This window comes from Nocardiopsis alba DSM 43377 (assembly GCF_000341225.1).
Taxonomy (GTDB): Bacteria; Actinomycetota; Actinomycetes; order Streptosporangiales; family Streptosporangiaceae; genus Nocardiopsis; species Nocardiopsis alba.
This window is the reverse complement of the sequence record NZ_ANAC01000010.1, coordinates 402,444-517,786: the sequence shown is the minus strand read 5'-3', so window position 1 is coordinate 517,786 and position 115,343 is coordinate 402,444. Positions and strand designations below refer to the sequence as shown.

General features: G+C 70.0%; 96 protein-coding genes and 3 pseudogenes (2 of these 99 cut by a window edge). 49 read left to right on the top strand and 50 right to left on the bottom strand.

From position 1 onward, the window contains the following. The 10 genes from D451_RS0109575 to egtD form a co-directional block, all read left to right on the top strand. Positions 1-116, top strand: partial view of an ABC transporter substrate-binding protein gene (locus D451_RS0109575; RefSeq protein ID WP_017534227.1) — the 3' end only. 1,720 nt of this gene lie to the left of the window's left edge; 116 of the gene's 1,836 nt are visible here — the last part of the coding sequence; its start codon lies off the left edge, out of view; its stop codon occupies positions 114-116. After that, positions 113-1,183: an ABC transporter permease gene (locus D451_RS0109570; RefSeq protein WP_014913469.1), complete on the top strand. Its 1,071-nt coding sequence runs from the start codon at positions 113-115 to the stop codon at positions 1,181-1,183. Before D451_RS0109575 ends, D451_RS0109570 begins: the two co-directional genes overlap by 4 nt. Further along, on the top strand, positions 1,180-2,163 hold the full coding sequence (locus D451_RS0109565) for an ABC transporter permease (RefSeq protein ID WP_017534226.1): 984 nt from the start codon (positions 1,180-1,182) through the stop codon (positions 2,161-2,163). The genes D451_RS0109570 and D451_RS0109565 overlap by 4 nt, the downstream gene beginning before the upstream one ends. Continuing rightward, positions 2,160-3,203, top strand: a complete 1,044-nt coding sequence (locus D451_RS0109560) for an ABC transporter ATP-binding protein (protein WP_026124951.1) — start codon at positions 2,160-2,162, stop codon at positions 3,201-3,203. The genes D451_RS0109565 and D451_RS0109560 overlap by 4 nt, the downstream gene beginning before the upstream one ends. After that, entirely contained in the window at positions 3,200-4,288 is a 1,089-nt protein-coding gene (locus D451_RS0109555; protein WP_026124950.1) for an ABC transporter ATP-binding protein, read from the top strand. The genes D451_RS0109560 and D451_RS0109555 overlap by 4 nt, the downstream gene beginning before the upstream one ends. A 134-nt stretch (positions 4,289-4,422) precedes the next feature. Beyond that, complete coding sequence (locus tag D451_RS0109550) at positions 4,423-5,382, top strand: arylamine N-acetyltransferase family protein (RefSeq protein WP_017534225.1); 960 nt, start codon at positions 4,423-4,425, stop codon at positions 5,380-5,382. 205 nt (positions 5,383-5,587) lie between these two features. After that, complete coding sequence (gene egtA / locus D451_RS0109545) at positions 5,588-6,886, top strand: ergothioneine biosynthesis glutamate--cysteine ligase EgtA (protein WP_017534224.1); 1,299 nt, start codon at positions 5,588-5,590, stop codon at positions 6,884-6,886. After that, on the top strand, positions 6,883-8,226 hold the full coding sequence (gene egtB, locus D451_RS0109540) for an ergothioneine biosynthesis protein EgtB (RefSeq protein WP_014909646.1): 1,344 nt from the start codon (positions 6,883-6,885) through the stop codon (positions 8,224-8,226). Before egtA ends, egtB begins: the two co-directional genes overlap by 4 nt. Continuing rightward, positions 8,226-8,975 (top strand): ergothioneine biosynthesis protein EgtC, encoded by a 750-nt coding sequence (gene egtC / locus D451_RS0109535; RefSeq protein ID WP_017534223.1) that lies wholly within the window; start codon positions 8,226-8,228, stop codon positions 8,973-8,975. The genes egtB and egtC overlap by 1 nt, the downstream gene beginning before the upstream one ends. Positions 8,976-9,046: 71 nt before the next feature. Beyond that, positions 9,047-10,021 (top strand): L-histidine N(alpha)-methyltransferase, encoded by a 975-nt coding sequence (gene egtD, locus D451_RS0109530; protein ID WP_017534222.1) that lies wholly within the window; start codon positions 9,047-9,049, stop codon positions 10,019-10,021. A gap of 4 nt (positions 10,022-10,025) precedes the next feature. On the opposite strand, the gene D451_RS0109525 is transcribed toward egtD, so the two are convergent. Further along, on the bottom strand, positions 10,026-10,733 hold the full coding sequence (locus D451_RS0109525) for a VIT1/CCC1 transporter family protein (RefSeq protein ID WP_017534221.1): 708 nt from the start codon (positions 10,731-10,733) through the stop codon (positions 10,026-10,028). An 81-nt stretch (positions 10,734-10,814) separates the two neighbouring features. Here D451_RS0109525 and dapB point away from each other — a divergent pair, with 81 nt between their 5' ends. After that, positions 10,815-11,558 carry a 4-hydroxy-tetrahydrodipicolinate reductase gene (dapB, locus tag D451_RS0109520; RefSeq protein WP_081536525.1) on the top strand — a complete coding sequence of 248 codons (744 nt, stop codon included), beginning with the start codon at positions 10,815-10,817 and terminating at the stop codon, positions 11,556-11,558. 69 nt (positions 11,559-11,627) lie between these two features. Here the strand turns inward: dapB and D451_RS0109515 are convergent, their stop codons facing one another. The 4 genes from D451_RS0109515 to D451_RS0109500 all read right to left on the bottom strand — a co-directional run bounded on the left by D451_RS0109515 (position 11,628) and on the right by D451_RS0109500 (position 14,502). Further along, positions 11,628-12,311, bottom strand: coding sequence for a class I SAM-dependent DNA methyltransferase (locus tag D451_RS0109515; RefSeq protein WP_026124949.1), 684 nt, complete (start codon positions 12,309-12,311; stop codon positions 11,628-11,630). Between the two features lie 42 nt (positions 12,312-12,353). Beyond that, the gene (locus tag D451_RS0109510; protein WP_017534219.1) at positions 12,354-12,899 is read right to left on the bottom strand and encodes an NUDIX domain-containing protein; all 546 of its coding nucleotides are present in this window, start codon (positions 12,897-12,899) and stop codon (positions 12,354-12,356) included. Between the two features lie 84 nt (positions 12,900-12,983). After that, the gene (locus D451_RS0109505) at positions 12,984-13,856 is read right to left on the bottom strand and encodes a 1,4-dihydroxy-2-naphthoate polyprenyltransferase (RefSeq protein WP_017534218.1); all 873 of its coding nucleotides are present in this window, start codon (positions 13,854-13,856) and stop codon (positions 12,984-12,986) included. 91 nt (positions 13,857-13,947) lie between these two features. Next, complete coding sequence (locus D451_RS0109500; protein ID WP_017534217.1) at positions 13,948-14,502, bottom strand: GNAT family N-acetyltransferase; 555 nt, start codon at positions 14,500-14,502, stop codon at positions 13,948-13,950. Between the two features lie 84 nt (positions 14,503-14,586). Between D451_RS0109500 and D451_RS0109495 the strand changes: the two genes are divergently transcribed. From D451_RS0109495 to D451_RS0109455, 9 genes are all read left to right on the top strand, one after another. Beyond that, positions 14,587-14,967 carry a phage holin family protein gene (locus D451_RS0109495; RefSeq protein WP_081536526.1) on the top strand — a complete coding sequence of 127 codons (381 nt, stop codon included), beginning with the start codon at positions 14,587-14,589 and terminating at the stop codon, positions 14,965-14,967. A gap of 365 nt (positions 14,968-15,332) precedes the next feature. After that, positions 15,333-16,304 carry a 4-hydroxy-tetrahydrodipicolinate synthase gene (gene dapA, locus D451_RS0109490; protein ID WP_026124947.1) on the top strand — a complete coding sequence of 324 codons (972 nt, stop codon included), beginning with the start codon at positions 15,333-15,335 and terminating at the stop codon, positions 16,302-16,304. Beyond that, positions 16,301-17,986 (top strand): ribonuclease J, encoded by a 1,686-nt coding sequence (locus D451_RS0109485; protein ID WP_014910328.1) that lies wholly within the window; start codon positions 16,301-16,303, stop codon positions 17,984-17,986. The genes dapA and D451_RS0109485 overlap by 4 nt, the downstream gene beginning before the upstream one ends. 221 nt (positions 17,987-18,207) lie before the next feature. Next, a complete protein-coding gene (locus D451_RS0109480) occupies positions 18,208-20,691 on the top strand; it encodes a DNA translocase FtsK (RefSeq protein WP_014911452.1) in 2,484 nt (827 codons plus the stop codon). 144 nt (positions 20,692-20,835) lie between these two features. Continuing rightward, a complete protein-coding gene (locus tag D451_RS0109475) occupies positions 20,836-21,957 on the top strand; it encodes a helix-turn-helix domain-containing protein (RefSeq protein WP_020379949.1) in 1,122 nt (373 codons plus the stop codon). Between the two features lie 194 nt (positions 21,958-22,151). Beyond that, entirely contained in the window at positions 22,152-23,585 is a 1,434-nt protein-coding gene (gene rimO, locus D451_RS0109470; RefSeq protein WP_014908402.1) for a 30S ribosomal protein S12 methylthiotransferase RimO, read from the top strand. Further along, positions 23,582-24,187 carry a CDP-diacylglycerol--glycerol-3-phosphate 3-phosphatidyltransferase gene (gene pgsA, locus D451_RS0109465; protein ID WP_017534215.1) on the top strand — a complete coding sequence of 202 codons (606 nt, stop codon included), beginning with the start codon at positions 23,582-23,584 and terminating at the stop codon, positions 24,185-24,187. The genes rimO and pgsA overlap by 4 nt, the downstream gene beginning before the upstream one ends. Before the next feature lie 12 nt (positions 24,188-24,199). Next, positions 24,200-24,760 (top strand): CinA family protein, encoded by a 561-nt coding sequence (locus D451_RS0109460; RefSeq protein ID WP_017534214.1) that lies wholly within the window; start codon positions 24,200-24,202, stop codon positions 24,758-24,760. A 146-nt stretch (positions 24,761-24,906) separates the two neighbouring features. Further along, complete coding sequence (locus tag D451_RS0109455; protein WP_017534213.1) at positions 24,907-25,263, top strand: helix-turn-helix domain-containing protein; 357 nt, start codon at positions 24,907-24,909, stop codon at positions 25,261-25,263. A gap of 111 nt (positions 25,264-25,374) precedes the next feature. Here the strand turns inward: D451_RS0109455 and D451_RS0109450 are convergent, their stop codons facing one another. From D451_RS0109450 to D451_RS0109430, 5 genes are all read right to left on the bottom strand, one after another. Next, complete coding sequence (locus D451_RS0109450; RefSeq protein WP_026124946.1) at positions 25,375-25,839, bottom strand: RrF2 family transcriptional regulator; 465 nt, start codon at positions 25,837-25,839, stop codon at positions 25,375-25,377. A gap of 234 nt (positions 25,840-26,073) precedes the next feature. Further along, positions 26,074-27,540 carry a glycoside hydrolase family 3 protein gene (locus D451_RS0109445; protein WP_017534212.1) on the bottom strand — a complete coding sequence of 489 codons (1,467 nt, stop codon included), beginning with the start codon at positions 27,538-27,540 and terminating at the stop codon, positions 26,074-26,076. 122 nt (positions 27,541-27,662) lie between these two features. After that, on the bottom strand, positions 27,663-28,610 hold the full coding sequence (locus D451_RS0109440) for a carbohydrate ABC transporter permease (protein ID WP_017534211.1): 948 nt from the start codon (positions 28,608-28,610) through the stop codon (positions 27,663-27,665). Then, positions 28,607-29,587, bottom strand: a complete 981-nt coding sequence (locus D451_RS0109435; RefSeq protein WP_014910379.1) for a carbohydrate ABC transporter permease — start codon at positions 29,585-29,587, stop codon at positions 28,607-28,609. Before D451_RS0109435 ends, D451_RS0109440 begins: the two co-directional genes overlap by 4 nt. 89 nt (positions 29,588-29,676) lie before the next feature. Then, complete coding sequence (locus D451_RS0109430) at positions 29,677-30,960, bottom strand: extracellular solute-binding protein (protein ID WP_014910123.1); 1,284 nt, start codon at positions 30,958-30,960, stop codon at positions 29,677-29,679. A 254-nt stretch (positions 30,961-31,214) separates the two neighbouring features. On the opposite strand from D451_RS0109430, the gene D451_RS0109420 reads away from it, so the two are divergent. Beyond that, the gene (locus tag D451_RS0109420; RefSeq protein ID WP_014911477.1) at positions 31,215-32,429 is read left to right on the top strand and encodes an ROK family transcriptional regulator; all 1,215 of its coding nucleotides are present in this window, start codon (positions 31,215-31,217) and stop codon (positions 32,427-32,429) included. A gap of 73 nt (positions 32,430-32,502) precedes the next feature. Here D451_RS0109420 and D451_RS27020 read toward each other — a convergent pair whose 3' ends face one another. Together D451_RS27020 and D451_RS0109410 are read right to left on the bottom strand one after the other, a co-directional pair. Further along, positions 32,503-34,122, bottom strand: a complete 1,620-nt coding sequence (locus D451_RS27020) for a serine/threonine-protein kinase (RefSeq protein ID WP_051067458.1) — start codon at positions 34,120-34,122, stop codon at positions 32,503-32,505. 62 nt (positions 34,123-34,184) lie between these two features. Beyond that, positions 34,185-38,702 carry an ATP-dependent helicase gene (locus D451_RS0109410; RefSeq protein WP_026124945.1) on the bottom strand — a complete coding sequence of 1,506 codons (4,518 nt, stop codon included), beginning with the start codon at positions 38,700-38,702 and terminating at the stop codon, positions 34,185-34,187. Positions 38,703-38,825: 123 nt separating this feature from the next. On the opposite strand from D451_RS0109410, the gene D451_RS0109405 reads away from it, so the two are divergent. The 3 genes from D451_RS0109405 to D451_RS0109395 all read left to right on the top strand — a co-directional run bounded on the left by D451_RS0109405 (position 38,826) and on the right by D451_RS0109395 (position 40,880). Then, the gene (locus tag D451_RS0109405; protein ID WP_014908780.1) at positions 38,826-39,020 is read left to right on the top strand and encodes a DUF3046 domain-containing protein; all 195 of its coding nucleotides are present in this window, start codon (positions 38,826-38,828) and stop codon (positions 39,018-39,020) included. A 155-nt stretch (positions 39,021-39,175) separates the two neighbouring features. Then, on the top strand, positions 39,176-40,297 hold the full coding sequence (gene recA / locus D451_RS0109400) for a recombinase RecA (protein WP_014911524.1): 1,122 nt from the start codon (positions 39,176-39,178) through the stop codon (positions 40,295-40,297). Continuing rightward, positions 40,290-40,880: a regulatory protein RecX gene (locus D451_RS0109395; RefSeq protein WP_017534208.1), complete on the top strand. Its 591-nt coding sequence runs from the start codon at positions 40,290-40,292 to the stop codon at positions 40,878-40,880. Before recA ends, D451_RS0109395 begins: the two co-directional genes overlap by 8 nt. Before the next feature lie 117 nt (positions 40,881-40,997). Here D451_RS0109395 and D451_RS0109390 read toward each other — a convergent pair whose 3' ends face one another. The 5 genes from D451_RS0109390 to D451_RS0109370 all read right to left on the bottom strand — a co-directional run bounded on the left by D451_RS0109390 (position 40,998) and on the right by D451_RS0109370 (position 46,810). Then, positions 40,998-43,115: a S9 family peptidase gene (locus D451_RS0109390; RefSeq protein ID WP_017534207.1), complete on the bottom strand. Its 2,118-nt coding sequence runs from the start codon at positions 43,113-43,115 to the stop codon at positions 40,998-41,000. Between the two features lie 247 nt (positions 43,116-43,362). Next, positions 43,363-44,448 (bottom strand): amino acid ABC transporter permease, encoded by a 1,086-nt coding sequence (locus tag D451_RS0109385; protein ID WP_017534206.1) that lies wholly within the window; start codon positions 44,446-44,448, stop codon positions 43,363-43,365. Continuing rightward, entirely contained in the window at positions 44,445-45,119 is a 675-nt protein-coding gene (locus D451_RS0109380) for an amino acid ABC transporter permease (protein ID WP_014908179.1), read from the bottom strand. The genes D451_RS0109385 and D451_RS0109380 overlap by 4 nt, the downstream gene beginning before the upstream one ends. 80 nt (positions 45,120-45,199) lie before the next feature. Further along, complete coding sequence (locus D451_RS0109375; protein WP_014911163.1) at positions 45,200-46,009, bottom strand: glutamate ABC transporter substrate-binding protein; 810 nt, start codon at positions 46,007-46,009, stop codon at positions 45,200-45,202. 57 nt (positions 46,010-46,066) lie between these two features. Next, positions 46,067-46,810: an amino acid ABC transporter ATP-binding protein gene (locus tag D451_RS0109370; protein WP_014912957.1), complete on the bottom strand. Its 744-nt coding sequence runs from the start codon at positions 46,808-46,810 to the stop codon at positions 46,067-46,069. A gap of 414 nt (positions 46,811-47,224) precedes the next feature. Between D451_RS0109370 and miaB the strand changes: the two genes are divergently transcribed. Further along, positions 47,225-48,691, top strand: a complete 1,467-nt coding sequence (gene miaB / locus D451_RS0109365) for a tRNA (N6-isopentenyl adenosine(37)-C2)-methylthiotransferase MiaB (RefSeq protein WP_017534205.1) — start codon at positions 47,225-47,227, stop codon at positions 48,689-48,691. Between the two features lie 61 nt (positions 48,692-48,752). Here miaB and D451_RS0109360 read toward each other — a convergent pair whose 3' ends face one another. After that, positions 48,753-50,027, bottom strand: a complete 1,275-nt coding sequence (locus tag D451_RS0109360; protein WP_017534204.1) for a cytochrome P450 family protein — start codon at positions 50,025-50,027, stop codon at positions 48,753-48,755. A gap of 19 nt (positions 50,028-50,046) precedes the next feature. Beyond that, positions 50,047-50,790 carry a TetR/AcrR family transcriptional regulator gene (locus D451_RS0109355; protein WP_017534203.1) on the bottom strand — a complete coding sequence of 248 codons (744 nt, stop codon included), beginning with the start codon at positions 50,788-50,790 and terminating at the stop codon, positions 50,047-50,049. A 211-nt stretch (positions 50,791-51,001) separates the two neighbouring features. Between D451_RS0109355 and D451_RS0109350 the strand changes: the two genes are divergently transcribed. After that, positions 51,002-51,730, top strand: a complete 729-nt coding sequence (locus D451_RS0109350; RefSeq protein ID WP_017534202.1) for a class III extradiol dioxygenase subunit B-like domain-containing protein — start codon at positions 51,002-51,004, stop codon at positions 51,728-51,730. On the opposite strand, the gene miaA is transcribed toward D451_RS0109350, so the two are convergent. Further along, a complete protein-coding gene (miaA, locus tag D451_RS0109345) occupies positions 51,715-52,710 on the bottom strand; it encodes a tRNA (adenosine(37)-N6)-dimethylallyltransferase MiaA (protein ID WP_017534201.1) in 996 nt (331 codons plus the stop codon). The two genes, D451_RS0109350 and miaA, sit on opposite strands and share 16 nt — an antisense overlap. Positions 52,711-52,794: 84 nt before the next feature. Between miaA and dapF the strand changes: the two genes are divergently transcribed. Then, positions 52,795-53,619: a diaminopimelate epimerase gene (gene dapF / locus D451_RS0109340; protein ID WP_017534200.1), complete on the top strand. Its 825-nt coding sequence runs from the start codon at positions 52,795-52,797 to the stop codon at positions 53,617-53,619. Between the two features lie 43 nt (positions 53,620-53,662). Here dapF and D451_RS0109335 read toward each other — a convergent pair whose 3' ends face one another. From D451_RS0109335 to aceB, 8 genes are all read right to left on the bottom strand, one after another. After that, complete coding sequence (locus D451_RS0109335) at positions 53,663-54,301, bottom strand: ABC transporter ATP-binding protein (RefSeq protein WP_014910291.1); 639 nt, start codon at positions 54,299-54,301, stop codon at positions 53,663-53,665. Positions 54,302-54,324: 23 nt separating this feature from the next. Beyond that, positions 54,325-56,400 (bottom strand): bacteriocin-associated integral membrane family protein, encoded by a 2,076-nt coding sequence (locus tag D451_RS0109330; protein ID WP_017534199.1) that lies wholly within the window; start codon positions 56,398-56,400, stop codon positions 54,325-54,327. 57 nt (positions 56,401-56,457) lie between these two features. Further along, the gene (locus D451_RS0109325; protein ID WP_017534198.1) at positions 56,458-56,745 is read right to left on the bottom strand and encodes a lactococcin 972 family bacteriocin; all 288 of its coding nucleotides are present in this window, start codon (positions 56,743-56,745) and stop codon (positions 56,458-56,460) included. A 19-nt stretch (positions 56,746-56,764) separates the two neighbouring features. Next, positions 56,765-57,061: a lactococcin 972 family bacteriocin gene (locus D451_RS0109320; RefSeq protein WP_014911983.1), complete on the bottom strand. Its 297-nt coding sequence runs from the start codon at positions 57,059-57,061 to the stop codon at positions 56,765-56,767. Positions 57,062-57,420: 359 nt separating this feature from the next. Beyond that, a complete protein-coding gene (locus tag D451_RS0109315) occupies positions 57,421-58,755 on the bottom strand; it encodes a (Fe-S)-binding protein (RefSeq protein WP_014912932.1) in 1,335 nt (444 codons plus the stop codon). A 39-nt stretch (positions 58,756-58,794) separates the two neighbouring features. After that, on the bottom strand, positions 58,795-60,012 hold the full coding sequence (locus D451_RS0109310; protein WP_017534197.1) for an FAD-binding oxidoreductase: 1,218 nt from the start codon (positions 60,010-60,012) through the stop codon (positions 58,795-58,797). Between the two features lie 38 nt (positions 60,013-60,050). After that, on the bottom strand, positions 60,051-61,538 hold the full coding sequence (locus D451_RS0109305; RefSeq protein WP_014909222.1) for an FAD-linked oxidase C-terminal domain-containing protein: 1,488 nt from the start codon (positions 61,536-61,538) through the stop codon (positions 60,051-60,053). Between the two features lie 237 nt (positions 61,539-61,775). Further along, positions 61,776-63,380 carry a malate synthase A gene (gene aceB / locus D451_RS0109300; RefSeq protein ID WP_014909994.1) on the bottom strand — a complete coding sequence of 535 codons (1,605 nt, stop codon included), beginning with the start codon at positions 63,378-63,380 and terminating at the stop codon, positions 61,776-61,778. A 397-nt stretch (positions 63,381-63,777) separates the two neighbouring features. On the opposite strand from aceB, the gene hflX reads away from it, so the two are divergent. Then, positions 63,778-65,319 carry a GTPase HflX gene (gene hflX, locus D451_RS0109295; RefSeq protein ID WP_017534196.1) on the top strand — a complete coding sequence of 514 codons (1,542 nt, stop codon included), beginning with the start codon at positions 63,778-63,780 and terminating at the stop codon, positions 65,317-65,319. A 424-nt stretch (positions 65,320-65,743) separates the two neighbouring features. Beyond that, positions 65,744-66,952, top strand: a complete 1,209-nt coding sequence (locus D451_RS0109290) for an amidohydrolase family protein (RefSeq protein WP_014908523.1) — start codon at positions 65,744-65,746, stop codon at positions 66,950-66,952. Between the two features lie 20 nt (positions 66,953-66,972). On the opposite strand, the gene holA is transcribed toward D451_RS0109290, so the two are convergent. The 5 genes from holA to D451_RS0109265 form a co-directional block, all read right to left on the bottom strand. After that, the gene (holA, locus tag D451_RS0109285) at positions 66,973-67,935 is read right to left on the bottom strand and encodes a DNA polymerase III subunit delta (protein WP_014909077.1); all 963 of its coding nucleotides are present in this window, start codon (positions 67,933-67,935) and stop codon (positions 66,973-66,975) included. Positions 67,936-67,975: 40 nt separating this feature from the next. Further along, positions 67,976-70,324 carry a ComEC/Rec2 family competence protein gene (locus tag D451_RS0109280; RefSeq protein WP_017534195.1) on the bottom strand — a complete coding sequence of 783 codons (2,349 nt, stop codon included), beginning with the start codon at positions 70,322-70,324 and terminating at the stop codon, positions 67,976-67,978. Between the two features lie 6 nt (positions 70,325-70,330). Further along, positions 70,331-70,918, bottom strand: coding sequence for a ComEA family DNA-binding protein (locus D451_RS28545; RefSeq protein ID WP_238543734.1), 588 nt, complete (start codon positions 70,916-70,918; stop codon positions 70,331-70,333). Between the two features lie 1,706 nt (positions 70,919-72,624). Continuing rightward, on the bottom strand, positions 72,625-72,894 hold the full coding sequence (rpsT, locus tag D451_RS0109270; protein ID WP_014912146.1) for a 30S ribosomal protein S20: 270 nt from the start codon (positions 72,892-72,894) through the stop codon (positions 72,625-72,627). A 220-nt stretch (positions 72,895-73,114) separates the two neighbouring features. Continuing rightward, entirely contained in the window at positions 73,115-74,092 is a 978-nt protein-coding gene (locus tag D451_RS0109265; RefSeq protein ID WP_014909798.1) for a hypothetical protein, read from the bottom strand. A gap of 241 nt (positions 74,093-74,333) precedes the next feature. Here D451_RS0109265 and lepA point away from each other — a divergent pair, with 241 nt between their 5' ends. Further along, positions 74,334-76,175 carry a translation elongation factor 4 gene (lepA, locus tag D451_RS0109260; RefSeq protein WP_014912000.1) on the top strand — a complete coding sequence of 614 codons (1,842 nt, stop codon included), beginning with the start codon at positions 74,334-74,336 and terminating at the stop codon, positions 76,173-76,175. A gap of 98 nt (positions 76,176-76,273) precedes the next feature. Here the strand turns inward: lepA and D451_RS0109255 are convergent, their stop codons facing one another. The 4 genes from D451_RS0109255 to D451_RS0109240 all read right to left on the bottom strand — a co-directional run bounded on the left by D451_RS0109255 (position 76,274) and on the right by D451_RS0109240 (position 81,841). Further along, entirely contained in the window at positions 76,274-77,176 is a 903-nt protein-coding gene (locus tag D451_RS0109255) for a sugar ABC transporter permease (protein WP_014909673.1), read from the bottom strand. Next, entirely contained in the window at positions 77,173-78,786 is a 1,614-nt protein-coding gene (locus tag D451_RS0109250) for an ABC transporter permease subunit (RefSeq protein WP_017534193.1), read from the bottom strand. Before D451_RS0109250 ends, D451_RS0109255 begins: the two co-directional genes overlap by 4 nt. Positions 78,787-78,788: 2 nt before the next feature. Next, entirely contained in the window at positions 78,789-80,024 is a 1,236-nt protein-coding gene (locus D451_RS0109245) for a sugar ABC transporter substrate-binding protein (protein ID WP_026124943.1), read from the bottom strand. 215 nt (positions 80,025-80,239) lie between these two features. Further along, positions 80,240-81,841 (bottom strand): glycoside hydrolase family 13 protein, encoded by a 1,602-nt coding sequence (locus D451_RS0109240; protein ID WP_026124942.1) that lies wholly within the window; start codon positions 81,839-81,841, stop codon positions 80,240-80,242. A gap of 95 nt (positions 81,842-81,936) precedes the next feature. Here D451_RS0109240 and D451_RS0109235 point away from each other — a divergent pair, with 95 nt between their 5' ends. Further along, positions 81,937-82,998 carry a LacI family DNA-binding transcriptional regulator gene (locus D451_RS0109235; protein ID WP_042281138.1) on the top strand — a complete coding sequence of 354 codons (1,062 nt, stop codon included), beginning with the start codon at positions 81,937-81,939 and terminating at the stop codon, positions 82,996-82,998. A 75-nt stretch (positions 82,999-83,073) separates the two neighbouring features. Next, positions 83,074-84,306 carry a radical SAM family heme chaperone HemW gene (hemW, locus tag D451_RS0109230; RefSeq protein ID WP_014909662.1) on the top strand — a complete coding sequence of 411 codons (1,233 nt, stop codon included), beginning with the start codon at positions 83,074-83,076 and terminating at the stop codon, positions 84,304-84,306. Positions 84,307-84,363: 57 nt separating this feature from the next. On the opposite strand, the gene D451_RS0109225 is transcribed toward hemW, so the two are convergent. The 3 genes from D451_RS0109225 to D451_RS0109215 form a co-directional block, all read right to left on the bottom strand. After that, positions 84,364-85,011: a DUF4870 domain-containing protein gene (locus D451_RS0109225; RefSeq protein ID WP_014910559.1), complete on the bottom strand. Its 648-nt coding sequence runs from the start codon at positions 85,009-85,011 to the stop codon at positions 84,364-84,366. 201 nt (positions 85,012-85,212) lie between these two features. Continuing rightward, positions 85,213-85,593, bottom strand: coding sequence for a DUF4870 domain-containing protein (locus tag D451_RS0109220; protein WP_017534191.1), 381 nt, complete (start codon positions 85,591-85,593; stop codon positions 85,213-85,215). A gap of 451 nt (positions 85,594-86,044) precedes the next feature. Continuing rightward, positions 86,045-86,884, bottom strand: coding sequence for a DUF3097 domain-containing protein (locus D451_RS0109215; RefSeq protein WP_026124940.1), 840 nt, complete (start codon positions 86,882-86,884; stop codon positions 86,045-86,047). A gap of 177 nt (positions 86,885-87,061) precedes the next feature. Here D451_RS0109215 and hrcA point away from each other — a divergent pair, with 177 nt between their 5' ends. The 3 genes from hrcA to D451_RS0109200 are packed head-to-tail and all read left to right on the top strand — an operon-like array spanning position 87,062 to position 89,965. After that, complete coding sequence (hrcA, locus tag D451_RS0109210; RefSeq protein ID WP_014910672.1) at positions 87,062-88,075, top strand: heat-inducible transcriptional repressor HrcA; 1,014 nt, start codon at positions 87,062-87,064, stop codon at positions 88,073-88,075. 4 nt (positions 88,076-88,079) lie between these two features. Next, the gene (dnaJ, locus tag D451_RS0109205) at positions 88,080-89,225 is read left to right on the top strand and encodes a molecular chaperone DnaJ (protein ID WP_014908589.1); all 1,146 of its coding nucleotides are present in this window, start codon (positions 88,080-88,082) and stop codon (positions 89,223-89,225) included. Beyond that, positions 89,222-89,965 (top strand): 16S rRNA (uracil(1498)-N(3))-methyltransferase, encoded by a 744-nt coding sequence (locus D451_RS0109200; RefSeq protein WP_017534189.1) that lies wholly within the window; start codon positions 89,222-89,224, stop codon positions 89,963-89,965. The genes dnaJ and D451_RS0109200 overlap by 4 nt, the downstream gene beginning before the upstream one ends. A 113-nt stretch (positions 89,966-90,078) precedes the next feature. Here D451_RS0109200 and D451_RS0109195 read toward each other — a convergent pair whose 3' ends face one another. Continuing rightward, positions 90,079-90,798, bottom strand: coding sequence for a hypothetical protein (locus tag D451_RS0109195; RefSeq protein ID WP_017534188.1), 720 nt, complete (start codon positions 90,796-90,798; stop codon positions 90,079-90,081). Beyond that, positions 90,795-91,325: a SigE family RNA polymerase sigma factor gene (locus D451_RS0109190; RefSeq protein ID WP_014913082.1), complete on the bottom strand. Its 531-nt coding sequence runs from the start codon at positions 91,323-91,325 to the stop codon at positions 90,795-90,797. Before D451_RS0109190 ends, D451_RS0109195 begins: the two co-directional genes overlap by 4 nt. A gap of 340 nt (positions 91,326-91,665) precedes the next feature. Here D451_RS0109190 and D451_RS0109185 point away from each other — a divergent pair, with 340 nt between their 5' ends. From D451_RS0109185 to era, 8 genes and pseudogenes are all read left to right on the top strand, one after another. Then, complete coding sequence (locus D451_RS0109185) at positions 91,666-92,016, top strand: histidine triad nucleotide-binding protein (RefSeq protein WP_014910486.1); 351 nt, start codon at positions 91,666-91,668, stop codon at positions 92,014-92,016. Between the two features lie 265 nt (positions 92,017-92,281). Continuing rightward, positions 92,282-92,980 (top strand): annotated as a pseudogene (locus D451_RS28885) (PhoH family protein); the annotation flags it as partial. Continuing rightward, a pseudogene (locus D451_RS28880) lies at positions 92,969-93,793 on the top strand (LAGLIDADG family homing endonuclease); the annotation flags it as partial. The pseudogenes D451_RS28885 and D451_RS28880, both read left to right, overlap by 12 nt. A 267-nt stretch (positions 93,794-94,060) precedes the next feature. Then, positions 94,061-94,456: pseudogene (locus D451_RS28875) on the top strand (PhoH family protein); the annotation flags it as partial. 137 nt (positions 94,457-94,593) lie between these two features. Next, positions 94,594-95,091, top strand: a complete 498-nt coding sequence (ybeY, locus tag D451_RS0109175; RefSeq protein WP_014911437.1) for an rRNA maturation RNase YbeY — start codon at positions 94,594-94,596, stop codon at positions 95,089-95,091. Continuing rightward, a complete protein-coding gene (locus tag D451_RS0109170; RefSeq protein ID WP_014911378.1) occupies positions 95,088-96,482 on the top strand; it encodes a hemolysin family protein in 1,395 nt (464 codons plus the stop codon). The genes ybeY and D451_RS0109170 overlap by 4 nt, the downstream gene beginning before the upstream one ends. Next, positions 96,479-96,823, top strand: a complete 345-nt coding sequence (locus D451_RS0109165; protein ID WP_014910533.1) for a hypothetical protein — start codon at positions 96,479-96,481, stop codon at positions 96,821-96,823. The genes D451_RS0109170 and D451_RS0109165 overlap by 4 nt, the downstream gene beginning before the upstream one ends. A gap of 9 nt (positions 96,824-96,832) precedes the next feature. Continuing rightward, the gene (era, locus tag D451_RS0109160; RefSeq protein WP_017534186.1) at positions 96,833-97,801 is read left to right on the top strand and encodes a GTPase Era; all 969 of its coding nucleotides are present in this window, start codon (positions 96,833-96,835) and stop codon (positions 97,799-97,801) included. Between the two features lie 106 nt (positions 97,802-97,907). Here era and D451_RS0109155 read toward each other — a convergent pair whose 3' ends face one another. Beyond that, entirely contained in the window at positions 97,908-98,690 is a 783-nt protein-coding gene (locus D451_RS0109155) for an IclR family transcriptional regulator (RefSeq protein WP_017534185.1), read from the bottom strand. Between the two features lie 247 nt (positions 98,691-98,937). Here D451_RS0109155 and D451_RS0109150 point away from each other — a divergent pair, with 247 nt between their 5' ends. Both D451_RS0109150 and allB read left to right on the top strand, forming a co-directional pair. Beyond that, complete coding sequence (locus D451_RS0109150; protein ID WP_017534184.1) at positions 98,938-100,221, top strand: DUF6986 family protein; 1,284 nt, start codon at positions 98,938-98,940, stop codon at positions 100,219-100,221. A gap of 2 nt (positions 100,222-100,223) precedes the next feature. Continuing rightward, positions 100,224-101,573: an allantoinase AllB gene (allB, locus tag D451_RS0109145; RefSeq protein WP_017534183.1), complete on the top strand. Its 1,350-nt coding sequence runs from the start codon at positions 100,224-100,226 to the stop codon at positions 101,571-101,573. Between the two features lie 150 nt (positions 101,574-101,723). Here allB and alc read toward each other — a convergent pair whose 3' ends face one another. The 6 genes from alc to D451_RS0109110 all read right to left on the bottom strand — a co-directional run bounded on the left by alc (position 101,724) and on the right by D451_RS0109110 (position 107,948). Continuing rightward, positions 101,724-102,851 (bottom strand): allantoicase, encoded by a 1,128-nt coding sequence (alc, locus tag D451_RS0109140; RefSeq protein ID WP_017534182.1) that lies wholly within the window; start codon positions 102,849-102,851, stop codon positions 101,724-101,726. An 87-nt stretch (positions 102,852-102,938) separates the two neighbouring features. Next, the gene (locus D451_RS0109135) at positions 102,939-103,865 is read right to left on the bottom strand and encodes a LysR family transcriptional regulator (RefSeq protein WP_026124939.1); all 927 of its coding nucleotides are present in this window, start codon (positions 103,863-103,865) and stop codon (positions 102,939-102,941) included. A gap of 156 nt (positions 103,866-104,021) precedes the next feature. Next, positions 104,022-105,536 (bottom strand): nucleobase:cation symporter-2 family protein, encoded by a 1,515-nt coding sequence (locus D451_RS0109130; RefSeq protein ID WP_014909479.1) that lies wholly within the window; start codon positions 105,534-105,536, stop codon positions 104,022-104,024. A 369-nt stretch (positions 105,537-105,905) separates the two neighbouring features. Beyond that, on the bottom strand, positions 105,906-106,802 hold the full coding sequence (gene pucL, locus D451_RS0109120) for a factor-independent urate hydroxylase (RefSeq protein ID WP_026124938.1): 897 nt from the start codon (positions 106,800-106,802) through the stop codon (positions 105,906-105,908). Between the two features lie 247 nt (positions 106,803-107,049). Beyond that, positions 107,050-107,394 carry a hydroxyisourate hydrolase gene (gene uraH / locus D451_RS0109115; protein WP_017534178.1) on the bottom strand — a complete coding sequence of 115 codons (345 nt, stop codon included), beginning with the start codon at positions 107,392-107,394 and terminating at the stop codon, positions 107,050-107,052. Next, a complete protein-coding gene (locus tag D451_RS0109110; protein WP_014911918.1) occupies positions 107,391-107,948 on the bottom strand; it encodes a 2-oxo-4-hydroxy-4-carboxy-5-ureidoimidazoline decarboxylase in 558 nt (185 codons plus the stop codon). Before D451_RS0109110 ends, uraH begins: the two co-directional genes overlap by 4 nt. 335 nt (positions 107,949-108,283) lie before the next feature. Here D451_RS0109110 and D451_RS0109105 point away from each other — a divergent pair, with 335 nt between their 5' ends. From D451_RS0109105 to gcl, 3 genes are all read left to right on the top strand, one after another. Continuing rightward, positions 108,284-109,081, top strand: coding sequence for a hydroxypyruvate isomerase family protein (locus D451_RS0109105; RefSeq protein WP_014908684.1), 798 nt, complete (start codon positions 108,284-108,286; stop codon positions 109,079-109,081). 34 nt (positions 109,082-109,115) lie between these two features. Next, the gene (locus D451_RS0109100) at positions 109,116-110,099 is read left to right on the top strand and encodes a 2-hydroxy-3-oxopropionate reductase (protein WP_326337421.1); all 984 of its coding nucleotides are present in this window, start codon (positions 109,116-109,118) and stop codon (positions 110,097-110,099) included. Positions 110,100-110,279: 180 nt separating this feature from the next. Beyond that, on the top strand, positions 110,280-111,995 hold the full coding sequence (gcl, locus tag D451_RS0109095) for a glyoxylate carboligase (protein WP_017534177.1): 1,716 nt from the start codon (positions 110,280-110,282) through the stop codon (positions 111,993-111,995). Between the two features lie 159 nt (positions 111,996-112,154). Here the strand turns inward: gcl and D451_RS0109090 are convergent, their stop codons facing one another. Further along, complete coding sequence (locus D451_RS0109090) at positions 112,155-113,426, bottom strand: M14 family metallopeptidase (RefSeq protein WP_014910903.1); 1,272 nt, start codon at positions 113,424-113,426, stop codon at positions 112,155-112,157. A 714-nt stretch (positions 113,427-114,140) separates the two neighbouring features. Between D451_RS0109090 and leuA the strand changes: the two genes are divergently transcribed. After that, on the top strand, positions 114,141-115,343 hold the 5' portion of the coding sequence (leuA, locus tag D451_RS0109085) for a 2-isopropylmalate synthase (protein ID WP_014912652.1). Its footprint extends 498 nt past the window's final position; 1,203 of the gene's 1,701 nt are visible here — the first part of the coding sequence; it begins with the start codon at positions 114,141-114,143; its stop codon lies off the right edge, out of view.

Sequence of the window (115,343 nt, the reverse complement as noted above, 5' to 3'; positions counted from 1 at the left end):
CCGGGGGGCCGTCCACCGGGGCGGTCATCGGCATCGGGGTCGGAGCCCTCGTCCTGGTGGTCGCCGGGGCCTTCCTCTTCTTCCGCCGACGCTCCACCATGGAGGACCGCGAGTGACGACCACGCCCACAGCGGCGGACGGACCGACCGGGGCGGGGGCGGACGACGCCCCCGCCCCGGCGGGGCCCCGAGGACCGGGACGGGCCGCGAGCGTGGCCGTCTACGTGCTCGGCCGGCTCCTGACCGCCATCGTGTCCCTGTTCGCGGTGATCGTCGCCGGGTTCTTCCTCTTCAGGATCCTGCCCGGCGACCCCGTCCGCGCCATGACCGAAGGACGCGAGGTCACCGCGGAACAGCGCGAGGAGCTGCGCCGCCAGTTCGGCCTCGACCAACCCCTGTGGCTCCAGTTCCTCGACTACGCCAAGGGTCTGCTCCACTTCGACCTGGGCGTCTCGTTCCAGTACCGCGAACCGGTCGCCGACCTCATCCTGGAGCGTCTGGGACCGACCCTGCTGCTCGCCGGCACGGGCACGATCATCGCCGCGCTCCTCGGCCTGTTCCTGGGCACCCGAGCCGGATGGCGACCGGGGGGACGAGGCGACCGGATCAACACCGCCGTCGCCCTGTTCTTCTGGTCGGTGCCCACCTTCTGGCTCGGCCTGCTGCTCATCGTCCTGCTGGCCTCGGGACGAGGGTTCATGCCCGGCCTGTTCCCGACCGGCGGCATGGTCGACCCCACCCTCACCGGCCCGGTGGAGAGGGCGCTGAGCACCGCGCAGCACATGGTGCTGCCGATCGTCACCATGGTGGCCGTCATCTACGCCCAGTACCTGATGATCATGCGCTCCTCCCTGATGGACGAGAAGGGGGCCGACTACCTGACCACCGCCCGGGCCAAAGGCCTGCGCGACGCCCTGGTCCGCCGCAGGCACGCCGTCCCCAACGCCCTGTTGCCGACGGTCACCCTGATCTTCCTCAACCTCGGACAGGTCGTGTCCGGGGTCATCCTCGTGGAGACGGTCTTCTCCTGGCCCGGTCTCGGACAGCTCTTCTACTCCGGCCTACAGGTCCCCGACATCGGCCTCGTCCAGGGCCTGTTCGTGGTCTTCGCGGCCTCGGTGATCCTCATGAACCTCTTGGCCGACCTGGTGTACCCGCTGCTCGACCCCCGGGTGCGCCCATGAGCGCGCCCACAGGATCCGTCCCCGGACCACGCCCCGAACCGCCCACCGGACCGGAACCGACCGCGGGTCGGTCGCCCCGGTCCCTGGCCCGGCGTCGACGCCGAGAGGCCCTGCTCCGCTTCGCCCGTGAGTACGCGCGCAACCGGGCCGGGATGTTCGGTCTGGTCTCGCTGCTCGTCATCGGAGCCCTGGCGCTGACCGCTCCCCTGTTCATCGACCAGACCCACCTGACGGTCACCGGAGCCCCGGGCGATCCCTTCCAGCCCCCCGGCGGCGACCACCCGCTCGGTACCGACAACTTCGGTCGTTCCGTCCTGGACCTCATCATCTGGGGAGCACGGGTCTCGTTGACCGTCGGCCTGCTGGCCACGTTCGTCTCGGTGTCCCTGGGCACCCTGGCGGGGATCACCGCCGGACACTTCGGTTCCTCCGGAGGCACCGGCGGGCGCGTCGTCGCCTCGATCATCATGCGCGTCACCGACTGGTTCCTGGTCCTGCCGACCCTGGTGCTGGCGGTGGCCCTGGCCGCCGTCCTGCCGCGCGGCACCGGCACCATCATCCTCGCGATCGGCCTCACGGTCTGGCCGGCCACCGCGCGTCTGGTCCGGGCCCAGACCCTGGCCGTGGAGGCACGCCCCTACGTGGAGAGGGCCCGCGCCCTCGGCGGTGGCCACGCCCACGTCATGGGCTGGCACGTCCTGCCCAACGTGATGCCCGTCGTCCTCGCCCAGACCACCCTGTTGGTGGCCACCTCCATCATCGCCGAGTCCACCCTCGCGTTCCTGGGCATGGGCGACCCCACCACCATCTCCTGGGGCGCCCTCCTCCAGGCGGCCCGGACCTCGGGCGCGATCAGCGCCGGCATCTGGTGGTACATCGTCCCGCCCGGCCTCGCCATCGCCGTGGTCGCGCTCTCCTTCACCCTGTGCGGGCGCGCGGTCGAGGCCGTCATCAACCCACGACTGAGGAGGCGGAGTTGAGCGGACTCCTCGATGTCCGAGACCTGAACGTCACCTATACGAGCGGCGCCGGCGACGTCCCCGCCGTCCGCGGCGTCGACCTGTCCCTGGAACCGGGCGACACCCTCGGTGTGGCCGGGGAGTCCGGCAGCGGCAAGTCCACCGTGGCCCTGGCCCTGCTGCGGCTGCTCCCCGCCGGGACCCGGGTCACCGGACGGATCCTCCTGGAGGGCGAGGACGTCCTCACCATGAAGTGGGGGCGTCTGCGCGCCGTCCGCTGGGTCGGCGCCTCCGTGGTCTTCCAAGGGGCCATGCACTCCCTGAACCCGGTCAGACGGATCGGCGATCAGATCGCCGAGCCCCTCCTCGTCCACGGGACCGTGCCCGCCAAGCGGGTCGAGGAACGCGTGGCCGAACTCCTCGAACAGGTGGGACTGCCGGCCTCCCGCGCACAGGACCACCCCCACCGGCTCTCCGGCGGTCAGCGCCAACGCGTGATGATCGCCATGGCCCTGGCCTGCGAACCGCGTCTGATCATCGCGGACGAGGCCACCACCGCCCTGGACGTGATGATCCAGGCACAGATCCTCGCCCTGCTGGAACGCCTGGTGGAGGAGAACGGCATCGGCATGCTGATGATCAGCCACGACCTGTCCGTACTCTCGGCCACCTGCAAGAGGGTCGCGGTCATGTACGCCGGACGGATCGTGGAGGAGGGCCCCGCCCACCAGGTCGTACACGACCCCGCCCATCCCTACGCGAGCGCGCTCAGCGCGGCCTTCCCCAAGATCGGCGACCCCGCCTCGCGGCTGGCCCCGCGCGGGCTCCCCGGAGATCCGCCCGATCCGGCCGACCCGCCCTCGGGGTGCGCCTTCCGGCCGCGCTGCGCCATGGTCGAGACCGTGTGCGCCACCGTCGACCCCCCGCTGTGGCCGGTCCGACCCGACGCGGTAGGGCACTCGGAGCGGCGCGCCGCCTGTGTGCACGTCGGCTCCGGTCGCGACGGGATCGAGGGAGCGTCGACCCCGGGGGAGACGAGTACAGAGGAGACGAGCCGTTGAGCGCCGAGACCGACCCCCAGACCTCCACCGTCGGCACCGACACGGACGAGACTCCGATCCTGAGGGCCGAGGCCGTCGAGGTGGCCTTCTCCTCCGGAGTGGGCCCGGGTGGAGGACGGGGGACCGCACGGGCCGTGGACGGGGTCGACCTGGACGTGGCGGCCGGCGAGATCGTCGCCCTGGTCGGTGAGTCCGGCTGCGGCAAGACCACCCTGGCCCGCACCCTGCTCGGCCTGGAGAGACCCACCGGCGGGCGGGTGCTGTTCGAAGGCGCCCCGCTGAGCCACCGCTCCCGGGACCTGCGCGACTATCGGCGTCGGGTCCAGCTCGTCCAACAGGACCCGATGGGTTCGCTCAACCCGCGTCGCACCGTCTACGAGTCGGTCGTCGAGGGGCTGCGCATCCACGAGGGCACCACCGTCGACGAGTACGAACGCGTGGCCCGGGCCCTGTCCCGGGCGGGTCTGCGGCCTCCGGAGAGGTTCCTGTCCCGCTACCCGCACGAGCTCTCCGGCGGCCAGCGCCAACGCGTGGTGATCGCCGGAGCCCTGATCCTGGACCCCGAGGTGCTGGTGGCGGACGAACCGGTGGCCTCGCTGGACGCCTCGGTGCGGGGAGAGATCCTGCGGCTGATGTTGGAGTTGCGGGAGAACCTCGGCCTGTCCGCCCTGGTCGCCACGCACGACCTCGGCCTGGCGTGGAACATCGCCGACCGTGTCGCGGTGATGTACCTGGGGCGGGTGGTTGAGGTCGGCACGGTGGAGGAGGTGCTGTCCGCCCCCGAGCACCCCTATACGCGTGCCCTGCTGTCGGTGCTCCCGGACTCCGGGGTGGAGGAGGGGCCCGTGGTGCTCGGCGGCGAGCCGCCGGACCCCAAGCGGGTGCCCACGGGGTGTCGCTTCCATCCCCGCTGCCCGGTCCTGGCCTCGGGCGAGGCCGCGAGGGCCGGTGTGGCGGACATGTGCACGAGCGTGGACCCCGAGGTGTTGGCGGGCGGGCCGGGCCATCGGACGGCCTGCCACTGGGCGGCCCGCGTCGGCGGGCCCGAGAGCCCGCGGACGGTGGAGGGCCCCATGTCCTCTTGAGTCGGGCGCCGGTGCCTTGACCGTGGACGTCTCCGGAACGCGCGCTTCCACACCCGTTCCCTCCGGTTTATTCCGGCCGGAGGAGACCCCCACGAAGGTGGAACAGCGACATCTCGGGCACCGTTGGTGCGGTCATGACGATCTACGAGAGTGCCGAGAACACGAAGTCGCCGACCACACCGGGCATCGCTCCAAGACCCCTGCCGGTGTTCACCGACCGCGACTTCTGGCGTGGCGGAGAGCTGGATCTGGGCGCTTACCTGGAACGGGTCGGCCTGTCGGGCGAGGGCCCGCCGCCCCCGACCCTGGACACCCTCGTCGCCGTGCACCGTGCCCACCTGGCGACGATCCCCTTCGAGAACATCCATCTCCTGCTGGACCGTCCCGTCCCGCTGGACGTCCCGTCGCTGACGGACAAGATGGTCCGGCATCACCGTGGCGGATACTGCTATGAGCACGGTCTCTTGTTGGCCGCGGTGCTGGACCGGCTCGGGTTCACGGTGACCGCGCTCACCGCGCGGGTGCTGGTGGGCGCGGAGGGGCGGCCCCGTCCTTCCACGCACGCCCTGCTACGGGTCGACCTGGACGGTGGGTCGTGGCTGCTGGACGTCGGTTTCGGCGGAGGGCTGTTGGAACCGCTTCCTCTGGTGGACGGGTACCAGGTCTCCCAGGACGGTTGGGACCTGCGGCTGGATCTGATCACCGAGGTGGGCGCGGAGGAGTGGTTGCTGCGTTCGTTCGACGGTGAGGAGTGGCAGAACCTGCACTCCTTCTCCATAGCGGCGAATCTGCCACAGGACTACGTCATCTTCAATCACTACCTCATCACCGACCCCCGCTCTCCCTTCGGTAACCGGCTGATGGTCGCCCGGACGGTCGGTGGGACCCGGTACGCGCTGACGAACACGACCCTGACGATCGATCGGGTCGGCGCGGACCGGGCGGACCCGTCCGGGGCCACCTTGGAACGTGAGGTGCGGGAGTTGCCCGTGAGCGAGGTGGGGAAGGTGCTGCACGAGATCTTCGACATCCGCCTTGACCAGGAAGAACGCGCCACCGTGGAGGATCGGGTGCGCGGTTTTCTGAATATGTGACCGGCATCACATGAGCGGCCGGTCGAGCGGTCCGTTCCGCCGGATTCTGGGAGAACCGAAAGGCCGGCGGGTATCCCGTTCCCACGGAGATACTCCGCCGGTCCGCTTCTTCACGGAGCGTGGGGATTTTGGGGTGATCGCACACGTTCGTCTTCACGAACGGAGGGGCAGGACCTTGGAGGTGTCATCCCGAGGGAGTCAGCCCATGGCGTACATGACCACGGAAGACGTTCACGAGTACATCAACGGGGTCTGCTTCAAGACCGGACCTCCGGGGAAGGTCGGGGCCGAGACCGAATGGCTCGTCACCGACCTCGCGAGCCCCACCGCACCCGTCACCATCGAACGCCTCTCGGCGCTGCTGGAGGCCTGCGGGCCTCCACCCGCCGGAAGCCGGATCACCTTCGAACCCGGCGGCCAGATCGAGCTCAGCTCGGTGGCGCTTCCGGGACCGGCCCGGACCCACGAGGCCCTGGAGACCGACCTGCGCCACGTGGGCAAGGCCCTCGCCGAGGACGGACTGGCCTTGGCGGAGACCGCCCTGGACCCCGTTCGACCTCCGGTACGTCAGCTCCGACTGCCCCGCTACACGGCGATGGAGCGCTTCTTCACCGAGCACCGTCAGCCCAGTGGTCGCACCATGATGTGCAGCACCGCCTCGCTCCAGGTCTGCCTGGACACCGGCGCCGACCTCGACGACGCCCGTGAACGCTGGAGTCTCCTGCACCGCCTGGGCCCCGTCCTGGTGGCCTCCTTCGCCAACTCGACCGTCTGGCGCGGCCGTCCCACCGGCTGGAAGTCCACACGGTGGGCGATCTGGGCCGCCACCGACTCCGGCCGTACCCGACCGGTCCTCGAACCCGGGACCGGGCCCGACCCCGCCACGGCCTGGGCCGAGTACGCCCTGGCCGCCCGGGTGATGGCCGTTCCCGAGTTCCCCGGAGGAGGGGGATCCTGGATCGCCGACCCGGGGATCACCCTGGCCGAGTGGGTCGAGGGTCGAGGGCCGCGCCCCGTCACCACCGCCGACCTCGAATTCCACCTGAGCACGCTGTTCCCGCCCCTGCGCCCTCGCGGCTGGTGGGAGCTGCGGATGATCGACGCGGTCCCTCCGCGCTGGTGGCCGGTGCCGATGGCGCTCGCCGCCGCCCTGGCCGACGATCCGCGGGCCCGCGCCGTCGCGGAGGAGGCCACCGCGCGTCTGTGCGGGGACACGACCCCCTCCCCGGGCCTGTGGCTGCGCTCGGCCCGGCTGGGCCCCGCCGACCCCGAGGTCGCCGCGTGCGCGCGGGCCTGTTTCGACGCGGCGGTCGACGCCCTGCCTCGGATGGGGGCGGCCGGGCTCGCCGGTCTCGTGGACGCCTACGCCGAACGGTACGTCCGTCGCGGGCTCTGCCCCGCCGACAGTGTCGTTCCGGCCCCGCGTCCCACCGAGGACACCGTGTTCGTCGCGACCGACCTCGGCGGTCGGGAGCGGGTCGAGGATCGTGGAGGCACGCCATGAGCGTGGAGAGGGAACGTGTCAAGGAACGGATCGCCGCCGAACTCGATCGGAGCAGGCGGCGCAGTAACGGACTGACCCTGGAGAGCCTGGACGAGGAGGACCTGCTCGCCCAGCACTCTCCGCTGATGTCGCCGCTGGTCTGGGACCTGGCGCACATCGGCAACTACGAGGAGCAGTGGCTGTTGCGGGCCGCCGGTGGTCGTGAGGCGCTGCGCCCCGACATCGACGGCCTCTACGACGCCTTCGAGAACCCGCGCGCGGACCGGGTCGCCCTTCCTCTGCTGCGGCCCGACGAGGCGCGCGAGTACAACGAGCGGGTGCGTCGGGAGGTCCTGGACACGTTGGAGGGCGCCGACCTGTCCGCCCGGCCGCCGGACCCGGCCGGCGGGGATCGCTCGTTGCTGGACGCGGGTTTCGTCTTCCACATGGTGATCCAGCACGAGCACATGCACGACGAGACGATGCTCGCCACACACCAGCTGCGTCGAGGCGCACCCGCCCTGTTGGAGGGCTCCACCGAGATCGGGCCGGTGATCCCGCCCGAGGCCGAGGAGGTGCTCGTCCCCGCCGGCCCCTTCACCCTCGGCACCGACGACGACCCCTGGTCCTTCGACAACGAGCGTCCGGCCCGTACGGTCGACCTGCCCGCCTACCTGATCGACGCCGCCCCGGTGAGCAACGCCGCCTACCAGGCGTTCATCGACGACGGCGGCTATCGGGACCCCCGGTGGTGGAGCCCGGCCGGGTGGGAGTGGCGTACCGCGCGCGGCGCCGTCGCTCCGGCCTTCTGGACCCTGGAGGCCGGCCGTTGGACCCGGCGTCGGTTCGGGCGTCATGAGGACGTGCCGCCGAACGAACCCGTCCAGCACGTGAGTTTCCACGAGGCGTCGGCCTACGCGCGCTGGGCCGGCAAGAGACTGCCCACGGAGGCCGAATGGGAGAAGGCCGCGCGCCACGACCCGGTCACCGGACGGTCCCACCGTTTCCCCTGGGGTGACGAGGAACCGGAACCGCGCCACGCCAACCTCGGCCAACGCCGTCTGGGCCCCGCGCCGGTGGGGGCCCATCCCGACGGCGCCTCACCGCTGGGGGTGCGTCAGATGATCGGCGACGTGTGGGAGTGGACCTCCACCACCTTCCACGGGTATCCGGGTTTCCGGGCCTTCCCCTACCGCGAGTACTCGGAGGTCTTCTTCGACGAGGGCTACAAGGTGCTGCGGGGCGGCTCCTGGGCGACCCACCCCACCGCGGTGCGCTCCACCTTCCGCAACTGGGATCATCCGATCCGACGGCAGATCTTCAGCGGGTTCCGCTGCGCACGTGATGTGGACCGCGACTGATGTGCCGCCATCTCGCCTATCTGGGGCCGCCGCGTTCCCTGCGCGCTCTGCTGTACGCGGCGCCCCACTCGCTGCACGTCCAGTCCTGGGCCCCGCGCCACCAGCGGTACGGGACCGTGAACGCCGACGGGTTCGGCGTGGGCTGGTACCCCGAGGCGGTCGGCCCGCGGGCTCCGGAGCCGCTGCGCTATCGCCGGGCCATGCCGATCTGGGGGGACGCCTCCTTCGCGGACGCGGCCCGGGCCATCGTCTCCGGGTGCGTGGTCGCGGCCGTACGCGACGCCACCGTCGGGTTCGGGTCGGAGGAGTCCGGGGCCCAACCCTTCCGCGCCGACCGTCTGCTGTTCAGTCACAACGGGGCCGCGAAGGACGACGAGGCGCTCCACGCCGGGCTCGGACATCCCGCGCCCCCGGGCGCCCTGGACGCACGCGCGCCCGTGGACTCCGCGCCCCTGTTCGCGCACACCGTCCGTTCGTGGCGTTCCTCCGGAGACCTGGTGGGCGCTCTGGCCGAGACGGTCCGACGCGCCCGGGAGCACTCCGAGGGGCGCTACAACCTGCTGGCCTCGGACGGGGAGGCGATCGTCGGGACGACGGCGGGGGACACCCTGTTCACGTCACGACGACCGGGGGAGGGGGTCCTCCTCGCCTCGGAGCCCTTCGACGACGGGCCGGATTGGCACCGGATCCCCGAGGACTCGGTGGTCGTCGCCGACCACGAGCGCACCGAGATCCGGCCACTCGGCTGACTCAGAGCACCACACCCTTCCCATGGCCACGCCCCGTACCGGGTACAACTCCCAGGGACACAGGAGGCACCATGTTCCGGATCGACCGTAATCTGACCGCCGACGAACTGGACAAGACGCTGCGCGCCGACGTCGCGGAGGGGCTCACCTCCAGCCCCAAGAGCCTGCCCCCCAAGTGGTTCTACGACGAACGCGGCAGCGTCCTGTTCGAGGAGATCACCGGGCTTCCCGAGTACTATCCGACCCGGGCCGAGCGGGCCATCCTCGAACATCGCTCCGACGAGATCGCCGAGGCCGCCGACGCCGCCGCCCTCATCGAGCTCGGCTCCGGTTCCGGGGTCAAGACCCGCCTCCTCCTCGACGCCATGAGTCGCCATGGAACCCTGGAGAGTTTCGTGCCGGTGGACGTCAGCGGCGATTTTCTCGCCTCCTCGGCCCGACCTGTCGCCGACGACTATCCGGGGCTGGACGTCCACGCCGTCGTCGGGGACTTCGAACACCACCTCGGGCTGCTTCCGGTCGGAGGGGAGGGGGAACGCCGGCTCCTGGCCGTCCTCGGATCCACGATCGGGAACCAGGAACCGGCCGCCCGGGCCCTCTTCCTCCGCGACATCCACGACACCCTCGCCCCCGGCGACTCACTCCTCCTCGGAGCCGACCTGGTCAAGGACCCCGAACGTCTGGTCGCCGCCTACGACGACTCCCAGGGCGTGACCGCCGCCTTCAACCGGAACGTGCTGTCGGTGATCGACCACCGGCTGGGCGGCGACCTCGATCCGGACGACTTCGACCACGTGGCCCTGTGGGACCCCGAGAACGAGTGGATCGAGATGCGGCTGCGGGCCCGACGGCGCCTGCGCGCCCACATACGGGACCTCGACCTGGAGGTGGACTTCGCGGAGGGCGAGGAGATGCGCACGGAGATCTCCGCGAAGTTCCGCCGCGAGGGCCTGTCCGCCGAACTCGACACGGCCGGGTTCGACCTCGCCCACTGGTGGACCGACCCGAACGGCGACTTCGCGCTCGGCCTGGCCACCGTCCGATGACCGGTCACATACCGGCGGCGGCCCCCAGGAGGGTCCCCGTCAGGTAGGTCACCGCCATGGCGAAGGAACCGCCGACCACGCACCGGATCGCCGCCCGCGGGGCCGGAGCCCCGCCGGTCCAGGCGCTGACAGCGCCCAGCAGGCCGGTGGCCACGAGCACCGCCACCACCGTCACGGGCAGTCGCCAGGCCTCCGGGCCGAGCAGGATCGCCGCCAACGGGATCAGGGCTCCGAGGAGGAAGGAGAACATGCTGGCGAAGGCGGCCTGCCACGGGTTCGCCCGATAGCCGTCGAGCCCGAGTTCGACCTCCACGTGCGCCCTCAGGGCGTCGTGCTCGGTGAGCTCTCGGGCGACCTCGCGGGAGAGCCGATCGCTCAGCCCCCGGCTCCGGTACATCTCGGCCAGCTCCTCCAGTTCGCCCTCAGGGTCGTCGGAGAGTTCACGACGCTCCCGGGCGATGGCGGCGCGCTCGGTGTCGCGCTGGGTGCTGACCGAGACGTACTCGCCCGCCGCCATGGACAGCGCCCCGGCCAGGGTGCCGGCGACCCCGGCCACCAGGAGCGCCTCCCGGTGCGGAGTGGCACCCGCCACACCCACCACCAGGCCGGCGGTGGAGATGATGCCGTCGTTGGCCCCCAGCACGGCGGCCCTCAGACCGTTCAAGAGGGAGCCCAGACGTTGCCGGGACCGATCGGAGTGCTCCTGTGACATGGCGTCAGAGTCGCACGGAGCGGGGGTCGGACCAGGTCGCACCACGCCGAACGTCGTCGTCGACTCCGGTACGCTCGTGCCGTGTTCAAGGTAGGAGTTTTCGGCGCCGATGGGCGCATGGGGTCAGAGGTCGTCAAGGCGGTTCGGGCCGCCGACGACATGGAACTGGTCGCGGGCGTGGACAGCGCCGACGACCGTGACGCGGTACTGGGGGCCGACTACGTCGTCGACTTCACGCATCCCGACGTGGTGATGGACAACCTGGAGTGGCTGATCGCCAACGGGATCCACGCCGTGGTCGGGACCAGCGGCTTCGACGAGGAGAAACTGGCCCGGGTGCGCCGCATGCAGGAGGCCCGCCCCGGGGCGAAGGTGCTCGTCGCGCCGAACTTCGGTATCGCGGCGGTGCTGATGATGCACTTCGCGAAGAAGGCCGCGCCCTACTTCGACTCCACCGAGATCATCGAGCTGCACCACCCGAACAAGGCCGACGCTCCCAGCGGTACGGCCTACCGCACCGCCGAGCTGGTCGCCGAGGCGCGCCGCGAGGCCGGCACCGCGCCGATGCCCGACGCCACCACCTCCGAGATCCCCGGCGCCCGCGGCGCCGACGTCGAGGGGGTCCGTGTGCACGCCCTTCGGATCCAGGGGCTGATCGCCCACCAGGAGGTCGTGTTCGGTACCGACGGCGAGACCCTCAAGCTCCGCCACGACTCGATGAACCGCACCTCCTTCATGCCGGGGGTGCTGTTGGGCGTGCGCAAGGTCGCCGATCTGTCCGAGGACCTCACCCTGGGCCTGGAGCCGTTGCTCGGTCTCGACTAGATCGAGATCCGTCCGCTCCCGTGACGGTACGTCGGCCCCCGGTACACGCGTACCGGGGGCCGAGCCGTCTCACCCCTTCCGGCGGCAGGTGAGGAAGACCTGGGTCTCCGGGGGCGCGTCCCCGCCCTCGGGCTCGTAGACGACCGCGCGCTCGCCCTCGACGGCCAGGCCCGCGGCCTCCACCACGCGCCGCAGCTCCTCGCGGGGATAGCCCGACACCCGGAGACTCGCCCCCAGGAACGGGATCGGCGCGTCGTCCAGGTCCGTCTCGACCATCGACAGACACAGGGTCCCTCCGGGCACCAGGGCCTCCCGCACACGGGCCAGGGCCTCGGGGATCCGAGCCCTGGGCAGGCACAGCAGGGAGAAGAAGGCCACCACCGCGTCATAGGACGTCCCGTCCGGATCCAGATCGACGATGTCCGTGCGGTGGAACTCCGCTTCGGGCACGTTGCGGCGGGCCAGTTCGAGCATCCGTTCGGAGATCTCGAAGCCGGTCACCCTCATACCGGCGTCGACCAGCCGGCGGGCCGTGGGCAGACCGGTGCCCGAACCCAGGTCGAGCACGCGCGAGCCGGCGGGCAACGTCTCCAACAGGCGTCGGACGTGCTCCTCCTGCCCCTTCTTGTCGGGGAACACCTCGTCGTAGCGCTCCCCGATGAGGTCGAAGGCGTGCGCCTGCGCGGAGGCGCGTTCGTCCCATGAACGGGGGTCGTGGGCGGGGGATCGGGGGTCGCTGTGGTCGCTCGGCACGGTCTTCGCTCCCTTCCGGGGCACGGCGGCGCCCCGGTGGCCTCACCCGCGCGGGGAACCCTCCCCGCCGGCGGGACGGTGGTCGGGCAGGACGGTCCTCCCGTCCTCCAAGTAGACCGGGCCGCCCCCATGGTCGTCCACCGCGACGGCGGCGAGCATGCGACGGGCCGTGCCCTCGGGCAGGTACTCCGGGATCCTCCCGGGGCGGACCCACTCCCATCCGGACAGCTCCTCCGGCTGGAGGGAGAACCGGTCCTCCGAGGGCACCTCGACGCGGAACAGCCACTGGAGGGCGGCGGTGCGCGGATACCGGGCGGGCACCCAGTCCACGACCAACGGACCGCGGACGGTCGCCGTCACGCCCAACTCCTCGGCGATCTCCCGTCTACAGGCGGACAGGGGCGACTCCTCCGCCTCGACGATCCCGCCGGGGATCCCCCAAAGGGCGTCGCTCTCATAGGCACGGCGGACCAACAGCACGTCCCCCTCGGGGGAGCGGATGAGCGCGCCCGCCGCGCCCCGGGTGGCGGGCAGGGAGGCGAAGAACCTCTCGTCGTCGCGCTCTCGGGCGGAACGCTCCATGGCCATCGCTCCTTCGAAGGTCGGCGAACGTGGCGAACGGGGCCAGGGTGTCATGGACGTACCTCCGGCCCCGCCGCGACGTGCCCTTCGTCAGCCCAGGGCCAGGGCGATGGAGAACAGGAGCCCGAACGCCATCTGGAGCCGGCCCGTCTCGCCCAACCCCAGCACCAGGTCGCGCCCCACCTGACCACCGAGGACACGGCGCAGCGGCGGTACGGCCAGGGGCGCCGACAGCAGGACCGCGGGCACCCACCAGGAGACGGGGAGCAGCGCGAGCGCGAACACGTACGAGGCGACGATCATCGTCGCGAACATACGGCGGGTCCCCGTCTCGCCCAACCGCACGGCCAGGGTGATCTTCCCGGTCTCCCGGTCGGTGGGGATGTCGCGCAGGTTGTTGATGACCAGCACCGAGCAGGAGAGCAGCCCGACCGGGACCGAGGCCACCCAGGCCTGCCACGGCGCCGACTCCAACTGGACGAACACGGTGCCCACCACGGCCACGACACCGAAGAACACGAAGACCGAGATCTCGCCCAGACCGCGGTAGCCGTAGGGGGTACGACCGCCGGTGTAGTACCACCCGGCCGCGATCGCCGCCACGCCCACCAGGAGCAGCCACCATGAGGTGGTCGCCACCAGGACCAGCCCCACGACACCGGCGAAGGCGAAACTCCCCAGCGCCGCGCCCAACACCTGGCCGGGCCGCGCCGCGCCGGAGGCGGTCAACCGGGTCGGGCCGGTCCGCTCCTCGGTGTCGGTGCCCTTGACGCCGTCGCTGTAGTCGTTGGCGAAGTTGACCCCCACCTGGAGGGCCATCGACACCACGAGCGCGAGCAGGGCCTTCCACCACACGAACCCGTCCAGCGCGAAGGCCAGGGCGGTTCCCACCGCCACCGGGACGATCGAGTTCGGAAGCGTACGGGGGCGCAACCCCGAGACCCATTCACTGACCGTGGCCACGCGCCGGTCCTCCAGTTCGATACGGGGCGCGCGAGGGCGCGCCACAACAACCACCCCACGGTAGTGCCTGACCGCCCTCGCCCGAGACCGGCTACTCCGAGATCGCCGCGTGCAGTCGCGCCATGGGCAGGGTCCGGCCCATGTCGATCTCCCGTCGGGCGCCGTCCGCCCGCCAGCCCGCCGCCTCCAGGAACCCCCGCAGGGCGTTCTCCTCCTCGGGGACCCACACGTGCACCGTGCCGAAACCGCCCTCCACCAGGTGATCCACGCAGGCGTTCACCAGCCGGCTACCGTGTCCCTCACGCGCCCGCTCGGGGTCCACGTGCAACGCGAACAGTTCGGCGTCCTTGGCCGGCCACAGGTCGGGGTCGCCCGCCGGCCCGAAGGCCGCGAACCCCACGACGTGCCGCTCGCCGCCCACCTCGTCGGTGGCCACCACCAGTCGATGCCTGGAGGTGGGCGGGGACTCCAGGGCCTCCGTCCACTGCTCACGGAAACTCCGCGCGGCCTGGGGGCCGGACATCTCCTCGGCCACCTCGTCGGGCAACAGACCCGAGTACACCGCCCGCCACGACGCCACCTGGAGCTCCACCACCCGGTCCACGTCGGCGACACGGGCGGGGCGGACGAACTGGGCACTGGACACTGAGGGCCTCCTCTGAAGGTTCCCGTCCGGGCGGGGCGGTGCCGGAGTTTCCGGAGCTTGCCACGGCATGGGAACATCTACGGTGTGAGCCTCATTATCAGAGTTATCGTGAACGCACTCGCCCTTTGGGCGGCTGTCTTTCTGATCGACGGCATCGATGTCGGGACCGACGACACCGTCGGACAGATCGTCGTCTTCCTCGTCGTCGGTGCGATCTTCGGTGTGGTCAACGCGATCATCAAACCGATCGTCAAAACGGTCGGCTGCCTGTTCTACGCTCTGACCCTGGGCCTGATCGGCCTGGTCGTGAACGCGTTGCTGTTCCTGCTCACGGAGTGGATCGCCGGGCTGTTCGACCTCCCCTTCCACATCGACGGCTTCTGGCCCGCCTTCTGGGGGGCCATCGTCGTCGCCGTCGTGAGCTGGCTGCTGAGCATGTTCCTGCCGGACCAGAAGGACGACTGACCCTGTCGACAACCCCGAACACCACCCCTTCCGAACGTGGTGACCCCGGGTCCCGTCCGAGTGGCGAGGGCCCGGGGCGGGTAGGTTCACACTCCCGGTGACGCTCTCCCACCTCGACCGACGAGGACGGGGAACGAACCGGACGCCGCCTCCGACACTCGTAGGAGCGGAGCGACACAGACTTTCCCGCGTCCGGCCCACAGGGCCGATCGCGGTGGCGGACGTACAACGCCGCCCCACCCGTGTACGGAGAAAGCACCCGCCACGGGACATGTAACGACTGTTTCCGATAGGACACGGAGAGGAGGAGGGGCATACGAGGGCCCGCGCCTCGCGGTATCGGGCCCGAGAGCCTTTCACACGTGATGGTTGACACCAAGAACCGCCCGTTCGGCAAGATGCTGACCGCGATGGTCACCCCGATGCTCGAGGACGGCGAACTCGACTACGAAGGCGCCGCCAGACTCGCCACCTACCTGGTGGACGAGCAGCACAATGACGGCCTCGTCATCAGCGGCACCACCGGTGAGTCGCCCACGACCAGCGACGAGGAGAAGGATCGCCTGCTCCGCACGGTCGTCGAGGCCGTCGGCGACCGAGCCCAGATCGTCGCGGGCGTGGGCACCAACGACACCCGCCACAGCGTCAAGCTGGCCAAGGCCGCGGAGAAGGCCGGCGCGCACGGCCTCCTGGCGGTCACGCCCTACTACAACAAGCCTCCCCAGGAAGGCCTGATCAGGCACTTCACGGAGATCGCCGACACCACCGAACTGCCGGTGATGCTCTACGACATCCCGCACCGCACGGGCACCCCGATCGCCTCCGAGACGCTGGTCCGGCTGGCCGAGCACCCGCGGATCGTCGCCAACAAGGACGCGAAGGACAACGTCGGCGCCAGTTCCTGGGTGATGGAGCGCACCGACCTGGCCTACTACTGCGGGACCGACATCCTGAACCTGCCGCTGCTGTCGGTGGGCGCCGCCGGTTTCGTCAGCGTCGTCGGCCACATCGTGGGCAGCGACCTCAAGGACATGATCGACGCGTTCGAGGCGGGCGAGGTCGGCCAGGCCCTGGCCATCCACCGCCGCCTCACCCCGGTCTACACCGGTATGTTCCGCACCCAGGGCGTCATCACCACCAAGGCGATCCTGAACCTCTTCGGCCTGCCCTCCGGCCCCGTCCGGACCCCGCTCGCCGACGCCTCCTCCGAGCTCCAGGCCCTGCTGCGCGAGGACCTGGCCGCCGCGGGGGTCAAGGGCCCGATCGGGCTCGCCCCGCACCAGGCGGTTCCGGCCAGCGCCGTCCGCGTCGAGCGCCTCACGGAGGGTTCCGTATGAGTCACCCGCACCCCGAGCTCGGCCCGCCCCCGCCCCAGGGCGAGGGCGTCCTGAGGGTCGTCCCGCTGGGCGGTCTCGGTGAGATCGGCCGGAACATGACGGTCTTCGAGTACGCCGGCAAGCTGCTCATCGTCGACTGCGGCGTGCTCTTCCCCGAGGAGGAGCAGCCCGGCGTCGACCTGATCCTGCCGGACTTCGACTACATCCGGGACCGCCTGGACGACGTCGAGGCGATCGTGCTCACCCACGGGCACGAGGACCACATCGGCGGTGTGCCGTTCCTGCTGCGTGAGCGCGCCGACATCCCGATCGTCGGTTCCAAGCTCACCCTGGCGCTGATCAGCGCCAAGCTGGGCGAGCACCGCATCAAGCCGGTGACCGTCCAGGTCGAGGAGGGGGAGAAGCAGGACTTCGGCCCCTTCGGCCTGGAGTTCTTCGCGGTCAACCACTCCATCCCGGACGCGCTGGCGGTCGGTATCCGCACCCCCGGCGGTACGGTGCTGCACACCGGCGACTTCAAGATGGACCAGCTTCCGCTGGACGGCCGCCTCACCGACCTGGCCGGCTTCGCCCGGTTCGGCGACGAGGGCGTCGACCTGCTGCTGTCGGACTCCACCAACGCCGAGCAGCCCGGTTTCGTCGTCGGCGAGCGGAACCTGAACGAGGCCATCGACAAGGTGTTCCGTCAGGCCGAGAAGCGCATCGTCGTGGCCTGTTTCGCCTCGCACGTGCACCGTGTCCAGCAGGTCATCGACGCGGCCACCGCGCACGGGCGCAAGATCGCCTTCGTGGGCCGCTCCATGGTCCGCAACATGAACATCGCGCGCGACCTGGGCTACCTCAGCATTCCGGGCGACACGATCGTCGACGTCAAGCAGCTCGACAAGATGCCCGGCGACGAGGTCGTCCTGGTCTGCACCGGTTCGCAGGGCGAGCCCATGGCCGCCCTCAGCCGGATGGCCAACCGAGACCACCAGATCCGGATCGAGGAGGGGGACACCATCCTGCTGGCCTCCTCGCTCATCCCCGGCAACGAGAACTCGGTCAACCGGGTGATCAACGGTCTGACCCGCTGGGGCGCCAAGGTCGTGCACAAGGGCAACGCCCTGGTGCACGTGTCCGGACACGCCTCCGCCGGCGAGCTGCTGTACGTGCTCAACATGGTGCGTCCGCGCAACTTCATGCCGGTGCACGGCGAGTGGCGCCACATGCGGGCCCACGCCGACCTGGCCAAGCTCACCGGTGTCCCGGCCGACAGGGTCGTCATCGCCGAGGACGGCGTGGTCGTCGACCTGTACAAGAACCGGGCCAGGATCGTCGGCGCGGTCCAGGCCGGTTACGTGTACGTCGACGGCTCCTCGGTCGGCGACGTCACCGAGGCCGCGCTCAAGGACCGTCGCATCCTCGGTGACGAGGGCTTCATCTCCGTGGTCGTGGCCGTGGACTCCAACAGCGGCAAGATCCTGGGCGAGCCCGAGATCCACACGCGGGGCGCGGGCATCGGCGCCGACGCCTACGACGACGTCATCGACAAGCTCCAGGACGCCCTGGACCGGGCCGCCGCCGACGGGGTCAACGACCCGCACCAGCTCCGGCAGCTGATCCGTCGCAGCACGGGGCGTTGGGTGAACGAGACGTACCGTCGTCGCCCGATGATCATCCCCGTCCTCGTCGAGGTCTGACCCGACGGGACACGTCACGTCGAACGGCCCGGAACGCCCCTGGCGCTCCCGGGCCGTTCGACGTGTCCGACCCCCTTCGACGTCGTGCCCGGTGGCCGCGCACGACACGCCGGTCCCCCCTTCGTGCCTCGGGGTGGACGCCTTAGTAGGCTTCCCGCCGTGCCGGGACGCTGTGTCCGGGCTTCGAGAACGACCCGGTCCCCGTGGAGGTGACCCCCTCAATGGCCACGCGCGCCTCCTCTGGCGGCTCCAAGCGCAAGAAGACCACCGCGCGCAGACCCGCGGCCGCCAAGCGCATGCCGGACGGCCCCATCGCCTACGTGGTCACGCTCTTCGGGCAGTTCCTGCTGGTCCTGTGGAAGCTCATCGCCCATACGGTGGGAGGGGCCGCTCGAGCGGTCGGGCGCAGCGCCCGCGACCTCGACCCCGACCTGCGGCGCGACGGGATCGGGCTGGTGCTGCTGGCCCTGGGCATCCTCGTGGCGGCCGCCGTGTGGTGGCAGAGCGAGGGACCGTTGCTGGAGGCCACCCGCATGGTGGTCGTCGGTGGTTTCGGCACCTTCTCACCGATCCTGCCGCTGCTGTTCCTGCCCATCGCGGTGAAGCTGATGCGCACCCCCGGCAGCGCCAAGGAGGGCGACGCCGGGCGGCTCTTCATCGGGATCACCGCGATCATGCTCGGCCTCCTGGGGCTGATCCACATCGCCCACGGCATCCCCCAGCCCGCCGACGGGATCGAGGGGCTCCAGAACGCGGGCGGACTCATCGGCTTCGTCGCCTCCGGTCCGCTCAGCTCCATCGTCACCCCCTGGCTCACCGGCCTCCTGCTCGCCCTCGTGCTGATCTTCGGTGTCCTGGTGGTGACCGCGACCCCCATCCGACGCATCCCGGACCGGCTCCAGACGCTGTTCACCGCCCTGATGGAGCGCGACCCCGGGCCGGACGCGGGGATCGGCATCCTCGGCGCCGACGCGGAGAAGAAGCCGACCCGCAAGCGCAGGCCCAAGAAGCGGGCCGAGGACACCGAGACGGTCGCCGGCGACCACGAGCGCCCCTACGACAGCCCGGTGCTCTCCGACGCACCCGAAGGCCCGGAGCCGATCGCCCCCGCCCTCACCGACGAGGAGGAGGCGGCCGCCAAGCCCGCCAAGAAGAAGTCCAAGGCCAAGGCGCCGGTCCCCGATCCGACGCCTCCGCCGGTCGCCACCGAGCAGCTCTCCCTGCCCTCACGGGTGGTCGAGGGCGACTACGAGCTTCCGCTTCCGACCATGCTCAAGCCGGGCACGCCGGTCAAGCCGCGCACCAAGGCCAATGACGAGGTCGTCTCCGCGCTGTCGGGGGTGATGGGGCAGTTCAAGATCGACGCCGAGGTCACCGGGTTCACCCGGGGGCCGACGGTCACCCGCTACGAGATCGAGCTCGGCCCGGCGGTGAAGGTCGAGAAGGTCACGGCGTTGTCGAAGAACATCTCCCTGGCCGTCAAGAGCGCCGACGTGCGCATCCAATCGCCGATCCCCGGCAAGTCCGCGATCGGTGTGGAGATCCCCAACACCGACAAGGACATAGTGAGCCTGGGAGACGTGCTCGGGTCCACGGCCGCCACCTCCGACGACCATCCCATGCTGGTCGGGCTGGGCAAGGACGTGGAGGGCACCAACGTCGTGGCCAACCTGGCCAAGATGCCCCACGTGCTGGTCGCGGGCGCCACCGGCGCCGGTAAGTCCACCTGCATCAACGGGCTCATCACCTCGCTGATGATGCGCGCCACCCCCGACGAGGTGCGCATGATCCTGGTCGACCCCAAGCGGGTCGAACTGACCATGTACGAGGGCATCCCTCATCTGATCACCCCCATCATCACCAGCCCCAAGAAGGCCGCGGAGGCCCTCCAATGGGTGGTGGGGGAGATGGATCGCCGTTACGACGACCTGGCCGCCTCCGGGTACCGCCACGTCGACGACTTCAACGCCGCCGTGCGCACCGGTGAGCTGAAGGCCCCGCCCGGCAGTGAACGCGAGTACGAGCCCTACCCCTACCTCCTGGTCATCGTCGACGAGCTCGCCGATCTGATGATGGTCGCCCCGCGCGACGTGGAGGACGCGGTCGTGCGCATCACCCAGCTGGCCCGCGCCGCCGGGATCCACCTGGTCCTGGCCACCCAGCGGCCCAGCGTCGACGTGGTCACCGGTCTGATCAAGGCCAACGTCCCCTCCCGCCTGGCCTTCGCCACCTCCAGCCTCGCCGACAGCCGGGTCATCCTCGACCAGCCCGGGGCGGAGAAACTGGTCGGCAAGGGCGACGCCCTCTTCCTCCCCATGGGAGCCGGAAAGCCCATCCGGCTCCAGAACGCGTGGGTGGGGGAGAAGGAGATCCGCGCGATCGTCGACCACTGCAAGAAGCAGGCCGAACCCAGCTACCGCGAGGACGTCGCGGTCGAAGGGGCGAAGAAGAAGGAGATCGACGAGGACATCGGCGACGACATGGACCTGCTGTTGCAGGCGGTCGAGCTGGTGGTCACCACCCAGTTCGGATCCACGTCGATGCTCCAGCGCAAGCTCCGTGTCGGCTTCGCCAAGGCCGGTCGACTCATGGACCTGATGGAGAGCCGGGACGTCGTCGGCCCGAGCGAGGGCTCCAAGGCGCGGGACGTCCTCGTGCAGCCCGACGATCTGGCCGCGGTCCTGACGGACATCCGAGGGGGTTGATCCTCTGGCGCGCCCGCCCGATCCGCCCCGTCCGTGTCGCCCGATTTGGTGCGATCTTGGCGGTGCCTTAGGGCGTGGTGCGCCCCACCGGGCGGGTAGTGGTAGCAGAGTGGAGTCGCATAGGCACTGAAAGTCGCGGGGGGAGTGCGCATGGCGACGATCGGCCAGACCCTGTCCGCCGCACGGATCGCGGCGGGGTGCTCCTTGGAGCACCTGAGCACACGTACACGCATTCGGATGCAGGTCCTCAGAGCCATAGAGAACGAGGACTTCGTCCCTTGCGGAGGGGACTTCTACGCACGCGGCCACATCCGGAGGATCTGCAAGTTCCTGGGTGTCGACCCCGAGCCGCTCTTGGAGGAGTACGAACGAGAGCACGCCTCCAAGGAGAAGCCCACCTTCGTCCCGCCTCCCAGGCACCCGGCCGCCTCGCCCAAGGCCGCCCGAGCCACGGCGGGCGGCGGAGGAGGGCGGGGCCGTTCCGAGGAGGGCGGCCACGAGATCCCGGCCCGGATCGGGGACGAGGACATCGACCCCGAGCAGCGGGCCGAGAACTGGGGCCACTTCGAACGCAACAAGAGGCTGGCGAAACGGACCGAGCCCGCGGACCGACCCGGTAGACGCCGGCCGGCCGCGGCGGCCGCGGTCCCGGGGCCACGTGAGGGCGAGGGCGCCCGAAAGCGGGACGGTCGAGGACCGGGCCGCGGGGACGATCGACGTCCGCCTCGCGGGCGTCCGGCGGGGGCCCTCGCGGGTCGTGCCGGCCCCGACGGGGGAGTGCGCCGTCACTGGCCCTGGGCGGTGGTCGGCCTCATCCTGGTCGCCGCCGTCGTGGTCGGTGTCCGGGCCTGGCAGGACGAGGAGAGCGGCCCCGTCCGCACGGCCTTCGACGCGATGCGGGACAAGGAGCGGGACGGCGACGAGGCCGCCGGCTCCGTGGTCCTTCCCGAGGAGGGCGCCGTCGTGGGCAAGGCCCAGGGCGAGGAGGGCGTCAAGGAGGCGGAGGAACCCGAGGAGTTCACCGTCGAACTCAACGGCTCCGGTCGCAGCTGGGTCAAGGTCACCGACGCCGAGGGGGAGAACCTCTTCACGGGCTTCCTGCTCGAAGGCGAGACCCGGGACTACGTCACCGAGGCGCCGTTGGAGCTGTGGGTCGGCAACGCCGGAGAGGTCGCGGTGGCGGTCGACGGAGAGGACCTCGGTCCCAGCGGAGGCGTGGGCGAGGTGAAGGAGTTCACCGTCGGCGCCGAGGGCATCGGTGACTGACCGGGGCCCTCGACCGCGGGCGGAGCGACGATGTTCCGAGGCCGGGGTACGGGCGGGTGAGTCGATCACGGTAGTGTTGGTGGCCGCGGGCGGCGCCGATCGACGCCGTGTCGCGCGCGAACCCGACCGTACTCCGGCCTTCGTTCGCGCCGCGCATCCGCGCCGCTCACAGCTCTCCCACACGCTTGGAAGCCATGTCATCGCGCCGTACTGTCTCACTCGTCACCCTGGGGTGTGCGCGTAACGAGGTCGACTCCGAAGAGCTCGCCGGACGCCTTGCCGCCGGCGGCTGGGACCTCGTCGACGACGACACCGAGGCCGACGTGACCGTCGTCAACACCTGCGGATTCATCGAGGCCGCCAAGCAGGACTCGATCGAGACCCTGCTGGAGGCGGCCTCGTCGGGTGGCAAGGTGGTCGCCGCCGGGTGCATGGCCGAACGTTACGGCTCCGAACTGGCCGACGCCCTCCCCGAGGCCCAGGTGATCGGCTTCGACGACTACGCGGCGATCACCGATCGTCTCGACGACGTCGTCGCCGGACGTTCCCTGGTCCCGCACGACCCTCGCGACCGTCGCACCCTCCTGCCGATCAGTCCGGCCGAGCGCGACGCCTCCCAGGTCCACGTTCCCGGCCACGCCTCCTTCGCCGACTCCGAGGGGGCGGAGGGCACCGAGCTGCCCTACCGCACCTCGATCCCGCGCCGCCGGCTCACCGGCGGCCCGGTCGCCAACCTCAAGATCGCCTCCGGCTGTGACAGAAGGTGCACCTTCTGCGCCATCCCGGCCTTCCGCGGCGCCTACATCTCCCGCCAGATGGACGAGATCGTCCGTGAGGCCGAGTGGCTGGCGAGCGAGGGCGTCCGCGAGGTCTTCCTGGTCAGCGAGAACTCCACCTCCTACGGCAAGGACCTGGGCGACCTGCGCGCTCTGGAGAAGCTGCTGCCGAGGCTGGCCGCTGTCGAGGGGCTGGAGCGCGTGCGCGTCAGCTACCTCCAGCCCGCCGAGGTCCGTCCGGGGCTGGTCGAGGTGCTCACCGGCACCCCCGGCGTGGTCCCCTACTTCGACCTCTCCTTCCAGCACGCCAGCGGTCCGCTGCTGCGCCGTATGCGCCGTTTCGGTGACCGTGAGCGCTTCCTGGAGCTGCTGGCCACCGCCCGTGCCAAGGCCCCGGAGGCCGGGGCCCGCTCCAACTTCATCGTCGGCTTCCCCGGCGAGACGGAGGAGGAGTTCGAGGAGCTGGTGGCCTTCCTGAGCGAGGCCCGCCTGGACGCCATCGGCGTCTTCGGCTACTCCGACGAGGACGGCACCGAGGCCGCCGGCCACGCCGACAAGGTCCCGGAGGAGGTCGTCCAGGAACGCGTGGACCGCCTCAACCGACTGGCCGAGGAGCTCATGGCCCAGCGGGCCGAGGAGCGCATCGGTGACGAGGTGACCGTCCTGGTGGAGTCCGTCATCGAGGACGGCGTCTACGAGGGACGGTCCGAGCACCAGGCCCCCGAGGTCGACGGCAGCACCATCCTGTACGGCGAGGGGCTCTCCGTCGGCGACCTGGTGCGCGCGACCGTGATCCAGGCGGCCGGCGCCGACCTCGTCGCCGAGCAGGACGGGGAAGCCGGGGACAGATGAGCAGCCACGATCCCGCGGCGTCGCCCGCCCCCCAGGCCCCCTTGTGGAACATCGCGAACATCCTCACGATGAGCCGTCTGGTCATGGTGCCGGTCTTCGTGTGGTTCATGTTCCTGGACGGCACGTGGTGGCGTCTGGCGGCCTTCGGCGTCTTCGTGCTCGCGGCCATCACGGACCGCGTCGACGGTGAGCTGGCCCGCCGGCGGAACCTGGTCACCGACTTCGGCAAGATCGCCGACCCGATCGCGGACAAGGCCCTCACCGGCGCGGCCCTGATCGTGCTCTCCGTTCAGGGCGACCTGTGGTGGTGGGTGACCATCGCCATCCTGGTCCGCGAGTGGGGGATCACGCTGCTGCGTCTGGCGGTCCTGCGTTACGGGGTCATCCCGGCGAGCAAGGGCGGCAAGCTCAAGACCGTCCTTCAGATCGTCGCGATCAGCATCTATCTGTTCCCCCTGCACCTGCTGCCGTTCATGGACCTGTTCGTCTGGGTGGCCCACGGCGTGATGGCGGCCGCCCTGGCCGTCACCCTGTGGACCGGACTGACCTACGTCGTGGACGCCGTACGCCTGGCCCGGGCCAAGGGGAACCGGAGCGACTAGAAGGAGCCGGAGATGAACGAGGAGGGGGACCGCGCCGTCCCGATCACGGAGATCGAGCGGGCGGCCGCCGAGGCCGCCCTGGAAGCGCATCGGGCCCTCCTCGCCTCCGGCTCCACATGCGCCACGGCGGAGTCGCTCACAGGGGGCCTCATCGGTGCCCACATGACCTCCGTGCCCGGCTCCTCGGCCACCTACCGGGGCGGACTCGTCACCTACGCCACCGACGCCAAGTCCACCCTCCTGGGGGTCCCCGAGGAGCTGTTGGCCGAGCACGGTGCGGTCCACCCCGACGTGGCCCGTCACATGGCGGTCGGGGCGCGCCGGGCGGTCGAGTCGGACTATGCGATCTCCGTCACCGGGGTCGCCGGCCCCGATCCTCAGGACGGACGGCCCGTGGGGACGGTCTTCGCGGCCGTCGCGGGGCCCGGATCCCGTACCCGGGTCGCCCGGTTCAGTTTCACCGGGGATCGTTCGGGTATCCGCTACCACACGGTCGAAGGTGCGCTCAGGCTTCTGACGACCACCGTTCGTGAGGAGCGAGGAGCAGAGCCCGATAACGACCCTTTCGGTTGATACCCCTTCTCCCATGGAATGGGAACAAAACCACCCCCGGGTGGGGTTCCCCCTCCAGCGAACAGGACGACAAGAGGTGCCCGAATCGGGCGTGGGGCAGGTACGGTGTTGTATATGAAGGTCGCTACCGGTGGGAGGGAGCGCGAATGATGGTCCTGCTTCGTCACCTACTTGGTGACGTGCTCAGGCGGCTGCGGCAGCGCCAGGGCCGCACCCTCCGCGAGGTGTCGGCCGACGCCCGTGTGTCCCTCGGCTACCTGTCGGAGGTCGAGCGCGGACAGAAGGAGGCCTCTTCCGAGCTGCTCTCCTCGATCTGCGGGGCCCTCGGGGTTCCGCTCTCACAGGTGCTGAGAGAGGTCTCCGACCAGCTCGCGCTGGCCGAGCTCCAAGAGGCCGCGCTGCTGGGCGATCCGGCCACGAGCGACCCGGTCCCGGCGCAGGACCTCGGCATCGAGTCCGTTCCCGACCGTGTTCCCCAGGTCGCCGACATGGCGGGTGTCTGAGGACACTCCGTCCGCGTTCGGACGTCGGCCCCACGAAGTCCACGAGGAGCAGGCCCACCCCGAGGGGTGGGCCTGCTCCTTCGTCGTATGCGGGGGTGCGGGGTAGGGCTCTCAGCGATGCGTGTGGTTGACCCAGGACTCGGGGTCCTCGGCCAGGGAACGCACCTGTTCGGGGAGTTCGTTGGTGACCAGGTGCTGGAGGTTGACCCCCTCCAGGATGGCCCGTTCGCTGGCGCGCAGGGCGATCCACACCTGTTGCAGGCTGCGGGCGGCCCCGTCGTAGTCGACGTGCTCGGGGCGTTCCCCGCGCACGTTGGCGAGTGGTCCGTCGACCGCTCGGATGATGTCGGCGAGGGAGATCTCCCCCGCGGGCCGGGCGAGCCAGTAACCGCCGACGGGACCCCGTTGGCTGCGTACCAGGCCTGCTCGGCGTAGCTGGGTGAGGATGTTCTCTAGGAATTTTCCGGGGATGGCCTGCGCGCGTGCGAGCTGCTCGGCCGTCACCGGACCGTCGCCGGCGACAGCGAGCTCTGCGGCCGCGCGAAGCGCGTAGTCGACCCGGGCTGAAAGGCGCATGCTGTGATTATGCCGTGGTTAGAAGGGCGAATGGGGCACCGGACGCCGACGGGTGTCGTCGACGGCCGGGGTGCTACAGGTCAAGAGTACTTCTCCGACCGGGTTTCGGGGACATGGGCGATGTCTCCCCTTCGTTCCCGCCACCGCCGATCGTGGGCGTGTCCCCTGGAGAAAGGCCGCCGGCCCGGTCCCGAGGAGTGGTGGGAGGGACCGGGCCGGGGCAGGGGGGAGTGGTCAGTCGGCGGTCTCGAGGGCGGCGGCGGACCCCAGGACCTCGGCCGCGCTCAGTCCGTTCACGTGGGCGGCGCCGTAGGTGCTCACGTAGGCGCCGCAGTCGGGACGCCAGATGGGCAGGCCCATCTCCACCACGACCGCCTTGGGGCGGGCCGCCAGGAGGCCGTTCACGAACGCCTGGGCGTCCGGGTAGCGGTGCGCGTCCCGTACCACCACGATCAGGTCGTGGTCGGCCGCGGCGGTCAGGATCGCGGAGGGGTCGTCGGTCTCGGGGGAGACCCGCACGGTGTCGCGGAACCAGGGCCCCAGACCCCAGGGGACGTCGCCCACCGCGACCCCGGCCGGGGCGTCCACCTCGACCACGTACGGGCGCTCCAGCGGGGGCAGTTCGCCGTCCACGCGCACGGCCCGACGGGCGCCGTTCAGGCCGACCGCCCCGGTGGCCTCGGAACGGGTCCGCTCGGCGGAGGAGCGGCCCACCCAGGAGCGCAGACGGGCGTTGCGCTCGGCGGCCTCCTCCAGACGCTCTCCGGTCAGACGGCCCTCGTGGACCGCGCGGACCAGCGCGGAACGGACCTCGGCGACCTGGTCGGCGTAGACGAAACGGCCCAGGCAGAGCAGATCGCAGCCGGCCGCGACCGCCAGCACGCTCGCCTCGGGGATGCCGATGCGTTCGCTGACGCCGCGCATGTCCATGGCGTCGCTGACCACGACGCCCTCGAAGCCCATCTCGTTGCGCAGCAGGTCGTTGACCAGGGCACGGGTGAGGGTGGCGGGGCCCTCGCCGCCCAGTCCGGGCATCTCGATGTGGGCGGTCAGGATCGACCGGACCCCGGCGTCGATGACGGCCTGGAAGGGCAGCAGCTCACGGCGGCGCAGCAGGTCGGCGTCGGCCTCCACACGGGGCAGGGTGTGGTGGGAGTCCTGGGAGGTGGCGCCGTGGCCGGGGAAGTGCTTGGCGCAGGCGGCGACCCCGGCCTCCTGGAGACCCAGGACCGAGGCGGCCGAATGGCGGGCCACCAGTTCGGCGTCCGAACCGAAGGAGCGGGTACCGATGACCGGGTTGTCGTCGGCGACGTTGACGTCCACCGACGGCGCCAGGTCCAGGTTGAATCCCAGGTCGGCGAGTTCCAGACCCAGGGCCCGGAAGGTCTCCCGGGTCAGGTCGGTGTCGTCCACCCGGCCCAGGGCGGCGTTGCCCGGATAGCCGCTGCCTCGGGCCTGGCCGATCCGGGTGACGTCGCCGCCCTCCTCGTCCAGGGAGATCAGCGGGTGGTCGGTGACCTCGCCCAGGCCGGCGTTGAGCGCGGTGATCTGTTCCGGGCTCTCCAGGTTGTTGTGGAACAGACAGACCCCGGAGATCCCGTCCGCCAGCCCCTCCAGGATCCACCGAGGGGCGTGGAGCGACTCGAAGGGCACCAGCAGCGTGGCGTTGGCCAGACGTTCCAATGTCGGATCGTGCGGCATGACGGACTCCGTTCGTGAGCGGGAGATGCCCGGTCCAGAGCAGACGCGTGGCGGGGAAAGGGGGTAGGCGTGAAGGCGGTGGCCCGGGGCGGTACGGTCACGCCGCCCCGGGGAGGCGAGGGTCAGCCCTTGACCGCGCCCATGGTCAGACCGGAGACCATGCGGCGCTGGACGAAGAGGAAGAAGATCATCACGGGGATGGTCAACAGGGTCGACGCGGCCATGATCGGACCCCACTCGGTGCCGAAGCGTCCGAAGTAGTAGGACAGGGTCAGCGGCAGCGTGTAGTTGTCGGTGCTCCGCCCCAGGAAGGTCAGGGCGACGATGAACTCGTTCCAGGCCGTGATGAAGGCGAAGATGCTCGCGGCCACCAGGCCCGGCGCGACCAGCGGCATCAGGATCCGCCAGAAGATCGTCCAGCTGCCGGCCCCGTCGATGGCGGCCGCCTCCTCCAACTCCTTGGGAACGGCGGCGACGAACCCCCGCAGCATCAGGATGGTGATCGGCAGGGACACCGCCGTGTACACCACCAGCAGGCCGGTGAGGTTGCCGAGGAGCTGGATTCCGGTGGCCTCCGACAGGGAGCGGAAGTTGATGAAGATCGAGATGATCATCGCCTCCATCGGCACCATCTGGATGACGATGAGCAGCATGATGAAGGCGGAGCGCAGCTTGAAGCGGAACCTGGCGACGGCCACCGCCGCCAGGAGGGAGAAGAACGCTCCCATCGCGACCGCGCCCAGGGTCACCAGCAGGCTGTTGGTGAGGAAGGTTCCGAAGTTCACCCCGGGGATCAACTGGCCGTTGATCACCCGGTCGAAGTGGGCGAGGGTGGGCGCCTGGGGGACCAGGCTCTGGTCGCGGGTGAAGATCTCGCCCGTCGGCTTGAAGGCCGTGGCGACCATCCAGTAGACGGGGAAGACCGAGAAGACGAAGACGGCGATGCCCGCCACGTACAGGGGAAGGTCGCGCAGACGTCGCAGCGGGCTGCGACGGTAGGTCCTCCCGGTGCCCTGGGAACCCTTGGAGGCGGCCGAGGCGGTCCGGGTGGTCTTGTCGACGGCGCTCATCGGGTCTCCCCCTGGCGGATCATGATGCGCAGGTAGTACGCGGTGACGGCGAGGATCATGACGGTCATGACCACGGCGATCGCCGACCCCATGCCGTAGTTGGCGGGGCTGGCCGTGAATCCCTGCTGGTAGATGTAGTACGAGAGCAGGTAGACGTCCTTGTTCTGGAAGCTGTTCGCCAGGATGTAGAGCTGGGTGAACACGCGCAGGTCCCAGATGATCTGGAGGACCAGCAGCAGGGCGAACAGCGGACGCAGCATGGGGAAGGTGACGTTCCAGAACGCCTTCCAGGCGTTCGCGCCGTCCATCCGCGCGGCCTCGTACAGCTCCGACGGGATGCTCTTGAGACCGGCCAGTACCGACACCGCGACGAACGGGAACGACTGCCAGACGATCACCGAGATGAGGATCGTGAACAGGGGCAGGGGCTCGAGGAACCAGTTGTACTGGAGCCATCCGTCGCCGACCAGCCAGTTCGGGAGGCGGTCGAGGGTGACGTTGACCAGACCGCGTTCGGGCAGGAAGAGCCAGCGGAAGACCAGGGAGGCGCTCAGCGCCGGGGTGGACCAGGCCAGCATCATGCCGATGGCCACGATGGCCGAGAACCACTTGGGCAGCTTGTGCAGCAGGATCCCGATGAGGGTGCCCAGGATCATCGTGATGCCGACCATGAGCACACAGACGACGACCGTGTTGCGCAGGATCGTCCAGAAGTCGCCGTCGGTGAGCAACGTCTGGTAGTGGCCGAAGCCGTTCCACTCCGGGCCCGGCTGGTTCGGCATCAGGTTCCGGGTGGTGAAGCTGGTGAACGAGTACCAGACCATCTGCACGATCGGCCAGAGCAGCACGACCGCGAGCAGGATCACCGAGGGGATGATGAGCAGATAGGGGGTGGGTATCAGGCGGGACCTGGAGCGTGGGGCCTGCTCCGCGGCACCTTCCGGTGCGGCTGACGCTTTGTCGACGGTTCGCGGCATGGTCTTCTCAATCGGGGCGGGGTCGCCCGTGACGGGCGGGCTCGGATCCGGGCCCGCCCGTCACGGCTCTGCGAGGACGGAAGCGGCCGTTACTCGACCGGCTCGTTGAGGATGTCGGTGAGCTGCTCGTTGGCGGCCTCCAACACCTCTTCGGGGTCTCCGCCCCGGACGATGTCCAGCACGGCGCCGGGCAGGATCTTGTTGTCCAGGTCGGCGGCGTTCCAGCGAGGGGTGCTGGGGAAGAAACGGGTGTTCTGCATGCTGGTGGCGGCCGCGGCGCGCTCGGGGTCGTTCTGGTACTCGTCGGCCTCGAGGAGCTCGGGGTAGGCCGGGAAGAAGCCCGCGACGTCGGCGTAGGCCTTGCCGCCCTCCTGGTCGCCCAGGACGCCCAGCAGGTCGAAGGCCTGCTCCGGGTGCTCGGTGAGACCGAAGACGGTCAGGGCGGAACCGCCGGCGAAGACCGGGGCGATGCCGTCGGCGCCGGGGATCGGGGCGGAGGCGATGTTCTCCAGGACCTCGGGGTCCTCGGCCTGCTCCTCCATGGAGCCCAGGGCCCAGCCGCCGTCGATGTACATGCCGACCTGGCTGTTGGCCATGTCGGCCAGCGGGACGAGCTCGTTCTCGCCGACGTAGCTCTGCGGGGAGATCTCGTGCTCGGCGGTGAGGTCGGCGTAGAACTCCACGGCCTCGACGGTGGCGGGGTCGGTCAGTCGGCCGGTCCACTCCTCGCCGTCCTGCACCGCGATCTCGCCGCCGTTGCCCCAGATGAAGCTGGCGATGCCGTTGGTGAAGTCGGTCGGGGCGGCGAATCCGGGAACGCCGTACTCCTCCTCGATGGCCTGGGAGACCTCGAGCAGCTCGTCCCAGGTCTCGGGGGCGTCGTGACCGAGCTCCTCGAGCCAGTCGGAGCGGTAGTACAGGGTGCGCACGCCGGAGAACCACGGGACGCCGTACTGGACGCCGTTGTAGGTCCCGTACTCCAAGGCCTCCTGGTCCATGTCCTTGGAGGGGGCCCACTCGTCGACGTACTCGCCGATGTCGAGCAGGGCGCCCTGCGAGGCCCAGCTGGAGACCTGGTCGTTGCCGACCTCCAGGACGTCGGGGGCGTCACCGCCGGCGATGGCGTTGGTGATGGACTCCTGGGCGTCGCCCCAGGGGATGAACTCGACGTTGACCGAGGTGCCGGGGTAGAGATCCTGGAATCGGCTCTCCGCGTCGTCGAAGTAGTTGACCAGCTCGTCCTGGGCGGTGCCCATGACCCACACGGTCAGGCTGTCGGGTGCCCCTCCGGACCCTCCGTCCTCGGAACCTCCGCCGCAGGCGGCCGCCAGCATCACCACGGCCGAGGCCAGGGCGATCTTGGGAAACCTCATGTGAACCTATCTCCCTTCGCACGTCGCGCCGGAGTCCGGCGCCTGTGCTCGAGGCGGCCTGGGATCATGGACGGATCCGAGTGCCTCGACAACTGGTTGGGGGTGTGCTGGGACAGCACTTCCTGATCGCCCCGCCGGCGCGGGAACCGGGGTCCGAAACCATCACGGACCTGCCGGGACGTGACCTCCTGTGAGGTTGTGAGTTAAATTAACAGGAAACTTTCCTAATAAAAACAGGGTGAGGTGTCACGGTTATGTCTCAACGTCCGGGGACTCCCCGGCTGCTGCGCCAGCTCAATGATCGAGCGGCGCTGGAACTACTGCTGTCCGGCGGACCTTTGACCAGGACTCAACTCGGTACGAGGACGGGGCTGTCCAAGGTGACCGCCTCCCAACTCCTCGCCCGTCTGGAGGAACGCGACCTCGTCCGGGTCGTGGGCAGCCGGGCGGGCGGACGCGGACCCAACGCGGCCCTCTACGCGGTCGTCCCCGAAAGCGCCTATGTGGCCGTCCTCGACGTGAGCGCGAGTCGGGTCACCGCCACCATCGCCGACATCACCGGCCGCATCATCAGTGACGTCTCGGTCGACCCCACGACCTCCGACGACCCCGTCTCCCTCGTCCACACCGCGGTGATGCGTCTGGTCGATTCCGCCAAGGTCCCCCTCGACAAGGTCCGCGCCTGCGTCATCGGCACCCCCGGCGTCGTCGACCCCCGCACCGGCGACATCCGCTTCTCCTTCGACCTCATGTCCTGGCACGAGGGGGTACTGGAGACCCTCAGGACCGACCTCGCCCGCTCGGTCATGCTGGAGAACGACGTCAACCTGGCCGCCTTGGCCGAGCACTCCGAGGGCGCCGCCGTCGGCTACGACGAGTTCGTGCTCATCTGGCTCAGCGCCGCCGGCGGCGTCGGCATGTCCATGATGATCGACGGCCGTATCCACCGCGGCCGTTCCGGCGGTGCCGGAGAGATCGGCTACCTGCCCGTTCCCGGCGCCCCCATGCCGAGCGACGTGGGCCTGACCGGCGGATACGAGTCGCTTCAGGAGGCGGGCGACCGCGACCTCCCCCACGGCTTCCAGGCCCTGGTCAAGGCCAAGCAGGTGGTCCGGCTCGCCGCGGAGCACGGGTTCACCGGGAACGACGTCACCGAGGTGGTGGCGCGGGCCGCGGCCTCCGACAGCCCCGAGGGCGACGCCTTCCTCGACGCCTTCGCCGAACGGCTCGCCCGAGGTGTGGCCGCCGTCAGCGTGATCATCGACCCGGGCCTGGTCGTCCTCGGCGGGGACGTGGCCATGGCCGGTGGCGCCAAGCTCGCCGAACGGGTCCAGGCCGCCACCGCCCGTATAGCCCCCAACACCCCCGAGGTGGCCCTGGGGTCGGTCCAGGGCAGTCCGGTGGTGCGCGGCGCCCTGCTGCACGGCCTGGAGCGCGCCCGTGAAGAGGTCTTCTCCTCCACCGTCTGAGAGGAGCGAACCGAAGGATCCACGACGTTCCCGCGCCCCGGCCCTCCTCACCCGCCGGGGCGCGGTCGTGCGTCTACTCGGTCTCGTCGCCCTCGTCGTCGGTGAGGGGCGTGAAGGAGTCCAGCACGACCTCGAAGTCGTCCCGGTACTCCTCGCGCAGCTCCGCGGGAAAGTTGAGGCTGACCCTGTAGGACATGCTCCCGCCGTGTCGGGTCATCTCCCGGGTGAACATCCAGCGCTCCGGGACCTCACGTTCCTCGTGGCGGAAGAGCACCTCGTAGACGGCGCTGTCGACACCGTCCCGCTCGGGGGTCACGTCCAGCGCCAATCGTTCGACCTCGTCGAAGGAATCGTCCCCCTCGAGCAGTTCCTCCATACGGAGCACGGCGGCCTCCGCGTCGTAGAGGGGAAGGTCGTAGCGGTTGACGAGGACGGTCGCCGTGCCCGTCTCCACCCCGGTGTCGAACTCGTACCCCGCCAGTCGGGTGTTCCCCGAGGCGCCCTCCTGCTCGGCCTCCCGTGCCTCCCAGTCCTCGGGGACGAGCAGTTCCACCCTCCGGTCCCGGAACCGGACGAACCCCTCGGGGACGTCCTCACGTGACACCGTGCCCACCTCCTCCGAAGCCGACGGGGTGGGGGAGGGGCTCTCCACGTCCGAGACGTCGACGGCGGCCTCGCCCTCCGCCTCCCGATCGGGGAGCAGGCTCCAGGCCGTGAGGCCGCCCAGGGAGAGCAGCACGAGGGCCACGGAACCGATCCACAACGGGGCCCGGAGGTCACGGCGCCCGCTCGGAGGCGGCGGCACCGGCGTCGGCGACGTGCTCGGGGTGGGGGAGTCGAGCAGGGCCAGCGCCCGCTCGGGCACCAGACGCGCACGGGGGTCACGGGCCAGGAGACCGGAGACCACCTCCGACAATCGCCCCCGGGCGGGCGGCGGTGGAATCGGCATGGTCAGTACGGCCGTGAGCGTCGAGGTGAGAGTCTCCCGTTTGAAGGGCGACTCTCCGGCCAGCGCGGCGAACAGGGTGGCGCCCAGACTCCACAGGTCCGAGATCGGACCGGCGTCCTCGTCCTCCAACCGTTCGGGCGCCGCGTAGGCGGCGGTCCCCAGCACGGTCCCCGTCCCGGTCAGAGCGGTCCCGCCGTGGTCGGGCAGGTTGGCGATGCCGAAGTCGGTCAGCACGGGGCGGGTCCCGCCGTCGACCAGCATGATGTTGGCGGGCTTGACGTCGCGGTGGACCACCCCCACCCGGTGGGCCGCCCACAGCGCGCCCAACAAGGGGCGGGCCATCCGCTCGACCTCGGTCTCGGACAGAGGACCCGACCGCGCCAGACGGTCGCGCAGAGACTCGCCCGACAGCAGCTCCATGACGATGAAGGGGACCCCGTCCACCTCCAGCACGTCGTGCACGGTCACCACCGAGGGGTGGGGGACGCGGGCGGCGGCCCTGGCCTCGCGGATCATGCGGGCCCGGGCGCGTTCACGCTCACGAGGGGGCATGCCGTCGGGGAGGTGGACCTCCTTGATCGCCACCTCGCGGTCCAGCCGGGTGTCGTGGGCACGCCACACCGTGCCCATGGCGCCGCTGCCGAGCTCGTCACGGATCTCGTAACGGTCGGTGAACCTCTGCCGCCCGGAGCGGGAGAGGTCCTCGGTCGGACGCCGGGGATCGAAGGGATCTGTGGGGGTCATGGGCCCATTCTCTCAAACAGGACCTTCGGGTCGTTCCTCCGGAGCCCGGCCCACCTCGACGATCAACGCCGTATCCGCAGCCCCTTGGGGGTGACGTGGAAACCCGCCGCCACCAGAGCGGCGTCCAACGGGGTGCCGAACACCTCCCCGCCGTCGGCACGCTCCACCGTCAACGACTCCAGCGAGCCCTCGCCGATCAGCCCGGCCACCGCTCGGGTCGCCCGGACCAACGCCTCGGGAGAGGCCCCGAACGTCGTGGCCGTCCGCCCGCCCTTCGCCAGGTACAGGGTGGGCCGACCTCCGTCGATCACCACCACGGCCCCCGCGCTGCGCCCCGGACGGCCGCCCTCCCCGCTCCGGGCGGCCTCGGGCCAGGGCAGTGCGGCGCCGAACGGGTTCGCCGGGTCCGAGGCGGCCAGCACCACGGGATCCAACGCCCCGTCCGACGCCTCGCGGGACGAGGCGCGCAGCCGGTCCACCGCTCCGGGAAGGGCGAACTGGGCCCCGCCCAGACCCTTCACGAAGTACCCCCGACGGACCCGGCCCGCCTCCTCCAGGGAGCGCAGCACCCGATACTCGTCCGAAGTGAACCCCTGGCCCTGCCGCCCCTTGACCAGCACACCGTCGCGTTCCAGCCGGGACTCCACCCGTGCCAGTACGCGCCGGGTCGGGTCCGGGTCGGGGGCGGGCAGCAACGACCAACGCCCGGCCACGGTGGGAGGGCCCGAACGGGTCGGCAACGTCGGACGTCGACGCCCGCGCGAGGACGAACGCCTCGGCACGGGGCCCGAACCCGACGACGCGCGCAGCGGGGCCAGGGTGTCGTTGGTGACCCATCCGGCCCACACCAGCTCCCACAAGGCCGCCACCAGGTCGGCGTCGGAGACCGACGCACCCCCCGACGCACGGGCGGCGCGGTCGGCGACGTCCCGGAAGAACAGGGCCCCCGAGCCCCGCAGGACCTCCAGGACGGTCGCCGTCATCGACCCCTCCTCCGGCGGGACGGGTTCGGGCGTCAGCGACGGGGCGTCCTCGGCGGGGAACAGCATCAGCCGCCCGTCCCCGCCCGGCAACGACCCCGCGCCGGCCCAGAGCACCTCTCCCGCCTGGGTCAGGGCGTCCAACTCCGCCGGGACGTACCCCTCCACACGGGCGGGCAGCACCAGGGACTCCAGGCTCGACGCCACCAGAGGGGTCCCCCTCAGCGACTCCACCGCTTCGAACACCGCGTCCGGACCGCGTGACCGCTCGCCCGGAGCGGCCCGCTGCCACAGTGGGACGAACGTCGCCAACGCCTCGGGCGCGACCGGCTCCACCTCGCGACGCAACCGTTCGATCGACCCGCGCCGCAACCGGCGCAGCACGTCGACCTCGCACCATTCGGTCCCCGAACCGCCGGGCCGGAACCCGCCCCGGGACAGCCGACCTCGATCCTCCAGGGTCCGAAGGGCCTCCTCCACCACGCCGTCCTCCGCCCCGAGCCGGGACGCCGCCTCCTCCACGGTGAACGGTCCGTGCGTGCGCGCGTACCGGGAGACCAGGTCGAGCAGCGGGGCCTCCACCGGCTCCAGGAACGCCTCGGGCACCCCCGGAGGCGGTGGGACTCCCAAGGCGTCGCGCAGACGGGCCACGTCCTCCACCGCGCACCAGCGCTCCACCCCGGCCACCCTCGCGCGCACCGCGCGTCCGGCCCGTTCCAGATCGAGCAGCCACTCCCGGCGGACCCCTCGGGCCTCGGCCTCCTCGTCGCTCAACGGTCCGACCTCGCGCAGCAGGTCGGCCGTCCCCTCCTCGTCCCGCACCGGGGCGGCGGTCCGCTGCAACAGACCGTCGATGCGTTCCACGACCTCGGGGTCCAACAGCTCCCGCAGATCCGCGCCGCCCAACAGGTCCCGCAGCAACGACGGATCCAGGGTGAGCGCCTGGGCCCGCGCCTCCGCCGCGGGGGCGTCCCCCTCGTACAGGAACGCGGCCGTGTACTCCATCAACAACGTCCGGGCGAAAGGAGAGGCCCGAGGGGTGCGCACCTCCACCACACGGATCCGTCGCGCCCGGAGGTCGGTCAACAGCTCCGTCAACGCCGGTACGTCGAACACGTCGCGCAGGCACTCGCGGACCGTCTCCAACACGATCGGGAACGATCCGTACCGTCCCGCCACCGACAGGAGATGCCCGGCCCGCAACCTCTGCTGCCACAAGGGCATCCGACGGTCCGGCCTCTGCCTGGGCAACAACAGGGCCCGCGCCGCGCACTCGCGGAACCGGGAGGCGAACAGCGCCGACCCGGTGAGCTCCTCGGCGACGGTCCCCTCCACCGTCTCCGGGTCCAGGGACACCAGGTCCACCAGCTCGCCGAGACGGCCGATCCCGCCCTCGGCCACGTCCGGAAGGCTCAGCACGATCCCGTCGTCACCGTGGACCACCCGCGCGTCGATTCCGAACCGTTCCCGGAGCCCGGCGGCGATCGCCATCGCCCACGGCCCGTTCACCCGGGCGCCCCAGGGGGAGTGCACCACCGCGCGCCAATCGCCCACCTGATCCTGGAAGCGTTCGATCACCACCGTGCGATCGTCGGGGACCTCGCCCGTGGCCTCGCGCTGTTCGGCCACGTAGGCCACGAGGTTCTCCGCGGCCCAGGGGCCCGCCCCGCTCTCACCGGCCAGCGTCAGCGCCTCCTCCTCCGACCGGGAACCCAGCTCACGCGCGAGAGCCCCCACCGCGCGGCCCAGCTCGGCGGGACGCCCCGTGGTGTCGGCCTTCCAGAACGGCAGCCGCCCCGGTCGCCCCGGCGCCGGAGAGACCAGGACCCGGTCGGCGGTGATCGCCTCGATCCGCCAGGAGGACGAACCCAGGACGAACACGTCGCCCACCCGCGACTCGTACACCATCTCCTCGTCCAGCTCGCCCACCCTGGTGGGAGCCCCTCCCGACCCGTCCGATACCAGGTGCACCCCGTACAGCCCCCGGTCCGGGATCGTCCCGCCGCCGATCACGGCCAGTCGCTGGGCCCCCGGGCGGGCCCGCAGGATCCCCTCCTCCCGGTCCCACACCAGACGGGGGCGCAGCTCGGCGAACTCGTCCGACGGGTAACGCCCCGACACCATGTCCAGCACCGCGTCCAGAACCCGATCGGACAGGTCCGCGTACGGAGAGGCCCGGCGTACCAACGCCGCCAGATCCGTCACCGTCCAGTCGTCCATCGCCACCATGGACACGATCTGCTGCGCCAGCACGTCCAACGGATCGCGCGGCACCTCCAGGCGTTCGATCCCGCCCTCGCGCATCCGACCGGCGATCACGGCGGAGGCCAACAGATCGCCTCGATGGGTGGGCAGGAACACCCCGCGCGACACCTCGCCCACGTGGTGGCCGGCGCGCCCCACCCGTTGCAGACCGCTCGCCACCGACGGGGGAGCGCCCACCTGCACCACCAGGTCGACGGCGCCCATGTCCACCCCCAGTTCCAGACTGGAGGTGGCCACCACGCAGCGCAGCCGGCCCGCCTTGAGGTCGTCCTCGATCCGTGCCCGCTCGGCCTTGGACATCGACCCGTGGTGGGCCCTGGCGATGACGGCCTCTCCTCCCCGGCCCTGCCCCGACTGTCCGGAGACCAGCGCGGCGACCTCCTCGACGGGCAGGGTCGCGCCGACGCGTTCGGCGTACAGGTCGTTGACGCGGGCGCACAGTCTCTCGGCGGAGCGGCGACCGTTCGTGAACACGATGGTGGAGCGGTGCGCCTCCACCAGGTCCAGCACCCGGCGCTCCACGTGCGGCCATACCGACCCTCGTGCCCCGGCGTCTGACGTCGCCCCCTCGGACGGGGAGGGCGGGCCGCCCGGCTCGTCCAGATCCGGGACCGGGGCCTCCACCCTCAGCTCCATCCTCGGAGTGTCCGGCGGGGCGACGATCCGTGCCCCGCCCAGATACCCGGCCACGGCCTCACGGGGGCGGACCGTGGCCGACAGACCGATCCGCAGGGGACGACGTTCCGTCAAGGCGCCCAGCCGCTCCAGACTCAACGCCAGGTGGGCCCCTCGCTTGGTCCCGGCGAGCGCGTGCACCTCGTCGACGATGACCGTCTCCACCCCCGCCAACCCCTCCCGGGCCTTGGAGGTCAGCACCAGGAACAGGGACTCGGGCGTGGTGATCAGGACGTCCGGCGGGCGCGAGGCCAACGCGCGGCGCTCCCGGGCGGGGGTGTCCCCGGTGCGGACGCCCACGGTCACCGGGGACAACGACTCGCCCGACGCCTCGGCCTCCTCCGCGATCCCGGCCAAGGGGCGGCGCAGGTTGCGCTCCACGTCCACGGCCAAGGCCTTCAGCGGGGACACGTACACCACCCGGCACCGGTGAGAACGCTCCTCCGGCACAGGGGTGTGCGACAGCCGGTCCAGGGCCCACAGGAAGGCCGACAGGGTCTTCCCCGAACCGGTGGGGGCCACCACCAGGGTGTCCAGGCCTCGGGACACCGAGGCCCAGGCCTCGGCCTGGGCCGGGGTGGGGCCGGAGGGGAAGGCCCGTTCGAACCAGGTCCGCGTCGCCGGGCCGAAGGGTGCCAGGGGATCGGTCACATCGGTCATCCGGTCAGTCTGCCCAAGACCGGTGACGGAACGGGGGCGAGGACACGCCCGCCTCCCGAAGCGACGCGATCCGTCCTGTGGACGACCTCCGTGAGGGGGCGGCGATCACCCATACTGGGGCCGATGAGACTCACCGTTTTCTGGAACAACATGTACGAGCAGTTCGGCGAGGCCTACGCGCACAGTCTGGCCAAGGACTACGTGATCGAGGGGCTCGGTTCGCGCACCGTCGACGGTGCCCTGGCCGACGGGATCGCGGCCAAGGAGGTCTGGCGTGCCGTGTGCGACGCGTTCGACCTCCCCGCGACGGCCCGCTGAACGGAGAAGGCACGGCGTGCCGGCCCTGAATCGAACAGGAGTTCGGGTAGGGTGGGTGCACCGAGAGCGGACGTTGAGCGTCGCGATTGTCGTACCGAGCGCGTAGCGTCATGCGCATCATGAAGAAGAAAGCATCGACCCAACAGGGGAATCCCGTGGCTTCTGGAGACCGAGACAAGGCTCTCGAAACAGCGCTCGCGCAGATCGAGCGGCAGTTCGGCAAGGGCTCCGTCATGCGCCTGGGCGACGACGACCGCCCGCCGATCGAGGCGATCCCCACCGGCGCCATCGCGCTGGACGTGGCCCTGGGCATCGGAGGACTGCCCAAGGGCAGGGTCGTGGAGATCTACGGCCCGGAGTCGAGCGGTAAGACCACCGTCGCGCTGCACGCGGTGGCCAACGCCCAGAAACAGGGCGGTATCGCCGCCTTCGTCGACGCCGAGCACGCCCTGGACCCCGAGTACGCCAAGAAGATCGGCGTCAACACCGACGACCTCCTCCTCTCCCAACCCGACACCGGTGAGCAGGCGCTGGAGATCGTCGACATGCTCATCCGCTCCGGCGCCATCTCCATCATCGTCATCGACTCCGTGGCGGCCCTGGTGCCCCGGGCCGAGATCGAGGGTGAGATGGGCGACAGCCACGTGGGTCTCCAGGCCCGGCTGATGTCGCAGGCGCTGCGCAAGATCGCCGGCGCGCTCAACTCCACCGGTACCACCGCGATCTTCATCAACCAGCTTCGCGAGAAGGTCGGAGTCATGTTCGGCTCCCCCGAGACCACCTCGGGCGGACGTGCGCTCAAGTTCTACGCCTCGGTCCGTCTGGACGTGCGTCGGATCGAGACCCTCAAGGACGGTACCGACGCGGTCGGCAACCGGACCCGGGTCAAGGTGGTCAAGAACAAGGTCGCGCCGCCCTTCAAGCAGGCCGAGTTCGACATCCTCTACGGTGTCGGGGTCTCCCGTGAGGGCAGCCTGATCGACCTCGGTGTCGAGCACGGCATCGTGCGCAAGTCGGGCGCCTGGTACACCTACGAGGGCACCCAGCTGGGACAGGGCAAGGAGAACGCCCGCAAGTTCCTGCGCGAGAACGTCGACATGTCCAACGAGGTCGAGAAGAAGATCAAGGAGAAGCTGGGCGTGCCCTCGGGCGACGACAGCGCCTCCGGCCCCGAGAACGAGGTCAAGACCGAACCGGCCAAGGAGAGCGCCACCAAGGCCGCTCCGGCCAAGAAGACGACGGTCAAGACCGCGAAGGCGCCCGCGACGGATGCCTGAGCGGCGACGGTCGTCCGACCGCACCGGACGGGATCCGGTGAACGCCGACGAGCCCCCGGACGGGCCCGCGGGCCCGTCCGGAGAGGACATGGAGAACAAGGCCCGGAACCTGGTCCTGCGTATGCTCACGCACTCTCCGCGCACCCGCGCCCAACTCGACCGTTCCCTGCACCGTCGGGGCTACGAGGAGGAGGTCGTGACGCGGGTCCTCGACCGGATCGAGGAGGCCGGGCTGATCGACGACGCGGCCTTCGCGCGCGGGTGGGTCTCCTCCCGACACCACAGCCGTGGTCTGTCCCGTCGTGCTCTGTCCAGAGAGCTGCGCACCCGGGGCGTGGAGGAGGAGACCGTACGGGAGGCGGTCGCCGAGATCGACGACGAGGACGAGCGGGAGGCCGCTCGGGCCCTGGCCCGTAAGAAACTGGCCGGCACCCGGGGGCGCGACCAGGAGGTACGGATCCGACGTGCCCTGGGGGCGTTGGCCCGCAAGGGATATCCGGCGGGGATGTCCTATCGCCTCGTCCGCGAGGAGCTGGAGGCCGAGGGCGAGGAGAGCGACCTCCTCGCCGACCCGGACCTGTGAGGAGGCCGCTCCACCCCTCGCGGCGGCCCGAGCGCTCCCGGCCCGTGTGGACACGGGCCGAAGCGGCCACCGAGCGCATGCCCTCGGTTCGTCGGGCCCGTACGGGCCCGAACGTTCTCACTCCCGAGGCCGCGCGGGCTCTCCGGTCTCGGCGTCGACCCCGGCGGCCGGGGTGACCTCGGGAAGTCGTTCCGCGACGGGGAGATCGTCCTCCTCGTCCTCACCCACAGCCTCGTCCGTCGTCGCCTCGGCCCTCTCGACCCGGGGCTCTGGCGGGACGGTGCTCAATTCCAGGGACGGCACGTCCGTCTCGAACCCGAACACCTCGCCGTAGAAGGCGAGTTCCGCCTCCAGGGAGCGCACGCGCGCCTCCTCACCGCGGAACCCGTGGGCCTCTCCCTCGAACTCCAAGAGCGCGTGCCGTACGCCGCGCGATCCCAGACCGGTCGCCATGCGGAAGGCCTGGTCCGGGGTGACGACCGGGTCGTCCAGGCCCTGGAGCAGCAGGACCGGTACGTCGATCTCGTCGACCCGGTTGATCGGCGACCGCTCCCGGTAGGTCTCGACGAAGCCGGGGAGGGTGCCCACCAGGCTGTCCAGGAAACGCGACTCGAAATCGTGGGTGGTCCGGGTCAGTCCCAGGAGGTCGGTCACCCCGAAATAGGAGACCCCGCAGGCGAAGGTGTCGCCGGTCACCGCGGAGAGAGCGGTGAATCCGCCCGCGCTGGGGCCTCGGATGGCGAGACGTTCGGGGTCGGCGACGCCGCGCTCGACCAGGGCGCGGGCCGCGGCCTCGCAGTCGGCCACGTCCACGACGCCCCACTCCTTGTTGACGCGGCGACGGTAGGAGCGCCCGTACCCGGTGGAACCGCCGTAGTTCACGTCCACCACGCCGATCCCTCGGCTGGTGAAGTAGGCCTTGACCAGGTCGAGTTCCCGACCCGCGTGGCTCACGGGGCCACCGTGGGCCCACACCACGTAGGGGGCCGGTCCCTCGGTGGTGACGTCCGGGTGGGTGGGAGGGTAGACGTTGGCGTGCACGGTCGCCCCGTAGCGTCCGCGGAGGGTCTCTTGGATCGGGGTCGGCAGGTAGGCGGGGTCGGGGCCCTCGGTCATCGAACGACGCAGGACCTCCACGCTCCGGCGCTCCGGGTCGAGCCGGACGACGCAGGGGGAGGTGTCGGCGGAGGCGGCCACGGCCACCACGCTCGTCCCGTCGGTGTCCACCTGCGACCAGGAGGTGAGTTCGGTGGAGATCCCGGTCAGGTCCAGAGTGTCGGGGTCGTAGACGCTCGGGCTCATCGAGACGTCCCCGTGCAGGGTCACCAGACGTCCCGAGTCCAGTACGCAGAAGGAGCGCGAGCCCAGGCGGCCCGGGGGCGCGTGGAACTCCTCCTCGGCCGGGTACAGGGCGATGGCCTGACCCTTCAGCCCGGCCTGGTAGAGGTTCCAGAACCCGGGCCAGTCCGAGGCCAGGTACAGGGTCTCGTCGTCGGCCCAGACGGGGGAGAGGACGGACTCGTCGACCCCGCCCTTGAGGGTGTACTCCCCGATCAGCCCGGAGTCGGTCACCTCTCCCACGCGCAGTTCCGTACCGTCCCAGGGCATCCGGGGGTGGTTCCAACGCACGTAGGCCAGGTGCCGGCCGTCGGGGGAGGGGGAAGGGGAGGCGTAGAAGCGCGCCCCGGAGACCAGTTCGCGAACGGCGGAGGGGGTCTGGGCGCCTCGGCCGGACAGGGGGACCGAGACGATGGAGCGGCGGACCTCCCCGTCGGTGTGCTCCTCTCGCACGCACAACACGTGCCTGCCGTCCGTGGACAGGGCGGGGTCGGCGTAGCGTACGGCGGCCCGGATCGCGGGTTCGGGGGTGAGCGGGACGGGTTCCTTGGCGCCGCGCTCCAGCAGATACAGACGCTGGTCCTCACGGGCGGAGAACACCACGCCCATTCGGGGGATGGCCTTGTCGTCACGGCGGGGGACCGGGAGGTAGGAGCGTCCTCCGTACTCGTGGACCCTGGTGCCCGCGCTCCAGGAGGGGGGAAGAAGGTCGTGCACGGTCCCGTCCGCGTCCCGCCGCATCAGGGTCGTGCGGCCGTCCTCGTCCGGGCGGTACTCCTCCCACCACACCTCGTCGCCCCGAACGGACGGGTAGGCGGGAAGGCGCACTCCTCGGGCGACGTCACCGGCGCTGATGGGCGAGGGCCAGGAGCCGTGGGGGCTCGACAGTTCAGACATGTCCCGCTCAGGAAGGGTCGAGTGCTTTCAGATGACATATCGACCTTAATGCCAGGGAGGCCGCCTTGTGCAGTCAGGATCACCGGTCTCCGGGGCCGCATCGGGCCACGGGCCCGGTGAGCGACCGGAACGCCCGACCTTCCCGGGGCCATGCCCGATGAGGGGCCGCCCCATAGAGGAAGGCCCCGGCGAACCACGCTCGGAGCGTGGTTCGCCGGGGCCTTCGGGAAGGTCGGTTCCGGCGGACTCAGCTCTTCTGGGAGCCGTCGCCGTCCGTTCCGTCGTCGTCCCGTCCGTCCCGCTCCTCCGTGTCGGGGAGCGGTTCGTTCCGGGGCTCCGAGGGAGCGGCCCCGGCCGCCTCGTCACCGGTGGGGGTCGCGGCCGCGCCGTTCACGGCGACCGGGGCCCCGCCGGCGGCGGTGGCCTTGGCGGAGGGCTTGCCCCGCCGCGCGTTGCGACGCTCCAACCAGATCGCCAGACGGCTCAGCGACAGGTTGATGACGATGTAGATGATCGCGCAGACGATCGCCGCCGGGATGACGTTGTTCTCCCGGGTGGCCACCAGCGTGAAGTTACGCAGCAGCTCCGGGAAGGCGATGATGTAACCCAGGGCCGAGTCCTTGAGCAGGACCACGAGCTGGGCCACGATCGCGGGCATCATCGAGGTGACGGCCTGAGGGATCAGGATCGTCCACATCGTCTGGGTCTTGGTCATACCGATGGACTGCGCGGCCTCGGTCTGTCCCTTGGGCACCGCGTTGATGCCCGCGCGGAACACCTCGGCCAGCACCGAACCGTTGTACAGGGTCAGACCGGTCACCACGGCCGCCAGCGCGGTCACCTGGAACTGGGCCGGCGGCAGACCGAACACCTGGTTCATCACGATGGGGATGGCCATCGTGAAGAAGATCAGCATCAACAGCGGGATGCCGCGGAAGAACTCCACGACGGCCCCGGCCGGGATACGGATCCACCAGTGGTCGGAGAGCCGGCCGATACCGAAGACCAGACCGAAGATCACCGCGAGCACCGAGGCGATCAGCGCGGCGGTCAGGGTGTTCATCAGACCCGGAAGGACGTAGTTGGTCCAGGTGGAGGGGTCGATGAACGGCGCCCAACGATCGGCGGCCCACTGGCCGCTCGGGTTGACCGCCCAGATCGCCGTGTTCGTCAGGTCGCCCGGAGAGGACACCATCACCAGGGTCCGGTTGAAACCCAGGTAGATGGCGGCCAGGCCGCTCGCGATCAGGAGCAGGCTGAGGACCGAGTAGATCCTGTTGCGGGCCCGGGCCTTGGGACCCGGGACGTCGAAGAGAACCGCCTGCGCGCTCATCGGACCACCGCCACACGCTTGGCGAGCCAGCCGAAGAAGTAACCGGTCGGCAGGGTCAGGATCAGGAATCCGATCGCGAAGCCGACGAAGGTCGGCAGGACCGGGGCGATGCCCTGGTCGAACATCAGCTTCATCTGGCGGGACGCCTCCTGAACGCCCAACCCCGCGACGGAGGCGACGGTCGTGTTCTTGATCAGAGCGATGAGCACACTGCCCAGCGGGCCGACCACGGTGCGCAGCGCCTGCGGGATGACGATCAGCCGCAGGTTCTGGGTGAAGGTCAGACCCAGGGAACGGGCGGCCTCGACCTGGCCCACCGGGATCGTGTTGATACCGGCGCGCAGCGATTCGGAGACGAAGCAGGAGGTGTAGGCGGACAGACCGATGACGGCCCACCAGAACACGTCCCAGGCCACGGAGTCGGCCAGGCTCAACCCCATCGCGCTGTTGAGGCCGAGGCCGCAGAAGAGCAGGACGAGGGTGAGCGGGCTGTTACGGATGCCTTCGACGTAGACGGTGGACAACGTGCGCAACAGCGGTACGGGGGAGACCCGCATCGCGGTGAGCACCACACCGAGGACGAACGAGAAGAAGGCGCTGAAGAGGGTCAGCCGGACGGTCCATGAGAAACCGTCGACAACCCTGTCGATATTGCTGAGAAAGGCTTCCATGGGCCCCAGCCGGTCAAGGGCCGAGCGGCGGGGCCGGGGGCGGCCCCGCCGCTACGGGCGCGTGGTCAGTTAAGGGACTCTCAGGCGCAGGGCGCGAGTTCGGGGGTGGACTCCTCGTAGGCGAAGTCGGTCTCGCCGAAGGCGTCCTCGAGGAATTGAGCGGCCGAGCCGTCGTCCCACATCTGGGTGATGGCCTCGTTGATCTCCTCGCAGCGCTCGGTCGAGCCCTTGGGGAGACCGACGCCGTACTGCTCCTCGCCGAACGGGTTGTTCGTCATGCGGTAGTTGCCGGGGTTCTGCGCGGCGAAACCGGCGAGGATGGTGTTGTCGGTGGTGACCGCGGCGACGGTGCCGTTGCTCAGCAGCTCCAGGCACTCGGAGTAGTTGCCGGCCTCGCGGAGCTCGGCGCCGATGCCCATGTCGTCGACGATGTTGTTGGCCGAACGCGAACCGGAGGCCGAGCAGAGCACCTTGCCGTCGAGGTCCTCGGGGGACTCGATGTCGGTGTCGTCGGCCGCGGTCAGGATGTCCTGCTGCGCGACGTAGTACGGGCCGGCGAAGTCGACGACCTCACGGCGCTCGTCGGTGATCGAGTAGGTCGCCAGGATCATGTCGACCGTGCCCTGCTGGAGGAAGGACTCGCGGTTGGCGGAGGCGGCCTCCGACCACTCGATCTGGTCCTCCGTGTAACCGAGGTGCTCGGCGATGTAGGTGGCGACGTCGACGTCGAAGCCGACGGGGGTGCCGCCCTCGTCGAGACCGAGGCCGGGCTGGTCGTACTTGACACCGATACGGATCGTGTCGCTGTCGCCACTGCACGCCGTGAGGGCGGCGGCCATGGCCAGGGCGGCGACGCTACCGATGATCTTGGTGGAGCGACGTGCTCGCATGTGGGGTACCTCTTCCTGAGAGCGTGCGAAGAACACGAGGGAACCTTGGCGGTCGAGCTAGTGGGTCAGGATCTTGGACAGGAAGTCCTTGGCCCGCTCGGACCGGGGGGAGGTGAAGAACTCGTCGGGGGTGTTCTCCTCGACGATCTGGCCGTCGGCCATGAAGACGACGCGGTTGGCCGCACGGCGGGCGAAGCCCATCTCGTGCGTCACCACGACCATGGTCATGCCCTCGCTCGCGAGGTCGGTCATGACGTCGAGGACCTCTTGGACCATCTCGGGGTCCAGAGCCGAGGTCGGCTCGTCGAAGAGGATCACCTTCGGGTTCATCGCCAGGGCGCGCGCGATGGCCACACGCTGTTGCTGGCCGCCGGAGAGCTGCGCCGGGTACTTGTGGGCCTGGTTGCCGATCCGTACCCGGTCGAGCAGTTCCATGCCGCGTGCCTCGGCCTCGGACTTCGACTGTCGGAGTACCTTCAGCGGTCCCAGCGTCACGTTCTGGAGCACGGTCTTGTGCGCGAACAGGTTGAAGGACTGGAACACCATGCCGACGTCGCTGCGCAGTTTGGCGAGTCCGCGGCCTTCGGCGGGGAGTGGCTGTCCGTCCAGGGTGATGGTGCCGGAGTCGATCGTCTCGAGCCGGTTGATCGTGCGGCACAGCGTCGACTTGCCGGATCCGGACGGACCGATGACGACTACCACCTCGCCGGAGTTAACCGTCAGATCGATGTCGCGGAGCACGTGCAGGTCGCCGAAGTGCTTGTTGACGTTCTCCAGCACGACGAGAGGAGTTGAGGTCATGTTCGGAACTTAATGGGTCCATGTTGCCGTGTCATCACGAAAACGCCACCTGACCCCGGAGTAGCAGACTTGTTACGACGGAATCCGCGAAACCGTTATGCACCGTGACGCATGGATTCGTTCCTGTCGCACTCTGTGTTGATCCCGTCTTCCGGAGAGTTCCGGTCGCGCTTCCAGGAGATCTCCGGTGATTGTTGAACGATCTCGATCGGTCTCGGAGATACCCGTGACCGAAGACGGTCACTCCCGACATCGGGAAAAGGGGGATTATGTGCGGGCCGATTCCGGGTCCATCTCCTTTTCGGCACGGTGTTCCGAAGAGCCCGCCCGCCCACGGGCCCGCCTCTCGCGGCGGCACGGACGTCGTCGGGGAACGGATAGCCTGGGAGGGTGAGCCAGAGTCGTACCTACCAAGTGCGGACCTACGGCTGCCAGATGAACGTCCACGACTCCGAGCGCCTCTCCGGTCTGCTGGAGGACGCTGGGTACGCGCGCGCAGCCGAGGACACCACCGCAGACATCGTCGTCTTCAACACCTGTGCGGTCCGGGAGAACGCGGACAACCGCCTCTACGGCAACCTGGGGCATCTGCGTCCGGTCAAGGACGCCAACCCCGGGATGCAGATCGCCGTGGGCGGATGTCTGGCGCAGAAGGACCGCGGGGAGATCGTGCGCCGCGCCCCCTGGGTGGACGTGGTGTTCGGAACGCACAACATCGGTTCCCTGCCGGCCCTCCTGGAGCGTTCGCGCGTCCAGAAGGAGGCGCAGGTCGAGATCGCCGAGTCGTTGGAGCACTTCCCGTCCACGCTGCCCAGCCGTCGGGAGTCCGCCTACGCCGCCTGGGTCTCGATCTCGGTCGGGTGCAACAACACCTGCACCTTCTGCATCGTGCCCGCACTCCGCGGCAAGGAGAAGGACCGCCGCCCCGGCGACGTGCTCGCCGAGGTGCGGGCCCTGGTCGAGGAGGGCGTCACCGAGGTGACCCTGCTGGGCCAGAACGTCAACGCCTACGGCAGTGAGTTCGGGGACCGACAGGCCTTCTCCAAGCTGCTGCGCGCCTGCGGCGAGATCGAGGGGCTGGAGCGGGTCCGCTTCACCTCTCCGCATCCGCGCGACTTCACCGACGACGTCATCGAGGCGATGGCCGAGACCCCCAACGTCATGCCGCAGCTGCACATGCCGTTGCAGTCGGGTTCCAGCAAGGTGCTCAAGGCGATGCGCCGTTCCTACCGCCAGGAGCGTTTCCTCGGCATCGTGGAGAAGGTGCGCGCCGCCATGCCGGACGCCGCGCTGACCACCGACATCATCGTGGGCTTCCCCGGCGAGACCGAGGAGGACTTCGAGGAGACGCTGCACGTGGTCCGGGAGTCCCGGTTCGCGATGGCGTTCACCTTCCAGTACTCCAAGCGTCCCGGAACCCCGGCCGCCACCATGGAGGACCAGGTCCCCCCGGAGGTCGTCAAGGAGCGCTACCAGCGCCTGGTCGCCCTCCAGGACCGGATCTCCTGGGAGGAGAACCAGCGGCTGGTCGGCCGCGAGGTCGAGCTGATGGTGGCCGAGGCCGAGGGCAAGAAGGACGGCGAGCACCGTCGTCTGTCCGGCCGGGCCCCCGACAACCGGCTCGTGCACTTCGCCGTGGGCGACTCCGAGGAGCCCCGCCCCGGCGACATGGTCACCGTCGAGGTGACCTACGCGGCCCCGCACCACCTGGTCGCCGACTCCGGGATCCGCTCCCTGCGCCGTACCCGTGCCGGCGACGCCTGGGACGCCCGTCAGGGGCGGCCGGTGAAGATCGAGAAGCCCGACGTGATGTTGGGGATGCCCCGGATCGGGGTGCCCGAGGAGCAGCCGGCCCCGGCCGGCGGTTGCTGCGACCTCTGATCCGTTCGTGCTCCGAGGCCCCCGGTGTCCACCGGGGGCCTCATCCATGTCCGGAGGAGGATCACAGGCGCACGTACAGGTCCTCGAAACGGTTGAACCCCGGGTTGGGCCGACGTACGGGCGGCCGGGCCGGGTCCAGGGAAAGGTCGGGGAAGGTCGAGGTCAGTGAACCGAAGGCCACCTCGCCCTCCATGCGGGCCAGAGCCGCCCCCAGGCAGTAGTGCAGTCCGTGGCCGAACGCCACGTGGGCCTCTCCGGGGCGGCCGCGGTGCCTGGTGACGTCGAGCCGCTCGGGTTCGGGGTGGGCCTCCGGGTCCCGATTCGCGCCCGAGATCATCGCGATGACGGCCTCCCCACGTCGCGCCGTGCCGCTGCGGAGTTCGACGTCCTCGGTGGGGTAGCGCATCCGGGTCTGGAAGACCGGGCCGCACCAGCGCAGTAGCTCGTGGACGGCCGAGGGCAGCAGCGTCGGATCGTCCTTGAGCAGGGAGAGCTGTTCGGGGTGGGTGAGCAGGGCGTGGGTGCCGTTGCCGATGAGGCCGGCCGTGGTCTCGTGTCCGGCGATGACGAGACTGAAGATCATGGTGATCAGCTCGTCCTCCGACAGACGGTCGCCGTCGTCGTCGCTGATCCGGACCAGATCGGCCAGGAGGTCGTCGTACTCCCGCTCCCGGTGGCCGACGATCAGTCGCCGGGCGGCCTCGACCAGGGCCCCGATGGTCCGGTTGAGCAGGGCCGGATCGTCGAGGGCGAAGGAGGTCAAGGTGTGGCTCCAACGCCGCCACACCTCGCGTTCCTCCTCGGGGACGCCGACGAGGTCGCAGATCACCGCGATGGGCAGGGGGTAGGCGAAGTGCTCCAACAGGTCGACCGAGCCGTCCTCGGCGTGGTCGGGAAGCTCCTCCAGAAGCCGGTCGGCGATGGCCTGGACCTTGGGACGCATCTCCCGCACCCGGCGCACGGTGAAGGCGCGTGAGACCAGCTTGCGCAGACGGACGTGGTCGATCCCGTCTTTGTCCAGGAGCCCCTGGGTGATGTAGACGACCAGATCGGGTTCCATGCCCAGGTGCCGCAGCAGCTCGTCACGGGAGAGGGCGGCGCCCTCATCCGATGACGGGGCCAGGGAGGCGGAGTCCACTACGAAACGCCGGTCGCTCAGGATGGTGCGCACGTCGGCGTCGTCGACGAACAGCCGGGCGGGGGCGCCTCGCAGGGAGCCCGGCATGGAGCCTCCGGCGGCACGGACGCGCTCCAGGGCGGTGTGGGGATCGTGGGCGAACTCGTGGTCGAGCTCGAGGAAGGCGGGATCGGGTCGCTTCCGTGCCGTGCCGGTCATCGGGGTCTCCTTCGGGGTTTCAGGGGGCGCGTTCGACGCGTTTCTGCTCGCCGATCTCCGTCCTCAGGCGCTCGGCCAGTCGTTCGAAGAGGGCGACGACCTTCGGTTGCAGCGCTCGCATCTCCGTGTTCGGGACCGTCTCCCGTTCGAGGAGGGAGCGGACGCTTCGGGTCAAGAGGAGGGCCCGGGCCTCTTGGCCGGGCGGGATGAGCCCCTGCTCGCGCAGGAGGGGTTCGGCCATGAGATGGCCGATCACCGTGGTGCTGTAGGCGTAGACCTGCTCCCCGGTGTCCGCGTCGGCGGCGATGACCCCGTGTTCGCGCAGCAGTTCCCAGTACTCGAACAGGGTCCGCCAGCGGTAGGCGACGGTCTCGCCGACCAGCTCCCTCGCGTCCTCCGTGAGCCGGTGGAGCGGGTTCGTCCCCGAGGTCAGGACGAAGCGCATGATGGGCGAGTCGAACTGCTCCCGGTACATCCGGCCCGCCACCTCGCTGGGACGTACGTGCTCGGGATCCTTTCGCATGGACGCCAGGATCCGTTCCATCATCGCCAGTTGGGCCCGCATGACGACGGTCAGCAGGAGGATCTCCTTGGTGGAGAAGTGCAGGTAGACGGTGCCCTTGCCGACCCCGGCCCGTCGGGCGACGTCCTCGATGGTGACCTTGCGGTCCCCCCAGGCCAGCATCAGTTCCCCCGCCGCGTCGAGGATGCGGTCGGCCCGCAGTTCGCGTCGGTCGGTGGGCTTCTCGGTGGGCCGGGTCACGGACGACTCCTTCGGCTCGGGGACCGCCGACGGGGGTCCCCACCGGCGCTGACGCGATGACCATATCCGCACCTCCGCTCCCGAGCCGATCGTCTTTGACCATGTGACCAGATTTCAAATCTGGTCACACGGTCAAGAGTAGGTCGGAAGGTGCCCGTCCACAAGGGGTGTGCGGGCACCGGACGGGGCTCGGAGCGATAGCCTCGCCCTTGTGCTGATCGCCGCCGCCGTGTGCCCTCATCCGCCCGTCCTGTTCCCCGAGGTCGCCCAGGGCGCGGCCGCCGAGCTCGACCCTCTGCGCGCCGCCTGCGACCGGGCCGTCGCCCTGCTCGTGAAGAGCGGGGCCGACCGGCTCCACGTGGTGGGGCGGGGGGACTCCGAACGGCGTCACGGATCGGACGCCGGGGGAGACCTGACGGCCTATGGGGTCGACGTGCGGGTGGGACCCGCCCCCGGGGTACTGGGGTTGGCCGCGACGGTGGGTCGTCGACTGGCCGAACGCGCGGGCACGGTCCCCGACGGCTACCTGGAGCTGCCCGCGGACACCACCCCGGAACGCGCGGCGGAACTGGGTCGCGAGCTGGCGGGAGAGGCGGAACGGGTCGCCCTGTTGGTCATGGGGGACGGCAGCGCGCGCCGCGACGAACACTCACCCGGGTACGTGGACGAACGGGCCGTGCCCTACGACGACGCGGTCGCCGAGGCCCTGGCCCGCGCCGACGCTCCGTACCTGGCCGGACTCACGGTCGACACGGCGCGCGAGCTCATGGTCGCGGGTCGCCCCGCCTGGCAGGTCCTGGCCGGAGCGACGGAGGGGGCGCCCTTCGAGGGAGAGACGATCGCCTACGAAGCGCCCTACGGAGTCGGATACCTCGTCGCCACCTGGATCGGGAGCGACTTCGACGGGGCCGAGGCCCCGGGGGCTCAGCTCCGGGAGTAGGGGAGCATGGTGGCCACGTCCACCAGGGCCTCGCCCGACTCCTCCTCGACACGATCGGACAGGGCCGACTCGACCTGGGTCATCGCCCGCTCCACCAGGTTCGGGGCGTCGTAGGGCAGCCAGCGCACCCGAGGGTCGCGGCGGAACCAGGACTCCTGTCGGCGGGCGAACCTGCGGGTGGCCCGCGCGGTGCTCTCCTTGGCCTCGGCCTCGGTGAGATCACCGTCCAGCTGGGACAGCGCCTGCGCGTATCCGAGGGCCTTGGAGGCGGTACGACCCTCCCGTAGGCCGAGCGGGTCCAACCGGCGCACCTCCTCCAGAAGACCCCCGTCCCACATCCGCTCCACACGCAGGTCGATGCGTTCGTCCAACTCCGGCCGAGGGGCCGTCAGACCCAACTGGACGCACGGATAGAAGGAGGTGTGGTCGGGCAGGTTGGCGGTGAAGGGCCGCCCGGTGAGCTCGATGACCTCCAGGGCCCGGACGATCCGACGCCCGTTGCCGGGCAGGATGGTGCGGGCCGCGGCCGGGTCGGCCTCGGCCAGACGGGCGTGCAGCAGACCGGGGCCGACGTCGGCCAACTCGGCCTCGAGTCGGGCCCGTACCTCGGGGTCGGTGCCGGGGAAGTCCATGTGATCCAGGACCGCGCGCACGTACAGGCCGGACCCGCCCACCAGGATGGGGACGACGTCACGGTCGGCGCAATCCTCCACCCGCTCGCGGGCCAGCGTCTGGTAGCTGGCCACGTCGGCGGGCTCGTGCACCTCCCAGATGTCCAGGAGATGGTGCGGCACGCCCCGGCGCTCGGACTCGGGGAGCTTGGCGGTACCGATGTCCATACCGCGGTAGAGCTGCATCGAGTCGGCGTTGATCACCTCGCCGCGACGCCCCGTACGTTCCTCCAACCGGGAGGCGAGATCGACGGCCAGGTCCGACTTGCCCACAGCGGTCGGGCCCACGACCGCGATCACCTTGATCATCCCTCCAGCGTAGTCACGCCGAGGACGCCACGCGTCCAGGTGGAGTGTTCGCGCCTGTCGGCGGCCCGGAAATACGGTTTTAGGATGGTCGACATGCGATTCGCCAAGGGCCACGGAACAGAGAACGACTTCGTGATCCTCCCCGACCCGGACGGGGAGCTCGAACTCACGAAGGAGGACGTCCGGTCACTGTGCGACCGCCGAGCGGGCATCGGCGGCGACGGTGTCCTACGAGTGGTGCGCACGCGTGTGCTCGGCGAGACGCTGGCCCCGGCCGCGCGGACCGCCGAACGGGCCGAGTGGTTCATGGACTATCGCAACGCGGACGGCAGCATCGCGGAGATGTGCGGGAACGGGGTCCGGGTCTTCGCCCGCTACCTGTTGCACGTCGGCCTCGTCGACTCGGACCGTTTCGAGATCGGGACCCGTGACGGGGCCAAGGGGGTCACCGTCGAGGCGAACGGCGACATCACCATAGACATGGGGCGCGTGGAGCGTCAGGGCGTCTCCTCGGCCGGGCTCGCCCGCGGGGTCGTCCACGGAGCCCAGATCTCCGTGGGCAACCCGCACCTGGCCTGCGAGATAGACGAGCCGGTCGCCGACCTCGACCTGTCCCGCCCGCCCGAACTCGACGCGGACGACTTTCCCGAGGGAGCCAACGTCGAGCTGTACAACCGGGTCGCCCCCGGTGTGCTGGACATGCGCGTGTACGAGCGCGGCTCCGGCGAGACCCGTTCCTGCGGGACCGGAATCGTGGCCACCGCGGCCGCGGCGACCCCCGAAGGGCAGAGCGCCACCTGGCGTGTCCGTGTCCTGGGAGGCGAGTGCACCGTCGAGCTGGACGCCTCCGGCGCCCGTCTGAGCGGCCCCGCCGTCATCGTCGCCGAGGGCGAGACCTCCCTGATCTGAACCCTCGCCGTCCCGGGAAGGCCCTCGGGACGGCGAGGTCCGGTCAGTGGGGAGAGAACATCCTCAGTGTGGACACGTCGAAGGCGACGTCGCAGGCGTCACGGACGGCGTCGTCGTGTGTGGCGATGACCACGGCACGACCCTCGCGGCTCATCCGGCGCAGGACGTCCACGACCATCGCCCCGTTGGCGTGGTCCAGGGCCCCGGTGGGCTCGTCGGCCAACACCAGCGACGGTCGTTTGACGATCAGACGTGCCAGGGCCACGCGCTGCTGTTCCCCACCGGACAGGTGGTGCACCTTCTCCTTTTCGCGTCCGCCCAGCCCCACCCGCTCCAACGCCTCCGCGGTGTCGGACCGGTCTCCCCGGCGCGCGGCCACGTCGAGGTTGGCCTTCACCGTGGCGTTTTCGATCAGGGCGTAGTCCTGGAACAGGTAGCCCAGGTGGTCACGTCGGAATCGGCGCTGTCCCCCGGGGCCCAGTCGGGTGACGTCGGTGTCCCGGAAACGGACGCTCCCTCCACTGGGCCTCTCCAATAGGCCCATGCAGTTGAGCAGGGTGGTCTTCCCGGAGCCGCTGGCGCCGACCAGGGCGAGCATCCGCCCGGGTTCGACGCTCAGGTCGAGGTCCTCCCACAGCGTGCGCGCGCCGAAGGACTTCGTGAGCTTGTTCAGGGTGATCATGGGTTCCTCGGTCTCTTCGGGCCTCAGGCCTGGGAGGCGCCTTCACGGACGATGCGACGGTGGAAGAGGGCCAGTGCCGCGATGGTGGCCGACAGGCAGACCAACGCGATCCCCAGGGCGTAGAACGGCTCGGCCCCACTGGGAGCGGCCTCCAGAGGACCGCCGTACATGGGGTCGGAGGTGACCGCGAGTCGACGGAGCGTGTCCCACGTGGCCCAGCCCGGGAAACCCAGGGCGAGGGCGCCCTCGACGAGCAGTAGGCGTCGGTGGGTCGCGAGGAAGGTCCATCCGCTGATGTGCCGGACGAAGATCTCCTGGGCCCGCGTGCGCACGTGGACGACGCACGCCGCCATACCGGTGAGAAGGAGGACCACCGCGACCCCCACCAGGTTGAACAGCTCACCGCGCAGCACGATCAGATGACGAGCGAGCTCGTCCCGCGCGCTCGTGGAGAGCGTCTCCACCATGGCCAGGTAGCGCGAGGCCTCGGGGACGCGGTCCCGGTACTCCGTCACGACCTCCGGGTCGGGGAAGATCGTGGACCCCCGGGTCATGTGAGAGACATAGGCGCCGTCGGAGAGCACACCGCCGTTGGGCAGGACGACCATGACCGGCTCGTACAGCAGGGGCAGGTAGGGCCGTGGAGCGTCGGAACGCTTGGCCGAGTAGGTGAACAGGGTCTGCTCGGCGGCGGCCGGCAACACCTCGATCTCGAGGGCGACGTCGGAGGCGTCCGAGGTCTCGACCCACTGGCTCCGGACCGCTTCGACCAGCTCCTCGGTGTCGAGGGTGGCGCTCTCGGGGACCAGGACGCGAACGTCCTCATCGGGGCCGTACGGTTCACCGGTGGGCGAGAGCACCTCCTGTTCGGCCAGATAGGTGTCGTTGACGATGAGCAGTGGAGGTTCCGGAGACGCCGCGCCGGACGGCCGCGGATCGTAGGGCGTCGACAGCAGTGGATATCCGTGTACGGCCAACACCATGTCCCCCGAGGCGTCGACCTCGCGCAGCCAAGGGCCGAGTTCCTCGTCGACGGCCTCATCGTCGGCCCAGCCGTAGTTCGCGCTGAGCGATGGGAAGGAGGTCTCGCCCTGTTCCTCGTGCAGTTCCAGCGCCGTCTCCAGGTCGCGGACGTTCTGGGAATAGGAGGCCACGCCCCCGAGGATGATCAGGGCCAGGACGAGAGAGGGCGCTCTGACCAGGTAGATCGCCGTGGTCGTCGCCTTCAGGGGGAGCCGCCCCTTGAGCGATGGCAGGATGCGCGTGGTGTGCACCAGTGCCAGGGTCGCCGCGTGCACCAGCAGGCAGGGAACGGTGAGAGCGCCGAGGAAGAGGAGGGCCGTCCGGGAGTAGAACCCCAGTTGGTTCCATTCGTTGTACCAGCCCAGGAACACGAGTGTGCCGAGGACGATCACCGCGAGAGCCACGGCCGTCGATCGGGCCGTCCTGAGCAGGTCGTGGCCCAGGATCGATGGGTACGAGCGCCCTTGGAGACGCATGACCCCGTAGTCGCGGGAGCCGAGCAGTACGCCGGCGCCCGCCGCCGTCACCGTCCCGAGCAGGGCGACCATCAGAAGATGGAACAGGTGGCCGCCGGTGAAGTAGTGCCACATCCGGACGGCCTGTGTACCCGGAGCCTCATGGAGCCCGAGCGCGGCCAGTTCGGTCCGCAGGGCCTCTTCCGCCTCGGGCGCGTCCAGGACGAGGTAGTGGCCGTTGGGGCCGACATCGCCGAAGTCGGCGATGGGGTGGGTGTCGATGGTGAACCCGCGGCCGAAGGTCGGATATCCCTCCTCGGACCAGGCCGCGTGGCGGGAGTCGGGGTCGGACACGGCCAGGTACAGGTGGATCCTGGTCGTCGGCTCTCGGACGTCCGCGATGGCGTAACCGATCGCGGCGTCGTGTTCGTCGGCCACACGCTGGACGGTGGCGGCCACCTCGTCGGTGTCGTGGCTCCCGTCGTTCTCGGTGATCCACACGACGGGGGAGTCCTCGAGCACGAAGAGGGTGCGTTCGGCGGTCGTGGCCAGGAGGAAGGCGATGACCACGGCGAACACGGCACAGGCCGTGTAGGCGAAGGTGAGTGTTCGGTCGGGCACGGGGGGTCCTGTCGAAGGCCCGCCGGTGCTCGGCGCCGGCGGGCCGGATCATGGGGGTCAGCAGGTGCGGCGGTAGGCCTGGTTGTTGGCGATCGCCCTGGGCGCGTCGGCGCGGGCCCAGGCACCGGCCCTGACGTCGGGGGTGCGCACGGTCGTGCGGCCCACGGCGGTGGCGCCATGGCACGCGGTGGGGTGGTAGTAGTGCGAGTAGCTGGTTCCCGACAACCCGGCGCCGGTGACGCCGTAATTCCAGACGGGGCTGCTCGCGTTCGCGGCGGAGGCGGAACCGGCGGCGATCCCCGCGGTCAGCAGTGTGGTCACGAAGAGGTACTCGGTGAGTCTCATGGGGGATTCTCCTGTTCGGTCAGCCACAGGTATTACGCCAGTACGTCTGGTTGTTGGTGTTCGCCTTTTGGACGCTCGCCCGTGACCACAGGCCGGCTCCGGTGTTCGCGGACCGGACGGTGCGAATTCCCACGGCGGTGGAACCGTGGCACCTGCTGTCGTGGAGGTAGTTCGAGTAGACACGGTCGGAGACGATGCCGTGATCCCAGACGCCACCTCCCACGTATTCGACGGCCGCCGAGGCGACACCCGCGCTTCCCACGCCGATGCCCGCCGCGACCAGTAAGGTGACGATCGCTCTCTTCGTTCTGCTCATGGTTTCCTTCTGTGGGGGATTCAGGACGGTCCTTCGGTCGCCCTGAAAATAATTATGCCTCCCTTTTCTCTGGAGTCAATCGAGTCGGATCGGGGTGTACGCGGTCGAGTCGAATGAATATCCGCAGGTGGAGAGGGGGATGGTGAGATCATTTATGGATTTGTTCGAGTTTTCCTCGCGTATGCATGAGGTGACCCGGTGTGTCGTTCGTGCAGCTCAAGATGTCTGCAAATGCATAAGGCCGAATGTGGCTACGAGATACATATGTACCAAGCTATCGGTACGCCCATGTCGGGATTCTTCTCCCGACATTGATGTTTCTCGTTGAATCTCGTTAAGGGTATTCCGTCACACGGGTATCACCCGGAACCGAGCAGCCCTTCCACGCCCAGACCGCGCAGGGAGGCGTCCAGGACACGGGCGGTATGGGTCACCACCACCGGCCTTCCGGCGCGCTCCATCGCCGCCGCGATCTGCAAGGAGCAGCCGGGGTTCCCCGACACCAGGACCCGCGCCCCGGTCGAGGCCACGTCCTCGCCCTTCCGGTCGCCCAAGGCGTTCGCCGCCTCCGGACGGAGCAGGTTGTACACACCTGCCGAACCACAACAGACCTCCCGGTTCGGCAGGTCGGACACGGTCAGCCCCGGGATCCCGCGAAGCAGCTCACGGGGCTGGGCGGTGACGCCCTGGCCATGGGAGAGATGGCAGGCGTCGTGGTAGGCCACATGGACCGGAAGGGGGTGACGCTCCGCGCGGGGGCCCAGATCCACGAGGAACTCGGCCAGATCCACCACCCTCTCCGACACCGCGCGGGCACGATCCACCCAGGCCCGGCTCTCACCGGCCTCCGCCATGGTCCGGTCGAAGTGCTTCATGCCGGAGCCGCAACCGGCGGAGTTGACCACGATCCGCTCCACCTGGCGCGCCTCGAACACCTCGATGAGCCCCTTGGCGAAGTCCACCGCCTCCTCCAGACGGCCGGAGTGCGAGGAGAGGGAGCCACAGCAGCCTTGAGAGCGCGGGATCACCACCTCGCACCCCTCCAGAGCCAGGACCCGGGCGGTCGCGGTGTTGACCTCGGGGAAGAACGCTCCCTGGACACAACCCACCAGCATGCCCACACGCGCACGGCGCTCGCCCACGGCGGGCACGAGCTCGGGCAGCGGCGGCGGGGGAGAGGACAGCCTCGGAGCGACCCGCTCCATGGCGGCCAGACCGGGCGAGAGACGGTCCAACAGGCCCGAACGGCGCACCAGGGAGGAGACCCCGGTGGCCTGGTAGGCGCGCAACGGTCCGCGCAGCGCCCGTAGGCGCCCCCGATGCGGGAAGAGGGAGAACACCGCCTCGCGCAGGAGGCGCTCCCCGCGAGGCCGCTCGTACTCGGTCTCCACCCGATGACGTGTGTGCTCGATCAGGGCGTCGTACGCCACCCCCGAGGGACAGGCGGACACACACGCCAGACAACCCAGACAGTTGTCGAAGTGCCCGACCGCGGTCTCGGTGAGCACGTCGTCCTCGTGCATCTGTCCCATGAGGTGGATACGACCGCGGGGCGAGTCCATCTCCTGCCCCCACAGGACGTCGGTGGGGCAGGTCGGCAGACAGAAACCGCAGTGGACACAGTCCCCGAGCAGGTCGCCGAAGGACCGTTCGGGGCCGGGGGCGATCGTGCTCTCGTCCGGTCGATCGGTCACGGAGTCCTCCGAGGGGGTACGGGGCGTGTGGTCCATGGCTCAGATCCCGCCCGCGAAACGGCCGGGGGACAGACGGTGGTCGGGGTCCAGGGAGTCCTTGATCGCGCGCATGAGGGCCAGTCCCGGAACCTCGCCCCAGACATCGACGTCGGCGTCGCGTACGTGGGGTTCGGCGCGCAGGAGGGTCGCGGACCTCCCGGAGCCGGAGCGGGCCCTCTCCAAGAGCGAGGAGACCGCCTCGGCGGAGGCCCCCGGAGCGGTGTACAGGTACAGGGTCCCGGCGGGGAGCGAAGCGGTCGCCCCGACCCGGCCCCCGAGGCGATCGGCCGCCGCCACCAGATCGTGGACGAGCCCGGGCAGCTCCGCGGGAGGTGCCAGGACACGGATCAGACAGCCCTCGTCCGGTACGAGTCCCCAACCGGGAGGCGTCGCCTCGGCCACCTCCACCCCGGTGCCGCCCAGGGCCCGCGCGGTCACGTCCGCGCGTTCCGTCGTCCCCTCCTCGGTGCCCTCCAGAAGCACGTACAGACGTGGTGGTCCCGCCAGAGGGTGTATCGACTCCACGGCCGAGGGCACCACCGTGCTCGCGCGCAGGGCGGCCGCCGCCCGCTCCACCGCCTCGGGGGAGGGGGCCGGGGCGCTCACCAGACGGACCGCCGGTGGCCTCGGATGCAGCCGGAAGGTCGCCGAGACGATGATCCCCAGGGTCCCGTAGCCACCGGTGTGCAGTTTGGCCAGGTCGTATCCGGCCACGTTCTTGACCACCCGGCCGCCGCTCCGGGCGACCACCCCGTCGGCGCGCACCACGGTCATCCCGATCACCAGGTCGCGCAACGCCCCGGCGAGCAGCCGCCCGGGACCGCTCAGTCCGGTGGCCAGGGCGCCTCCCACGGTGCCTCCCGAACGCACCGGATCGTAGGAGAGCCGCTGACCGGCCTCGGCCAGGACACGCTCCAGATCGGCGACCGGCGTTCCCGCGCCGACCTCCACCACCAGGTCGCCGGCGTTGTGGTCGATCCAGGACAGCCCCGAGGTGTCCACCAGAAGGTCCAGGGAACGGGGCGCCGTCCCCCAGTCCATCGCCGTGCCGCCGCCCCGCGCGGCGACGGTGAGCCCCGACTCCCGCGCGGCCGCCAGCAGGTCGGCCAGGGCTCCGACGTTCTCGGGGCGGGCCACCCTCGCGGGAACGACCCCGCACATGGCGTCCTCGTCGGTGCCCTCTCTCAGGGCGACGTCCTTCACGTCCGGATCGTCCACGCTCGTCCTTCCCGCCTCTTCCACCCCGGATCGATCGCTCAGAACTGTTCCGCCTCCCCCGACTCCACCAACGGATGCACGCCGGTGCGCACCCCCGGCCGTTCCCCGCACAGGCGCGGAGTGGGCAGCAGCTTGCCCGGGTTGGCGATCCCCGCCGGGTTCAGCGCCCGCCGGAACAGCTCGAAGGTCTCCAGATCGGCCTCGCCGAACATGCGCGGCATCTTGCAGGCCTTGTCCACGCCGACACCGTGCTCGCCGGTGATGGACCCTCCGTGCTCGACGCACAGGTCGAGGATGGCCCCGGACACCTCCTCGGCCCGTTCCCCGGCTCCCGGTTCGGAGTCGTCGAACAGGACGAGCGGATGCAGGTTCCCGTCCCCGGCGTGGAAGACGTTGGCCACCCGGATGCCGCTCTCGGCGGACAGCGCGGCGATCCGGCCCAGGACCTCGCCCAACGCGGTGCGCGGTACCACCCCGTCCTGCACGATGTAGGCCGGGCTGATCCGCCCCACGGCGGCGAAGGCGGACTTACGTCCCTTCCAGATGAGGGCGCGCTCCTCGGGGCCGTCCGCCGTCCTCGTCTCGAAGGCGCCGCTCCGCGCGCACAGGGCGACGACCCGTTCGACCTGGGTGTCGACCTCCGAGGCCGGGCCGTCCAGCTCCACCACCAGCACCGCGGCGGCGCCGGCCGGGTAGTCGCAGGCCACCGCGGCCTCGGCCGCCTCGATGGCCAGAGCGTCCATCATCTCGATCGCCGAGGGCAGGACCCCGGCCGCGATGATCGCGCCCACCGCCTCCCCGCCGGCGTCCATCGAGGTGAAGGCCGACAGCAGGGTCACGGTGCGCTCGGGTGAACGGGTCAGGGAGACCGTGATCCGGGTGGCCACGCCCAGGGTCCCCTCGGAACCGATGAACGCGCCGATCAGGTCGTAACCGTGCGCCCCGGTCGCCTTGCCGCCCAACTCCACGACCTCGCCCGAAGGGGTGACGATCTCCAGCCCGCGCACGTGGCCGGCGGTGAACCCGTACTTGAGGCAGTGCGCCCCGCCGGAGTTCTCCGCGACGTTGCCCCCCACCGAACAGACCTGCTGACTGGAGGGGTCGGGCGCGTAGTAGTAGCCGTGCGGGGCCACCGCGCGGGTGATGTCGAGGTTGACCACTCCGGGCTCGACCACGGCGCACTCGTTCTCCAGGTCGATCTCCACGATCCGACGCATGCGGGAGGTGACGAGGAGGACGCCCTCGGCATGGGGGAGCGCTCCCGCCGACAGGCCGGTGCCCGCGCCGCGGGGGACGTAGGGGACGCCGTGCTCGGCGCACAGGGAGACGACCGCGGCGACCTGGCCGGTCGTGGTCGGCAGGACCACCACCCCCGGTGTGGCGCGGTGGTAGGTGAGTCCGTCGCTCTCGTAGACCCGGCGCCGGGAGAGGTCGGTGAGGACGCCGTCCTCACCGCAGATCTCCCGCAGCCGGGGGACGAGGTCGGCCAAGGCCGTCGAACTCGTCGTGGGTGCGGTCGTGGCCATGGGCGCCTCCCGGGTTCGATCGAAGGACGGACAGGGGGTGTCCTTCGACTGCGACCTCGCAAGGGGACCGTACGACCGTGGAGTCGTCGTTTTCAAGGGTCGGAGCGTCCTTCCGTGTCGCGGAAGACGCGAAAGCGCCCCCCGCCGGAGCGAGGGGCGCTGTGGGAGCGGTCAACCGCTCACGGGGAGGGCCGAGGGCCTCGGGCGATGAAGGCCTCCGTCTCCCCGTGAGAGGACCTACGGCATGCGCTCGTAGGCCGGCAGCGTCAGGAAGTCGACGTAGTCGTCGTCCAGGGCGACCTCGGTGAACAGCTCCTTGGCCTGCTTGTACAGGTCCTCGTCGTAGGCGTCGCCCAGCGAGGCCTTGATGGCGGCCAGCTCCTCCTCGATGGTCTGCTTGACCAGCTCGACGGTGACCTTGGGGCCGTCGTCGAGGGTGACGTCGTTGTGCAGCCACTGCCAGATCTGGGAGCGGGAGATCTCGGCGGTGGCGGCGTCCTCCATGAGGTTGTGGATGGCCACCGCGCCGTTGCCGCCCATCCACACGGCCAGGTACTGCAGGGCGACGTTGATGTTGCCGCGCAGGCCGGCGAGGGTGATCCCGCCGGGGGTCTTGTCGACGGCGAGCAGGTCGGCGGCGGTCACCTCGACCTCGGGGCGCTGCTTGTCGATCTGGTTGGGCCTGTCGCCCAGGACGCCGTCGAAGATCTCACGGGCGATCGGGACCAGGTCGGGGTGCGCGACCCAGGAGCCGTCGAAGCCGTCGCCGGACTCGCGGGACTTGTCGTCACGGACCTTGGCGAAGGCGTTCCGGTTGACCTCCTCGTCCCGGCGGGAGGGGATGAAGGCGGCCATACCGCCGATGGCGTGGGCGCCGCGCTTGTGGCAGGTCTTGACCAGCAGCTCGGTGTAGGCGCGCATCATCGGGGCGGTCATGGTGACGGCGTTGCGCTCGGGCAGCAGGAACTTGCGGCCGCGGGTGCGGTGCGTCTTGATGATGCTGAAGAGGTAGTCCCAGCGACCGGCGTTGAGGCCGGCGGAGTGCTCGCGCAGCTCGTAGAGGATCTCCTCCATCTCGAACGCGGCCGGGATGGTCTCGATCAGGCAGGTGGCGCGGATGGTGCCGCGGGGGATCTCCAGACGCTCCTGGGCCAGGACGAAGATGTCGTTCCAGAGACGGGCCTCGAGGTGGCTCTGCATCTTCGGCAGGTAGAAGTACGGGCCCTTGCCCTTGGCGATCTGACGCTTGGCGCTGTGGAAGAAGTACAGCGCGAAGTCGACGATGCCGCCGCTGGTCCGCCGACCGTCGACGAGGATGTGCTTCTCGTCCAGGTGCCAGCCGCGCGGGCGCACGACGATCGTGGCGAGCTCGGAGTCCTCCTTGAGGGCGTAGGTCTTGCCCTGGGGGGAGGTGAAGTCGATGGCGCGGTCCAGGGCGTCGCGCAGGTTGAGCTGCCCCTGGATCATGTTCTCCCACAGCGGGGTGTTGGCGTCCTCGAAGTCGGCCAGCCACACCTTCGCGCCGGAGTTGAGCGCGTTGATGGTCATCTTGCGGTCGGTCGGGCCGGTGATCTCCACACGGCGGTCCGTGATGCCCGGGGCGGGCGGAGCGACCTTCCAGCCGTCGTCCTCGCGAATGTGCTTGGTCTCGGGGAGGAAGTCGAGGTCCTCCCCGGCCGCGATCTGAGCCTCGCGGGTCTTACGCGCGGCCAGCAGCTCCTGGCGGCGGGACTCGAAAGCGCGGTGCAGTTCGGCGATGAACGCGAGGGCGTCGTCGGTGAGGATCTCGTCGAACCGGTCGTTGAGGGGGCCCGTGATCTCGACCCCGTGCGTGGCACCCATGGAAAACCTTCCGCAATACGAAACAAGCTTCTGGTATGTGGAAGTGAAACTACTATCTTGACGTCAAGCGGTCAATGTCACTCGCGGTACCCATGACGTGCGATGTTTTCGATGTGGGAAGATTCGTCAAACTTCTGCATGAAATATCGGACTTCTTTGGCTTCGCTCGGACTTCGGTAGGCCATCCCGGTTGTAGAGGGTGGTGGCTTGTGTCACACCACCTGCGATAATTCACGTGCCTTCACCCGAACAAGGTGCCACCATCGAGTCATGGGCGCCTCCGCGGACACGCGCCCCACCCGCAAAGGGGACGGCACGGGCCCGCGCGCCCACCACCCCGCCCATGGGCGAACGGGAAGAAACCCGACGATGGCCGCGTTGACCCACCTGGAGGGATATGAATACTGCCGATATCCACGGAAGCGACCGTCGGGCCCACGAAGGGCCCGGTGAGGACGCGTTCCGTGAGGCGGTCACCGTCGAGGACGGAGACCGTACCGACCACGCGTTCCACGAGGCCCCGGGTACCGACGGCGACCGCCGTGAACACCCCGAGAGCACCCCTGACCGGGGCGAGATGGAGCTGGCCGAGCGCCACGCCCTGCGCCGCGTCCAAGGGCTGTCCACCGAACTCACCGACGTCACCGAGGTGGAGAACCGCTCCCTGCGTCTGGAGCGTGTGGTCCTGATCGGAGTCTGGACCCGCGGCACGCAGGCCGACGCCGACAACTCGCTCACCGAGCTCGCGGCCCTGGCCGAGACCGCCGGCGCGCTCGTCCTCGAAGGCCTCACCCAGCGCCGCGCCAAGCCGGACCCCGCCACCTACATCGGTAAGGGCAAGGCCGCCGAACTCCGCGACGCCGTCGCGGCCACCGGCGCCGACACCGTCATCTGCGACGGTGAGCTCACACCGGGCCAGCTGATCCAGCTGGAGGACGTGGTCAAGGTCAAGGTCATCGACCGCACCGCGCTCATCCTGGACATCTTCGCCCAGCACGCGCGCAGCAGCGAGGGCAAGGCCCAGGTCGAACTCGCCCAGCTCAGCTACCTGCTGCCCCGACTCCGAGGCTGGGGCCACACCCTGTCCCGGCAGGCCGGTGGCGCCGGAGGCGGCGGCAACGGCGGTGTGGGTCTGCGCGGCCCCGGTGAGACCAAGATCGAGACCGACCGCAGGCGCATCAACGACAAGATCGCCAAGCTGCGCCGTCAGCTCTCCCACATGCGCACCGCCCGCGACGTCAAGCGCGACGTCCGACGCACCCGTCAGGTGCCCTCGGTCGCCCTGGCCGGGTACACCAACGCCGGCAAGTCGAGCCTGCTCAACCGGCTCACCGGAGCCGGGGTCCTGGTGGAGAACGCCCTGTTCGCCACCCTGGACCCGACGGTGCGACAGGCACGCACCCCCGACGGTCGAGGGTTCACCCTGAGCGACACCGTCGGGTTCGTCCGTCACCTGCCGCACCAGCTGGTGGAGGCCTTCCGCTCCACCCTGGAGGAGGTCTCCGACGCAGACCTGATCCTGCACGTGGTCGACGGGTCCCACCCCGACCCCGAGCAGCAGCTCAGCGCGGTCCGCGAGGTGTTCGCCGACATCGACGCCGGCGACGTCCGCGAGCTCATCGTGGTCAACAAGGTCGACGCCGCCGACCCGGACACCCTCAAGACCCTGCGCACCCGCCACCCCGACCTGGTCGAGGTCTCGGCGCGCACCGGAGAGGGGATCCCCGAACTGGTGACGGCCCTGGCCGAGGCCCTGCCCGAGATCGCCCAAGAGGTACGCGCGCTCGTGCCGTACTCGCGCGGCGACCTCATCGCCAGGGCTCACGAGGAGGGCCGGATCATCGGCGAGGAGCACACCGGAGAGGGCACCGAGCTGCACGCCTTCGTCCCCGCTCCGCTGGCCGCCAGGCTGGAGGAGTACGCGCTCACCCGCGTCTGATCCGCTCCGGACGAACGGACCGAGGCCGGGGTCTCCCTGAAAGGGGAGGCCCCGGCCTTCGTTCTGTGGGGGAGACACCGCCCGGGGCGGCGGCGTGGACGACGTACGCGCCGCCCACGGTCCGGGTGGCCTTCATCACTTCACGATCCTGCGAGTTTCGGTCGGTATCGCTCGCATTCCTCCCACCGGGGAGGTGTACACGATGTCGACGGATGGACTACGGTTTTGGATCACCGGCCGGCAGAGGTCGCCGTCCCCCGACGGTCGAACCCCCACCGTCACGGCACCGCGAGTCGGCCCCGAGCCGTCCACGGCCCTGCCGGAACCGCATCCAGATATCGAGGTCGCCATGCCCGCCCGCGTACCCCACGCCCCCGTTCCGTGCGCTCTCGGCCGGAACTGACCGGCGAGGGCGGACCACCCCATGCCGGCAGTACTCCTCACCAACATCGGCCGTCTCTGGACGGGCCATGAGCTGATCACCCACGCGGCCGTCCTCATCGATGACGACAGGATTGCCTGGGTCGGACCGGCGGCCGACCTCCCCCAGCGCATCCCCGGGGTGATGGAGGACCTCACCGAGGTCGACGAGATCGTCAATATCGGCGGCGGGCTCGTCACACCGGGCCTGGTCGACGCCCACTGTCACCCGGTCTACGCGGGCGACCGCTACGCCGAGGTCAACATGTGGGCCAAGGGCGCCACCCGAGCCGACATCTTCGCGGCGGGCGGAGGGGTGTCCACCACCGTCACCATCACCCGCGGGACCGACCCCTGGACCCTGTGCAACGCGGTACGCGAACGCCTGCGCCACTGGGTGCTGTCCGGCAGCACCACCGTGGAGGCCAAGACCGGCTACCACCTCACCCGGGACGGCGAACTCGCCGACGTGCGACTGCTGCGCTCCCTGGAGGAGGAACCCGGGATGCCGCGCCTGCACGTCACCTTCTTCCCCGCGCACGGGGTGCCCCCGGAGTTCTTCGGCCGCCCCCAGGAGTACGTGAGCACCGTGGCCTCCTGGCTCGGCGACGCCGCCATGGTCGGCGCCGACGGGGTGGACATCTACTGCGACAACCAACAGTTCACCACCGAGGACGCCCACATGCTGCTGAGCGTGGGCCGGTCGGTGGGGCTGCGCACCACTCTGCACGCCTGCTCACGTCCGCGCCACGGAGCCGTCCGCATGGCCGCCGAGCTCGGATGCGACTCCGTCGACCTGCTCCACGAGGCCGACGACGAGGACCTGCTGGCCCTGGCCGCCACCCGTACCCCGGTCGTGGCCTGCCCCACCACGGCCCTGCACGAACGGCGCACCCCGCCGGTGCGCTCCCTGCTCGACCACGGAGTCCCGGTGGGTCTGGGCACCGACCATAACCCGGGGCAGGCCGGCACCACGTCCATGCCCCTGGTGATCTCCCTGGCCGTCGCCATGTTCGAGATGACCGTCCAGGAGGCGCTCAACGCCGCCACGGTGGGCGGCGCGCACGCCTTGGGGCTCGACGACCGGGGACTCATCGCCCCCGGGCGTCTCGCCGATCTCGTCCAGTGGGACGCCGACCACGAAGGGGCCTTCGCCTGGTCCATGGGGTTGAGCACCCTGCGCGTCTGGCAGGGCGGACGGACCATCCGCTGACCGCTCCGGGACCGGCGGGCTCAGCGGATGCCGCGCGCCCGGGCGATCTCGATGACCGCGCGCTCCAACGCGTACTCGGGGTCACGGCCGCCGCCCTTGATGAGCGCGTCGGTCTCGGCCACCACCGCCATCGCCCGGGTGACCCCCCGGACGTTCCAACCCCGCGCCTGCTGACGCAGACCGCGCATCTTCCACGGCGGCACCTTGGCCCGCTTGGCCAGGTCCGCCTCGCTCATCCCCCGGGGCGGTTGCGCCGCCACCGCGATCCCGCGTACCGCGCCGGCCAGGGCGCTGTTGATCAGGACCGGGGCGGTGCCCACCGCCAACGACCAGCGGAGCTGTTCCAGGGCCTCGGGGAGCCGGCCCTCCACGGTCCGGTCGGCCACGGTGAACCCCGAGGCCTCCGCCTTACCCGAGTGGTATCGGGCCACCGCGGTCGCGTCCACACGTCCCTCGGTGTCGGCGATCAACTGGGTGCAGGCCGCCGCGATCTCGCGTAGTTCGGTGCCCACCGCGTCCACCAGGGCCTGGGCCGCGTCGCCGGTGATCTGCCGGCCCGCGGCGGAGAACTCGCCCTTGACGAACGCCACCCGCTCGGGACCCTTGGTGGGGCCCTTGCAGTCCACCCTGTGCGCCCCCGCCTTCGTCGCGGCCTGGAGCAGGGCCTTGCCCTTGGCGCCGCCCGCGTGGGTCAACACCAGGTTCACGTCGTCGGCGGGGGAGGAGAGGTAGTCGACGACGGTCGCGGCCAGGTCCTTGGTCAGGTCCTGGGAGGAACGCAGGACGACCACCCGGCGGTCGCCGAACAGCGACGGGGAGGTGACCTCCACCAGGGTGGACAGGCCCACCTGGGCGGGCACGAGGTCGTGGACGTCCACCTCGGGGTCGACCTCCCGGGCCGAGGCGACGACGGCGGCCACGGCCCGGTCGACGAGCAGTTCCTCGTCGCCGACGATGAGCGTGATGAGGGCGGGTGCAGGCATACAACGAGCATGCCACGACCCACCGACCGGCCGGTGCGGTTCATCCCTCGGGGGCGGGGCCGCGCGCGACCACCCGTACGGGGGAGTCCAGCACGGCCACGTCGCCGTCGAGGTCGGTGCGGGCGCTCACCCTCGCCGTCCTCGCCAACAACCCCAGGGCGAACGGCGTGGGGTGGCCGTAGCCGTTGTCCCTCCCGACGGAGGTCAACGCCACCTCGGCGTCGACCGCCGCGATGAAGCCGGGCTCCTGAGTGTTCGACCCGTGGTGCGGGGTGGTCAACACCGTCACCGCCAACAGGTCGCGATCGGGACCACGCGTCAACGCGCTCTGGGCCGGCTCCTCGATGTCCCCGGTGAACAACGCCGACAGGTGGGTGCCGTCCGCCCGGACCACAACGGACCCGTCGTTCACCGTCCCCACGTGCCCCCTCGGGGGCCACAGCACTCGCAGCGTCCACCCGTCCACCCGATAGGTCGCCCCGCGTACGGCGGCCCCGATCTCCACCCCCTCGGCCGCCAGCAGACGGCCGACGGAGGAGCCCTCGAACCCCTCGGGGGCCAGTGCCGAGAGCACTCGACGATGTCGCAGTACCCCGGGGGTGCCGTCCACGTGGTCGGCGTGGTCGTGGCTGAGTACCAACAGGGGGATCTCGCGCACCCCCAGCCGCTCCAGACACCCGTTCACCAGATCCGGATCGTCACCCGTATCGAACACCATCGCGCTCCCAGGGCCGGTGGAGACCACGAACGCGTCGCCCTGCCCCACGTCGCAGGCGACCAGGACCCACCCCGGAGGGGGCCAGCCGCCCGGTACGCACCGGGTCGCCACGCCCAGGACCAGTACCGCCGCCACCACCGCGGCGAACACACGACGAACCCCGCCCCTGAGCACCACGAACGCCGCGATGAGCAGGGCCGACAGCACGGCTCCCGTCACGTCCGAACGCCAGGACAGGGCACCGTGGGGTACCCGGGCGCCCGTCTCCGCCACCAGAGCGATCCAGGACACCCCCAGGCCCGGCAGGTGCACCAGGACGGCGGCGGCCTCCGGCCACAACGAGGCCACCACCGTCACCGCGGCCCCCGCCACGGTCACACCCGCGACCACCGGGGCCGCCAGGAGATTGGCCGGAACCGCCACCCAGGACACCTCACCGGACAGCAGGACCAGGACCGGAGCGACCGCCACGTGCGCGGCCACCGCGATCGCCGCCGCCTCGGCCACCGGCCGCGACAGAGGCGGGGACCAGGCCCGGGTCCACGAGGGGACCAGCAGCAGGATGCCCGCGGTGGCCAGGACCGACAGCGCGAACCCGTAGGAGGCGGCCAGCCCGGGGGCCACGAAGAGCACCCCCACCACCGTGGCGCTCAGCGCGCCCAGCCCGGCCCCGGGTCTTCCGGTCGCCAACGCCAACAGCCCCAGGGAGCCCATGAACGCCGCCCGCACCACGCTCGGCTCTGGCCGGCACACCAGGACGAACAGCCAGATCATCACCGCCCCGCCCGCCACCGAACACCAGGTCGGGGCCCGGGACCAGCGGGCCACGGCCAGGACGAACCCGGTCAGGATCGCCAGATTGGCGCCCGAAACCGTGAGCAGGTGGGTCATGCCGGTGGCCCGGAAGTCCTCGGCGGTCTCCTCCGGCAACCGCGATACGTCGCCGACGATCAGGGCGGGCAGCAGCCCGCTCTCGGGGGAGGGCAGGCCCTCGGCCGCCTCGCGCAGACCGGCCCGCACCTCGGCCGCGAAGACCTGTGCGCGGCCGGGCTCGCCCACCTCCTCCGGAGGGCCCCGGACCGAGACCAGCGCGGCGGTCAGCGGGTCGTCCTCGACGGAGAGGAAGGCGCCCCGGGCGGTGAAGGTCTGCCCCGGCAACAGGTCGCCCCACGCCTCACCGGAGGCCAACACCACCACCGGTACCTCCGAGGTGCGGATCCCGCCCTCCGCGTCCACCCACAGGGTGCGGGCCCGGACCACCCACTCCGCGCGCCCGGGGCGGGGCATCCCCGCACGAGAACGCGGGTCGACCGTCACGACCGCGCCGAACGCCCTTTCCCCGCCCCGGTCGGCCGCCTCCGAGGCCGCGCTCATCGCCGTGCGGTGCGTGTGGAACCCGGCCACCGCCGCCACCGTCGCCGCGCAGACCAGGGTCGCCGCTCCGGCCAGGGCCAGGGACTCCACCGTCCGCCCGAAGACCGAGGGAGGACGTCCCCACAGGAACAGGGCGGCGGCCAGGAGAGCGGCCGTCCCCGCACCGGCCCAGGCCCACCACGCGGGGACGGCCAACGCGGCCAGGGCGGCCGCCCACGCGCCCGCGGCCGGGGCGAACAACCGGAGGTCGGGCGGCCGGTCGAGTCCGTGACCATCGGTCCCCAACCAGGTCGTCACGGCGGCTCACCCCACCGTCACGTGGGGGCGCAGGTTCTCCAGGGTCCGTTCCGCGATGCCCTCCACCCCGAGCAGGTCGTCGACCGAGCCGAAGGATCCGCCGAGGGCCTCACGGTGGGCGAGGATCTGCCGGGCCCGTTTCTCACCGATCCCCGGCAGGGTCCGCAGCTCCGTTTCTCCCGCCCGGTTGATGTCGATCGGACCTCCCGCCTCGCCGGAGGCCCCGTCGACGGTGTGCTCCTCCTCGACCCCCACCAGGATCCGCTCCCCGTCCGTCAGGGGACGGGCCAGGTTGAGCAGGTCCAGGTCGGTGTCGGCCCGTGCGCCTCCGGCCTCCTCCACGGCGTCGGCCACCCGGGAGCCCGCCGGCATGGTGTACAGCCCGGGTTCGGCCACCTCGCCGCCGACGTGCACCACCACCTCGCCCTCCGGCTCCGGTGCGGTGGAGGGGGATCCGCCCTCGGGGACCGCTTCGAGCTCCTCCGCCGAGGCCCGGGAGACCGGTTCGAGTTCGGGTACCTCCCGAGGGGTTTCGCGCAGTGTCAGGAAGGCGATCACCACCGCCACCGCGCCCAGCACCAGCAACACCGTCACCGAACGGCGCGGGGGAGCGAGTTCACCGAACCGGCCACGGGTCAGTCGATCCAGGAGGGAGCCGGGCTCGTCGGGGAGGAGTTCGGTGTACCCCGGGAGAGAGCGGTCGGGAGAGACGTCCGGGGGCCGGTCGGCCGAGGGGGAGGGGAGCTCCTCGGAGAGTCGAGTCCCGGTCTCCTCCGCCGGATCACGACGGGAATCCTCAGGCCGGCGCCCCCTTCGTCGAGGTTCCGCGCTCTCGGGGGAGGGAGGACGCCCCTCGGCCGGATCGGCCTCCCCGGTGGAGACCCCCTCTGGAGAGGGTGCGGGCCCGCCCTTCTCGCGGGGCTCGGAGGGCGATGAGGTGCGGGGCCTCTCCCAGGTGGAGGGCTTCGGACCTTGAAACGGGGGGAGGTCTCCGACGGTGTGGTGCCCGGTATGCGGTACGCGGTCCCCGGGCGTGGCACGGGTCGGGGCGAGGGTGAGCCTCTCGGTGGCGGCGTCGAGCCCCTCCCGAGAGTGAAGGGCGGTCTCACCGCCCTCCCGAGGACGAGGAAGGGCCGGGTGACCGTTCGTGGGCCCGCGCCCCGGTGACGGAGACGGCCTCTCCGGGGCGGGGAGGTCGGACGGGGTCTCCCGACGGTGTTCTTTCCTCGGTCGTGCTCGCGGGCGGGTGATGGGGCGGTGACCGATGGTCTTCCGGCGCGCGTCGTGGGGGACACGGTCCCCGCACGGTCCGGGCCTCGGAGAGAGGGAGAGCCTCTCCGTGGTGGGTTCTTCGAGGCACTCCGGGGTGTGGGAGGCGGCCCGCCGGTTCTCGTGTCGTCGGTCGAGGGACCCTCCGAGGAGGGGGCGTCCCCGGTGCGGGCGTGTCCCTTCAGGATGGACCGGCAGGTCGTTCGTGGGGCCGGGACGTGGGGCGAGGAGGAGCCTCTCGGTGGTGGGTTCTTCGGGGACCTCCGTACCGGGGGAGGTGGTCCGTCGGTCGGTGGGGCGTTCGAGGGGTGGAGTCCCCCGGTGCGGATGCGTCGCTCGGGTGCGGGGCGGGTGGTCGTTCGAGGGTCCGGGGGTGAGCCTCTCGGTGATGGGCTCCTCGATGACCTCCGAGCCCCGCGGGGCGGCCTCAGGGGACTCGCGGGGGTCGGTGGAGGAGGGCTCGGGGGAGGGGCCGGGCGTGCCCGAGGGCCCGCCCTCGGGACGCGGGGTGGGGATCTCGCCCGGGAGGCCCTCGATCCGGGCCCCCTCGTCCGGAAGCGCGCCCTCGGGCCGGGGAGCGCGACCTTCGCGCGGCTCGGAGACCGGGTGCCTCTCGGTGACGAGGCCGTCGAGACGCCCTGGTGGATCGTCCTCGTGACCCGGCGACGGCCGATAGGGGGAGGTGGTCCCCGGAAGGGAGTAGGGGGCGCACGGCACACCGGCCCCGGACCGGGCGGGGGAGGGTGGGCACGGGAGAGCGCGTGGACGTGGGGAGTGCGGAGGCGGGCGCAGACCGAGAGAACGGAGACGTTCCTCGGGGGACGGCACGGAGGGACGGCGCCGTGACCGGCGCGGAACGGTCATGGAACAACGCTAGAGAGCGGAGTCCGCCTCTGTCACCGGCCGATTCCTCCCTGTGGACAACTCACCGGGCCGAGACCGTCGACCGGGTTCTCCCCGAGCGGGGGAACACGAGGGCCCGGCCTCCCCGTGGGGAGACCGGGCCCTGTGAAGCTCGGATCGCTCGGTCCTCAGGCGGACTGGATCGAGTGCAGGCGCTTGGCGATCGCGCTCTTGCGGTTCGCGGCCTGGTTCTTGTGGATGACGCCCTTGCTGGTCGCCTTGTCCAGGGCGCGGGCGGCCTCGCGCTGCGCCACGGTGGCCTTCTCGACGTCCCCGGCCTCGGCGGCCTCGCGGAACTTACGAACGGCCGTCTTCAGGGAAGAGCGCACGGCCTGGTTACGGACACGGGCCTTCTCGTTCTGCCGAATGCGCTTCTTCTGCGACTTGATGTTCGCCATGCGAAAACGTGCTCCAGTTGCTCTGATCATCGCGTCGGTCGAACAGACGGCTCATCTCACGGGCAGCCGATCCGTGAGGGGCGCGCGTGGGCGCCGACGCAGGGTGTGTGAGTCCACAGGGCTCAAATTCGAACGTGGAAGTCCGAGACACGGACTTCTCAGTATGCCGCATTCGACGGACCACTCGGGCCCCGTACCGCGAGGCGTCGACCACCTCGGATCACGGAGCCAGGGACAACCAACCGTTCCGGTAGGCCTCCAGGTCGTCCTCGTCGGCCTCGTCCGCCAGATAGAGGGCCACGCCCCGGCCCATCTCCTCGGGGGGTTCGGCCTCGGAGAGTCCCAGCCGTACGCCGGCGATCGCGGTCATGGCGTTCTCCTCGGAGCTCGCGGGTCCCCACTCCTCGTTCTCGTAGGTGGGAACGCCGAACCGCAGGGTCAGGTCCTCCCGGCCCTGGAGCGCCGCCACCGACTCGGTCACCTGGCGCACCATGAAACCGCCGTACATACCGCCGGTGGGCATGTTCGCGTCCACACCGGGAAGGACGACCTCGTCGGCGTGCCGCGAGACCCGTTCCAGATAGCCCTTGGACCAGTACTTCTCCTCGCCGCCGGCGATGAAGGACGGCATGCGGCCACCGGGCAGCAGCTCCACGTGCTGGGCCTGAAGCGACAGCACCGGCTCCTCGCCCAGTTCCTCGCGGACCATCTCCATCAGGGTGGGGATCGACGGATCGTTGACCGTCACCGGGCGGATCTCCAGGTGCGCGCCGGCGAAGCCGTCCTCGACCACCTCGGCCACGCGAGGGGCCAGAATCTCCCGCGCCTCGGCGGGGAACCGGTCGCGGATCAGGGACGAGCCGGTCTCCACGTACCGGAGCCAGGCCAGCGGGCGCACGTCGGGATGGCGCGCGTCCAGCCAGGACAGCAGGGCGTCGGTCTCCGGAACGCGTTCGACGGTCCCGTCGTCGGCCACGTCGCCCGCGTACACGTACAGGGTGTCCACACCACCGGTGTCCAGGAGCGCCGCGAGGCTCTCGGTGTCCTCCCAGGAACCGACCCAGGCCGCGTCCGTCTGCTGGGAGGCCGCCCAGGGCAGCGGCGTCCCCGAGTACTGATGGCTCAGCAGCGCTCCCGCGGCCACCACCAGAACCAGGACCGCCGCCACTCCGGCGATCAACCGTTTCAGAAACCACATCACCCGTACGTCACCCGCTCTCCCAAGGCACCGGCGGGCCCGTTCCCGTCGCCGGTTCGCATAACCTGGACGTCGACATCCGCTTGTCGCGCCCATACTGCCGTACCCCTCCCGGAAACATCCGGTGAGGGCGGTCCGGGCGCCATGGGATGATGAAGGATGCCGTGCGCCCGAGGCCACGGCGGGCGGCGCCCTCACCGGCGCGCACGACCCTGACCCGACCCCTGTCGAACGGAGCACGGTGGCACAGCCGAACTGGACCGATCCCGCGCTGATCCGCAACTTCTGCATCATCGCGCACATCGACCATGGCAAGTCGACGCTGGCCGACCGGATGCTCCAGATCACCGGGGTCGTCGAGGACCGCCAGATGCGCGCCCAGTATCTGGACCGGATGGACATCGAGCGCGAGCGCGGCATCACGATCAAGTCCCAGGCGGTGCGGATCCCCTTCACCGCGGCGGACGACCTCACCTACACGCTCGACCTCATCGACACCCCGGGGCACGTCGACTTCACCTACGAGGTGTCGCGTTCCCTGGCCGCCTGCGAGGGCGCGATCCTGCTGGTCGACGCCGCGCAGGGGATCGAGGCCCAGACCCTCGCCAACCTCTACATGGCGCTGGAGAACGACCTCCACATCATCCCGGTGCTCAACAAGATCGACCTTCCCGCGGCCCAGCCCGAGAAGTACGCCGAGGAGCTGGCCGGGATCATCGGCTGTGAGCCCTCCGACGTGCTCAAGGTCAGCGCCAAGACGGGCGAGGGCGTGGAGGCCCTCCTCAACGAGATCGTCGCCCAGATCCCGCCGCCGGTCGGTGACGCCGACGCCCCGGCCCGCGCGATGATCTTCGACTCGGTCTACGACACCTACCGCGGTGTGGTGACCTACGTGCGTGTCGTGGACGGCAAGCTCAGCCCGCGTGAGCGCATCCAGATGATGTCGACCAGGGCCTCCCACGAGATCCTGGAGATCGGCGTCAGCTCGCCCGAGCCCACCAAGTGCGGTGGTCTGGGCGTCGGCGAGGTCGGTTACATCATCACGGGCGTCAAGGACGTGCGCCAGTCCAAGGTCGGTGACACCATCACCTCCCTGGCCAAGCCGGCGGAGGACATGCTCTCCGGCTACCAGGAGCCCAAGCCGATGGTGTTCTCGGGTCTGTACCCGATCGAGGGCACCGACTACCCGGTGTTGCGCGACGCGCTGGACAAGCTCCAGCTCAACGACGCCGCCCTGAACTTCGAGCCCGAGACCTCCGCGGCCCTGGGCTTCGGCTTCCGCTGCGGTTTCCTGGGGCTGCTGCACCTGGAGATCACCCGCGCCCGCCTGGAGCGCGAGTTCAACCTCGACCTCATCTCGACGGCGCCCAACGTCATCTACCGGGTGGAGATGGAGGACGGCGCCGAGCACGTGGTGACCAACCCGAGCGAGTTCCCCACCGGGAAGATCGACTCGATCCACGAGCCGATGGTCAAGGCCACCGTCCTCAGCCCGTCCGACTACATCGGTCAGATCATGGAGCTGTGCCAGGACCGTCGTGGTGAGCTCCAGGGCATGGACTACCTGTCCGAGGACCGTGTGGAGATGCGTTACACGCTCCCCATGGCCGAGATCGTCTTCGACTTCTTCGACGCCCTCAAGTCCCGGACCAAGGGTTACGCCTCGCTGGACTACGAGCCCATCGGCGAGCAGGTCGCCGACCTGGTCAAGGTCGACATCCTTCTCCAGGGCGAGGCCGTGGACGCCTTCTCCGCCATCGTGCACAAGGAGAAGGCCTACGCCTACGGCGTGGAGATGACCAAGAAGCTGCGCGAGCTCATCCCCCGGCAGCAGTTCGAGGTTCCGGTCCAGGCGGCCATCGGTGCCCGCGTGATCGCCCGTGAGAACATCCGTGCCATCCGCAAGGACGTGCTGGCCAAGTGCTACGGCGGTGACATCAGCCGTAAGCGCAAGCTGCTGGAGCGTCAGAAGGAGGGCAAGAAGCGGATGAAGATGGTCGGCCGGGTCGAGGTTCCCCAGGAGGCCTTCATCTCCGCGCTGTCCACCGACGGCGGTTCGGCCGAGGACAAGAAGAAGAAGTAGTGCCTGTTCGTGCGCCGTCCCCTCTCGGGACGGCACACGAGACGACGAGGGGCGCCCCCGACGCGGGGACGCCCCTCGTTCCGTTCTCCGTGGCCCCGCTAACCCTTGACGGCTCCGGTGGTCAGGCCCTCGCTGATGTAGCGCTGGAGGAACCAGAACACCGCCAACGTGGGCAGGGAGAGCATGACGGCGCCCACCGCGAACATGCCGAAGTTGGCGTTGCGCTGGGAGTCCACGAGCTGGTACAGCCCCAGCCCCAGGGTCTGGGCCCCGGTGTCTCGGAGGAAGACGCTGGCCAGAAGGAACTCGTTGATGGTGGAGACGAATACCAGGAGCCCCACGATCGCCAGCACCGGGGTGACCAGGGGCAGCATGATCCGGAAGAACACCTGGGCGTGCGTGGCCCCGTCCATCTGGGCGGACTCGTCCAGTTCCCTGGGCACGGTGTCGAAGAAGCCCTTCATGAGCCAGGTGTTGATACTCAGGGCGCCGCCCAGGTACACCAGCAGCAGCCCCCACCGGGTGTCGAAGCCGATCACCGGATAGAGCTCTCCGAGGTCGGAGAACATCAGGTAGATCGCCACGATCGCCAGGAACTGGGGGAACATCTGGATGACCAGGAGCCCGATCAGTCCCACGCGTCGCCCCTTGAACCGCATCCGGCTGAAGGCGTAGGCGGCCAGCGCGGACAGCAGGACGGTGATCGCCGCGTTCCCGATGGCGAAGAACAGGGAGTTGACGTACCAGGTGGCGAACGGGGTGTTCTGGAACAGGTCCTGGGCGTTGGCCATGCTCGCCCCGGTCGGCCACAGCCGGGAGCCGCTCAGCGTGCCGATCGGGTTCAGCGCGGCCGAGACCACGAACAGCACCGGGAAGACCGCGAAGATCACCACGGGCCACATCACGGCGTGGCGCCACCCCAGTCGGCCGGCCCACAGGAGGAACCGGTCGGTGGTGGAGCGCCGGTGGACGGGGCGGACGGTGGTGTCGGGGACGCTCATCGGTCCACCTCCTGGAGGGCCTTGGTCCTGCTCAGACCGGTCACCGACATCACCGAGACGATCAGGAAGATCATCACCGACAGCGCGGCCGCGTACCCGTACTGGGCGGTGGCCTCACTGAACGCGAGTCGGTAGGTGTAGGTGATGAGAAGGTCGGTGGCGCCGCTCGCGGCGGTGCCCTCCGAACCGTACGGCCCGCCCCTGGTGACCAGCCATACCGCGTTGAAGTTGTTGAAGTTGAAAGCGAACGTGGCGATGAGGATCGGGGTCATGGCGACCATGAGCAGGGGCAGGGTGACGTGGCGGAAGGCCTGCCAGGGGCCCGCGCCGTCCAACCGGGCCGCCTGGCCCAGCTCGCGGGGCACGGCCTGGAGGGCGCCGGTCGCGACGAGGAACATGTACGGGTAGCCCAGCCAGACGTTGGTCAGGATCACCGCGGCCCGAGCGGCCCATACGTTCCCGAGCCAGTCGACCTGCAACCCCAGCATCCGGTTGAAGAGACCGAAGTCGACGTTGAACATGTCCCGCCACAACAGGTACATGGCCAACGAGCTCATGGCGTAGGGGAGGATCACCAGGACCCGGTAGAACGTCTTGCCGCGCATCTTCGGAACGTGCAGGGTCAGGGCCACCGCCAGACCCACCACGAACACCAGGAAGGTGACCGAGGCGGCGAAGACGATGTTCCACACCAGGGTGCCGAAGAAGGAGGAGGCGAAGGACGGGTCGAGCAGGAACCGGGAGAAGTTGTCCAGGCCGACGCCGACCTGCCAACCCTGGGCGAGCCGTCGTCCGTCCTCGTCGTAGAAGGCGCCCCGTTCGTCGTCGGCGTGGTAGACCGTGCCGGTCTCGGTGTCCTCGATACAGTCGCAGGCCTGGTCGTAGACGCGGACGGCGGTGCCCTCGAAGGCGGTGGACAGTCCGCTGGAGCGGATGCCGGAGCCGTCGTCGGTGGGCACCGCGAACTCCTGGAGTTCGCCGCTGCGCTCGTTGACCTGCGCGGGTGTCAGGATCGTGTAGCCGAGGGCGCCGGTGACCCGGCCCGAGGGGTCGACCTGGGCTCCGATGAGCTCGTTCAGCCCCTCCTCGGTACCGGCGTAGGTGTCTCCCTCGGGCGAGGTGAGGAGGAAGACCAGGTCGCCGGTGTCGGGGTCGCCCGTGGTGGCGACGGTGAGGGCGAACTCCCGGGAGTCGTCCTCTCGGACCACCGAGAACGCCTCGATGGAGGCGATCGCCTGTTCCTTCGACCCCCGATGCCCGTCGCTCATGTTGGTGAGCGAGGTGCTCATCGTGTAGAGCACCGGGAAGATCTGGAAGGCCATCAGGAACAGGACGCCGGGCACCAGGTACTTGGCGGGGACGGTGCGTCCGGAGAGGTAGACGTAGTAGACCAGCGCCACCACGGCCACGACGAGGCCGATGCCCCACCACACGCCGGCCAGGTACAGCGGCAGGACCGCCCACACGCCCAGGGCGGTGAACAGGCCGAGCAGGAGGATCTTGACGATCCTGCCGCCGAGGGAGCCTTGGAACCTTCTCTCCGCGGGATGCCGGCGGCCGGTCGCTCCCGATGCGGGAGTTCCCGTGCCGCCGGAACGGTCGGTCGCCACCCTTATCCGCCGATCCGCTCGGCGACGGTCTCGTGGGCGGTCTCCAGAGACTCACGGACGTCCTCGCCGCCGATGATCCGGGCCTGGGCGATGCCCAGCGGGTCCCAGGTCTCGCCCATCTCGGGGATGTTGGGCATGGGCATGCCGTTCTCGCCGGTCTCGGCCATCGTGGCGATGGCGGGGTTCTCGGCGGAGATCGTCTCGAGGGCTTCGAGCTGGACCGGGGTTCGCGGGTCGGCCTCGTACAGGGAGAGGATGAAGTCGGGGTCGGTGACGTGGTTGACCACGAACTCCTCGGCGAGGGCGCTGTTGGGGCTGCCGTCGGTCACGAAGAAGGCCTGGTAGCCGATGTAGGGGGCCGCGGGGTCCTTGCCCTCGAAGCCGGGGATGGCGCTGATCTCGTAGTCGATGTCGGAGGCCTCGGCGTCGCCGATGGTCCAGGGGCCCGCCACGAAGAAGGGGGCCTTCCCGTCGAAGAAGAGGGCCGCCTCGTTCTCCAGGTCGATGGAGCGGCGCAGCACGCCCTCGCCGGCCTCGCCGTATTCGGCGATCAGCTCCATGGCCTCGATGGTCTCGTCGGAGCCGATGCCCAGGTCCTCGGGGTCCCAGTCGCCCTCGGAGTCCTGCCCGAACAGGTAGCCGCCGGCGGAGGTCATGAGCGCGTTCATCCGGTAGGGGTCGCCCTCTTGGCCGACCGCCATGGCCAGGACCTCCTCGGCCTCTCCGGCCTCCTTGAGCCCCGTGCCGATCTCCACGAGCTCCTCGAAGGTCTCGGGGGCGTCGGGCGCCAGCTCGGTGTTGCGCATGAGGAAGATGTTCTCCTGCGTGTACGGAACGCCGAGCAGCCGTCCCTCCAGGGTCATGGCCTCCAACGCGGTCTCGTCCAGCGCGGCCTCGCGGTCGGCGGGCAGGTCGATCGGCTGCACCGTGCCGTTGCGCATGAGGTTGCCGGCCCAGTCGTGGGCGCCGACGAAGATGTCGGGGGCGTTGCCCGCCTGGTGGGCGTTGACGACGTCGCCCTGGATGTCGTCGAAGGAGACGTTCTGGACGTCGATCTCGATGCCGTTGGCCTCGCCGAACGCGGCGGCGGCGCTCTGAACGGCGTCGGCCCGCTCGGGGTCGGACCAGATGACGAGGGTGGGGGCGCTCGTGTCACCGGCGTCACCGTCGCCGCACGCGCTCGCCGTCAACGCGATCGCGGCGATTCCGGCGACCGCCGACACTCTGCTGGATCTCATGGTGTCTTCCTTCCGGGGGCCTGTCGGGGTCGGGCATGCGGTGCGCCGAGGGGTCGGCACCAACGCGGGGGCATGCTCGGTGATGTGACGTTAGCAACTCCTTGCAAACTTTGAAAGGCTTTGCAGACGTCAGGGATAAAGATGTGGAAACACCCCGGAAACGGATGGGGCAAGGGCGGGGTCCTCCACCGAAGGGGAGGACCCCGCGGGGTGCGTCACACGCGCAGCCACACCGCGGTCTCGGCGGGCAGACGCAGGACGTCGTCGGTCGTCTTCACACCGGGGCCGGAGTCCACCAGCACCTCGCCGGAGAAGGGCAGTTCGACCGGCGCCTCGGTGAGGTTCACGGCCACACGGACGCCCGGCTCGCGCTCGAAGCACAAAACGCCCTCGGGCGAGTCCAGCCAGGTCATGGACCCGTCACCCAACGCCTCCAGCTCACGGCGCAGCCGCAGGGCGGCGGTGTACAGCTCCAGGGTCGAACCCTCGACACCGCGCTGGGCGGCCCGGGAGAGCTCCCCCCAGTGCTCGGGGACCGGCAGCCACGGCTCGCTCCCCTCGGGACCGAAACCGAACGGCGCGACGTCCCCCTCCCAGGGCAGGGGCACACGGCAGCCGTCACGACCGCGATCGGTGTGGCCCGACCGCTTCCAGGTCGGGTCCTGGAGGGACTCCTCCGGCAGGTCGGTGACCTCGGGAAGCCCGAGCTCCTCGCCCTGGTAGAGGTAGACCGAACCGGGGAGCGCCAACATGAGCAGGGTCGCGGCCCTGGCGCGCCGGAGCCCCTGCTCGCCATCGCCGAACCGGGTCACGTGCCGGGTGACGTCGTGGTTGGACAGCACCCACGTGGTGGTCGCGCCCACCGTTCCATTGGCGGCCAGCGAACCGTCGATCACCTCGCGCAGACGGTTCGCGTCCCAGGGGGCGGTCAGGTACTCGAAGTTGAACGCCTGGTGCAGCTCGTCCGGGCGCAGGTAGCGCGCCACCCGCTCGGCGTTCTCCACCCAGGCCTCGGCCACCAGCGCGCGGTCCCCCGGGTACTCGGCGGCCAGCGCCGACCAGCGACGGTAGATCTCGTGCACACCGTCCTGGTCGAAGTAGGGCAGTGTGGTGCTGCCGTCGAGCAGATCGGCCTTGGCGTCCGGGTCGATGTCGGGCAGCGCCGGATCCTTGACCATCCCGTGCGCCACGTCGATCCGGAAACCGTCCACCCCGCGGTCCAGCCAGAAGCGCAGCACGTCGTCGAACTCGTCGTGCACCTCCTGGTGGGTCCAGTCGAAGTCGGGCTGCTCGGAGTCGAACAGGTGCAGGTACCACTGCTCGGGCGTGCCGTCGGGCCTCTGGAGCCGGGTCCAGGCCGGGCCGCCGAAGATCGACTTCCAGTTGTTCGGCGGCTCCTCCCCGTCGGGGCCCTTGCCGTCCCGGAAGATGTAGCGCGCGCGGGCGGGGGAGCCGGGTTCGGCCGCCACCGCTTCGCGGAACCACCGGTGGGCCGAGGAGGAGTGGTTGGGGACCACGTCGATGATCATCCGGATGCCCAGGTCGTGGGCGCTCCGAAGGAGAGCGTCGAAGTCGTCGAGGGTGCCGAACCTGGGGTCGACGTCCCGGTAGTCGGCCACGTCGTAGCCCCCGTCCGCGAGGGGGGAGACGTAGAAGGGGGTCAGCCAGATCGCGTCGACACCCAGTTCGGCGAGGTCGGGAAGACGCTCGCGGATGCCCGCCAGATCGCCCTCCCCGTCACCGTTGGAGTCGGCGAAGCTGCGCACGTAGATCTGGTAGATGGCTGCCTCGCGCCACCAACGCGCCTTGTGCTCCATCAACGGGATCCTTCCCAATCAGGATTGCAAGTTCTTGCGCAAGATTACCGTCAACTTTCTGTCATGTGATGCCGATCTCCACTAGAGTTGTGCGCATGGGTCCACGACTAGCCGACATCGCACGGCACGCAGGAGTCAGCGAGGCCACCGTCTCGCGTGTGCTCAACGACAAGCCCGGCGTCGGCGGCGACACCCGTAAGGCCGTCCTCACCGCCTTGGACGTGCTCGGCTACGAGCGTCCCGCCAGGTTGCGCCAACGCTCCGCCGGCCTGGTCGGCATGGTCACCCCCGAACTGGACAACCCGGTGTTCCCGATGTTCGCGCAGGCCGCGGAGAGCGCCTTGGCCCAACGCGGCTACACACCGGTGCTGTGCACCCAGACCCCCGGCGGGATATCGGAGGACGAGTACGTCGAACTCCTGTTGGAGCGCAACGTCTCGGGCATCCTCTTCATCTCCGGAAAACACGCCGACACCAGCGCCTCCCACGAGCGCTACCAGGCCCTGGTCTCCAGACGCCTGCCCATCGTCCTGGTCAACGGCTACGCCGACGCCATCCCCGCCGCCTTCATCTCCGCCGACGACCGCGAGGCCGGCCGCCTGGCCGTCGACCACCTGGTCGCCCTGGGGCACACCCGCATCGGCTTCACCAGCGGCCCCGAGCGTTACGTGCCGGTCCGTCGCAAGCTGGAGGGCTTCCATCGCGCCCTGGCCGAACACGGACTGGACGGCGACGGGCTGGTCGAACTCTCCCTGTTCGGCGTCGAGGGCGGACACGCCGCCGCCGTCCGTCTGATCGAACGCGGGGTCACCGCCATGGTCTGCGGATCCGACCTCATGGCGCTCGGCGCCATCAGGGCCGCCCGTCAGCGGGGCCTGCGCGTCCCCCGGGACTTCTCCGTGGTCGGCTACGACGACTCCCAGCTCATCGCCTTCACCGACCCGCCCCTGACCACCGTCAGGCAGCCCGTCACCGCCATGGCCATGGCCGCCGCCCGCGCCCTGTGCGACGAGATCGCCGGCCACCCGGTCTCGCACACCGAGTACCTCTTCGACCCCGAACTGGTGGTGCGCGGCTCGACCGCCGTCGCCCCGCCGGCCCCCACGCTCGCGGACCCTCCGCTCCGCGACCCCGAACGCGTCGCCGGAGGCCGCTGAACCGGGGCTCCGAGGCCGCTCGACCGGCGGAACACACCGGTCGGGGCACTACGGAGGGTCGGCGACACTGGGGACATGCCTTCCGTAGCCCTCGATGGTGAACCCGTCCCTCGCACCGGGGACCTTCCCGCGCACTCCCTCGCCGAGCTCGGGGACCGACCCCTCGGGTTCTACGTCCACGTGCCCTTCTGCGTCACCCGCTGCGGCTACTGCGACTTCAACACCTACACCGCCGACGAGCTCGTCTCCCGGGACGGCACCGCCACCGCCTCCCGGGAGACCTACGCCGGACAGGCGGTGGCCGAGATCGAGACGGCCGACCGCGTCCTGGCCGGAGACCGCCCTCGCGTGAGCACCGTGTTCGTCGGCGGAGGCACCCCCACCCTGCTCTCCGCCGAGGACCTGGGACGTATCGTCTCCGCGATCGGCGACCGCTTCGGGTTCGCCCCCGACGCGGAGATCACCACCGAGGCCAACCCCGAGACCGTCACCCCCGACTACCTGCGCCGTCTCAGGCGGGCCGGGTTCACCCGGGTCTCCTTCGGCATGCAGAGCGCACGCCCGCACGTCCTGCGCGTCCTCGAACGCGGGCACACCCCGGGCCGCCCCGAACAGTGCGTCACCTGGGCGCGCGAGGCCGGGTTCGACCACGTCAACCTCGACCTCATCTACGGCACCCCCGGCGAGAGCGACGAGGACTGGGCCGCCTCACTGGAGGCCGCCATCGGGGCCGGCCCCGACCACGTCTCCGCCTACTCGCTCATCGTCGAGGAGGGGACCCGTCTGGCCGCCCGCGTCCGCCGAGGCGAACTCACCGAACCCGACGACGACGCCATGGCCGACCGCTACCTCATGGCGGACGAGGCCCTCGCGTCCGCCGGATACACGCCCTACGAGGTGTCCAACTGGGCGCGCACCGAAGAGGGACGCAGCGCCCACAACCTGCTCTACTGGACCGGCGGTCACTGGTGGGGCGTGGGACCCGGGGCGCACAGCCACGTCGGGGGGACCCGTTGGTGGAACGTCAAGCACCCCGCCGCCTACGCGGCCCGCCTGGCCGCCGGAGAGACCCCCGCCCAGGCGAGGGAGATCCTCACCGACGCCGAACGCCGCTTCGAACGGATCCTGCTCGAACTGCGGGTGGAGTCCGGCTGCCCGCTGGAGCTGCTCGACGCCCACGGACTGGCGGCCGCGGAACGGCTGGTCGCGGACGGGCTCCTGGACCCCCGCGCGCACGCCGAGGGCCGCGCCGTCCTGACCCGACGGGGACGGCTGCTCGCCGACGCCGTGGTCCGCGACCTCACCTGACCCGACGGACACGACGAAGGGGCCCGGCGACGCCGGGCCCCTCTCGTACGTCGAGGACTACTTGATCCAGGAGACGTTGAACGGGTAGCGGTACCACTCGCCCTTGTTCGCGGCCATACCGCCCATGATGCCGAACACGATCGCGCACACCCACGCGGCGAACCAGGTGAGGTAGCCGATGATCAGGAGCATGAGCGGGAACGAGACGATGTAGACGATCAGGATCAGGATCTGGAAGTTCAGCGCCTGCGCCGCCTGGTCGCGGATGAAGGGGGACTCGTCCTTCTTGATCAGGTACATGATCAGCGGAACCAGGAGGCCGAGGAGGCCACCGCCCAGGTGGGAGATCAGACCCATGCTGCGCTCGTCGGCGTTGGGCTGACCGGTGGTCGCGGAGGAGGCCGCCGCGCCGGGGTGGGGCCCGTAACCGCCGTAGCCGCCGTAGCCACCGGGAGGGGGCGGGTAGCCGCCCTGGTCCTGCCCGGGGGGCGGGAAACCGCCCTGCTCGTGGCCCATGGGCGGGTACCCGCCCTGCTGAGGGTGCTCGCCGGGGTGACCGGGGGGAGGCGGATACCCGCCGGGCTGCCCCGGAGTCGGATACCCACCGGAGGGCTGTCCCCCCTGCGGCGGCGGATACCCGCCGTATCCGCCCTGGTTCTGCCCACCGTAGGGATCTTCGGGTGAGGGGTTTCCGGGATAGGACATGACTGGAATCCTTGAGGTGCGGGAACTGGGTCTACCTGCCGGTTCCGAGAGTACTTCGGCCTCGAGGCCGCGCGGAAACCGGAAATGAACACGGACACCACGACTTTCGAGGGTGTTCCGGAAGAAGGGTACGGCCGGTCACCGACACGTCGCCCGCCGGCACGTTCCGCGGGCCCCGCGATGGATCCCATGGCGTGGGGGTCACTTCAGGAGACGGAGGGCGAACGGGTAGCGGTTCCAGGCCCCGTTGTTCGCCCCCGACGCCGCGATCACGCCGAGGACGATCGCCACGAGCCAGATCAGGGCGACGAGTAGAGGGCCGATCCAGGCCAGATCCCCGAGGAAGAGCCCCAGGACGACGTAGAGCACCCCCGAGAGCAGATAGGGGATCAGCAGGGTGAGCTGGAAGTTCGTGGCCTCCGCAGCGTGATGCCGCGCGAACGGGGAACGCTCGCGTTCGGCGAGGTAGACGGCGAGCGGTGGGATCCAACCGAGGAAGGCGAACACGAAACCGGACAGGTGGGCGAGCATCGCCGCCAGGACGTCGCGGCCACCGCCGACCGGCGCGGGGGCGACGGACACGGGGTGGGGCGCGCCCTGGCCGGGGTGTCCCCCCGGAACCGGAGCGCCCTGGGGAGCTTGAGGGGTCGGCGCGGGGTGCCCGCCCGACGGGTGATGTGGAGCCGGAGCCGGGTGATCCTGACGGGGCCCCTGGGGCACGGGCGGAGTCGGAGGGGCGAAGTCCGGGCGCCCGCCCATCAAAGGCCGTCGTCCGAGGGTGTGATGGTCACCGGCCGCGGGCGGGGCCGGACGGGGAGAACCCTCAGGTCGCTGCGGAGGGGGCGCGGGATGCCCGCCCGACGGACCTCCCGGAGCGGGAGAGGCCCCCGGACCACCTCTCTGGTCCCGGTGCGGCGGCCACTGCCCCCGAGGCTCGTCCGGGGACGGGGGGTTCGACGGGGTCTCGCTCATGCTCTTCCTCGGTTCGACGGTCGGGACGTCGGGCGGACACACCACGACGGCGCCCGGGACCTCAGTCTTCCAGGGGGTGGGGGCCGGTGACGAAGTCGATGAGCTCCTCGACCCGCCCCAACAGGGAGGGTTCGAGATCACCGTAACCGCGGACCGAGCCGAGGATGCGCCGCCAGGCCTCGCCCGTCTCCATCCGCCAACCCAGCGCGGAGACCACCCCCTCCTTCCAGGGGAGCCCCCGAGGGACCTCGGGCCAGGCCCGGATCCCCACCGCCCCGGGGCGCACCGCCTGCCACACGTCCACGTACGGATGCCCCACCACGAGCACGTCCTCGCCCTGGACACGCTCGGCGATCCGGCTCTCCTTGGAGCCCGGGACCAGATGGTCCACCAGGACGCCCAGACGCCGCCCCGGTCCGGGGGAGAACTCCGTCACCACCGAGGGCAGATCGTCCACGCCCTCCAGGAACTCCACGGCCACACCCTCCACACGAAGGTCGTGACCCCACACCTTCTCCACCAGCTCCGCGTCGTGGGCGCCCTCGACGTAGATCCGACTCTCCCTGGCCGTACGGGCACGGGCGTCGGTCACCGCGATCGACCCCGAGGCGCTGCGCAACGGCCCCTTGGGCGCCTCACGAGGACGCACCAGGGTCACCGTGCGCCCCTCCAGGGAGAAGGCGGCCGGTTCCAGATCGAACACCCGCCGTCGACCGGCCCGATCCTCCAAGGTCACCGTGGCCTTGTCCCAGGCCACCACGGCCCCACAGAACGTCTCCTCGACGTCCTCCACGACCAGGTCGCGAGCGAGCGGTACCTCGGGCACCACGCTCGCGCCGCGTCGTCGTCGATCCTCCGCCAGAACGTCTCGGCCGTACCGGCCGGTTCCCTTGGTAGCCACGGTGGTGCAGTGTACTGGTGAGAGGATCGGTGCTCCGGCGACCGTGTGCGGTAGGTCGCCGATCCACCGGGAAGAAGAGAGGGCGTCCCGGACGTTGCCCCCGGCGAGTAGCCGTGCGGGTTTGCGGTCGGGCATAGAATCGGCACTGAGGACCACGGAGTGCCAGGAGGTGGCGAGTTGCTGGATGAGCGCAAGCTCGCGGTCCTGCGTGCCGTCGTCGAGGACTTCGTCAACACCAACGAACCGGTCGGTTCCAGGGCGTTGGCCGACCGACACCCTCTCGGTGTCTCTCCGGCGACCATTCGCAACGACATGGTCGCGCTGGAGGAGGAGGGGTACATCACCCAGCCGCACACCAGTGCCGGACGGGTGCCCACGGACAAGGGGTACCGCCTCTTCGTGGACCGCCTCTCCTCGGTCAAACCCCTCTCCGCGGCGGAACGCCGCGCCATCGAGTCCTTCCTCGGCGGCGCCGTGGACCTCGACGAGATCGTCGCTCGCACGGTACGGCTGCTCGCGCAGCTCACCCGCCAGGTCGCGATCGTCCAGTACCCGTCGCTGACCCGCTCGTCGGTCCAGCACGTGGAACTCGTACCCCTCGGCGGCCACCGCATCATGATGGTCGTCATCACCAACACCGGCCGTGTCGAACAGCGGGTCATCGACGGCCTCGGCGTCGTCGACGAGAGCGTGGTGGAGGACCTGCGCTCCATGCTCAACCGCGCCATCGCCGGCAAACACCTCGGTGACGTGCCCGACGCGGTGGAGGACCTGCCCGCCCAGGTCGCGCCGGAGGACCGATCGTTCGCGATCGCCGTCCTCTCGGTCCTGTTGGAGAGCCTCGTCGAGCGGCACGAGGAGAAGATCGTCCTGGCGGGCACCGCCAACCTCGCGGCGGTCGACTTCGCGGCGAGCCTGCGGGACGTACTCGAAGCACTGGAAGAGAACATGGTCCTCATCCGTTTGTTGGGTGAGGCGAAGGACCCCTCGATGCTCACCGTGCGTATCGGCGCGGAGAACTTCCACGAGGGGCTTCGATCCACCTCCATCGTGTCGGCCGACTACGGTGTGGGAAACCAGTCGCTGGCCAAGATCGGTGTGGTGGGACCCACCCGGATGGACTACCCGGGGACGATGGGCGCCGTCCGTGCGGTGGCTCGGTATGTCGGACAGATTTTGGCAGGACAGTAACTCAGTGGCCAGAGACTATTACCAGGTTCTCGGGGTGCGTCGCGACGCGTCCAAGGACGAGATCAAGAAGGCGTACCGGCGGCTCGCGCGCGAGTTGCACCCGGACATCAACCCGGACCCGGCGACCCAGGAGCGCTTCAAGGAGGTGACCCAGGCCTACGAGGTCCTCTCCGACGAGAACAAGCGTCGGATGTTCGACATGGGCCAGGACCCCTTCGCTCCGGGCGGCGGGGGAGGGGCCGGCGGCTTCGGCGGCTCGGGCGGCTTCGCCTTCGACGACATCATGAACGCCTTCTTCGGCGGCGGCCAGCCCGGTGGGCGTGGGCCGCGCGAACGGGTCCGGCGCGGACGCAGCATCAAGATCCGCATCGAACTGGACCTGGTCGAGACCGCCTTCGGCGTGAGCAAGGAGATCACCTTCCCCACCGCCATCCTGTGCGAGACCTGCCAGGGTGAGGGGACGGCCGCCGGTTCGCACCGCACCACCTGCGAGATGTGCCACGGCCAGGGAGAGGTCTCCCAGGTCACGCGCTCCTTCCTGGGCCAGGTCATGACCTCGCGCCCCTGCCCGCAGTGCTCGGGCCAGGGCTCGGTCATCACCAACCCCTGCGGAGACTGCGCCGGAGAGGGGCGGGTCCGGGAGAAGGTCACCCGTACCGTCAAGATCCCCGCCGGTGTGGACGACGGCACCCGCATCCAGCTCGCCGGCGAGGGCGAGGTCGGCCCCAACGGCGGACCGCGCGGCGACATCATCCTGGAGATCGTGCAGAAGTCCCACCCGACGTTCGAACGTCGCGGCGACGACCTGCACTGCACCATCACCGTGCCGATGACGGCCGCGGCGCTGGGCGCCTCCTTCGCCTTCGACACCCTCGACGGCACCGAGAACATCGACCTGCGCCCGGGGACCAACTCCGGACACGTGATCACCCTGCCGGGCAAGGGCGTCACCCACCTCGACGGCGGAGGCCGGGGCGACCTGCGCATCCGGGTCGACGTGGAGACCCCCGGCAAGCTCGACGAGGAGCAGGAGGCCCTCCTGCGCAAGTTCGCCGAACTGCGCGGCGAGGACCAGAACCCGGGACGATTCAGCCCCGGACACGGCGGGTTCTTCTCCAAGATCCGTGACGCCTTCGGCGCGAACAAGTGACGCCGCCGGTCTTCCTGGTGGAGACCGGGGCCCTGGCCGCCGACCTGATCCGTCTCGACGGACCCGAGGGTCGGCACGCCGCCGCCGTCCGACGCATCCGTGAGGGCGAGACCGTCGATCTCTCCGACGGTCTCGGCCTCCGGGCCCGCTGCGAGGTGGTGGAGGTCGTCGGCAAGGACACCCTCCTCTGCCGAGTCTCCGAACGCCTGGACGAACCCGAGCCGCGACCACGGCTCACCGTGATCCAGGCCCTGCCCAAACGGGACCGCGGCGAACTGGCGGTCGAGACGATGACCGAGGCCGGGGTCGACATCGTCGTCCCCTGGGCGGCCGAACGCTGCGTCACCCAGTGGAAGGGCGATCGAGGCTCCAAGGCCCTGGCCAAGTGGCGCTCCTGCGCTCGAGAGGCCGCCAAACAGGCCAGGCGTGCCCGGATGCCCGAGGTCACCGAACCGGTCGACCGCAAGGGCGCGGCCGAACTGCTCGCCGCGGCCGATCTGGCCGTGGTCCTGCACGAGGACGGCGCCGAACGGCTCTCCACGCTCACCCTCCCCGAAGCCCCCCACGACGGAGGCATCGTCCTGCTGGTGGGGCCGGAGGGAGGAGTATCCGACGCCGAACTCGCCGCCTTCGACGAGGCCGGCGCCGTACGGGCCCTACTCGGGCCCTCGGTCCTACGGACCTCCACGGCCGGAGTGGCGGCACTGTCGATACTCCAGGCACGCACCGGACGTTGGTGACCGCACCCGGCACCGCCGGACCGCGAACACGAAGAGAACGAAAAGAGGAGGGGCCGCGCGATCGCGCGGCCCCTCCTCTTCGTACGACCGTGTCATGACACGGACCGTCGCGGTCACTCGACGGTGACGTTGTCCTCTTCGGAACCTCCACCGCCGCTTCCGCCGCCGTTCCCGGAACCGTCGCCGTTCGGCGACTCGTTGTCCTCGGGCTCCTTGTCCGGGTCGGAACCGGGGTCGGTGCTCGGAGAGCTCGGGTCGGCCGTGGGCTCCTTCTCCGGATCGCAGTCGCGATCCTCGGGAGAGGAGGAACCCTCTCGGTCCCTCTCCCTGTCGGAACCCGAAGGCGAGGGGGAGGCCATGTCCGTGGGACGGCAGGAGGCGGCGGACTCCACCTTCTCCTCGTCCGACCCCTCCTCGGCGTCGGGGCTGGGCGAACCCTCTCGGTCCTTCTCCGGCTCCTCCGAGGCCCCACCACCATCGATGGCGGGGTCGGACTCGTCGGACGTCGCCACGACGTCGCCGTCGCGTTCCTCGCCCGCCACCGGAGGCGTACCCTCACGATCCGCGCCGGCGGGGACCATCTCCAACACCTGGTCGCGCACCTGGGGGCTGGAGATGATCACCGAGGCCACGATCAGGACCGCCGCCGCCACCGCGGCGACCGGACGTAGCCAGGGAAGGCCGAACCAGGACGAACGCCGATGCCGCTCGGTGCGTTCACGGATCAGGTTGAGGCCCTCGGCCGAGGGCGAGACGGTGTCCGCCTCCGCTTGGAGCATCCGGCGGAGCTGTTCCTCGAACTCCAGGTCGTTCTGGTCGTTTGGACTGCTCATGTGGTCTGCTCCAGTGCAGAGCGGAGCGCGGCGATACCACGGGAGGAGTGGCTCTTGACCGCACCTCGGCTGATGCCCATGGCGTCCGCGATCTGCGCTTCGGACAGGTCACCGTAGTACCGGAGCACGATGGCCTCTCGCTGACGAGTGGGTAGCTTGCGTAGGGCCCTGATGACCGCTTCGCGTTCCATCAGGTTCATGGCGCCGTGCTCGGCGCTGGGGGCGTCGGGTAGGGCCTTGGGGGCGTGCTTCTCCACGACCGCGCGGTGGCGCAGGACCGACCTGGCCTTGTTCACCACGGCCTGACGCAGATAGGACAGGGCCTTGCTGGGGTCCCGTAGACGGCGCCAGGCTCCGTGCATGGCCACGAAGGCGTCCTGAACGACTTCCTCCGCGGTCGCATGGTCCCGGACGAGAAGCGCGGCCAGCCTGACGAGGGGGCGGTAGTGCTCCCGGTAGAGCTCCGTCACGGCGTGGTCGGCGTCCCACTCGACCGCGAGTGGCGCCGTGGTGGCTCCGGCCACCATGGTTTCTGTCGTCACGTCAGTTCGACGCACACCCTTGTCGCGGGGTTTACGAAAGGGCATACCTCTTCTTTTCCAGGTAGACGCGCGTTCCGATTCGAAGGGGCCCGATCCGGTCGAAAGGCGACGAGATCGGCGCTCATGACGCGCACGGACAGAAAGCCTATCGTGTCGCCGCTCGCGGCCGTCGAGGGAACGGAGATCGGCCCGGTTGCGGAAAGGTTGAGAGTTCATCTCCCCGGCCGGAACCCTGCGACCGACCGATCCCTGCGGCATCATGGTGCCCGAACGCACCCGGAGGGCCCGACGGAGAACGGTCGGGCCGAGCGACGGAAGGTACGCGATGGTCGACCCCGACTGCCTTTTCTGCAAGATCGTGAAGGGGGAGGTGCCCGCGGACATCGTTCGCGAGACGGAGCGCACCCTCGCCTTCCGCGACATCAACCCCCAGGCCCCCACCCACGTCCTGGTGATCCCGCGCGAACACCACCGTGACGCCGTCGCGGCGGCCATCGCCGACAACGGCCTGCTGGACGAGATCGTCCGTGAGGCCCACCAGGTGGCCGAAGCCGAGGGCATCGCCGAGACCGGCTACCGGATCGTTCTCAACACGGGCCCCGGCGCCGGACAGACCGTCTTCCACCTCCACGCCCACGTGCTCGGCGGCCGCGGTCTCAACTGGCCCCCCGGATAGACGGTGACCGGTTCCGCCCGGTCCGGCCCCTTCGACACCGTCGACGAACGCCCGTCCGGCCCGGCGGCCGCCCGTTTTAACCGATCGTGCCCGCCGGGCCCGCGTTGGTAGAATCGAACCAGGGCTCATCGGTCGCTCCGGGTGTCTCGAACACCCGTGGTGACCACGGCGGCGCCGTCGACCGACCTCGGTGCCGGGCCCGGGACAAGCCCCCGCCGTGGGGTACGTGACCGAAGGGTAAGGACAGCGGCCGCAAGGCCACACCATGGCCGAGTCAAATCACGCGCACCAGGACCAGGAGACCCAGGTCAAGGTCGTGGTGCCGGACGAACATACGATGGTCGGTCTGCTCGGCTCGGGAGACGAACTCCTCCGGGCCCTGGAGCGGGCCTTCGACAGTGACATCCACGTCCGCGGCAACGAGTTCACGATCACGGGCACCCCCGAGGAGACCGCCGTGGTGGTCCGCCTCGTGGAGGAGCTGATCGAGCTCGCCAAGAGCGGCACGCACATCACCCCCGACACGATCGGGCGCATGATCCACATGCTGCGCTCGCCCGGGAACGAGCGCCCCGCGGACGTGCTCACCACCAACATCCTGTCGAACCGGGGCAAGACGATCCGCCCCAAGACGCTGAACCAGAAGCGCTACGTCGACACCATCGACCGCAGCACCGTGGTCTTCGGCATCGGCCCGGCGGGGACCGGTAAGACCTACCTGGCGATGGCCAAGGCGGTCAAGGCCCTCCAGGACAAGGAGGTCAACCGGATCATCCTCACGCGTCCGGCGGTCGAGGCCGGTGAGCGTCTGGGATTCCTTCCGGGCACCCTCTACGACAAGATCGACCCCTACCTGCGGCCGCTCTACGACGCCCTGCACGACATGTTGGACCCGGACTCCATCCCCAAGCTGATGGCCGCCGGCACCATCGAGGTCGCCCCCCTGGCGTACATGCGCGGGCGGGCGCAGCCCTTGCGGACCAAGGTGTTGACCCCGGAGGGTTTCCGGCCCATCGGGGATCTGCGGGTCGGCGACCTGGTGGTGGGCTCCGACGGGAGGCCCACCCCGGTGATCGGCGTGTACCCGCAGGGAGAGAAGCCGATCTACCGGTTCTCCTCCCAGGACGGGGCGTCCACCCTCTGCTCCGAGGATCACCTGTGGACGGTTCGGACCCGGGACGACGCCCGTCGGGGGAAGCCGCCCCGGGTGCTCACCGCCAAGGAGATCGCCGAGAGCGGGCTGCGTACGGCCCACTACCGCAAGTACGAGCTCCCGCTCCTCAGTGAACCCGTCGCCTTCCCGGAGCGGGAGGTGCCCATGGACGCCTACGCGCTCGGTCTCCTCCTCGGGGACGGATGCCTCACGGGATCGACGACCCCGAGTTTCGCCACCCGGGACCCGGAGCTGGCCGAGGCGCTCGACAGCCTCCTTCCCGGCGTGCGGGTACGGCGCAAGACCGACGTGGACTACGTGCTCAACCGCGAGAGCGAGCCCGGTGACGTGATCACCATCGCCAACCCGGTGACCGCGATCATGCGCGATCTGGGCCTGTGCGGGGCCACCTCGGGTACGAAGTTCGTCCCGGACGAGTACCTGTACAACACCGCCGAGGTACGACTGGCCCTGCTCCAGGGTCTCCTCGACTCGGACGGGGGCCCGGTGACGCAGGCGGGACGCACCTGCCGTGTCCAGTACGGCACGGCTTCGCCTCGGCTGCGTGACGCGGTGACCTTCCTGACGAGGTCTCTCGGTGGCGTGGTCTACGAGCGTTCCAGGCCGGCCGAGGGACGTTCCCCTGGTCTGGCGAGGGGCCGGGAGGTGTTCCACCGGCAGGACGCGTACGTGCTCGACCTGCGTTTGCCGGAGGGCGTTCGGCCCTTCCGTCTGCGGCGCAAGCAGGAGAAGTACGACGCGACCGGGGGCGGGCGGCCGATGCGTTTCGTCGACGCCATCGAACCGGCGGGGAGCGAGGAGTGCGTGTGCATCCAGGTGGCCGCGGAGGATTCCCTCTACGTCACCGAGGACTTCCTGCTCACGCACAACACCCTCAATGACTCGTTCATCATCTTGGACGAGGCGCAGAACACCTCGCCCGAGCAGATGAAGATGTTCCTCACCCGGCTCGGCTTCGGCTCCAAGATCGTGGTCACCGGTGACGTCACCCAGGTGGACCTGCCCGGTGGACAGACCAGCGGGCTCCGGACCATCGAGAACATCCTGCGTGACATCGACGACATCGCCTTCTGCCGATTGAGCAGTGAGGACGTCGTCCGGCACCGGCTCGTGGGCCAGATCGTCGACGCCTACGGTCGCTACGACGCGGCCCAGGGCGTGAACGGCGACGGGGCCGGCCGGTCCCGACCTCGGCGTGGACGGCGCCCCTCCGGCGACATCCCGCGTACGGACCGCACCGAGGACGGCCCGGACCGGGCAGACTGAGAGGACGTACGGATGACACCGGCCGGTGGGCCCGCCACGTGCGGGCCCACCGCTGTCGGTACGGCGTCCGTTCTCCGAAGAACGTCCGGCGGCCCGTCCCGCCGATCACCACCGACCAAGTGAGGCACCCGCAACCGATGAGTATCGACGTCGCCAACGAGTCAGGCGTCTCCAGTGTGGACGAGGAGAGGCTCTCCCGTCTGGCCCGGCACGTGCTCGACGCCATGCGCGTCCACCCGTTGGCCGAGCTGTCCGTCGTGCTGGTGGACGAAGGCCCCATGACCGATCTGCACGTTCGCTGGATGGACGAGCCCGGCCCCACCGACGTGCTCTCCTTCCCCATGGACGAGCTGCGTCCCGGTGGCCCCGGCCGCACCAGCGACCCCGGTGTGCTCGGTGACGTGATCATCTGCCCGCAGGTCGCGGAGCGTCAGGGGGAGAAGGCCGGTCACGGCACCGAGGCCGAGATCGACCTGCTGTGCACCCACGGCATCCTCCACCTGCTCGGCTACGACCACGCCGAGCCCGAGGAGCACAAGGAGATGTTCGGTCTCCAAGGCGAGATCCTCGCCGCCTGGCGTGAGCGCGAGGCGGCCGGGGAGAGCACGTCCGAAGGGGACGAGACCGCCCGATGAGCGCCTCACTGTGGCCGGACCCCGCCTCGATGGGCGGGGCGGAGCCCTGGGTGTGGATCGTGGCCCTCGCGGTGGCCCTGGCCCTCACCGGGATCGCCGGTTTCCTGGTGGCGGCGGAGGTCGCCGTCACGAGGGTGATGGCGGTCGGCATGGAGGCGACCTACGGCGAGCGGGCCGTCAAGGCGAGCCCCGCCTGGGAGCGGGTCGCCGCGGACACCACCGCCCACCTGAACACGCTGTTGTTCCTGCGTGTGGTGTGCGAGGTCTGCGCCGTCCTGGCGGCCGCCGTGGGCATGCTGTTCCTGTGGGGGCCGGGGTGGCCCGCGCTGGTGGTCACCGCGCTCGTGATGATCGTGGTGGAGTGCGTGCTCATCGCCGTCACCCCCCGGATCCTGGGCCGTCAGTTCGCCGGGCCCATCGCCAGGGTCAGCGCCACCGTCGTGCATCCGCTCCGGTTCGTGCTCGGTCCGCCGGCCCGACTGCTGGTGGGGGCGGGACGCGCGCTCACCCCGCGTGGAAAGGGCGATCGTGAGGGGCCGTTCAGCAGTGAGGTCGAGCTGCGCAAGCTGGTGGACCTGGCCGAGCGCGGAGAGGTGATCGACGCCGAGGAACGGCAGATGATCCATTCCGTGTTCAAGCTCGACGACACCTCCGTCCGCGAGGTCATGGTGCCCCGGCCCGACATCGTCTTCACCAACCGCGCGGCCGACGCCGACGCGGTCCTCACCCTGGCGCTGGCCAGCGGATACTCGCGGATCCCGGTCACGGGCGAGGACGAGGACGACGTGGTCGGCATCGTCTATCTCAAGGACCTCGTGGAGCGGTTGCGCGATCGGTGGGCGGCGGCCGCCGGTGGGGCCGAGGAGGTTCCGTTGACGGCGGGCGACGTGATGCGTCGTGCCACCTACATTCCCGACACCAAGCCCATCGACGAGTTGTTGCGCGAGATGCAGAAGCAGCGCAACCACGTCGCGGTCGCCATCGACGAGTACGGCGGTACCGCCGGGCTGGTGACCCTGGAGGACATCGTGGAGGAGATCGTCGGTGAGATCACCGACGAGTACGACCACGAGATCCCTCCGGTGGAGCGGTTGGACGAGGATCGTGTCCGGGTGACCGCGCGGTTGCCTCTGGGCGAGCTCGCCGAGCTCTTCCCCGACCGGGACCTGGAGGTGTCCGACGTGGAGACGGTGGGCGGCCTGGTGGCGTTCGTGCTGGGTCGGGTCCCGGCCGGAGGCGCCCAGGCGGAATACGCTGGACTCAGACTCACTCTGGAGGGCAAGAGCAGCCGCCGCAACCGGATGACGACGGTTCTGGTGGAACGGCTCCCGGTCGAGGAGACCGAGTCCGAAGGGGACAAGGACAAGCACACGAGGAGCACGGACCAGTGACGGACACGACGGGGCTCGGCCCCGAGGACGGCAAGCTCATCACGCTCGCGCGGGCCTCTCGGGCCCGCAACGCGGCCTCCGAGGGCGCCGCGGTGCGCGACGAGACGGGGCGCACGTACGTGGCCACCACGGTGGACCTGCCCTCGCTCAGGCTCTCCGCGCTCCAGGCGGCGGTGGCGGCGGCGGTCTCGAGCGAGGCCACCGCGCTGGAGGCCGCGGCGGTCGTCACCACGGCCGAGGCCCTGACCGAGGACGACCGCTCGGTGATGGACGATCTGAAGACCCAGGTGGTGGTGATCGCCGCCCCCGACGGGGTGCCCGCGAGCATCACCCGGCGCTGAGAAGGACACATGAACGACCTCGACCTCGAGAAGCTGCGGGTCCCTCTGGAACTCCCCTCCTATCCGGAGGGCTTCCGGAGCGGCTTCGTGTGCTTCGTGGGCCGCCCGAACGTCGGCAAGTCCACCTTGATGAACGCGCTGGTCGGGCAGAAGGTGGCGATCACCAGCAACCGTCCCCAGACCACTCGACGGACGGTGCGCGGGATCGTGCATCGCCCCGAGGCGCAGCTGATCATCGTGGACACTCCCGGGCTGCACAAGCCCCGGACCCTGTTGGGGGAACGGCTCGACTCCCTGGTGCGGTCCACGCTGGTCGAAGTGGACGTGATCGCGTTCTGTCTGCCGGCCGATGAGCCGATCGGCCGGGGCGACACCTACATCGCCAAGGAGTTGGCCGCGCAGACCCGCACCCCGGTGGTGGCCCTGGTGACCAAGGCCGACCTGGTCGACAAGGCGGCTCTCGGTGAGCATTTGATGGCCGTCGACGAGTTGGGGGACTGGGCCGACATCGTTCCGGTGTCGGCGCGGGGCGGCTATCAGTTGGACACCGTCACCGACGTGCTCTGTTCGCATCTTCCGGAGGGGCCGCCGCTCTACCCGGACGGCGATCTCACCGACGAGCCCGACGAGATGCTCGTCGCGGAGCTGGTCCGGGAGGCCGCCTTGGAGGGGGTCCGGGACGAGCTTCCGCATTCGATCGCGGTGGTCGTCGACGAGATGTACGAGCGTGAGAACACCAAGCCGGGCAAGGAATTGGTGGACATCTACGCGTCTTTGTACGTGGAGCGCCCCAGTCAGAAGGCGATCGTGATCGGTACGAAGGGTTCGCGTCTGCGCGACGTGGGCTCTCGTGCCCGTAAGCAGATCGAGGGTCTTCTGGGGCAGCGGGTCTTCCTCGACCTGCGGGTGCGTGTGGCCAAGGACTGGCAGCGCGATCCCAAGCAGCTGCGGAAGCTGGGTTTCGACCAGCAGAGCTGAGGATGGACGAGGGGCCCTGGCCGTTTTCGGTCAGGGCCCCTCGTGCTGTCGCGGGCCGGGTCCCGCTTCGCGTCGTCGGACACGGTCCAGGGACGGGCGGGGCGGGTCAGCTCTGGTTGTTGAGGTCGATGGCCAGGACGGTGGCGCAGTTCTGCACGATGGGCGCGGCCCGGTCGACGAAGTCCCATCCCACGCGGGCCTCGGGGCCGGAGACGGAGACGGCCATGCCGGAGGGGGCGTCCTTGACGGGGACGGCGACGCAGCGGACGCCGACCTCCTGTTCGCCGTCGTCGATGGCGTAGCCGGTCTCGCGGATGCGGTGGAGTTCGGCGAGGAAGGCGTCGGGGTCGGTGATGGTGCGGTCGGTGGCGGCGGGCATGCCGGTGCGTCGGACGGTGGCCAGGGCCTCTTCGTCGCTGAGCTGGGACAGGAGGGCCTTGCCGACGCCGGCGGAGTGGGGCAGGACGCGGCGTCCGACCTCGGTGAACATGCGCATGGCGTGGGGTGAGGGGACCTGGGCGACGTAGATGACCTTGTCGCCGTCGAGCATGGCGAGGTTGGCGGTCTCTCCGAGGTCCTCGACGAGTTGGGCCAGGTGGGGGCGGGCCCAGGTGCCGAGCATCTGGGCGGCCTTGTCACCGAGTCCGATCAGGCGGGGGCCCAGGGCGTAGCGGCGGGAGGGGAGCTGGCGCACGTAGCCGTTGCCGACCAGGGTCCGGATGATCCGGTGGATGGTGGGCAGCGGGAGTCCGGAGGAGTCGGCGAGTTGGCTCAAGGAGGCCTCGCCGCCCTGCTCGGCCATGATCTCCAGGAGGGAGAACGCGCGATCGAGGGACTGGACGCCACCGGGACGACGGGACGTCTCCACGGTGCTGCGGGGTTGGTCCATAGGGGGGGTCTGTGAGGCTGACAAGGGTCGTGCTCCCATGCTGAGGGCCGCTAGGTCACTGGTTCATTCTGCAATACGAAAGGCGCTTTTCGCTCTTACTCGCCCATGGAAGATCTCCGTCTCGCATCATGATACCGCCCGAACCCCTTGTTCTTCCGAATAGCAGAAGTTAATATCCGCATGTAGAAAACTGATCCCGGCTCCCGTAGGGGGAGCCCGGTTCCGTCGACGGAGGAGGACACCACACGTGGCGAGCGACATCCCGTCCGGTCTGACCGACCTGGCCACCGAACTCGACACCCGCCTGGCCGAGGCCGACGAGCGCCTCGCACGGGAGTACCCGGGCAACAACGGTGGTCGCCAGCCCATCCACAGCGTCTACGTCCCCGCCGACAAGGTCGGCGCCGGCCTGGCCACCGACTGGGGCAAGAAGGCCCTGGAAGCGCTGGAGGAGTTCGCCCCCAAGGCCTCCGACCTGGCCGAGGCCACCGGCCTGAGCGAAGAGGCCGTCGCCGACGCCCTGCCCCGGGTCCGGGAGAAGCTCACCCGGGAGCCCATCGAGGACCTGCGCGCCGACTTCGAGGACGGCTACGGCGACCCCGGTGACGAGGCCGAGGACGCCGACGCGCGCGCCGTCGCCCGCGCGTTCGCCGCCGACCTGAGGAACGGGGAGGCCACCCCCTACTTCGGTATCCGCATGAAGGGCATGGAGGCCCCCGGCCGTCACCGCGGCGTGCGTACGCTCGGCCTCTTCCTCCAGACCCTTCTGGACGAGCACGGCTCCCTCCCGGAGAACCTGGTGCTCACCCTGCCCAAGATCACCTCGGTGGAGCAGGTCGAGGCCATGACCTGGCTGAGCGGCCGCCTGGAGGAGCGCTTCGGTCTTCCGGCCGGGCGTCTGGGCTTCGAGCTCCAGATCGAGACCCCGCAGTCGATCCTGCTGACCGACGGCACCGCCGCGGTCGCGCGGATGATCCAGGCCGGCGAGGGTCGGGTCACCGCCCTGCACTACGGCACCTACGACTACAGCGCCTCCTGCGGTATCACCGCCGCGTACCAGAGCCTGGCCCACCCGGCCGCGGACCACGCCAAGGCCGTCATGCAGGTGGCCGCCGCCGGCACCGGCGTGTGGCTGTCCGACGGCGGTAGCAACATCCTGCCGGTCGGCACCCGTCAGGAGGTCCACTCGGCCTGGAGGCTGCACGCCGACCTGATCCGTCGCTCGCTGGAGCGCGGCTACTACCAGGGCTGGGACCTGCACCCGAACCAGCTCACCATCCGTTTCCTGGCCACCTACGCGTTCTACCGCGAGGCCTTCGCCCCGGCCGCCGCCCGACTCAAGGCCTACCTGGGCCAGGCCTCCGGCAACGTGATGGACGAGCCCGCCACCGCCCAGGCGCTGGCCTCGGTGTTGGCCGGTGGCCTGCGCTGTGGCGCGCTGGAGGAGACTGAGGTGGTCGAGGCCTGCGGGACCGACGCCGCGAGCATCGAGAACCTCGCCACCCGCCGGGCCGGACAGGAGAAGAAGTAGGGATGGCAGAACACGTACTGGTGGTGCGGGCCGCCCGCGCCGTCACCCCTGAGGGGGAGCGTCCCGTCAGCGTGGTGGTGGACGGTGGCTGGATCACCGACGTCCTCGACGGCGTGGACGCCACGGTCGACGCCGACCGCGAGCTGCGTCTGGCCGAGGACGAGGTCCTGCTGCCCGGGCTGGTCGACAGCCACGTGCACGTCAACGAGCCCGGCCGCACCGAGTGGGAGGGTTTCGCCAGCGCCACGCGCGCGGCCGCCCTGGGCGGTGTGACCACGATCGTGGACATGCCCCTCAACAGCGTTCCCCCCACGACCACCACCGAGGGCCTCAAGGCCAAGCGGGCCGCGGCCGAGGGCAAGCTCGCCGTGGACGTGGGCTTCTGGGGCGGTGCCGTGCCGGAGAACACCGGTCCGGACACCACGGGCGTGCTGTCCGACCTGTGGTCGGAGGGCGTGTACGGGTTCAAGGCGTTCCTCTCGCCCTCGGGCGTGGACGAGTTCGGCCACCTGACCGCCGAGCGTCTGGAGGCTGCCGCCACCGCCATCCAGGCCTTCGGTGGCCGGCTGATCGTGCACGCCGAGGACCCGAAGGTGCTGGACTCGGCGCCCGCGGCCTCGGGTCGTGAGTACGCCGACTTCCTGGCCTCCCGTCCGGACGAGGCGGAGAACGCGGCGATCTCCCTGGTGATCGAGACGGCCCGGCGTACCGGGGTGCGGGCGCACATCCTGCACCTGTCGAGCGCGTCGGCGCTGCCGCTGATCGCCCGGGCCAAGGAGGAGGGGGTGGCTCTCACGGTCGAGACCTGCCCGCACTACCTCACCCTGGCGGCCGAGGAGGTCCCGGCGGGGGCCACCAGCTACAAGTGCTGTCCGCCGATCCGAGACTCGGCCAACCGCGACCTGCTGTGGCGGGCGCTGCGCGACGGGCTGATCGACTGCGTGGTCACCGACCACTCGCCGAGCACCCCGGACCTGAAGCACCTGGACACCGGTGACTTCGGTACCGCCTGGGGCGGCGTGGCCGGTCTCCAGGTGGGCTTCGCGGCCGTGTGGACCGAGGCGTCCGGCCGTGGCGTGCCGCTCGCCGAGGTGGTGCGGTGGATGTCCGCCTCTCCCGCGGCCGTGGCCGGGGTCGAGGGCAAGGGTTCCATCGCGGTCGGGAACGACGCCGACCTGGCGGTGTTCGCTCCGGAGGAGGCCTTCCACGTGGAGGCGCGCTCCCTGGCGCACCGCAACCCGGTGAGCGCCTACGACGGCGCCGACCTCAAGGGCCGGGTGCGTCGCACCCTCCTGCGCGGTGTCGAGATCACCGCCGACAGCGTCTCCGGTCGCATGATCGCGCGCTCCTGAGCGACGCTCCGATGAGGGCGCCCCGCCGCACGGCGGGGCGCCCTCTCGCGTTCCGGGGGAGAGGGCGCGGGCGAGGCCCGGGCAGGCGAAAGGGGGAGGGCACCGTTCGTGGTGCCCTCCCCCTTCGGCGCTCGCGCGTCGACCGGGCGATCAGCCGCGCGCGGCCTCCCAACGGGCCTTGAGGTCGGCGGTGCCGGTCTCGGTCAGCGAACCGTAGACGTGCAGACGCGACATGCCTCCGTCGGGGAAGACGTCGGTGCGCACGTGGGTGACGGTCGCCGGGGCGTCCAGCACGAAGCGGTGCGGGCTGTCGGGCTCGAGGGCGGTGCGGCCCACGATCTCGAACCACTCGTCCGGCTTGTCGGAGTGGGCGTCACGGCCCAGGATGGTGATCCATCCGGCGGAGTTGCCCTTGAGGTAGGCGGTGTCGACCTCGATCGCGCGGACGCTCGCCTGCGCGGTCAGACGGAAGACCACCCAGTCGTTGCCGTTGTCACGGCGACGGCGGTTCTCCCAGCCGTCGTCCATCTTGTGGGAACGGCCCGGGGTGATGATGTTCTCCGGCGGGGAGAAGAAACGGTCCGAGGCGTCCTCGACGACACCGCCGTTGAGCAGGGCCGCGACGTCGAAGGAGCCCTGGGCGGACAGCCAGGTCGGGTCGGCGACCTGCTCGCCGTACACGCGCAGACGGGCGATGCCGCCGTCCGGGTACTGCTTGAGGCGCAGGTGCGTCCAGCGACGGGTCGAGGAGATCTCGAAGGCGTTGGCGGCGTGGCCGTACGCGGGGGTACGGGGGACCAGCTCGGTCCACTCGGCGGCCAGCAGCTCCTCGGTCGTGGGGGTGCCCTCGACGTGGGTCGCCTCGAGGGAGACCTCGGTGGGCTGGTTGCCGCGGAAGTGGGCGGTGTCGATGTTCACGCCGCGGATCACGCCGGGCAGGGCCAGGCGGATGAGCGCCCAGTCGTGGTCCTCGGAGGTCGGGTGCGGCTGCTCGGCGCTGACACCGCGGCGACGGCGGGTCTCCCAGCCGTCCATGACCTTGCCCTTGTGGCCGAAGGCGTGCGGGTCGAACTTGCCGGGCTCGGGCTTGAGGAGGTTCTCGCGGTGGGCGAAGAACTCGTCGTTGGCCGCGACGACGCTGCCGCCCAGACGCCGGTCGGCGAGGTCGACCAGGCCCGAGAAGTCGAGCTTGGTGTCCTTGTAGTCGGCGTAGGGGTCACCGCCCTGGTAGGGCTGGGCGTTGTAGGCACGAGGATCGAAGGGCTGGGCCCCGCTCATGGTTCTCCTGTCGTATCGATGGGTGGGACTTTTCTAGATTGTCAGGAGAAACCGGTTAATTCCATCGAAAGTTTATGATCATTACGTTCATCTGGACTGAACATTCGCGGCTCGCAGGGTCGACGCGGTCTCGGCCAGGGCCCGAAGCGTCGCCTCGATCTGTGGTCGCTGCCCCGCCCCGGCCCGCACGGCCCAGACCACGTGACGGCGCGGCTGGTCGATCTGGGGGGTGCGCAGGGCCACCTCCGGTGTGTCGGCCGCCGCGGCCAGGCGGGGGATGAGGGCCACGCCCAGCCCGGCGGCGACCATGTCGAGGATGGCCCGCCAGTCCGAGGCCACGTGCCCCTGTTCCGGAACGAAACCGGCCTGCGCGCAGGCGGCGATGGTGATGTCCCGCCACGGCCCCGACGCCCCGTAGATCCACGGTTCGTCGGCCAGGTCGCGCAGACCCAACGCCGGGGCCGAGGCCAGCCGGTGCTGGACGGGCAACGCCACGTCCAGGGGGTCGGCGAGAAGCTCGCCGCGCTCGTAGCGTCCATCCTGGTCACTGGGGGCCTGGGCGGCCAGCGACAGACCGATGTCGATCTCACCCGCGGCCAACAGTTCGTACACCTCGGCGGCGTCGGCCTGGTGCACCCGGGTGCGCAGATCCGGGCGGGTACGCCGCAGGATCTTCAGGGTCGGGACCACCAGGGTCGGGATGGCGGTGGCGAAGGCCCCGATCCGGACCCGTCCGGCCTCGCCCCGCACGAACCCGTCGAGTTCGGCCTCGGCCCGCTCCAACTGTGCCAGGACCACGTCGGTGTGGCGCAGCAGCACGTGGGCGGCGTCGGTCAGCCGGACCCGCCGACCGTGCGCCTCCAGCAGGGCCACGCCCACCTGTTGGGACAGGGAGGAGAGCTGCTGGGAGACGGCGGAGGGGGTCATGGACAGGGCCTCGGCGGTGGCCCGGACGGTGCCGAGCTCCTGGAGGGTGCGGAGCACACGGAGTTTGCGCAGATCCCAGTCGGTCATCTTCACAGACATACCATTCACCTCCGCTTAACGGATTCGGTGGCGTGCTCGAAACGGTTCCGAGAACGAAGGGCGGGCGCACGGTCACCGTGCGCCCGCCATGAGAGGGGGAGGCCCCGAAGGTCCGGGCGGGTTCGCCGCCCGGACGTTCTCGGTCTACCGGCCGGGGGTCCGGTCGGCCTCGGGACGGTCGGAGTCGCTGCTCCGGTAGGTGGCTCCGGCTTGATCGGTGTACTTGGCCTCACCGGGGCCGGCGGTACCGATGTCGGCCTGGTCGATGTCGGCGGGCGTACCGGAGGCCGGTCGACCGATCACGTTGAAGCAGATGTTCAACAGGATCGACACGATCGCGGCACCGATGATGCCCGAGTGGGCGATGAGCTCGACCGACTCGGGCAGGAAGGCGTAGAAGGTCGGGTAGGCCAGCGGGATGATGGCCACACCGATCGAGGACGCCACCAGGATCAGGTTGAGGTTGTTGGTGAAGTCCACCTTGGCCAGCGTCTTCACACCGCTGGAGGCGACGCTGCCGAACAGCACCAGACCGGCACCGCCCAGCACGGGGGTCGGGATGGCGGCCATCACGCCACCGAGCACGGGGAACATGCCCAGGGCGAGAAGGATGGCGGCGCCGGTGGCGACCACGTAGCGGCTGCGGATACCGGTCAGGGCCAGCAGACCGATGTTCTGGGCGAAGGAGCTGGTCGGGGTGGCGCTGAAGATCGGACCGATGATCGAACCGCTCACGTCGGCGCGCAGACCGGCCGAGATGCGCTTGGCGTCGATCTTGGTGCCGGTGATCTCACCGACCGCGATGATGTGGGACGCGCCCTCGGTGAGCACCACCAGCATGATGATGCACATGGTGATGATCGCGGTGACCTGGAACTGCGGGGCACCGAAGTAGAACACCGAGGCCGGGTTGAACACGATGTCGGCCTCGCCGACACGGCTGAAGTCGGCCATGCCCAGCGGGATCGAGACGAGGGTGCCGACGAGCAGACCGAGAAGGATCGACAGACGACCCCAGATGCCCGGGAAGAGTCGAGAACCGATGAGGATGACGGCGAGGGTCAGGCCGGCCAGACCCAGGTTGGCCATCGGAGCGGCGTCGACCTGCTCACCGTTGAACGTGGTGGTCGACCCGTCCATGATCCAGCGGGCGGCCACCGGCATCAGGCTGATGCCGATCACGGTGATGATCGTTCCGGTGACGATCGGGGGGAAGAAGCGGATGAGCTGACCGAAGAAGGGGGTCAGGATGAGCCCGAAGACACCGGCGGCCATCGAGGCGCCGAAGGCGATGGGCAGGTTCTCACCGCCCTGACCGGCGGCCAGGGCGGTGATGGCGCTGACGGGGACGAAGGAGGTGCCGACCACGATCGGCAGCTGCGCGCCGAGTCGGCGGTGTCCCACGGTCTGGAGAAGAGTGGCGATACCCGCCACGAGAAGCGCACCGCTGACGAGGATTCCCATGGCGGCGGGGTCGTTCGCGAGCCCAGCGGCGGCGCCTACTACGAGTGCCGGTGCCACCGCACCGGCGTACATGGTGAGAATGTGCTGGAGTCCGTAGACGAGCAGAAGCCGCGCGGGCAGCTTCTCGTCCTCGGGGCGAGCGGGGGTCGTGGCGGTTGTTGTGGCCGAGTCCTTCGCGGACGGACTGTTCGACATGGCCAGTTTCCAGCCTTTGCGATCGGCGGTCAGGGGATGACCTGGGTTCGGATTCGGGGGATCCGTTGATGTCGCGCCGACCTCGGTACACCCGATTCAAGAAGTACGACGGAGGTCGGTGGGGCCCATGAAGACGGGCAGGCGAGGAGAACCTCGGATATTGATCCCGGGCGGGACACGCGTGTCGCACGAGGAGGGACAGGCCTCGGTCGTGGAGGTGTACTCCGGTTCGGGAGCCGGGGCCCGGCCGCACGCGCGGGCCCCGGAGTAGGAAGGTGTGGAACGGGTGTCGGCCCGTTCCACGGGGGACGTTCGGTCCTCGGTCCCGCGCGGCGGGGTCCGGGAGGGAACGTGCCCTGAACGGGTCCTTTAGAGGAAGCCCGGGACGGTCTTCCAGGCGTCGCCGGCCTCGGGGGCGTCGTCACGCTGGACGACGGCCTCGATCTTGCCGTAGGGCCGGTCGGCGGCGAAGAAGACCTCGTTCGGGTTGTCCAGGTCGAACGAGGACAGGTCCACGAGGAAGTGGTGCTTGTTGGGCATGGAGAAGCGGATCTCCGCGATCTCCGGGTGGGCCTCCAGGACGGCCTTGCCCATCGCGTACAGCGTCTGCTGGAGGGCGAGGCTGTGGGTCTCGGCGAAGGCCTCGAGGCACAGCGCGCGCACGGAGGCGTAGGTCTTGTCGAAGTCGTGGTCGGTGCCGACGTAGCGCCAGCGGGCGGCGACGTCGGTGGCCAGGATCCGGTCGGTGGTCTCCTGAAGAGTCGTGTACCGGGTCTTGGGGAAGCCGTGGAACTCCGAGCCGGTGGACTTGAGGACGGTCAGGCCCTCGAATCCGGAGACCACCCACTCCTTGTCACCGTCCTTGTTGACGATGGTGTTGCGGGTCTCGGCGCCGTTGCGGGAGAACGCGTGGTCGTGCGGGCCGCTGGAGGTGTCGATCCGGTCCCAGGAGTACTCCTCGATCTCCTGGCGGGCGCCGTGCACGTAGTCGTGCTCGTCCACGAAGTGGCGGGCCAGACGCAGGGCGAAGTCCTCGATCGCGCCGACGCCGCCCCACTCGCGGGCCTTGGCGTAGACGGTGTTCTTCTGGGTGTCGGTCGGCAGACACGTGCCGTTGTCACCGATGGTGTGGACTTCCTCCAGGTCCCCGCGGAGCTGGGAGGTGACGTTGACGTCCTTGATCCGGTGGACGTCGGTGTCGCGGTTGATGTGGACGAGACGGACCTCGGCCTTGCCGTACTGGTTGTCTCCGAGCTTGATGCCCATCAGGGTGAACTCCATCCATGTGGATTCTTTTCATCGCTTGCGCCGCCATGTGCCTCGGCCTGCGCAGTGTGCGTATGAGGGAGGACCGCTGTGGTCATGCGGAAGGACCTGTCACGCACTCGAAGATGTGGGGGGACTGGGGTCGGGTGTTCTGCCTGGATCTCCTCCTTGGTCCGGATGTCGCTTTCACCGGGGCGGGAGGACGCCGGTCACGGGGTGAGCCAGGTCCCGTGGGGCGTCCGTACCGCTAGGAGCCCCGGTAGGTCGAGTAGGCGAACGGGCTCAGGAGGAGCGGCACGTGGTAGTGCGAGTCCTCGTCGGCGAGGTCGAACACGATGGTGACCTCGGGGTAGAACCCCTTCTGCCCGGTCGCGGTGAAGTAGGCCTCGGTGTCGAACACGACCCGGTAGTACCCGGCCTGAAGCCGCTCGGGTCCGAAGTCGGGGACACGGCCGTCATCGTTGGTGCGGCCCTCGGCGACCGGCTTCCACGAGGTGCGCTCGCGGTCGGCGGCGGCCTCCAGGCGGACGGGGACGTCGCGGGCGGGGCTGCCCAGCGCGGCGTCGAGGACGTGTGTGGTCACGTGGCTCATGCTGCCTCCAGGAGTTTGACCAGGCGCAGCCCGGCGATCTTGCGCAGTTCCTCGCCGACGACGGAGAGTTCGGTCTCGGTGTCGTTGTCCAGACGGGCGACCAGGTCGGCGAGGAGTTCGCGGCCGGTCCGTCCGCTCGCGCAGACGAGGTAGATCTGGCCGAAGCGGCCTTCGTACTCGCCCTGGGCGAAGGTGAAGATCCGCTGGACACGAGCGGAGGCGTCGTCGGTGTCGGCCGCGAACGCGGACTGTTCACCGCGCGACCACGCGGACTCGGTGTCCTCGCCCTCGGCCTTCTCCCCGATGCGGGGGTGGCGGGCCAGGGCGGTGGCGGCCTCTTCGGAGGTGATCGCTCGGGCGTGCCCGTCGGCACTGGCGAGCAGGGTCTCCCTGTCGGCGAAGGGCGCTTCGGAGGCGAGCGCCTCCACCCAGCGGTCCACGTTGAGGCACTGCGCGAGTTCGGTGCGCAGCTCCTCCTTGGACAGCCGGTTCAGGCGGGCCAGTCCCGGGTCGGGGACGGCCGCCCCCGACGCGTCCGGGGTGGTCTCGGGCATGTGTACTCCCGTGGCTCCGTGCATTTCGTAGAGCAGATTGCGGATTCCGTATTACGGATTGGGGGGACTCTAGTTCATGCCAGTGTGACCTTGTCAACACTCGCAAGGGGCATCCTGCGAAAAACTCCGAAATCTGTGACCTCGGCGCAAGAAGTAGTGAAGTTCACGTCGGCTTCCGAGGCTGGTGGTGTGCTTGGGGCACATGAGGTCACACTCCGTTCAAAGTGAGCGGACCGGAGTGGTTGACAAGGGGCGGTGGCTCAGCGCACACTCAGATCATTCCTTAAAGCGAAATCTGATTTCCGCAATGTGGAAGTAGCTGCTGGAGGCAACGCATGAGCCACACACTCGGGTACACGGTGAACTGCTCCCTGCTGTTCACCGAGCTCCCCGTCAACGAGCGCCCCCAGGCCGCACGGGACGCGGGCTTCCACGCCGTCGAGTTCTGGTGGCCCTTCGAGAGCGCCACGCCCGCCCAGGCCGAGGTCGACGCCTTCGTCGGCGCCATCGAGAAGGCGGACGTCCGACTCACCGGCCTGAACTTCTTCGCCGGCCGGCTCCCGGGTCCGGACCGCGGCGTGCTCTCCCACCCCGACCGCGCCGCCGAGTTCCGCGCCAACATCGACGTGGTCGTCGGTATCGCCGAGCGCACCGGGACCACCGGCTTCAACGCCCTCTACGGCCTGCGGCAGGAGGGCGTCGACCCGGCCGAGCAGGACCGGATCGCCCTGGAGAACACCCTCGCCGCGGCCGAAGGCGTCGCCAAGGTCGGCGGCACCGTCCTCATCGAGCCGATCAGCGGCTCCGAGGACTACCCCTTCAAGACCGCCGAGGAAGGGCTCGCCTTCGTCGCCAAGGCCAAGGAGGCCGGCGCCGCGAACGTCGCGCTCCTCGCCGACTTCTTCCACCTGGCCGTCAACGGCGACGACGTCGCCGCCGTGGTCCGTGAGCACGCCGCGTCCTTCGGTCACATCCAGATCGCCGACGCCCCCGGCCGCGGCGAGCCCGGCACCGGCGACCTCGCCATCGACGAGCTGCTGAGCGCCTCCCAGGCCGGCGGCTACCAGGGCCTGGTGGGCCTGGAGTACAAGCCCACCGTCCCCACCACCGAGAGCTTCGGCTGGCTGCGCTGACGCGCGGCCCGGCCGCCCGACCGCCTCGGGTGCACTGCGAAGATCCGGTGTACCCGAGGCTTCCAAGCCACACAGAGTCCGGTGCGAGACACGCCACCGGGCGTACCGACAGACAGACAAGGACTCCGCCATGTCCGCGAAGAAGATCGCCTTCATCGGCCTCGGCATCATGGGTCTGCCCATGGCCGTCAACCTCGTCCGCGCCGGTCACACCGTCACCGGCTTCAACCGCAGCCCCCAGCGTGTCGACTCCCTGGTCGCCGAGGGCGGTCTGCGCGGTGGCAGCATCGCCGAGGCCGTGGCCGACGCCGAGGTCGTCATCACGATGGTCCCGGACTCCCCGGACGTCGAGGCCGTGCTGGCCGGTGAGGGCGGCGTCTTCGAGAACGCCAAGCCCGGCACGCTCGTCATCGACATGAGCACGATCCGCCCGGACGTCGCCCGTTCCGTCGCCGGCATCGGCGCCGAGCGCGGCTTCCGTGTCCTGGACGCCCCGGTCAGCGGCGGCGAGGCCGGTGCCATCGAGGCCAAGCTCTCGATCATGGTCGGCGGTTCCCAGGAGGACTTCGACGCGGCCCGTCCGGTCTTCGACGTCCTGGGCACCACCCCCGTCCTGGTCGGCCCCAGCGGCTCCGGTCAGACGGTCAAGGCCGCCAACCAGCTCATCGTGGCCGGCAACATCCAGCTCCTCGCCGAGGCCCTGGTGTTCCTGGAGGCCCACGGTGTGGACACCGAGTCCGGCCTGGAGGTCCTCGGCGGCGGTCTCGCCGGCAGCACCGTCCTCCAGCGCAAGGGCAAGGGGATGCGCGAGCGCAACTTCACCCCGGGCTTCCGGATCGCCCTGCACGACAAGGACATGCGCATCGTCACCGACTCCGCCCACGCCGCCGGCGTAGCGGTGCCGCTCGGTGCCCAGGTCGCCCAGAACGTCGCCGCGCTCAAGAACCAGGGGCACGGCGGCCTCGACCACTCGGCGCTCCTCAAGATCGTCGAGCAGCTCTCCGGCCGCGGCGAGTAGTCACCGCGACCGCACACCGTATGACCGGGGCGTCGTCTCGCCCCCGGGTGTTGGCCCACCCGGGAGGCCGGCGAACACGCCGCCCCACCCCTGGCACCTGTTTCTCCGGGCCGGGGGCGACCGATCGAACACGGTCGTCCCCGGCGCACCGGACACCCCAGCACTGAAGGGTTCGCACCCATGGCGAAAATGCCCGCGATGAACGCGGTCGTGGAGGTCCTCAAGGACGAAGGCGTCGACACCGCCTTCGGTTGCCCCGGCGCGGCGATCCTGCCGCTCTACAAGGCGATGGAGGACGTCGGCGGCATCGAGCACCTGACCGTCCGCCACGAAGAGGGCGCCACCCACATGGCCGACGGTTGGTCGCGCACCACCGGCAAGGTCGGTGTGGCGATCGGTACCTCCGGTCCCGCCGGCACCAACATGATCACCGGTCTGTACACCGCCATCGCGGACTCGGTCCCGATCGTGTGCATCACCGGTCAGCAGCGCACCGACCTGCTCGACAAGGAGGGCTTCCAGGCGGTCGACATCGTCGAGATCGCCAAGCCCGTCACCAAGTGGGCCGTCCAGATCAAGGAGGCCGCGACCGCTCCGTGGATCTTCCGCGAGGCCTTCCGGATCGCCCAAGAGGGTCGTCCCGGCCCCGTCCTGATCGACATTCCGCTGGACGTCGCCCAGCAGGTCATCGAGTACGACCCCGAGCTGGACGCCGCGCTCAAGATCAACACGGTCGAGCCGCACCTGCCCCGCGTCGAGAAGGCCCTCGACCTGCTGCTGGAGGCCGAGCGTCCGCTCATCCTCGCCGGCGGCGGCGTGATCCTGGCCGAGGCCTCCGACGAGCTGCGCGAGCTCGCCGACTACCTCCAGGTGCCCGTCCAGGTCACCCTCATGGGCAAGGGTTCCTTCGACGAGGACTCCCCGCTGTACTCCGGTATGACCGGTGTCCAGACCTCCCAGCGCTACGGCAACGCCTCCTTCCTGGAGTCGGACCTGGTCCTGGCCGTGGGCGCGCGCTTCGCCGACCGCCACACCGGCCAGATCGACGTCTACCGCGGTGAGCGCAAGTTCATCCACGTCGACATCGAGGCCACCCAGATCGGCCGTGTCTTCGAGCCGGACCTGGGCGTGGTCTCCGACGCCAAGCTGTTCCTCCAGGAACTGCTGAACGCCGCCAAGCGCCGGAACGCCAAGGCTCGGGTCGAGTCGTGGATCTCCCGCGTCGGCGAGCTCAAGACCACCCTGACCCGTCGTGAGGACTTCGACAGCGTCCCGGTCAAGGCGCCGCGCGTCTACAAGGAGATCAACGAGGTCTTCGACGAGGACACCTACTTCGTCACCGCGATCGGCCTCTACCAGATCTGGGGCGGCCAGCACCAGAAGGCCTACAAGCCGCGCCACTACCAGATCTGTGGTCAGGCCGGCCCGCTCGGCTGGGAGATCCCCGCCGCCATCGGTGTCAAGAAGGCGCTCAAGAACACCGACCCCGACGCCGAGGTCGTGGGCATCGTCGGCGACTACGGCTTCCAGTACATGGTCGAGGAACTGGCCGTCGCCGCCCAGTACGACGTTCCCTACGTCATCATCATGCTCAACAACGAGTACCTGGGCCTGATCCGTCAGGCGTCGATCCCGTTCGACATGAACTACCAGGTGGACATCCACTACGACGAGTACGGCACCGACAACGTCAAGCTCATGGAGGCCTACGGCTGCTCCGGGCGTCGCGTCTGGGAGCCCTCCGAGATCCGGGACAGCCTGGAGTGGGCCCGCAAGGAGGCCAAGGCCACCTCTCGTCCGGTGTTGGTCGAGATCATGATCGAGCGCGAGGCCAACACGCCGCACGGCCCGGCCATCGACGCGGTCAAGGAGTTCGAGCCGCTGCCGGAGGCCTGATCCCGATCCACTGAACCACCATGGGGCTGGACCTGCACCCCGGCCCCATGGTCCGGCCTCCTCCGAGACCGGCAGGAGGAGGCCCCAGAGGGGCGACGGTGTTCTTCGCTGGCACACCGTCGCCCCTCCGTCATGCCCCGGGTCTCTGAGACAGAGGGGTCAGCCGCAGTAGGCGGCCTCTTCGCCGATGATCCGGTAGGGGCAGTCGGCGTAGTCGAGAAGCCGGAGCACGGCCTCCTCGTTGCGGGAGGTCTCGCGTTCGATCACCGACGAGGGCGGATAGAAGCCGCCGTCGGAGAGGCTCTTCGGGTACATCTCGTAGGTGAAGTTGACGATGTTCTGGTCGGCCCACAGCCAGTCGTTGATGGATCCGTCCGTGACGTACAGATCACTGGACTGTTGGGGCGTGTACCCGTTGGCCTCGGCCATGTACTCGCCCAGGGCCCGGTGGGTGTCGTACTCCTCCCGCGTCATCCCGTCGGTGACCTCGTCGTAGGTGTATCCGAACGGCCACAGGATGAGTTCGCTGAAGGTGTGGAAGTCGATGGCCGTGGTGATCTGCTGTTCGCCGTCGACCACACGGCCGCGCACGAAGTCGGCGACGGCCCGGACCTCGGGGGCCGACTCGGCCTCGGGGCCCCGGTAGGTGATGCTGTCGGGGTTGTCGGAGGCGCCGCCGCAGCAGCCCCAGTTGTAGGCCCAGTTGCGGTTCAGGTCGGTACCGACCGACGAGGAGCCCTCATTGGGCTGGCGGTTCTTGCGCCAGTCCCGCCAGGTGTCCCCGGCCATGTCGTACTCACTGCCGTCCGGGTTGACGTTGGGCAGGATCCAGATCTCCCGTCCGTCGACCAGCTCGGTGATCCGCGGATCCTCGCCGTAGCCCTCGGTGAACAGGCGCATCAGGTAGATCGCCATCTCCACTGTCAGATGCTCCCGCGCGTGCTGGGAGTGGGTGAACAGGACCTCGGGCAGGTCCTGGTCGGTGGAGACGTCGCCGCTGATCTTGATCGCGACCAGGTCCTGGCCCTCGTAGGAGCTGCCGTACACCTCCTGGGCGGCGATGTCGGGGTTGTTCTCGACCACCTCGTCGATGATCTCCAACAGTTCCGGATAGGTGGTGTACCCCGGGTCGGGGGAGGCGTAGGTCTCCGGGAGGGACAGGGGTTCGGCGGTGTAGCCGAGCGCGTCGAGTTCGGCGATCTCGCTCGACGAGCCGGTGATCAGGACGGAGTCGTCTCCGACGTGGTCGATCGCCACGCCGGTATCGGCGATCTCGGTGCGTTCCTGAGCGGTGGCGACCCCGTCGATCTCGTAGAGACCGTAGGCGGGTTCGGCGTTCGCGCTTCCCGTGACCAGGCCGCCCAGGAGCAGGGCGCCGACGGAGACGGGGACGAGGGTTCTTCGAAGGGGTGTGGGGGTCGGGATCTTCACGTCGCCTCCATGAGCGGGGTGTGAGGCTTCGAACACGTGGCGGTATTGGAGATCGTCCCGAGGTGGGATGTCAACACGGGCGGGGGGTGTGGGGGAACGTCCTGTTTAGGGTTCTCCGCACGTGAAGCCCGCTTTCCGGAGGAGTGTGCGGATACGCTCCGTGTCCACATGCGGCCATACGGTATCGGGTCTCTCGGGGGATCCCGTGCGCGGACACGACGAGCGCCCCGGATCGTGTGATCTCGGGGCGCGGGTTCGTATGGCTGAGGATGTCCGTCGGCGGTACCGGCCCTGCGTCGGCACGGCTTACGTGTCTTGATCGGCGTGAGCGAGCGGGCCCGGGTGTTGGCCGCACCCTGGGTCCCGCCGACGGACTCCGTATGACCCCCCTAGCACTGAAGGGTTCCCCCCAAGGGTAACCCTTCGAGGGCTATATCTTGAAGTCGAGTTACCCATGTCGGCAGATCGGTTTAAATCGTCACGAGACGGTGGAAACGTCCCAGGTCATGGCCGCATGATCTCACTATGTGAGCGTCGAGTATCGAATTCTCGTGGACGTCTGCTAGCGTGACGATCGTTATGCTGCGCGTGCTGCTCCTCCTTAGTGGCCGCGGCGGGGATCGTTAGACGGTCGGCCCCCTCGCCGCGGGACTTCGGCTTGCCGTGTCGACCACGTCATCACGTGCCACACTCTCTCCGAGGAGCAACACCGTTATGGTGCCGCAGCAGAAGTCCAGCCCCATGCCGTTCCAGCGCTACCAGGCCTTCACGCCGGTGGACCTGCCGGACCGCACCTGGCCCTCCAAGACGATCACCAAGGCCCCCCGCTGGCTGTCCACCGACCTGCGCGACGGCAACCAGGCGCTGATCGAGCCGATGGACCCGGCCCGCAAGCGCGAGATGTTCGAGCTGCTGGTCGGGATGGGCTACAAGGAGATCGAGGTCGGCTTCCCCGCCGCGAGCCAGACCGACTTCGACTTCGTCCGGTCCCTGATCGAAGAGGACCTGATCCCCGACGACGTCCAGATCTCCGTCCTGACCCAGGCCCGCGAGGACCTGATCGAGCGCACCGTGCAGAGTCTGGTCGGCGCCAAGCGCTCCACCGTCCACCTGTACAACGCCACCGCGCCCACCTTCCGCCGCGTGGTCTTCAAGGTCGACCGTGAGGCCTGCAAGAACATCGCCGTCGAGGGCACCCGGCACGTCGTGCGCTTCGCCGAGCGGTACCTGGGCGAGACCGAGTACTTCGGCTACGAGTACTCGCCGGAGATCTTCATCGACACCGAGCTGGACTTCGCCCTGGAGGTCTGCGAGGCCGTCATGGACGTGTGGCGGCCCGGCCCCGGTCGCGAGATCATCCTGAACCTGCCGGCGACCGTCGAGCGCGCCACCCCCAACGTCTACGCCGACCAGATCGAGTGGATGAGCCGCAACCTGTCCCGGCGCGAGCACGTGGTCCTGTCCGTGCACCCGCACAACGACCGCGGCACCGGGGTGGCCTCCGCCGAACTGGCGGTCATGGCCGGCGCCGACCGGGTCGAGGGCTGCCTGTTCGGGCACGGCGAGCGCACCGGCAACGTCTGCCTGGTCACCCTGGGCCTGAACCTGTTCAGCCAGGGCGTGGACCCCGAGATCGACTTCTCCGACATCGACGAGATCCGTCGCACGGTCGAGCACTGCACCCAGCTGCCGGTCGCCCCGCGCCACCCCTACGGCGGCGACCTGGTCTACACGGCCTTCTCCGGCTCCCACCAGGACGCCATCAAGAAGGGCTTCGACGACCTGAACGCCCGCGCGGCCGAGGCCGGTACCCCGGTCGAGGCCTACCCGTGGGACGTGCCCTACCTGCCGATCGACCCCAAGGACGTGGGCCGCAACTACGAGGCGGTCATCCGGGTCAACAGCCAGTCCGGCAAG

Excerpts from the sequence above, each read along its gene's own strand:
- D451_RS0109565 (WP_017534226.1), top strand. The coding sequence starts at position 1,180 with ATGAGCGCGCCCACAGGATCCGTCCCCGGACCACGCCCCGAACCGCCC.
- D451_RS0109550 (WP_017534225.1), top strand. The coding sequence starts at position 4,423 with ATGACGATCTACGAGAGTGCCGAGAACACGAAGTCGCCGACCACACCG.
- egtA (WP_017534224.1), top strand. The coding sequence starts at position 5,588 with ATGGCGTACATGACCACGGAAGACGTTCACGAGTACATCAACGGGGTC.
- egtB (WP_014909646.1), top strand. The coding sequence starts at position 6,883 with ATGAGCGTGGAGAGGGAACGTGTCAAGGAACGGATCGCCGCCGAACTC.
- egtC (WP_017534223.1), top strand. The coding sequence starts at position 8,226 with ATGTGCCGCCATCTCGCCTATCTGGGGCCGCCGCGTTCCCTGCGCGCT.
- egtD (WP_017534222.1), top strand. The coding sequence starts at position 9,047 with ATGTTCCGGATCGACCGTAATCTGACCGCCGACGAACTGGACAAGACG.
- D451_RS0109525 (WP_017534221.1), bottom strand. The coding sequence starts at position 10,733 with ATGTCACAGGAGCACTCCGATCGGTCCCGGCAACGTCTGGGCTCCCTC.
- D451_RS0109510 (WP_017534219.1), bottom strand. The coding sequence starts at position 12,899 with ATGGCCATGGAGCGTTCCGCCCGAGAGCGCGACGACGAGAGGTTCTTC.
- dapA (WP_026124947.1), top strand. The coding sequence starts at position 15,333 with ATGGTTGACACCAAGAACCGCCCGTTCGGCAAGATGCTGACCGCGATG.
- D451_RS0109485 (WP_014910328.1), top strand. The coding sequence starts at position 16,301 with ATGAGTCACCCGCACCCCGAGCTCGGCCCGCCCCCGCCCCAGGGCGAG.
- D451_RS0109480 (WP_014911452.1), top strand. The coding sequence starts at position 18,208 with ATGGCCACGCGCGCCTCCTCTGGCGGCTCCAAGCGCAAGAAGACCACC.
- rimO (WP_014908402.1), top strand. The coding sequence starts at position 22,152 with ATGTCATCGCGCCGTACTGTCTCACTCGTCACCCTGGGGTGTGCGCGT.
- pgsA (WP_017534215.1), top strand. The coding sequence starts at position 23,582 with ATGAGCAGCCACGATCCCGCGGCGTCGCCCGCCCCCCAGGCCCCCTTG.
- D451_RS0109460 (WP_017534214.1), top strand. The coding sequence starts at position 24,200 with ATGAACGAGGAGGGGGACCGCGCCGTCCCGATCACGGAGATCGAGCGG.
- D451_RS0109455 (WP_017534213.1), top strand. The coding sequence starts at position 24,907 with ATGATGGTCCTGCTTCGTCACCTACTTGGTGACGTGCTCAGGCGGCTG.
- D451_RS0109450 (WP_026124946.1), bottom strand. The coding sequence starts at position 25,839 with ATGCGCCTTTCAGCCCGGGTCGACTACGCGCTTCGCGCGGCCGCAGAG.
- D451_RS0109445 (WP_017534212.1), bottom strand. The coding sequence starts at position 27,540 with ATGCCGCACGATCCGACATTGGAACGTCTGGCCAACGCCACGCTGCTG.
- D451_RS0109440 (WP_017534211.1), bottom strand. The coding sequence starts at position 28,610 with ATGAGCGCCGTCGACAAGACCACCCGGACCGCCTCGGCCGCCTCCAAG.
- D451_RS0109435 (WP_014910379.1), bottom strand. The coding sequence starts at position 29,587 with ATGCCGCGAACCGTCGACAAAGCGTCAGCCGCACCGGAAGGTGCCGCG.
- D451_RS0109430 (WP_014910123.1), bottom strand. The coding sequence starts at position 30,960 with ATGAGGTTTCCCAAGATCGCCCTGGCCTCGGCCGTGGTGATGCTGGCG.
- D451_RS0109420 (WP_014911477.1), top strand. The coding sequence starts at position 31,215 with ATGTCTCAACGTCCGGGGACTCCCCGGCTGCTGCGCCAGCTCAATGAT.
- D451_RS27020 (WP_051067458.1), bottom strand. The coding sequence starts at position 34,122 with ATGACCCCCACAGATCCCTTCGATCCCCGGCGTCCGACCGAGGACCTC.
- D451_RS0109410 (WP_026124945.1), bottom strand. The coding sequence starts at position 38,702 with ATGACCGATGTGACCGATCCCCTGGCACCCTTCGGCCCGGCGACGCGG.
- D451_RS0109405 (WP_014908780.1), top strand. The coding sequence starts at position 38,826 with ATGAGACTCACCGTTTTCTGGAACAACATGTACGAGCAGTTCGGCGAG.
- D451_RS0109395 (WP_017534208.1), top strand. The coding sequence starts at position 40,290 with ATGCCTGAGCGGCGACGGTCGTCCGACCGCACCGGACGGGATCCGGTG.
- D451_RS0109390 (WP_017534207.1), bottom strand. The coding sequence starts at position 43,115 with ATGTCTGAACTGTCGAGCCCCCACGGCTCCTGGCCCTCGCCCATCAGC.
- D451_RS0109385 (WP_017534206.1), bottom strand. The coding sequence starts at position 44,448 with ATGAGCGCGCAGGCGGTTCTCTTCGACGTCCCGGGTCCCAAGGCCCGG.
- D451_RS0109380 (WP_014908179.1), bottom strand. The coding sequence starts at position 45,119 with ATGGAAGCCTTTCTCAGCAATATCGACAGGGTTGTCGACGGTTTCTCA.
- D451_RS0109375 (WP_014911163.1), bottom strand. The coding sequence starts at position 46,009 with ATGCGAGCACGTCGCTCCACCAAGATCATCGGTAGCGTCGCCGCCCTG.
- D451_RS0109370 (WP_014912957.1), bottom strand. The coding sequence starts at position 46,810 with ATGACCTCAACTCCTCTCGTCGTGCTGGAGAACGTCAACAAGCACTTC.
- D451_RS0109360 (WP_017534204.1), bottom strand. The coding sequence starts at position 50,027 with ATGACCGGCACGGCACGGAAGCGACCCGATCCCGCCTTCCTCGAGCTC.
- miaA (WP_017534201.1), bottom strand. The coding sequence starts at position 52,710 with ATGATCAAGGTGATCGCGGTCGTGGGCCCGACCGCTGTGGGCAAGTCG.
- dapF (WP_017534200.1), top strand. The coding sequence starts at position 52,795 with ATGGTCGACATGCGATTCGCCAAGGGCCACGGAACAGAGAACGACTTC.
- D451_RS0109335 (WP_014910291.1), bottom strand. The coding sequence starts at position 54,301 with ATGATCACCCTGAACAAGCTCACGAAGTCCTTCGGCGCGCGCACGCTG.
- D451_RS0109325 (WP_017534198.1), bottom strand. The coding sequence starts at position 56,745 with ATGAGACTCACCGAGTACCTCTTCGTGACCACACTGCTGACCGCGGGG.
- D451_RS0109320 (WP_014911983.1), bottom strand. The coding sequence starts at position 57,061 with ATGAGCAGAACGAAGAGAGCGATCGTCACCTTACTGGTCGCGGCGGGC.
- D451_RS0109305 (WP_014909222.1), bottom strand. The coding sequence starts at position 61,538 with ATGGCCACGACCGCACCCACGACGAGTTCGACGGCCTTGGCCGACCTC.
- aceB (WP_014909994.1), bottom strand. The coding sequence starts at position 63,380 with ATGGGTGCCACGCACGGGGTCGAGATCACGGGCCCCCTCAACGACCGG.
- hflX (WP_017534196.1), top strand. The coding sequence starts at position 63,778 with ATGAATACTGCCGATATCCACGGAAGCGACCGTCGGGCCCACGAAGGG.
- D451_RS0109290 (WP_014908523.1), top strand. The coding sequence starts at position 65,744 with ATGCCGGCAGTACTCCTCACCAACATCGGCCGTCTCTGGACGGGCCAT.
- holA (WP_014909077.1), bottom strand. The coding sequence starts at position 67,935 with ATGCCTGCACCCGCCCTCATCACGCTCATCGTCGGCGACGAGGAACTG.
- rpsT (WP_014912146.1), bottom strand. The coding sequence starts at position 72,894 with ATGGCGAACATCAAGTCGCAGAAGAAGCGCATTCGGCAGAACGAGAAG.
- D451_RS0109265 (WP_014909798.1), bottom strand. The coding sequence starts at position 74,092 with ATGTGGTTTCTGAAACGGTTGATCGCCGGAGTGGCGGCGGTCCTGGTT.
- D451_RS0109255 (WP_014909673.1), bottom strand. The coding sequence starts at position 77,176 with ATGAGCGTCCCCGACACCACCGTCCGCCCCGTCCACCGGCGCTCCACC.
- D451_RS0109245 (WP_026124943.1), bottom strand. The coding sequence starts at position 80,024 with ATGAGATCCAGCAGAGTGTCGGCGGTCGCCGGAATCGCCGCGATCGCG.
- D451_RS0109240 (WP_026124942.1), bottom strand. The coding sequence starts at position 81,841 with ATGGAGCACAAGGCGCGTTGGTGGCGCGAGGCAGCCATCTACCAGATC.
- D451_RS0109235 (WP_042281138.1), top strand. The coding sequence starts at position 81,937 with ATGGGTCCACGACTAGCCGACATCGCACGGCACGCAGGAGTCAGCGAG.
- hemW (WP_014909662.1), top strand. The coding sequence starts at position 83,074 with ATGCCTTCCGTAGCCCTCGATGGTGAACCCGTCCCTCGCACCGGGGAC.
- D451_RS0109225 (WP_014910559.1), bottom strand. The coding sequence starts at position 85,011 with ATGTCCTATCCCGGAAACCCCTCACCCGAAGATCCCTACGGTGGGCAG.
- D451_RS0109195 (WP_017534188.1), bottom strand. The coding sequence starts at position 90,798 with ATGAGCAGTCCAAACGACCAGAACGACCTGGAGTTCGAGGAACAGCTC.
- D451_RS0109190 (WP_014913082.1), bottom strand. The coding sequence starts at position 91,325 with ATGGTGGCCGGAGCCACCACGGCGCCACTCGCGGTCGAGTGGGACGCC.
- D451_RS0109185 (WP_014910486.1), top strand. The coding sequence starts at position 91,666 with ATGGTCGACCCCGACTGCCTTTTCTGCAAGATCGTGAAGGGGGAGGTG.
- ybeY (WP_014911437.1), top strand. The coding sequence starts at position 94,594 with ATGAGTATCGACGTCGCCAACGAGTCAGGCGTCTCCAGTGTGGACGAG.
- D451_RS0109170 (WP_014911378.1), top strand. The coding sequence starts at position 95,088 with ATGAGCGCCTCACTGTGGCCGGACCCCGCCTCGATGGGCGGGGCGGAG.
- era (WP_017534186.1), top strand. The coding sequence starts at position 96,833 with ATGAACGACCTCGACCTCGAGAAGCTGCGGGTCCCTCTGGAACTCCCC.
- D451_RS0109155 (WP_017534185.1), bottom strand. The coding sequence starts at position 98,690 with ATGGACCAACCCCGCAGCACCGTGGAGACGTCCCGTCGTCCCGGTGGC.
- allB (WP_017534183.1), top strand. The coding sequence starts at position 100,224 with ATGGCAGAACACGTACTGGTGGTGCGGGCCGCCCGCGCCGTCACCCCT.
- alc (WP_017534182.1), bottom strand. The coding sequence starts at position 102,851 with ATGAGCGGGGCCCAGCCCTTCGATCCTCGTGCCTACAACGCCCAGCCC.
- D451_RS0109135 (WP_026124939.1), bottom strand. The coding sequence starts at position 103,865 with ATGACCGACTGGGATCTGCGCAAACTCCGTGTGCTCCGCACCCTCCAG.
- D451_RS0109130 (WP_014909479.1), bottom strand. The coding sequence starts at position 105,536 with ATGTCGAACAGTCCGTCCGCGAAGGACTCGGCCACAACAACCGCCACG.
- pucL (WP_026124938.1), bottom strand. The coding sequence starts at position 106,802 with ATGGGCATCAAGCTCGGAGACAACCAGTACGGCAAGGCCGAGGTCCGT.
- uraH (WP_017534178.1), bottom strand. The coding sequence starts at position 107,394 with ATGAGCCACGTGACCACACACGTCCTCGACGCCGCGCTGGGCAGCCCC.
- D451_RS0109110 (WP_014911918.1), bottom strand. The coding sequence starts at position 107,948 with ATGCCCGAGACCACCCCGGACGCGTCGGGGGCGGCCGTCCCCGACCCG.
- D451_RS0109105 (WP_014908684.1), top strand. The coding sequence starts at position 108,284 with ATGAGCCACACACTCGGGTACACGGTGAACTGCTCCCTGCTGTTCACC.
- gcl (WP_017534177.1), top strand. The coding sequence starts at position 110,280 with ATGGCGAAAATGCCCGCGATGAACGCGGTCGTGGAGGTCCTCAAGGAC.